The 103,179-nt window shown below is 69.2% G+C and carries 100 protein-coding genes, 2 tRNA genes and 1 pseudogene; 38 read left to right on the top strand and 65 right to left on the bottom strand.

Annotation, left to right across the window (positions count from 1 at the left end; all coding sequences use genetic code 11):
- Nucleotides 1-30: 30 nt before the first annotated feature.
- The 4 genes from LPC10_RS03820 to LPC10_RS03805 form a co-directional block, all read right to left on the bottom strand.
- A complete protein-coding gene (locus LPC10_RS03820; RefSeq protein ID WP_231345532.1) occupies nucleotides 31-2,175 on the bottom strand; it encodes a helicase-related protein in 2,145 nt (714 codons plus the stop codon).
- A 315-nt stretch (nucleotides 2,176-2,490) separates the two neighbouring features.
- Nucleotides 2,491-2,580 (bottom strand) — tRNA-Ser (locus LPC10_RS03815).
- Between the two features lie 158 nt (nucleotides 2,581-2,738).
- Nucleotides 2,739-4,265, bottom strand: coding sequence for a heme biosynthesis protein HemY (locus LPC10_RS03810; RefSeq protein ID WP_231345531.1), 1,527 nt, complete (start codon nucleotides 4,263-4,265; stop codon nucleotides 2,739-2,741).
- 117 nt (nucleotides 4,266-4,382) lie between these two features.
- A complete protein-coding gene (locus LPC10_RS03805; RefSeq protein WP_370644647.1) occupies nucleotides 4,383-5,969 on the bottom strand; it encodes a hypothetical protein in 1,587 nt (528 codons plus the stop codon).
- 157 nt (nucleotides 5,970-6,126) lie between these two features.
- Here LPC10_RS03805 and LPC10_RS03800 point away from each other — a divergent pair, with 157 nt between their 5' ends.
- Nucleotides 6,127-6,663, top strand: a complete 537-nt coding sequence (locus LPC10_RS03800) for a hypothetical protein (RefSeq protein ID WP_231347151.1) — start codon at nucleotides 6,127-6,129, stop codon at nucleotides 6,661-6,663.
- Nucleotides 6,664-6,867: 204 nt separating this feature from the next.
- On the opposite strand, the gene LPC10_RS03795 is transcribed toward LPC10_RS03800, so the two are convergent.
- The gene (locus tag LPC10_RS03795) at nucleotides 6,868-7,581 is read right to left on the bottom strand and encodes a uroporphyrinogen-III synthase (RefSeq protein WP_231345530.1); all 714 of its coding nucleotides are present in this window, start codon (nucleotides 7,579-7,581) and stop codon (nucleotides 6,868-6,870) included.
- Between the two features lie 205 nt (nucleotides 7,582-7,786).
- On the opposite strand from LPC10_RS03795, the gene tsaD reads away from it, so the two are divergent.
- Entirely contained in the window at nucleotides 7,787-8,830 is a 1,044-nt protein-coding gene (gene tsaD, locus LPC10_RS03790; RefSeq protein ID WP_231346954.1) for a tRNA (adenosine(37)-N6)-threonylcarbamoyltransferase complex transferase subunit TsaD, read from the top strand.
- A gap of 16 nt (nucleotides 8,831-8,846) precedes the next feature.
- Here the strand turns inward: tsaD and LPC10_RS03785 are convergent, their stop codons facing one another.
- The gene (locus LPC10_RS03785) at nucleotides 8,847-10,322 is read right to left on the bottom strand and encodes a PAS domain-containing methyl-accepting chemotaxis protein (protein ID WP_231345529.1); all 1,476 of its coding nucleotides are present in this window, start codon (nucleotides 10,320-10,322) and stop codon (nucleotides 8,847-8,849) included.
- 567 nt (nucleotides 10,323-10,889) lie between these two features.
- On the opposite strand from LPC10_RS03785, the gene LPC10_RS03780 reads away from it, so the two are divergent.
- Together LPC10_RS03780 and LPC10_RS03775 are read left to right on the top strand one after the other, a co-directional pair.
- Complete coding sequence (locus tag LPC10_RS03780; RefSeq protein ID WP_231345528.1) at nucleotides 10,890-11,903, top strand: NAD(P)H-dependent glycerol-3-phosphate dehydrogenase; 1,014 nt, start codon at nucleotides 10,890-10,892, stop codon at nucleotides 11,901-11,903.
- Between the two features lie 76 nt (nucleotides 11,904-11,979).
- Complete coding sequence (locus LPC10_RS03775; protein WP_231345527.1) at nucleotides 11,980-12,402, top strand: EVE domain-containing protein; 423 nt, start codon at nucleotides 11,980-11,982, stop codon at nucleotides 12,400-12,402.
- Nucleotides 12,403-12,436: 34 nt separating this feature from the next.
- On the opposite strand, the gene LPC10_RS03770 is transcribed toward LPC10_RS03775, so the two are convergent.
- Complete coding sequence (locus LPC10_RS03770) at nucleotides 12,437-13,627, bottom strand: acyltransferase (protein ID WP_231345526.1); 1,191 nt, start codon at nucleotides 13,625-13,627, stop codon at nucleotides 12,437-12,439.
- 302 nt (nucleotides 13,628-13,929) lie between these two features.
- On the opposite strand from LPC10_RS03770, the gene LPC10_RS03765 reads away from it, so the two are divergent.
- On the top strand, nucleotides 13,930-14,547 hold the full coding sequence (locus LPC10_RS03765; RefSeq protein ID WP_231345525.1) for a ParB-like protein: 618 nt from the start codon (nucleotides 13,930-13,932) through the stop codon (nucleotides 14,545-14,547).
- Here the strand turns inward: LPC10_RS03765 and LPC10_RS03760 are convergent.
- Together LPC10_RS03760 and LPC10_RS03755 are read right to left on the bottom strand one after the other, a co-directional pair.
- Nucleotides 14,511-15,026 carry a disulfide bond formation protein B gene (locus tag LPC10_RS03760; protein WP_231345524.1) on the bottom strand — a complete coding sequence of 172 codons (516 nt, stop codon included), beginning with the start codon at nucleotides 15,024-15,026 and terminating at the stop codon, nucleotides 14,511-14,513. The two genes, LPC10_RS03765 and LPC10_RS03760, sit on opposite strands and share 37 nt — an antisense overlap.
- On the bottom strand, nucleotides 15,023-15,604 hold the full coding sequence (locus LPC10_RS03755) for a YqaA family protein (protein ID WP_108938767.1): 582 nt from the start codon (nucleotides 15,602-15,604) through the stop codon (nucleotides 15,023-15,025). The genes LPC10_RS03760 and LPC10_RS03755 overlap by 4 nt, the downstream gene beginning before the upstream one ends.
- Before the next feature lie 130 nt (nucleotides 15,605-15,734).
- Here LPC10_RS03755 and LPC10_RS03750 point away from each other — a divergent pair.
- Nucleotides 15,735-15,819, top strand: a tRNA-Leu gene (locus LPC10_RS03750).
- A 20-nt stretch (nucleotides 15,820-15,839) separates the two neighbouring features.
- On the opposite strand, the gene LPC10_RS03745 is transcribed toward LPC10_RS03750, so the two are convergent.
- Nucleotides 15,840-16,745, bottom strand: coding sequence for an AraC family transcriptional regulator (locus tag LPC10_RS03745; protein ID WP_231345523.1), 906 nt, complete (start codon nucleotides 16,743-16,745; stop codon nucleotides 15,840-15,842).
- 146 nt (nucleotides 16,746-16,891) lie between these two features.
- Here LPC10_RS03745 and LPC10_RS03740 point away from each other — a divergent pair, with 146 nt between their 5' ends.
- The gene (locus LPC10_RS03740) at nucleotides 16,892-17,908 is read left to right on the top strand and encodes an aldo/keto reductase (protein WP_231345522.1); all 1,017 of its coding nucleotides are present in this window, start codon (nucleotides 16,892-16,894) and stop codon (nucleotides 17,906-17,908) included.
- A 1-nt stretch (nucleotide 17,909) separates the two neighbouring features.
- Here the strand turns inward: LPC10_RS03740 and LPC10_RS03735 are convergent, their stop codons facing one another.
- From LPC10_RS03735 to LPC10_RS03705, 7 genes are all read right to left on the bottom strand, one after another.
- A complete protein-coding gene (locus tag LPC10_RS03735) occupies nucleotides 17,910-18,602 on the bottom strand; it encodes a type 1 glutamine amidotransferase (protein WP_231345521.1) in 693 nt (230 codons plus the stop codon).
- A 44-nt stretch (nucleotides 18,603-18,646) separates the two neighbouring features.
- Nucleotides 18,647-19,105, bottom strand: a complete 459-nt coding sequence (locus LPC10_RS03730) for a hypothetical protein (RefSeq protein WP_231345520.1) — start codon at nucleotides 19,103-19,105, stop codon at nucleotides 18,647-18,649.
- Nucleotides 19,106-19,158: 53 nt separating this feature from the next.
- On the bottom strand, nucleotides 19,159-21,366 hold the full coding sequence (locus LPC10_RS03725) for a hypothetical protein (RefSeq protein ID WP_231345519.1): 2,208 nt from the start codon (nucleotides 21,364-21,366) through the stop codon (nucleotides 19,159-19,161).
- Nucleotides 21,367-21,557: 191 nt separating this feature from the next.
- A complete protein-coding gene (locus LPC10_RS03720; protein WP_231345518.1) occupies nucleotides 21,558-22,139 on the bottom strand; it encodes a hypothetical protein in 582 nt (193 codons plus the stop codon).
- An 18-nt stretch (nucleotides 22,140-22,157) separates the two neighbouring features.
- Nucleotides 22,158-22,643: a TolC family protein gene (locus tag LPC10_RS03715; protein ID WP_231345517.1), complete on the bottom strand. Its 486-nt coding sequence runs from the start codon at nucleotides 22,641-22,643 to the stop codon at nucleotides 22,158-22,160.
- Nucleotides 22,644-22,666: 23 nt separating this feature from the next.
- Nucleotides 22,667-24,112, bottom strand: coding sequence for a chromosome partitioning protein ParA (locus LPC10_RS03710; protein WP_231345516.1), 1,446 nt, complete (start codon nucleotides 24,110-24,112; stop codon nucleotides 22,667-22,669).
- Between the two features lie 571 nt (nucleotides 24,113-24,683).
- Nucleotides 24,684-25,844 (bottom strand): ceramide glucosyltransferase, encoded by a 1,161-nt coding sequence (locus LPC10_RS03705; RefSeq protein ID WP_231345515.1) that lies wholly within the window; start codon nucleotides 25,842-25,844, stop codon nucleotides 24,684-24,686.
- 115 nt (nucleotides 25,845-25,959) lie between these two features.
- On the opposite strand from LPC10_RS03705, the gene LPC10_RS03700 reads away from it, so the two are divergent.
- The 4 genes from LPC10_RS03700 (at nucleotide 25,960) to LPC10_RS03685 (ending at nucleotide 30,181) form a co-directional block, all read left to right on the top strand.
- Nucleotides 25,960-26,856, top strand: coding sequence for a histone deacetylase (locus LPC10_RS03700; protein WP_231345514.1), 897 nt, complete (start codon nucleotides 25,960-25,962; stop codon nucleotides 26,854-26,856).
- Between the two features lie 105 nt (nucleotides 26,857-26,961).
- Entirely contained in the window at nucleotides 26,962-27,390 is a 429-nt protein-coding gene (locus tag LPC10_RS03695) for a DUF1810 domain-containing protein (RefSeq protein ID WP_231345513.1), read from the top strand.
- 244 nt (nucleotides 27,391-27,634) lie between these two features.
- The gene (locus tag LPC10_RS03690) at nucleotides 27,635-28,705 is read left to right on the top strand and encodes an ATP-grasp domain-containing protein (protein ID WP_231345512.1); all 1,071 of its coding nucleotides are present in this window, start codon (nucleotides 27,635-27,637) and stop codon (nucleotides 28,703-28,705) included.
- A 147-nt stretch (nucleotides 28,706-28,852) separates the two neighbouring features.
- Nucleotides 28,853-30,181, top strand: a complete 1,329-nt coding sequence (locus LPC10_RS03685) for a GNAT family N-acetyltransferase (RefSeq protein WP_231345511.1) — start codon at nucleotides 28,853-28,855, stop codon at nucleotides 30,179-30,181.
- Nucleotides 30,182-30,184: 3 nt separating this feature from the next.
- Here LPC10_RS03685 and tsaA read toward each other — a convergent pair whose 3' ends face one another.
- Nucleotides 30,185-30,691: a tRNA (N6-threonylcarbamoyladenosine(37)-N6)-methyltransferase TrmO gene (gene tsaA, locus LPC10_RS03680; RefSeq protein WP_231345510.1), complete on the bottom strand. Its 507-nt coding sequence runs from the start codon at nucleotides 30,689-30,691 to the stop codon at nucleotides 30,185-30,187.
- Nucleotides 30,692-30,900: 209 nt separating this feature from the next.
- Between tsaA and LPC10_RS03675 the strand changes: the two genes are divergently transcribed.
- On the top strand, nucleotides 30,901-32,388 hold the full coding sequence (locus tag LPC10_RS03675) for an AMP nucleosidase (RefSeq protein WP_231345509.1): 1,488 nt from the start codon (nucleotides 30,901-30,903) through the stop codon (nucleotides 32,386-32,388).
- A 335-nt stretch (nucleotides 32,389-32,723) separates the two neighbouring features.
- On the opposite strand, the gene LPC10_RS03670 is transcribed toward LPC10_RS03675, so the two are convergent.
- Both LPC10_RS03670 and LPC10_RS03665 read right to left on the bottom strand, forming a co-directional pair.
- A complete protein-coding gene (locus LPC10_RS03670) occupies nucleotides 32,724-34,100 on the bottom strand; it encodes a TAXI family TRAP transporter solute-binding subunit (RefSeq protein WP_370644646.1) in 1,377 nt (458 codons plus the stop codon).
- Between the two features lie 292 nt (nucleotides 34,101-34,392).
- Nucleotides 34,393-34,884: a hypothetical protein gene (locus LPC10_RS03665; protein WP_231345508.1), complete on the bottom strand. Its 492-nt coding sequence runs from the start codon at nucleotides 34,882-34,884 to the stop codon at nucleotides 34,393-34,395.
- A 1-nt stretch (nucleotide 34,885) separates the two neighbouring features.
- Here LPC10_RS03665 and LPC10_RS03660 point away from each other — a divergent pair, with 1 nt between their 5' ends.
- Nucleotides 34,886-35,473, top strand: a complete 588-nt coding sequence (locus LPC10_RS03660; RefSeq protein WP_231345507.1) for a phospholipase A2 family protein — start codon at nucleotides 34,886-34,888, stop codon at nucleotides 35,471-35,473.
- Between the two features lie 86 nt (nucleotides 35,474-35,559).
- Here LPC10_RS03660 and LPC10_RS03655 read toward each other — a convergent pair whose 3' ends face one another.
- The gene (locus LPC10_RS03655; RefSeq protein WP_231345506.1) at nucleotides 35,560-38,034 is read right to left on the bottom strand and encodes a PBP1A family penicillin-binding protein; all 2,475 of its coding nucleotides are present in this window, start codon (nucleotides 38,032-38,034) and stop codon (nucleotides 35,560-35,562) included.
- A gap of 312 nt (nucleotides 38,035-38,346) precedes the next feature.
- On the opposite strand from LPC10_RS03655, the gene LPC10_RS03650 reads away from it, so the two are divergent.
- A complete protein-coding gene (locus LPC10_RS03650; RefSeq protein ID WP_231345505.1) occupies nucleotides 38,347-39,504 on the top strand; it encodes an MFS transporter in 1,158 nt (385 codons plus the stop codon).
- Nucleotides 39,501-39,626, top strand: a complete 126-nt coding sequence (locus LPC10_RS25525; protein WP_255700731.1) for a hypothetical protein — start codon at nucleotides 39,501-39,503, stop codon at nucleotides 39,624-39,626. Before LPC10_RS03650 ends, LPC10_RS25525 begins: the two co-directional genes overlap by 4 nt.
- Before the next feature lie 108 nt (nucleotides 39,627-39,734).
- Here the strand turns inward: LPC10_RS25525 and cydB are convergent, their stop codons facing one another.
- Nucleotides 39,735-40,778: a cytochrome d ubiquinol oxidase subunit II gene (gene cydB, locus LPC10_RS03645; RefSeq protein ID WP_231345504.1), complete on the bottom strand. Its 1,044-nt coding sequence runs from the start codon at nucleotides 40,776-40,778 to the stop codon at nucleotides 39,735-39,737.
- Nucleotides 40,779-40,847: 69 nt separating this feature from the next.
- Entirely contained in the window at nucleotides 40,848-41,207 is a 360-nt protein-coding gene (locus tag LPC10_RS03640; protein ID WP_231345503.1) for a hypothetical protein, read from the bottom strand.
- A gap of 391 nt (nucleotides 41,208-41,598) precedes the next feature.
- On the opposite strand from LPC10_RS03640, the gene LPC10_RS03635 reads away from it, so the two are divergent.
- The 3 genes from LPC10_RS03635 to LPC10_RS03625 all read left to right on the top strand — a co-directional run bounded on the left by LPC10_RS03635 (nucleotide 41,599) and on the right by LPC10_RS03625 (nucleotide 45,020).
- Nucleotides 41,599-43,572, top strand: a complete 1,974-nt coding sequence (locus LPC10_RS03635; protein ID WP_231346952.1) for an ATP-binding protein — start codon at nucleotides 41,599-41,601, stop codon at nucleotides 43,570-43,572.
- A 112-nt stretch (nucleotides 43,573-43,684) separates the two neighbouring features.
- Entirely contained in the window at nucleotides 43,685-44,431 is a 747-nt protein-coding gene (locus LPC10_RS03630; protein WP_231345502.1) for a peptidoglycan-binding protein, read from the top strand.
- A 247-nt stretch (nucleotides 44,432-44,678) separates the two neighbouring features.
- Entirely contained in the window at nucleotides 44,679-45,020 is a 342-nt protein-coding gene (locus LPC10_RS03625) for a DUF1491 family protein (RefSeq protein ID WP_231345501.1), read from the top strand.
- A 16-nt stretch (nucleotides 45,021-45,036) separates the two neighbouring features.
- Here LPC10_RS03625 and LPC10_RS03620 read toward each other — a convergent pair whose 3' ends face one another.
- The 7 genes from LPC10_RS03620 to flhA form a co-directional block, all read right to left on the bottom strand.
- Nucleotides 45,037-46,032, bottom strand: coding sequence for a DUF2336 domain-containing protein (locus LPC10_RS03620; protein WP_231345500.1), 996 nt, complete (start codon nucleotides 46,030-46,032; stop codon nucleotides 45,037-45,039).
- Between the two features lie 219 nt (nucleotides 46,033-46,251).
- Nucleotides 46,252-46,698 (bottom strand): hypothetical protein, encoded by a 447-nt coding sequence (locus LPC10_RS03615; protein WP_108938745.1) that lies wholly within the window; start codon nucleotides 46,696-46,698, stop codon nucleotides 46,252-46,254.
- A gap of 3 nt (nucleotides 46,699-46,701) precedes the next feature.
- Nucleotides 46,702-47,046 (bottom strand): flagellar protein FlgN, encoded by a 345-nt coding sequence (locus LPC10_RS03610; protein ID WP_231345499.1) that lies wholly within the window; start codon nucleotides 47,044-47,046, stop codon nucleotides 46,702-46,704.
- 6 nt (nucleotides 47,047-47,052) lie between these two features.
- On the bottom strand, nucleotides 47,053-47,526 hold the full coding sequence (locus LPC10_RS03605; RefSeq protein ID WP_231345498.1) for a rod-binding protein: 474 nt from the start codon (nucleotides 47,524-47,526) through the stop codon (nucleotides 47,053-47,055).
- Nucleotides 47,527-47,597: 71 nt separating this feature from the next.
- Entirely contained in the window at nucleotides 47,598-48,008 is a 411-nt protein-coding gene (locus LPC10_RS03600) for a hypothetical protein (protein ID WP_231345497.1), read from the bottom strand.
- 4 nt (nucleotides 48,009-48,012) lie between these two features.
- Nucleotides 48,013-48,783 (bottom strand): flagellar biosynthesis protein FliR, encoded by a 771-nt coding sequence (gene fliR / locus LPC10_RS03595; RefSeq protein WP_231345496.1) that lies wholly within the window; start codon nucleotides 48,781-48,783, stop codon nucleotides 48,013-48,015.
- Nucleotides 48,780-50,861: a flagellar biosynthesis protein FlhA gene (flhA, locus tag LPC10_RS03590; RefSeq protein ID WP_231345495.1), complete on the bottom strand. Its 2,082-nt coding sequence runs from the start codon at nucleotides 50,859-50,861 to the stop codon at nucleotides 48,780-48,782. Before flhA ends, fliR begins: the two co-directional genes overlap by 4 nt.
- A 279-nt stretch (nucleotides 50,862-51,140) precedes the next feature.
- Here flhA and LPC10_RS03585 point away from each other — a divergent pair, with 279 nt between their 5' ends.
- A complete protein-coding gene (locus tag LPC10_RS03585) occupies nucleotides 51,141-52,838 on the top strand; it encodes a methyl-accepting chemotaxis protein (protein ID WP_231345494.1) in 1,698 nt (565 codons plus the stop codon).
- Between the two features lie 381 nt (nucleotides 52,839-53,219).
- Here LPC10_RS03585 and LPC10_RS03580 read toward each other — a convergent pair whose 3' ends face one another.
- The 11 genes from LPC10_RS03580 to LPC10_RS03530 all read right to left on the bottom strand — a co-directional run bounded on the left by LPC10_RS03580 (nucleotide 53,220) and on the right by LPC10_RS03530 (nucleotide 62,774).
- On the bottom strand, nucleotides 53,220-53,486 hold the full coding sequence (locus LPC10_RS03580) for a flagellar biosynthetic protein FliQ (RefSeq protein WP_012452597.1): 267 nt from the start codon (nucleotides 53,484-53,486) through the stop codon (nucleotides 53,220-53,222).
- Nucleotides 53,487-53,497: 11 nt separating this feature from the next.
- A complete protein-coding gene (flgD, locus tag LPC10_RS03575) occupies nucleotides 53,498-53,905 on the bottom strand; it encodes a flagellar hook assembly protein FlgD (protein ID WP_231345493.1) in 408 nt (135 codons plus the stop codon).
- Nucleotides 53,906-53,908: 3 nt separating this feature from the next.
- Entirely contained in the window at nucleotides 53,909-54,436 is a 528-nt protein-coding gene (gene flbT, locus LPC10_RS03570) for a flagellar biosynthesis repressor FlbT (RefSeq protein ID WP_231345492.1), read from the bottom strand.
- A gap of 10 nt (nucleotides 54,437-54,446) precedes the next feature.
- Nucleotides 54,447-54,797 carry a flagellar biosynthesis regulator FlaF gene (gene flaF, locus LPC10_RS03565; protein WP_231345491.1) on the bottom strand — a complete coding sequence of 117 codons (351 nt, stop codon included), beginning with the start codon at nucleotides 54,795-54,797 and terminating at the stop codon, nucleotides 54,447-54,449.
- Nucleotides 54,798-54,840: 43 nt separating this feature from the next.
- On the bottom strand, nucleotides 54,841-55,893 hold the full coding sequence (locus tag LPC10_RS03560) for a flagellar hook-associated family protein (protein ID WP_231345490.1): 1,053 nt from the start codon (nucleotides 55,891-55,893) through the stop codon (nucleotides 54,841-54,843).
- A gap of 7 nt (nucleotides 55,894-55,900) precedes the next feature.
- A complete protein-coding gene (flgK, locus tag LPC10_RS03555) occupies nucleotides 55,901-57,370 on the bottom strand; it encodes a flagellar hook-associated protein FlgK (protein ID WP_231345489.1) in 1,470 nt (489 codons plus the stop codon).
- 78 nt (nucleotides 57,371-57,448) lie between these two features.
- Complete coding sequence (locus tag LPC10_RS03550; protein ID WP_231345488.1) at nucleotides 57,449-58,660, bottom strand: flagellar hook protein FlgE; 1,212 nt, start codon at nucleotides 58,658-58,660, stop codon at nucleotides 57,449-57,451.
- 82 nt (nucleotides 58,661-58,742) lie between these two features.
- Complete coding sequence (gene fliI / locus LPC10_RS03545) at nucleotides 58,743-60,071, bottom strand: flagellar protein export ATPase FliI (RefSeq protein WP_231345487.1); 1,329 nt, start codon at nucleotides 60,069-60,071, stop codon at nucleotides 58,743-58,745.
- A gap of 7 nt (nucleotides 60,072-60,078) precedes the next feature.
- Entirely contained in the window at nucleotides 60,079-60,807 is a 729-nt protein-coding gene (gene flgF, locus LPC10_RS03540; protein ID WP_231345486.1) for a flagellar basal-body rod protein FlgF, read from the bottom strand.
- Between the two features lie 4 nt (nucleotides 60,808-60,811).
- The gene (locus tag LPC10_RS03535; RefSeq protein ID WP_231345485.1) at nucleotides 60,812-62,068 is read right to left on the bottom strand and encodes a DUF1217 domain-containing protein; all 1,257 of its coding nucleotides are present in this window, start codon (nucleotides 62,066-62,068) and stop codon (nucleotides 60,812-60,814) included.
- A 145-nt stretch (nucleotides 62,069-62,213) separates the two neighbouring features.
- Complete coding sequence (locus LPC10_RS03530) at nucleotides 62,214-62,774, bottom strand: hypothetical protein (protein ID WP_231345484.1); 561 nt, start codon at nucleotides 62,772-62,774, stop codon at nucleotides 62,214-62,216.
- 218 nt (nucleotides 62,775-62,992) lie between these two features.
- On the opposite strand from LPC10_RS03530, the gene LPC10_RS03525 reads away from it, so the two are divergent.
- Both LPC10_RS03525 and LPC10_RS03520 read left to right on the top strand, forming a co-directional pair.
- Nucleotides 62,993-63,286: a PilZ domain-containing protein gene (locus LPC10_RS03525; protein ID WP_231345483.1), complete on the top strand. Its 294-nt coding sequence runs from the start codon at nucleotides 62,993-62,995 to the stop codon at nucleotides 63,284-63,286.
- A 365-nt stretch (nucleotides 63,287-63,651) separates the two neighbouring features.
- The gene (locus LPC10_RS03520; protein ID WP_231345482.1) at nucleotides 63,652-65,034 is read left to right on the top strand and encodes a flagellin; all 1,383 of its coding nucleotides are present in this window, start codon (nucleotides 63,652-63,654) and stop codon (nucleotides 65,032-65,034) included.
- Nucleotides 65,035-65,143: 109 nt separating this feature from the next.
- On the opposite strand, the pseudogene LPC10_RS03515 reads toward LPC10_RS03520, so the two are convergent.
- Nucleotides 65,144-65,823 (bottom strand): annotated as a pseudogene (locus LPC10_RS03515) (response regulator transcription factor).
- A 410-nt stretch (nucleotides 65,824-66,233) separates the two neighbouring features.
- On the opposite strand from LPC10_RS03515, the gene LPC10_RS03510 reads away from it, so the two are divergent.
- Nucleotides 66,234-67,511 (top strand): aminotransferase class I/II-fold pyridoxal phosphate-dependent enzyme, encoded by a 1,278-nt coding sequence (locus tag LPC10_RS03510; RefSeq protein WP_231345481.1) that lies wholly within the window; start codon nucleotides 66,234-66,236, stop codon nucleotides 67,509-67,511.
- Between the two features lie 115 nt (nucleotides 67,512-67,626).
- Here LPC10_RS03510 and LPC10_RS03505 read toward each other — a convergent pair whose 3' ends face one another.
- The 5 genes from LPC10_RS03505 to LPC10_RS03485 form a co-directional block, all read right to left on the bottom strand.
- Nucleotides 67,627-68,745 (bottom strand): ATP-dependent RecD-like DNA helicase, encoded by a 1,119-nt coding sequence (locus LPC10_RS03505; RefSeq protein ID WP_231345480.1) that lies wholly within the window; start codon nucleotides 68,743-68,745, stop codon nucleotides 67,627-67,629.
- Nucleotides 68,746-68,793: 48 nt separating this feature from the next.
- Nucleotides 68,794-69,729: an oxygen-dependent coproporphyrinogen oxidase gene (gene hemF / locus LPC10_RS03500; RefSeq protein WP_231345479.1), complete on the bottom strand. Its 936-nt coding sequence runs from the start codon at nucleotides 69,727-69,729 to the stop codon at nucleotides 68,794-68,796.
- A 128-nt stretch (nucleotides 69,730-69,857) separates the two neighbouring features.
- Nucleotides 69,858-71,561, bottom strand: a complete 1,704-nt coding sequence (locus LPC10_RS03495; protein ID WP_231345478.1) for a flotillin family protein — start codon at nucleotides 71,559-71,561, stop codon at nucleotides 69,858-69,860.
- Nucleotides 71,562-71,629: 68 nt separating this feature from the next.
- On the bottom strand, nucleotides 71,630-72,229 hold the full coding sequence (locus LPC10_RS03490; protein ID WP_231346951.1) for an OB-fold-containig protein: 600 nt from the start codon (nucleotides 72,227-72,229) through the stop codon (nucleotides 71,630-71,632).
- 50 nt (nucleotides 72,230-72,279) lie between these two features.
- Nucleotides 72,280-73,419 (bottom strand): PspA/IM30 family protein, encoded by a 1,140-nt coding sequence (locus LPC10_RS03485; RefSeq protein ID WP_231345477.1) that lies wholly within the window; start codon nucleotides 73,417-73,419, stop codon nucleotides 72,280-72,282.
- A 386-nt stretch (nucleotides 73,420-73,805) separates the two neighbouring features.
- On the opposite strand from LPC10_RS03485, the gene LPC10_RS03480 reads away from it, so the two are divergent.
- The gene (locus LPC10_RS03480; protein ID WP_231345476.1) at nucleotides 73,806-74,819 is read left to right on the top strand and encodes a helix-turn-helix transcriptional regulator; all 1,014 of its coding nucleotides are present in this window, start codon (nucleotides 73,806-73,808) and stop codon (nucleotides 74,817-74,819) included.
- Between the two features lie 205 nt (nucleotides 74,820-75,024).
- Nucleotides 75,025-75,342: a hypothetical protein gene (locus LPC10_RS03475; protein WP_231345475.1), complete on the top strand. Its 318-nt coding sequence runs from the start codon at nucleotides 75,025-75,027 to the stop codon at nucleotides 75,340-75,342.
- A 71-nt stretch (nucleotides 75,343-75,413) separates the two neighbouring features.
- Here LPC10_RS03475 and LPC10_RS03470 read toward each other — a convergent pair whose 3' ends face one another.
- Nucleotides 75,414-75,863: a tRNA (cytidine(34)-2'-O)-methyltransferase gene (locus LPC10_RS03470; RefSeq protein WP_231345474.1), complete on the bottom strand. Its 450-nt coding sequence runs from the start codon at nucleotides 75,861-75,863 to the stop codon at nucleotides 75,414-75,416.
- A gap of 128 nt (nucleotides 75,864-75,991) precedes the next feature.
- On the opposite strand from LPC10_RS03470, the gene LPC10_RS03465 reads away from it, so the two are divergent.
- The 3 genes from LPC10_RS03465 (at nucleotide 75,992) to LPC10_RS03455 (ending at nucleotide 79,700) form a co-directional block, all read left to right on the top strand.
- A complete protein-coding gene (locus LPC10_RS03465) occupies nucleotides 75,992-77,848 on the top strand; it encodes an ABC transporter ATP-binding protein (protein ID WP_231345473.1) in 1,857 nt (618 codons plus the stop codon).
- A 17-nt stretch (nucleotides 77,849-77,865) separates the two neighbouring features.
- Nucleotides 77,866-79,287, top strand: a complete 1,422-nt coding sequence (locus LPC10_RS03460) for an MATE family efflux transporter (protein WP_231345472.1) — start codon at nucleotides 77,866-77,868, stop codon at nucleotides 79,285-79,287.
- Between the two features lie 65 nt (nucleotides 79,288-79,352).
- Nucleotides 79,353-79,700: a DUF3140 domain-containing protein gene (locus LPC10_RS03455; protein ID WP_231345471.1), complete on the top strand. Its 348-nt coding sequence runs from the start codon at nucleotides 79,353-79,355 to the stop codon at nucleotides 79,698-79,700.
- A gap of 120 nt (nucleotides 79,701-79,820) precedes the next feature.
- Here the strand turns inward: LPC10_RS03455 and mtnA are convergent, their stop codons facing one another.
- From mtnA to LPC10_RS03415, 8 genes are all read right to left on the bottom strand, one after another.
- Nucleotides 79,821-80,918: an S-methyl-5-thioribose-1-phosphate isomerase gene (gene mtnA, locus LPC10_RS03450; protein WP_231345470.1), complete on the bottom strand. Its 1,098-nt coding sequence runs from the start codon at nucleotides 80,916-80,918 to the stop codon at nucleotides 79,821-79,823.
- Between the two features lie 66 nt (nucleotides 80,919-80,984).
- Nucleotides 80,985-81,179, bottom strand: a complete 195-nt coding sequence (locus LPC10_RS03445) for a type II toxin-antitoxin system HicA family toxin (RefSeq protein ID WP_231345469.1) — start codon at nucleotides 81,177-81,179, stop codon at nucleotides 80,985-80,987.
- 86 nt (nucleotides 81,180-81,265) lie between these two features.
- Complete coding sequence (locus LPC10_RS03440) at nucleotides 81,266-81,493, bottom strand: DUF1902 domain-containing protein (protein WP_231345468.1); 228 nt, start codon at nucleotides 81,491-81,493, stop codon at nucleotides 81,266-81,268.
- 79 nt (nucleotides 81,494-81,572) lie between these two features.
- Nucleotides 81,573-81,776, bottom strand: a complete 204-nt coding sequence (locus tag LPC10_RS03435) for a DUF1902 domain-containing protein (RefSeq protein ID WP_108938702.1) — start codon at nucleotides 81,774-81,776, stop codon at nucleotides 81,573-81,575.
- Nucleotides 81,777-81,879: 103 nt separating this feature from the next.
- On the bottom strand, nucleotides 81,880-83,475 hold the full coding sequence (gene serA, locus LPC10_RS03430; RefSeq protein ID WP_231346950.1) for a phosphoglycerate dehydrogenase: 1,596 nt from the start codon (nucleotides 83,473-83,475) through the stop codon (nucleotides 81,880-81,882).
- A 172-nt stretch (nucleotides 83,476-83,647) separates the two neighbouring features.
- The gene (locus LPC10_RS03425; RefSeq protein ID WP_231345467.1) at nucleotides 83,648-84,823 is read right to left on the bottom strand and encodes a phosphoserine transaminase; all 1,176 of its coding nucleotides are present in this window, start codon (nucleotides 84,821-84,823) and stop codon (nucleotides 83,648-83,650) included.
- A gap of 174 nt (nucleotides 84,824-84,997) precedes the next feature.
- Entirely contained in the window at nucleotides 84,998-85,720 is a 723-nt protein-coding gene (gene trmD / locus LPC10_RS03420) for a tRNA (guanosine(37)-N1)-methyltransferase TrmD (RefSeq protein WP_231345466.1), read from the bottom strand.
- A gap of 54 nt (nucleotides 85,721-85,774) precedes the next feature.
- Entirely contained in the window at nucleotides 85,775-86,059 is a 285-nt protein-coding gene (locus tag LPC10_RS03415; RefSeq protein WP_231345465.1) for a hypothetical protein, read from the bottom strand.
- A gap of 126 nt (nucleotides 86,060-86,185) precedes the next feature.
- Between LPC10_RS03415 and LPC10_RS03410 the strand changes: the two genes are divergently transcribed.
- Nucleotides 86,186-86,917 (top strand): class I SAM-dependent methyltransferase, encoded by a 732-nt coding sequence (locus LPC10_RS03410; protein WP_231345464.1) that lies wholly within the window; start codon nucleotides 86,186-86,188, stop codon nucleotides 86,915-86,917.
- 231 nt (nucleotides 86,918-87,148) lie between these two features.
- The gene (locus LPC10_RS03405) at nucleotides 87,149-87,943 is read left to right on the top strand and encodes a DUF4239 domain-containing protein (RefSeq protein WP_231345463.1); all 795 of its coding nucleotides are present in this window, start codon (nucleotides 87,149-87,151) and stop codon (nucleotides 87,941-87,943) included.
- A 54-nt stretch (nucleotides 87,944-87,997) separates the two neighbouring features.
- Here the strand turns inward: LPC10_RS03405 and rimM are convergent, their stop codons facing one another.
- From rimM to LPC10_RS03380, 5 genes are all read right to left on the bottom strand, one after another.
- Nucleotides 87,998-88,672 carry a ribosome maturation factor RimM gene (gene rimM / locus LPC10_RS03400; RefSeq protein ID WP_231345462.1) on the bottom strand — a complete coding sequence of 225 codons (675 nt, stop codon included), beginning with the start codon at nucleotides 88,670-88,672 and terminating at the stop codon, nucleotides 87,998-88,000.
- A 207-nt stretch (nucleotides 88,673-88,879) separates the two neighbouring features.
- The gene (gene rpsP, locus LPC10_RS03395; RefSeq protein ID WP_012452566.1) at nucleotides 88,880-89,242 is read right to left on the bottom strand and encodes a 30S ribosomal protein S16; all 363 of its coding nucleotides are present in this window, start codon (nucleotides 89,240-89,242) and stop codon (nucleotides 88,880-88,882) included.
- Entirely contained in the window at nucleotides 89,242-89,589 is a 348-nt protein-coding gene (locus LPC10_RS03390; protein ID WP_231345461.1) for a chorismate mutase, read from the bottom strand. Before LPC10_RS03390 ends, rpsP begins: the two co-directional genes overlap by 1 nt.
- Entirely contained in the window at nucleotides 89,586-91,148 is a 1,563-nt protein-coding gene (gene ffh, locus LPC10_RS03385; protein WP_231345460.1) for a signal recognition particle protein, read from the bottom strand. Before ffh ends, LPC10_RS03390 begins: the two co-directional genes overlap by 4 nt.
- 16 nt (nucleotides 91,149-91,164) lie before the next feature.
- Nucleotides 91,165-91,386 (bottom strand): glutathione S-transferase, encoded by a 222-nt coding sequence (locus LPC10_RS03380; protein WP_231345459.1) that lies wholly within the window; start codon nucleotides 91,384-91,386, stop codon nucleotides 91,165-91,167.
- Between the two features lie 342 nt (nucleotides 91,387-91,728).
- Here LPC10_RS03380 and LPC10_RS03375 point away from each other — a divergent pair, with 342 nt between their 5' ends.
- From LPC10_RS03375 to LPC10_RS03360, 4 genes are all read left to right on the top strand, one after another.
- A complete protein-coding gene (locus LPC10_RS03375) occupies nucleotides 91,729-92,193 on the top strand; it encodes a hypothetical protein (RefSeq protein WP_231345458.1) in 465 nt (154 codons plus the stop codon).
- 442 nt (nucleotides 92,194-92,635) lie between these two features.
- Entirely contained in the window at nucleotides 92,636-93,718 is a 1,083-nt protein-coding gene (locus tag LPC10_RS03370; protein ID WP_231345457.1) for an aromatic ring-hydroxylating dioxygenase subunit alpha, read from the top strand.
- An 83-nt stretch (nucleotides 93,719-93,801) separates the two neighbouring features.
- Entirely contained in the window at nucleotides 93,802-94,011 is a 210-nt protein-coding gene (locus LPC10_RS03365; protein ID WP_231345456.1) for a hypothetical protein, read from the top strand.
- A 49-nt stretch (nucleotides 94,012-94,060) separates the two neighbouring features.
- Nucleotides 94,061-95,122 (top strand): MBL fold metallo-hydrolase, encoded by a 1,062-nt coding sequence (locus tag LPC10_RS03360; protein WP_231345455.1) that lies wholly within the window; start codon nucleotides 94,061-94,063, stop codon nucleotides 95,120-95,122.
- 34 nt (nucleotides 95,123-95,156) lie between these two features.
- On the opposite strand, the gene LPC10_RS03355 is transcribed toward LPC10_RS03360, so the two are convergent.
- The 3 genes from LPC10_RS03355 to hslV form a co-directional block, all read right to left on the bottom strand.
- Entirely contained in the window at nucleotides 95,157-96,047 is an 891-nt protein-coding gene (locus LPC10_RS03355) for an EamA family transporter (protein WP_231345454.1), read from the bottom strand.
- A 744-nt stretch (nucleotides 96,048-96,791) separates the two neighbouring features.
- Nucleotides 96,792-98,105, bottom strand: coding sequence for an ATP-dependent protease ATPase subunit HslU (gene hslU, locus LPC10_RS03350; RefSeq protein WP_231345453.1), 1,314 nt, complete (start codon nucleotides 98,103-98,105; stop codon nucleotides 96,792-96,794).
- A 111-nt stretch (nucleotides 98,106-98,216) separates the two neighbouring features.
- Nucleotides 98,217-98,777, bottom strand: a complete 561-nt coding sequence (hslV, locus tag LPC10_RS03345; protein WP_197711601.1) for an ATP-dependent protease subunit HslV — start codon at nucleotides 98,775-98,777, stop codon at nucleotides 98,217-98,219.
- Nucleotides 98,778-99,076: 299 nt separating this feature from the next.
- Here hslV and motA point away from each other — a divergent pair, with 299 nt between their 5' ends.
- The 3 genes from motA to LPC10_RS03330 are packed head-to-tail and all read left to right on the top strand — an operon-like array spanning nucleotide 99,077 to nucleotide 101,237.
- Nucleotides 99,077-99,952, top strand: coding sequence for a flagellar motor stator protein MotA (gene motA, locus LPC10_RS03340; protein WP_108938689.1), 876 nt, complete (start codon nucleotides 99,077-99,079; stop codon nucleotides 99,950-99,952).
- Between the two features lie 12 nt (nucleotides 99,953-99,964).
- On the top strand, nucleotides 99,965-100,957 hold the full coding sequence (locus LPC10_RS03335; RefSeq protein ID WP_231345452.1) for a flagellar motor switch protein FliM: 993 nt from the start codon (nucleotides 99,965-99,967) through the stop codon (nucleotides 100,955-100,957).
- Complete coding sequence (locus tag LPC10_RS03330; protein WP_133090527.1) at nucleotides 100,941-101,237, top strand: hypothetical protein; 297 nt, start codon at nucleotides 100,941-100,943, stop codon at nucleotides 101,235-101,237. Before LPC10_RS03335 ends, LPC10_RS03330 begins: the two co-directional genes overlap by 17 nt.
- Nucleotides 101,238-101,250: 13 nt before the next feature.
- Here the strand turns inward: LPC10_RS03330 and LPC10_RS03325 are convergent, their stop codons facing one another.
- The gene (locus LPC10_RS03325) at nucleotides 101,251-101,523 is read right to left on the bottom strand and encodes a PepSY domain-containing protein (RefSeq protein WP_231345451.1); all 273 of its coding nucleotides are present in this window, start codon (nucleotides 101,521-101,523) and stop codon (nucleotides 101,251-101,253) included.
- 200 nt (nucleotides 101,524-101,723) lie between these two features.
- On the opposite strand from LPC10_RS03325, the gene fliN reads away from it, so the two are divergent.
- Complete coding sequence (gene fliN, locus LPC10_RS03320; protein WP_231345450.1) at nucleotides 101,724-102,050, top strand: flagellar motor switch protein FliN; 327 nt, start codon at nucleotides 101,724-101,726, stop codon at nucleotides 102,048-102,050.
- Nucleotides 102,051-102,087: 37 nt separating this feature from the next.
- Complete coding sequence (locus LPC10_RS03315; RefSeq protein WP_231345449.1) at nucleotides 102,088-103,167, top strand: flagellar motor switch protein FliG; 1,080 nt, start codon at nucleotides 102,088-102,090, stop codon at nucleotides 103,165-103,167.
- The last annotated feature ends 12 nt before the right edge of the window (nucleotides 103,168-103,179 follow it).

The following is a 103,179-nucleotide window of genomic DNA, read 5'->3' as shown; positions in this document are numbered from 1 at the left end:
AAGTGCGTCGGAGCGAACCGCGCCGATCCTTCACCGGCCGCCGACGGAACGCCGGGTTCGGCGCTCCGCCTTGCGGGTTGCCGTCTGCCGCAAGTGATCCTCGATCGCGTCGTTGGCGCGTCCGCGCATGTGCCGGATCGCCTCGACATCGTCGAAGGTCTCCGGAAAGCGCCGCGACAGCCACAGATAGGCGCTGGCAAGCTTCACGGTCCGCTCCTGATAATCGAGTTCGCCCGCGAGGCTCGCTCTCAGGGCGGGCACCGTCGCGCCCGCCGCCCGAACCTGACTCCACCGCTCCAGCATACCCATGGCGATCTCGTCGCGCCGGTTGATCGGGCAGACCGAGAAGACGAACTTCTCCTCGATCGGAAGACGCGCGCGGTCGATGATGCGCGCGATCTCCAGAACCTCCTCCAGGGCCGAGGGCTGGAACGGCGAGCCGGCATAGAAGGTGGCCCGCGCGAAATGCGTCATCACCTCGTAGAGGCTGGGCGTGCGCATCTCCTCCGCCACGGAGCGGATCGCCGTCAGGTCCGGGCGGACGTAGAAGCGCGTGTCGGCAGCCGGCGCCGTGGGCGCGCCGGCCAGGGCTGTCCGAACCGGCTCGATGGCCGTCGCCTCGGTTGCCGCGACGTAGCCGACCTCGTGATGGCCGTAGCGCCCGGCCCGGCCAGCGATCTGCCGGATCTCCGAATTGGTAAGCGCGCGATCCTCGACGCCGTCCCACTTGCGCACGGCTGAGAAGACGATCCGCCTCAGCGGACCCAGATTGAGGCCCATGCCGATGGCGTCCGTGGTCACGAGGACGTTGGCGTCGCCCGAGCGGAAGCGCGCCGCCTCGGCGCGGCGAACCTCCGGCGAGAGGGCGCCGTAGATCGTCGCGACCCGGTGCCCGCGGGCGACGAGGATCTCGCGATTTTCATGCACCGCGCGGCGGGAGAAGGCGACCACGGCATCGCCTGGCTCGACCTTCTCCAGCGGCACGGGCTCGTCCAGAAGCACGAGCGGCGACTTGCGCTCGAAGGCGATCACCTCGAGCGATTCATTCGCCGCTTCGGCGGCGCGGCGGACATAGGACAGGGCATCGTCCGATCCGCAAACGATGACGGTCTTGGCCGGAACACCGAACAGGGCGTTCGTCCAGGCCCAGCCCCGGTCCGGGTCCATGAGCATCTGAATCTCATCGATGACGGCGACGTCGATCGGGCGGGTGAGGTCGGCCGTCTCGATCGTGCGGGCCGTATGCGTCGCGCCGGCCTCTCCCAGCACCTCCTCTCCCGTGACCATGCCGGCGCGCAGGCCCCGCTCGCGCAGACCCTCATAGTTCTCCAGCGCCAGGAGCCGCAGTGGCGCGAGATAGGCGCCGGTGGGGGCGGCAGCCAGCACCTGCAGAGCTGCGTAGGTCTTGCCGGAATTGGTCGGCCCCATGTGGAAGACGATGCGGCGGTTCAGCCGGCGCGCCGCGGTGAATTTTTCGATGTAGGCGCCGAAGCCGACCTGATCGCGCAGGCGCCGCAGGCGTGAGCCTTCACGCGCCACGGCCTTGGCCCGCTGGCGAACCGGTGTCAGCGCATCCGTGAGGGCGCGGGCGAGCCTGGGATTGAGGTTGAAGGGGCGGGAGCGCAGTGAGCGGTCCATATGCTCGAGATAGGCAGCCGCGTCGGCGCCGACTTCGCGCAGATCGGAGAGGATCTGGCCTCTGAGCCGATCGATCGGCTTGCGCAGGTCGCGTGCCGTGCGTGCCGTCATCTCCGCCACGGCGGCACGCAGCTCCTCCAGCCGGCGCGCCGGATCGTTGCGGGCGGCCATGCCGTCGAGGATTTCGGCGATGAGCGGGTCCGGCGCAGCGTCGATGCGCAGATCCATCCGTCCGGCATCGAGCAGCGGGATGCCGATCCGGACACTCCAGCGGATGCTGTGGTCCTTGGACAGCGCGGCCCTCAGGGCAGGGAGCGCCCGCTTGAGGGCCGGCAACCCGGTCTCGGCAAAGGCGCGGGCTCTCTGCATCTCCCGCAACGCATGGGCCACGCGCTCGTCCTCGACCGCCGCTCCGAGTTCTGGAAGTTCGAGATGGGCACGCAGAGCCTCAAGATCGACGGTGTTCGGCGCAAGGCCGAGCCGGCCGACCGCCTCGATCAGGCTCTCAATGGTGGGACGGAGACGCTTGCGGGCCATCGACTCCCTTTCGACAGGGCGTCCGTCACAGGACCAGGCCTCGCGCGGGCCTGAACAGACGCGGCAACCGTGGCACGGTCTCTTGACGCAGACGAGGAGGGTGCCTCTTCGCCGAAGCAATCTCCACAGCGCGATGAAGGGTTCCGCCTCGAAATTTTACACGTTTTGAGGGATGAGTTCTTCGTCGCCAGCGCGAAAAGCGAGGTGGCTGCCAGTCAGGCTACAACCGCCGAAGCGAAATCACGAAAAGAGGATGAAGGGCAAGAAGGCTGCGATCCAAAATCGCGCGCGGAGACGATCGGTTGTGATGAATTCTGGCGGAGGGAGCGGGATTCGAACCCGCGATACGGTTTCCCGTATACACACTTTCCAGGCGTGCGCCTTCAACCACTCGGCCACCCCTCCGGAACCGGCCGGGGACCGACGCGCGCTCGGCGCGGGCGGTGGTCACTTGCGGCAGGTGGCGGGTCTGTAGCCGGGGCGCTGACATCTGGCAAGGCAGAGAATGCCACAGAATGCATGCCATGTGCGCCGCCCGGTGCTCGACCGGGCGGCGGGAGGCTTCACGCGATGCGGCGGGGGCGGTCCGCGGTCGTCTGCGGAGCCGGCGAGGGGCCGGCAGGGGCGTTGACCGGCGCGGGCGTCGACAGCGCAGACGGGGTGCCGGCACCGGTCTGGAGGAAGCCCGGTGTCGAGGGGGCCGGGCTGTCGCTCGTGACCGGGGCCGGAACGGGCGCCACCGGGATCTCGGCCGGAGCCGCCGGCTCAGTCGGGGCCGGCGCGTCATCCTCGTCGGGGCCGGCCAGGATCTCGGGCGGCGTCTTCCACACGAAGGCGTCGAGGCGGCCGGTGACCGGCGAGACCGGGGCCCAGCGCTCGGAGATGACGCCGTCGGCGATCCAGGCCGGGTCGCGCGGGGCGCGGGCGGCACGGGCGAGCCACTCGCGGGAGCGTCCGCTCTCGGCCCCGTGCTCGGCCGCCTCGATCCGCGCCATCATCCGGCAGACGCGCGCCGTCGGCCGGTCGTCGGTCAGCGGCGCCAGCGCCTCGCGGGCGCGGGCGAAATCCTTGGCCTCGGTCGCGGCCTGCGCGATCACGAGGCGCGATTCCGGATCCCAGGACGAGAGCTTGGCGAGGGTCTCGGCGCGGGCCAGACGGTCGCGGGCGGAATCACCGGTGCGCAGGTTGAGGTAGACCTTGGCGAGTTCCGGATGCGGCGTCGCCTTCCAGGCCGCCTCGACGATCTTGGCGGCCTTGCGCAGGTCGTTGCGCCGGGCGAGCAGACGGCCGGCGATGACGGCTGCGGGTACGAGGTCCGGGGCGAGCTTGACCGCTTTCAGCGCCTGCTCGATCGCGGTGTCGGGCTCGCCGGCCTCGTGGCGCTGGGCGGCCGCGGTGAGCAGGACCGCCCGCTGACGGCGTGCGGCGTGCTTGTCCATCAGGCCGAGCGAGGCACGGCGCTCCACGGTCTCCGTCGCGGCGGACCACTCGCCGTCGGCGCATTGCGCCTCCAGAACCGCCTCGTTCGCCCAGGTGACGCTCGGGGCGAGCCGGGCGGCCTCGGTGGCGTAGGCGCGGGCAGCGCCCTCGTCCTCGCGGCGGCGGGCTTCGACGAACAGGCCGCGCAGGCCGAGCACACGGGTCTCGGGATCGTCCGCCATGCGCTTGAACGCCTGCTCGGCCGCGTCCCGGTCGCCGGAGATCTGCGCCGCCTGGGCCTTGAGAAGGAGCGTCAGAGGCTGGCTGCCGAGCAGCCGCTCGGCATCGCCCGCGTGGCGGCGCGCGGCGAGCGGGTCACCGGAGCCGACGGCGATCATGCCCCGCGAGAGCGAGGCGAGGCCCTTGTTGCGGCGACGCTCGCGGGTCGAGCGGCTGATGCTGGCGGGCAGGCCGATCACGCCGGTCACGATCGCCCAGATCAGGCCGATGACGATGGCCGCCACCAGCACGCCGGTGAGCGCGATGGCGAGGCTCATACCGACCTCGTAGCCGTTCCAGACGACGGTCACGGTGCCTGGATGGTCGGCGATCCACACCGCGCCGTAGGCGGCGACGGCCAGGAGGGCCAGGAAGACGAGGGCGCGCCACATGGGTCAGGGCCTCCTTGGGAGCACGGGGAGCGGGCGCACGCGGCCCGGGCAGAGTGGAAGGGGGGAACGCCGCGCAGGGCGCGGCCGGTTCATGGTCATCGAGAGTGGCCTCGACCGTCAGCGCGCGGGAGGCAGGCCGGTGAAGGCGTCGGCCAGCAGCCCTTGCGCGGCGCGGCCTGCCTCGGCCCGCGCCGCGAGCCGGGCGCCGAAATCACCGCCCTGGGCCCGCGCTTCCTCGGGAAGCGCGGCATAGGCCTTGGCCGCTTCGGCGAGGTCCCCACGGTCGAGGGCCGCCTGAACCTGTCCGGTGGAGGTCTCGGTGCCCGCGCTCGACGACGCAGCGCCCGAGGCCGATCCCTCGACGCGCTTCACCTGCACGAGGGAGCTTGCCATGCTCATCAGCCGGTCACCGACATTGCCGGTCTCGGCCACGGCCTTCGCCTGGGCCGCGCGCTTGGCGTCGGCGATCTTCTCCGAAATTCGGCGGAACTCCGCCGCGAGGCTGGCCGCCGTCGGCGCACCCTTGTCGGCGAAGGGACCGAGCGCGTCGAGGCGCTTGGAATCCGCCGGTTCGAGGTTGCGCAGGCTGGCCAGCGCGTCCGGGTAGGGCTGGCCCGCCTCCAGCGCCGAGGCGATCCGGTCGGCCGCGACGATGCGCAGGGCCGACTGCACGGTGGTCTGCTTGGCGCTCTGATCAACCGCCTTGTCGAGGCCGGCGATCCGGTCCGACTGCTCCTGCAGCTTGTCCTGAAGCTTGCGCTCCAGGCCCTGCACGGCCTCCTCGGCACGGGTCCGGGCGGCGTCGGCGGCCTGCTTGCCCGCCTGGGTCGCCTCCTGGGCGGCTTGGCTCGCCGCAGCGAGGCGGCCCTCCAGCGCCTTCTGCACCTCGTCCACGCGCTTGCCGAGAGCGGCCTCGGCCGCCTCGTCGGCCTTGGCGCGGGAGGCGACCTCGCCCTGGAGCGCCGCGATCTTGTCCGCGAGGTCGGACGATGCGGCCTTTGAGTCGTTCGCTTCGAGCGCCTTGATCCGGTCGTCGAGGGCCGCGAGCGCCGTTGGATCCACGGTCGGCGCCGTCTTCACCTCCGCATTGCCGTCGCGGCCGGGCTCCTCCTGCAACGCCGAAACCCGCTGGTCGAGGGCATCGAGACGCGCTGTCAGATCCGCGGGGATCGCCGGGGCCGGAGCCGAGCCGTCGGCGGCGGGCGCGGCGCCCGCTCGCTGCAGCGCCTCGTTGGCGCGATCCGTCGCGGCCTTCGCCGCCGCCTCTGCTCGGGCAATCGCGTCGGGCAACGGCTTGAGGGCCTGTTCGTTGGCGGCCAGCCGCCTGTCGAGGCCGGCCACCGCATCCTTGGTGGCAAGACCCGCGATCGATTGGTCGAGATTGGCCAACCGCGGATCGGCTCCTTGCTGGTAGGTGGTGACGCCGTAAAGCAGGCCGGCGCCGATCAGGCCGCCGAGCAGCCCCGAGGCAGCGACCGAGCCGAAGCCGGGACCACTGCGGGCCGGCGCGGACGGCGCCGTTGCCTTGGACGCCTCTGTCTTGGGCGCTTCACCGGACGGCGACTTGGGCGAGGCGGAGGCACCCGGTCCCCCCTTAGCGGCGTCGGGCTTCGCGCCCGGCTTCGCCGAATCCGCCGGGTCTGAGAGACGCTTGGCCTTCAGGTCGAGAATCGGGCCTTCGGTCAGCGAGGCCGTTTCCGTCACACGGGTGGTACCCGGTGCCGTTCCGGGCTTCGCCTCCGGTCGGGCGTCAGGCTTGGCGTCCTGTGACTTCGGGTCTTGCAGCTTCGGGTCTTGCGGCTTGGCGCTCCCGGAAGGCGGGACTTCCGGCTTCACGGCACTGCTGCCAGTGGCGCCGGCTTTGGCGGGCGACTCGGGTTTCGCATCGGCGGGCTTGGTCCCGGTCGCGCTCGGCGGCACGGCGCTGCTTCCGGTCGGGCCCGGCTTCAACGGTGCGCTGCCCCCCGTCGGGCTCGCGCCCGTGGGGTTGGAGGCGGCCGGTGTTGCGGAGCCGGTGGACGGCTTTCCCGGCTCGGCGGATTTGCCCGAAGCGGTCGATCCTGCGGCACCGGCCGAACCGGCGGAAGGGATGGCGCTGCTGCCCGTCGGCCCCGACTTCAACGGCGCATCCGCCTTGGCATCCAGCGGACGGCCCGAGGCGCCCGTCGGCCCGCTGCCGGACAGCGCACTGCTCCCGGTCGGTCCGGGCTTGGCCGGTTCCGAGGCAGTCGGTCCCGTCTTGGTCGGGTCGGGCTTCGCGGAGGCGGCGGTCGCTGAAGGTTCGACCGGCTTGCCCATCACCTTGGGATCGGCGGGCCGTGACGAATCCCTCGTCGAATCCTTGGCCGACTCCTTGCCTTGCTCGGAAGCCTTGCCCTGCTCGAGAGACTTGCCTTGATCGAGAGACTTGGAACCGTCCCTGGGGCCGTCCTTGGGTGAAGTCACGGGCGTTCGCTCCATTCAGCCGCCGCACCGGCGCAGTTTGCTCCCATAGAAGAGCGAAACCGCGCCGTCATCCATTGGAGCCGCTTCCGGGCTCCTTCTCCGACGCTTCGTTAAGCTCTGCCGTCCGCATCGGTCCGCAGGCGGGCGACGAGAGCGGTCAGTCCGAAGCCGCGAGACCGGCGAGGAGAGCCTCCTCGCTCGGGCGCGCCGCCACAAAATGGGCCGCAATGCCGAGCTCGACCAGTCCCGCGGCCACGTCCGGGGACAGGCAGTAATGCGCCAGCGCCCGAAACGCTCCGCTCAGACCCGCCTCTCGGCAGAGCCGCTCGGCGATTTCCGCGCTCCTTCGTGAGAAATGCAGGGCCGCCGTGAGCGGCAGGGCGTCGTCCCGGCCCGCGAGCGCCTGCGCCGCCGATCCGGGGAGGGCCGCCTCGGCCAGGGCGGCGTAGGCGGTCCAGGTCGTGACGCGGTAGCCCTCGGCCGTCAGGCTCGCGGCGGGTTCCGGCTTGCGATCCTCGCCCGCGGCGTGGAGGAGGGCGCTGCCCGGCCTGATATGCGCCGCGACCAGCCGGGCGAGGTCGGCGGCGTCCCCGTCGGCACAGAGCACGGATTGCAGGCCCGCGCGCTCGGCCCGCTCGGCCGTGCGGCGGCCGACGGCGAAGACCGGTGCGGCGGGAAAGCCCGCCCCGGCGAGCGGCGCGGCGGCGTTGGCGCTCGTGAGGATCAGCCCATCGAACCGGCTGGCGGGCGGTGGTGCGCCGCCCGGCCCGATCCGAAGGACCGGCGCCACGAGCGCCGCGTGGCCGAGTTCGGCCAGCCGCCGCGCCGTGCGTCCCGCGCCCGGCTCGGGCCGCGACACCCAGATCCGCATGCGTTCGTCTCCCCTCGCGCCGTTCGCTCACGCCATCCACAGCGTCCGTCGGCGTTGCGCTTCACCTGTATCCGTCGGCGGTTTCGTCGTAGACGTGTCTTCGCAGATGCGTCTTCGCGGGCGGCCCGACCCGGCTCTCGCGGGACATGGAGTAGGCGGGCCGGCCCCCGGCGCGCAACGGTGCGTGGACGTCAGCGTGACCCTCATGAAGATCCTCGGCATCGAGACAACCTGCGACGAGACCGCCGCCGCCGTCGTGACGCTCGGTGAGGGCGAGCGCGGTCAGATCCTCGCCAACGAGGTGCTGAGCCAGATCGCCGAGCACGCGGCCTATGGCGGCGTCGTGCCCGAGATCGCCGCCCGCGCCCATGTCGAGGTGCTCGACCGCCTCATCGCTCGGGCGCTCCAGCGGGCGGGGACGACCCTGAAGGAGATCGACGGGATCGCGGTTGCGGCCGGGCCCGGCCTGATCGGTGGCGTGCTGATCGGCCTCGTCACGGCCAAGACCCTCTCCCTCGTCGCGCGCAAGCCGCTTCTGGCGGTCAACCACTTGGAAGCGCACGCGCTGACGCCGCGACTCACCGACGGGCTCGCCTTTCCCTATTTGCTGCTGCTGGCCTCCGGCGGGCACACGCAGCTCGTCGCGGTGAAGGGGGTGGGCGACTACGTCCGGCTCGGCACCACCATCGACGATGCCATCGGGGAGGCCTTCGACAAGGTCGCCAAGCTCTTGGGCCTCGGCTATCCCGGCGGTCCCGAGGTGGAGCGGCAGGCGCAGGGCGGCAACCCTGAGCGGTTCGCGCTGCCGCGGCCGATGCTGGGACGGCGACAGGCGGATTTCTCGCTCTCGGGCCTCAAGACTGCCCTGCGGATCGAGGCCGAGCGGCTCGAACCGCTCGCCTCGCAGGACGTGGCGGATCTCTGTGCGAGCTTCCAGGCGGCGGTAGTGGATGTGGTGGTGGACCGCGTGCGCGTGGCGCTACGCGCCTTCGCGGGCGTCGCCGGGCATCCGACGGCTCTGGTCGCTGCGGGCGGTGTAGCCGCTAACGGGGCGATCCGTCGAGCTCTCGCGGCGCAGGCGGGGGAGGTCGGGCTGAGCTTCGTCGCCCCACCGCTTCCGCTGTGCGGCGACAACGGGGCGATGATCGCCTGGGCCGGGCTCGAGCGTCTGCGCCTCGGCTTCGTCGACGACCTCACCGTGCCGGCCCGCGCCCGCTGGCCCTTCGCCGAGGCCGCGCCGGCCGCGTGAGAGCGTTCGCCGGAGATCAGGCGAGCGCGCGAGCGGAGGCGGTCACCTTCTGCACGGACAGATCGACCTCGCCCGCGGCATAGGCGATGCCGTCGGCGTTGCGGCGGACGGCGTCCACGCTGCGCGCGGCGGTCTGCATGTTGGTCGCGATCTCCTGCGTGACGGCGGCCTGCTCGGTGACGGCCGAAGACACGCTCATCGAGATCTCGCTGAGATCCGTGATGGTGGAGACGATGGCGCGGATCGCCTCGACGGCCCGGGCCGAGGAATCCTGCACGGCGGCGATCTGCTGGCCGATATCCTCCGTGGCACGCGAGGACTGGCTGGCCAGCGCCTTCACTTCGGTGGCGACCACGGCGAAGCCGCGCCCGGCCGCACCGGCGCGGGCCGCCTCGATGGTGGCGTTCAGCGCCAGCAGGTTCGTCTGGTCGGCGATCGAGCGGATTACGGAGACGACCTCTCCGATGCGCTCGGCCGTCGCGGTCAGGCCGCTGACGATGCCGCCTGCCTCCTCGGCGCGGGTCACGGCCGCATCGGCGGCCGTCTTCGCCTGCGAGGCGTGGCGGCTCAACTCCGAGATCGAGGCCGCGAATTCCTCGGCGCCCGCGGCGACGGACTGGACGTTGTCGGAGGTGACGGCGACGGCGGCCGCCGTCTCGCTGGCCTGGCGGCTGACATTCGACATCGCACCGGTGATGGTGCCGAGATCGGTCTCGATGGCGTGTTGTCCGTTGGCGCGCCGCAGGCGGTCTGCGACCGCCTGGGTCACGTCGCTGGCGAACTTCACCACCGCGCAGGGCCGCCCCTCTCGGTCGAGGACCGGATTGTAGCTGCCGTAGATCCAGACCGTCCGCCCGCCCTTGGCGAAGCGCTGAAACTCGCCGGACTGATAGGTGCCGTTCGCGAGCGACTTCCAGAAGCCGGCATAGGCGGCGCCCTTGGCCTCCTCGGGATCGACGAACAGGCTGTGATGGCGACCGCGGATCTCGTCGAGCCGATACCCCATCGCGTTGAGGAAGTTCTCGTTGGCATCCGTGATCGTGCCGTCGAGGCTGAAATGGATCACGGCCTGGGACCGGTTGATCGCGGCAATCTGCCCCTCGTAACCCGCGTTGCGCTCGGCCTGGGCGGTGATATCGGTGGCGAACTTCACCACTTTGTAGGGACGCCCGCGCCGGTCGAAGATCGGATTGTAGGAGGCTTGGATCCAGATCGATCGGCCGTCCTTGGCGATCCGGCGGAACTCGCGAGCCTGAAATTCGCCGCGGCGAAGCGCATTCCAGAAGTCCTTGTATTCTGGGCTTTCGCGCTGTTCCGGCGGCATGAACATCGCGTGCGGGCGACCGCGCACCTCATCGAGGGTGTAGCCAACGAGGCCGAGGAAGTTGGCGTTCGCGTGCGTGATGGTGCCGTCCATCGTGAATTCGATGCGACCTTGGGCGCGATCGACGGCGGCCAGAATGGAATCCTGCTCGGATTGGAAGATCGCCACGGCAGACAGTTCCAAGCATCACGTGTGTCGGAAACTTATTTTCTCGACATATTTCTAACCAAAAGTTAATTTTGCGAGCTTCGGGCAATATGCGCACCGCTGATTTCGCTTTCTCAGAGACAATCACGCGGATTTGAAAAGTCAAACTACCGTGAAAAATCTGCATAGATGAAAAGTGCGTATATCGAGATCGATCACCGGTGAAGGAGAGGCTCACCCTTGTAAGGGAAGGGACAGCCAAGACTGAATTCACACGATGGGAGGGGAAAAGCGCCGCCTTTGTCCGTGATTGACGGACAAAGATTTTCTCGCCTTGGACCCATTGAGAATCGCTCCGAGCCGTCGCTGCCGTAACCGCCTTGTCCCGAGGAACGTTGCCGTCGAAGCAGCGAGAGAGGGATTCGGCGCTATGGTGCCTCCGTCATTGAACGATCCCGGATCGACCCTCGCTCTTCCGCCGACAGGCCGTTATCGCGAAGCGGAAGAGGCGGGGCAGGTCCGCAGCTTGGCTGTAATGGGCATGGGCCGCACCAAGTTCCCGCAATCAGGTTCCCGGTGGAGGCAGACATGAAGTCAGGCACGCAGCGGCGGGACGAGAGCGTCGCGGTCGTCGGCGGCGGATCCTGGGGAACGGCCCTGGCGAACGCCGCGGCCGCAGCGGGGCGCGAGGTCACGCTCTGGATGCGTGATCCCGAGGCCGCCGCGCGGATGGAACGGGAACGCGCCAACGAGCGCTACCTGCCCGGTGTCGCCCTGCATCCCCGTGTGCGAGCCACCGCGGAGGCCGCCGCGCTCGGGCAGGCCGGCACAGTGCTGCTGGTCGTGCCGGCCCAGACCCTGCGCGGTGTGCTCGCGGCGCTCGCACCCTCGCTGGCGCCCGGCGCCGCCCTGGTGCTGTGCGCCAAGGGAATCGAGCGGGGCAGCGACGCTTTCATGAGCGCGGTGGCGGCGGAGGTTCTGCCGGAAGGTGCCCCGGTCGCGGTGCTGTCGGGGCCGAGCTTCGCCGCCGACGTGGCCCGCGGACTGCCCACGGCGGTGACGCTCGCCGCCGCGGACGGGGCGCTGGCGGCGCGGCTTGCCGGCCTGCTCTCGGGACCGGCCTTCCGACTCTATCACACCGACGACGTGCGCGGCGTCGAGGTCGGGGGGGCGGGCAAGAACGTGCTGGCGATCGCCGCCGGCATCGTCGCGGGCCGCGGCCTGGGCGAGAGTGCCCGCGCCGCGTTGATCGCCCGCGCCTTTGCCGAACTGATGCGCTTCGCCCGCGCGTATGGCGGCCGGGCGGAGACGCTGATGGGCTTGTCCGGCCTGGGCGACCTCGTGCTCACGGCCTCCTCGCCGCAATCGCGCAACTTCGCCTTCGGTGAGCGCCTCGGGCGCGGCGCCTCGCCTGAGGAGGCTTCGGGCGGCAAGCTCGCGGAGGGCGCCTTCACCGCGCAGGCGCTGGTCGATCTCGCCCGCACGCGCGAGGTCGAGATGCCGGTGGCCGAGGCGGTCGCGGCGGTGGTGGCCGGCGCCCTGACGGTCGATGCGGCGATGACCCGCCTGCTGTCGCGGCCGCTCAAGGCCGAGACGGCGTAAGCGGCGCCCCGCCCTTCAAGCGCGGCCGGATTTTCGATAATCGGGGGCGCCTTTCCCGACGGAGCCGCCCCGCACCATGGCCTACTGGCTGTTCAAGTCCGAACCCGCGACCTGGTCCTGGGACCAGCAGGTCGAGGTGGGGGAGGACGGCACCTTCTGGAACGGCGTGCGCAACCACCTCGCCAAGAAGCAGATGCAGGCGATGCAGGTCGGCGAGCGCGGCTTCTTCTACCATTCCAACGAGGGCAAGGCCGTCGTCGGCATCGTCGAGGTCATCAAGCCCTACTACCCCGACCATACCGACGAGAGCGGACGCTTCGGCATGGTCGATGTCCGGGCGGTGGCGCCGATGCCGCGCCCGGTCGGCCTCGACGCCATCAAGGCGGAGGCCGCGCTCAAGGACATGGCCCTCGTCACCAATTCGCGCCTCTCGGTCCAGCCGGTGACGGAGGCGGAATGGGCCAAGGTCTGCGCCATGGGCGGCTACGCCGAGCGCTGAGCGGCGGCGAGACGGCCCGCTCCGATGCGAAATCTCAGCGGGTGAGCGCGCCGGGCGTCAGGCCACGGCTGCGCAGCCGGATGCCCGCGGCTTGGAGTGCGCGCCCGAGTCCAGTGCGCAGGGGCGGCTCGACCCAGCGTGACACCAGCAGCGATGCGGCGACGGCCGTCAGGAAACCGCCCGCGAGGCAGGTCGCGGGCGGCAGACCGTAGGCGGACAGGAACCGCATCGTCAGGGCGCCGACGAAGGTGTGCAGCAGATAGAGCGGATACGTCGCGAGACCGAGATCGCGAAATCGCCGCCCGAGGCCGGGGAAGGCGTCGCTCAGCGCGGTGTTCACGCGGATCGACAGGCAGAACAGCAGCATGAACACGGCGTAGAGGAGCCACGCCATCGCGGGGCTGCGATCAAGGCCGAGCGAGGCGCCGACGAAGCCGGCATCGTAGCGGATCTGCAGAAGGGCCCCCGTCAGGCAGACGGCGAGACCGGCCAGGCGGGCTCCGCTCAGACCTCGCCGCACCGCGCTCCACAGCAGCACGCCGAGGGCGAAGTGGCAGCCATGGGTGAGAAGGATGAGTTTGGCGATCCGCGTGCTGATGATCCGGTCGAGATCCGGCCAGACAGCGGCCGCCGCCAGTAGCCACGCGAGCGTGCTGACGACGCCGACCGCCAGGATCACCGGCTCCAGCCGGTCGAACCGGTTCAGGCAAAGCAGCAGATAGACCAGACCGTAGAACACGATCTCGATCCCGAGCGTCCAGTAGACGCCGTCGATCCAGCGCGGAACCGGGAACAGGATGAGCGTGCGGATGTAGCGCTCGAACAGCACCCCCCCGGTTTCCGGGAAGAAGAGCAGCGCCAGCCCGAACGACACGGTGGCGCAGAACCAGATGCCCGGCACGAGGCGGAGGATGCGCCCGGTGAGAAAGCGCGACGGACTTGCCTGCGAGGCGGAGTAGGCGATGACATAGCCTGAGATTACGAAGAACATCGGCACGCCGACCCAGCCCTGCGCGCTGACGGGCAGCAGGGCCGGAAACGGGATCGGCGATCCGACGAGGGCGGCCGCCTCGCTCGAAGGCACCAGCCACGCGGTGCAGGCGAGATGGTACAGCATGACGAGGCAGGCCGCGCCGAAGCGGAGCAGGTCGAGGCCGATCAGGGGCCGCGGCGCGTGCGCGCGCGCGGTCGCCGACGGCTCACTTCCGGTCGAGACGGATCCCATGCCTGTCTTCCCATCGCAGAAGCGCGTCCGGGCCGTCACCCGGTCGTGCGACACGCGTCCGACTTGTCTTCCGGCAAGATCCCCTTCGGGACAACAGGATAAAAGTACCGATATCTCGCCTTTCTCTGTCCGTTCCCGAGCCTTGACATTGAAAATGCATTCCTAGCTTCCGCGCAACCGTGAGGCGTGGCCGCTCGTTCGAACCCGGACGGAGCCGCCCCCGCGGGGCTCGGATCGTCGGCGGGAGGGGCGTCGCGACGCGGCACTTCTCGGGCAAGGTTCGAACAGGATTGGAGACATCGATGGCGCCCCGTGAACCCCTGCTCATCTCCGTGCCGATCGCGGCGCTGCGCCCGACGCAGATCACGGTCGGCTTTCGCGAGGTGGAGGAGAAGCGCCGTCGCTGGCGGGCGCATGATGCGGAGAAGAAGGCCGCGTTCCTCGGCTCGCATATGATCCCGGTGCTGCTCGGGCCCAAGAAGAAGCACTACGTGCTCGACCATCACCACCTCGCCCGCGCCCTGCAGGAGGAGGGGGAGACGAATGTGCTGGTCACCATCGTCGCCGACCTGCACAAGCTCGACAAGGACGCCTTCTGGACGGTGGCCGACCACAAGTCCTGGGTCCATCCCTACGACGCCTCCGGTGCGCGGGTCGGCTTCGACGCCATCCCCAAGGCCATCGCGGATCTCGCCGACGACCCGTTTCGCAGCCTCGCGGGCGAGCTGCGCCGGGCCGGCGGGTTCGCCAAGGACACGACGCCGTTCAGCGAATTCCTGTGGGCCGACTACCTCCGCCGCAACCTGAAGCGGAAGGCGATCGAGCGCGACTTCACCGAAGCGATGGAGAGCGCGCTGCGCCTCGCGAAGGCGCCGGATGCCGGCTATCTGCCCGGCTGGTGCGGCCCTCTCGACGGCTGAGCGAAACAGGCGGCCGCCGCGGCGAAGAGGCCGAGGGCGGCCGCGATCAGGGCGTTCCAACCGGCGAGCGAGAGGCCGAGGAAGCGCCACGCGGCGGCCGTGCAATCGACCGGCCGCACGGTCTCCAGCTTCTTCAGGAAGTCGGCCACATCCGCCGGCCCAGCGCCGGAGCCGCCGCCGCAATCGCTGGGGCCGGGCCAGAACCCCCATTCCGCGCCCGCATGATACACGCCGAGACCGGCGCCGTAGATCAGGACCAGCGCCACGAGGCCGAGGAGGAAGCGGGCGGGCCGCGGCGGAAGCAGGGCGGCGATCAATGCCAGCGGTGCGGCGAGGTAGTAGGGCACCCGCTCCGTCAGGCAGAGCTTGCACGGCACGTAACCGAGGCCGTGCTCGAACAGGAGGGCACCGCCGACCGTCAGCGCGGCGCCGAGCGCCACGGCGAGCGCCGCGTTCCGCAGGGTGAGAAAGCGGGTCACAGCATCACCTTGAAGGCGACGAAGCCCAGGATCACCACGGCGGCGAACAGCCCCGCCACCACGTTGAGGTGCCGGTCGAGCACCGCGCGGATGCCGATGCCGTAGCGCCCGAGCAGCCACGCCAGCAGGAAGAAGCGCGCCCCGCGGGTGACGACCGAGAGCAGCGTGAACCAGAACAGCGAATAGTGGGCGAAGCCCGAGGTGATGGTGACGAGCTTGTAGGGGATCGGGGTGAGACCTTTGAGCAGGATCACCCAATGCCCGTAGGTGGCGTAGGAGGCCTGGAAGGTCTCGGCCTTGTCGGCCAGCCCGTAGAGGTTGAACAGCCACAGCCCGACCGAATCGAACAGCAGCGCGCCGATGGCGTAGCCGAGCAGCCCGCCGAGCACCGAGGCGACGGTGGCGATGGTGGCGTAGAGCCAGACCCGGTCCGGCCGGCTCACCGCCATCGGCACCATCATCGCGTCCGGCGGGACGGGAAAGAACGAACTCTCCGCGAAGGCCACCGCCCCGAGCGCCCAGGGCGCGGAAGGCTTGGCGGCGAGCGCGAGGATCCACTCGTAGAGCCGGCGGAGCATGGGGCCTCGTTGGGGTCGGGGAAGCGGTGCCCTTTCAGCACAGAAGCGGGCCGGAGGCGAGGGTTACCCCGATGCGGAAAAGATTCGCTCTGGTCCGTCGCCCCGGCTTGTGCCAAGAGGCGCGTGCGTCGCGGGTATGGCGGAATTGGTAGACGCGGGCGACTCAAAATCGCCAGCCGAAAGGCGTGGGGGTTCGATTCCCTCTACCCGCACCAGCACCCCTCATCGGAAGCAATTACGGCAGCGTCGGCTCGGCGGTGAGACGCGCGCGGATCGCGGCGCCGTCCCGGCCCGGCGGCGCTCCGAACAGGCGGCGATAGTCGCGGCTGAACTGCGACGGGCTCTCGTAGCCGATGGCGTAGCCCACGCCCGCCACGTCTCCGGCGGCGAGCAATTGGCGCCGCGCCTCGTGGAGCCGGACCTGCTTCTGGAACTGAACCGGCGTCATCGTCGTCACGGCCTTGAAGTGGCGATGGAAGCTCGCCGGGCTCATGCGCGCGAGCGCCGCCAGATCGGCCACGCGCACGGCGTCGGCATAGTGTTCGCGAATCCAGGCCGTCGCCCGGCCGATCCGCGCGGCGTGGCTCTCGGGCAGGCCGACCTGCCGCAAGGCCGGACCCAGCGGACCGCCGAGAAGACGCCAGACGATCTCCCGCCCGATCAGCGGTGCCAGCACCGGGAGGTCACGGGGGTGATCGAGCAGGGCGAGGAGGCGCGCGAGAGGATCGCACAGGTCGGGATCGAGTGCGACGGTGCGCAGCGGAGCGAAGGTCGGGGCGCCCACCTCCGCGAGGGTCGGCGCCTGGGTACTGAGCAGATCGGCCAGGGCGCCGAGATCGATCGCGAGGCTGAGGGCGAGGTAGGGCCGCGCCGGGCTCGCCTCGGTGATTCGGGCCGTCACGGCCAGATCGAGTGAGGCGAACAGCGCCTGTCCCGCGGCGTAGCGGAAGGCCGTGTCGCCGAGCAACGTCGCCTTGGCGCCCTGCGCCACGACGCAGAAGGAGGGGCGGTAGACGGCGCGGATCAGTCCGCTCGGCGCCTCGGCACGGTTGAGGAGCAGCCCGTCGGCCGGCGTCTCCCGGCCGAAGCGATGCCATTGCCGTTCGATCAGCGCCGCGAGGCCAGGGAGGTCGGTCGTCATGGGTCGATCCTAGCGCCTGCCCGTTCGCCGCGCATCACGGCAGGGTGGCCTTGAGAGGATCGGGCAAGGGCTTGAGAGGATCGGCCGTGCGCGGGATGCCGCGGACACCGTAACAGGGGGTGTTCCTTTCAGACGGAGATCTCTCCATGCGCCTACGCCCCCTCGGCCGGAGCGGCCTGTTCGTATCCGAACTCTGCCTCGGCACCATGACCTTCGGCGGCAGCGACGGCTTCTGGGGTCAGATCGGCCGGCTCGGCCAGGACGAGGCCGACGCTCTCGTCAAGACCGCGCTCGATGCCGGCATCAATTTCATCGACACCGCCAACGTCTACGCGGGCGGGATGAGCGAGCGCATCCTCGGCCAGTCGCTCAAGAATCTCGGCATTCCCCGCGACGACGTGGTGATCGCCACCAAGGTGCTGGGGCCGATGGGGGAGGGGCCGAACGCCCGCGGCGCCTCGCGCGGACACATCCTCAGCCAGTGCAAGGCGAGCCTCGTCCGGCTCGGCCTCGACCATATCGACCTCTACCAGATCTACGGCTTCGATCCGGCAACACCTGTCACCGAGACGCTGGAGGCGCTCGATACCCTCGTGCGCCACGGCCATGTCCGCTATCTCGGCCTGTCGAACTGGGCGGCGTGGCAGGTGATGAAGGCGGTCGGGCTCGCCGAGATGCGCCGGCTCAGCCCGATCGTCTCGCTTCAGGCCTACTACACCCTGGTCGGGCGCGATCTGGAGCGCGAGATCGCGCCGATGCTGACCGCAGAGGGGATCGGCTTGATGGTGTGGAGCCCGCTGGCCGGTGGATACCTCTCCGGCAAGTACGACGGCGAGGGCACGGAAGCGGACGGGCGGCGCACCACCTTCGATTTCCCGCCGGTCGATCGGATGCGCGGCGCCGGCACGCTGGCGGCGATGCGCGGGATTGCGGAGGCGAAGGGGTGCAGCGTGGCGCAGGTGGCGCTGGCCTGGCTGCTGCACCGGGAGGTGGTCACCAGCGTCATCGTCGGGGCCAAGCGCGTCGGGCAGCTTCAGGACAATATCGGCGCGACGCGGGTGCAGCTCGACGCCGACGATCTCGCGCGGCTCGACGCGGCCACCCGGCTGCCGCTGGAATATCCCGGCTGGATGTTGGAGCGGCAGGGCGCCTACCGCGGCTGATTCATTCGCGCAGGAAGCGCCGGATCCAACCGCCGACGCGGGCGCTGTCGTGCGGTGCTTCCAGCGAAGCCAGCGCCGCCGGCACCAGGGCCGGGTCGGTCGCGCCGGCCCGGTGGCCGTCGGTGAGCGCGCGGGCGTAGTCCGGCGCGAATTCCGGGTGGCACTGGAAGGAGAGGGCGGGGCGATCGCTCCAGGCCAGGACACCGTGGGGCGTGAAGGCGCTGCCGGCCAGCACCCGCGCGCCGGGCGGCAGGGCCACGACCTGATCCTGATGGCTCACCGGGATGGCGATGCTCTCCGCCTCGTCCATGAAGGGCGCGCGCTCGACCACCGCGTAGGCGTGCAACCCGAGGCCCCATCCCCGCTGCGACCGCTCCACCCTCCCGCCGAAGGCCTGCGCCAGGGCCTGATGCCCGAAGCAGAGGCCGACGAGCTTCTTCGAGCGGTCGAGGCCGCGTAGAAAGGCGAGCAGATCCTCGACCCAGGGGATCGGATCGTAGACCGAGGCGGGCGAACCGGTGATGACGAAGGCCTCGAACGCCTCCGGCGCCTCGGGCCAACGCCCCGCCGTCACGTCGAAGCATTCGAAGCGGTGGCCGTCGCCGATCAGCGCCGCCACCATGGCGCCGTAGGAGGGAAAGCGGCCGCCGAGCCGCTCGGGCGGATGGCCGGTCTCGAGAATGGCGATGTTCATGGGCTTCCCTAGCCCATCGACGGCGGCGCGCGGAAGAACGCCTGTCACTGCGCCCCGGCGAGGCAGGTCCGCTGCGCCTGAAGCGCTTCGGCGGCCCCCGACAGGTCGAACGGCGTCACTTGGCCTGAGATGTCCGCCCGGGCGCTGTCGGCCCGCGACAGGGTCTCCGCCGGATCACGTTGCTCCGGCTTGATCGGCAGCACCAGACTGTCCGGAACCGGCGCTGCGGCGCGGCCCGCCCACAGCGTTGCGCCGCCGACAGTGAGCCGGACCGTTTCAAACGATCCCGACGCCCGCTGCCAGGCGGAGGAGGAAAGACCGAGATAGCGTTCACCCGCCCGTGTGACTTGGTAGCCGAAGGTCTGCCCGCCCGCGCGCCGCTCGATGGTGCAATAGGCTCCGAGCGGCCCGCTCGACGACTTGAGCAGCCACGCACCGACCATCCGCTCGGTCACGGTGTAGCGACCGATCTGGCGCTGCGTCTGGGCGCGGACCTCCGGCACGGTAAGCCATCCGGCCAGAACGAGGGCAACCGCGACGGTCCAGCCCGCCGGCGTCACCGGCAGAGGCCCTGGCGCGCGAGGCAGGGCAGGAACAGCTCCTCCGGGACGGGCAGGTCGATGGTCTTGGCTTCGAGCTTCGTCATCGCCCACTCGGCCTTGCCGGAGACCGGTTCGATCAGCCAGCGGACGGTGCGCGGTTCATCGCGCTTCGGATCGTTCGGCAGGCGAACCTCCATGTACTGCTTGGACCACCACAGCATTCCCGAGGTCGGGAAGGTGACCGCGATCGTCTGCCGGGCGCCGCCGCACACGACCTGACGCACCGGAATTGCAGTATCCGAGCCGGGCTTCGGTCTGATCGTTGCCGCCAGCAACCCGTCGCCGGCCCCCGAGGCCTTCAGCGCCTCCTTGCAGCGTGCTTCCTCGCGGCGTGTCTCGAAGGCACGGCTGGCGTCGAGGCAGGCTTGGACCAGCGGCCTCAGCGTCTCGTCGGAAGGAGGCACCTCGCGTCCGCATCGCAGGATCGGCGCCTCGGGCGTCCGCGCCAAGGGGTCGGCCGCGGCGAACGCCTTCTCGACCTCATCTCTCGCCGCGCGGACGGCCTCCGCGCGGGCGCCGCCCACCTTCGCGTTAAATTCAGCCAGCAGTGCCGGCGGCGGATAGGCCCCTGCGAGATCGCTGGTGTCCATCAGGAACCAATGGTTCGTGCGCAGGCCCTCGAAGGTCTTCGGCGCGGTCTCGATCCGCTCGACCTGGGCCTGGAAGGAGCGCCGGATCGTCCGGTCGACATAGCTGTCGGCGGCCTCGGTGCAGACCTTGTAGAGCCGCGACAGCGCGTCGTTGCCCCAGGAACGGCCGCCGAGACTCTGGCAGCGTGAGCGCGCCTGGTCGAGGGGAAGGCTCGTCGGGGTCTCCTTGGCGAACGCATCCTCGATTTCTCGGACGGCGGCCCGCTCCACCTCCGCGCGACGCGGTTCGAGCGGCGCTCCGACGAAGCGCTCGTAGAGGGCCCGCGGGACGTCGTTCCGGCGCAGCTCCTCCTGGCTCAGATGCAGCCCGTTCGTATCGCGGAGCGTCGCCAGGGTCGGCGGAAGGGCGCGCAGGCGCTCCCACTGCTCGCGCAGCCACGCCGCATTGCGCCCGCGCCGCTCGATCTCCGGATAGGACTGGGTCAGGAGGCGGACGACCGTCTTGCCCTCCTTGCAGGATTGTACCTGCTGGATGAGGCTTTCGGTGAAGGCGCGGTTCCAAGACTCCACCGGCAGGCCGACGGCGAGTTCGAGCCGCTCGGTGTCGATATAGCCGAAGTCCGAGAGCCGCTCGCACAAACCGTCCATTGCAAGCGGCTTCAACGGGCTGTTTTGATCTGCGAGGCGGTCGGCCACGAGACGCAGGCGATCGAGCGCGGATTGCCGGGCGGCGGCGTCGCGTTCCAGCGAGCCCTGGGGCGTCGCCTCGGCGCTCGTTCCCGCGCGCAACGCTGCGACAAGCCGCTCGCGCTCCTCCGGCGTGGCGATGGGGGCGCCGGCGAGCCGTTTACGCTCCGCCTCGTAGAACCGCTTCCAGAAGGCCGGTGCGGCCTCGGCGTAGCGCTGGCGATAGGCCTGCTGGTCGAGTTCCGGCAGCAATTCGATCGGCGGCAGGCGCTGCTGTTCGGCCGCAGCGGCGCGGGCGGTCCGGACCGTCGGTTCGGCCTCGCCGAAAAGAGCGAACAGGCCGTCCATGCGCGCCTTCGCGCTCTCGGTGCGTTCCACCGTGAACGGTTCGCACTCGGTCTGCGGCCGCCCCTGGTAGGTGAGCCAGCGGCCGTGAAGCGTCTCGCCGTCCGGCTGCGTGCGCAGCGCGAGCCAGGGGCGGCCACGCCGGTCGGACAGGACGAGACCGTCAGCGGTCGATTGCGCCGTCAGTTCGAGCGCCTGGAAGGACTGCCCGTCCGCCCTCCGGAAGAAGACGTTGAACCGCGCGTCCGCCGGGGAAAATTCCCAATCGTCGAGCGTCAGGTTGCCGTTGCAGACATGCGTGCCGCGATAAAATTTCGCCTCGCCGGCTTCGGCTCCACCAATCAGACCTCCCGACACAACGAGGATAGCGAGCGCTCTTGCAAGACATTGCATCGGTGAACCGGGTCTCTCCGAGAGCGAGCCGCAGTTCTGATCCGCGGCGCTGCTGATCAAGCCCGGAGCTAAACTGGATTTGCGACGACAATGCAACCAACGCACGAAAGAGGGTCGGCATCGCATGAACAGCGATTGCCCTGTCATTCTGCGGGCCTCAGTCGCCGGTGTCCGCGTCCGCCGGTTCCCAACCCGGATCAAGGCCGCCAGGCGCGGCATCCCCGGCAGGGGGTGGGGCAGTGGGAGCGATGCAGAGCGAGAGCGTTACCGTTCCCGGGGCATGGGCCCGCTGCACCGGTCGACCGCGCTGCCAAGAGCCCGTTTCCGGCTCCGAAACGTCACAGGCCCAGGTCGATGCCGGGCTCTGGTGATGCGGTGCTCGACGAAGTGCCGTGAGGCGCCGCGGAGGCGGGCAGCGACTCGGGCGCGATCCGCTCACCGGCCGGACGAGACGGCAGGCGGATCCTATCGTTTCCGGCCGCGCCGCCCAGCTCGACTTGGAAAGTCTGATAGATGAAGGCGAGCAAGTCCTCTGCCGCGGCGGCGCGCTTTTCGGCGGACGCTGCGCACGCTTTCGCGTCGTGATAGCGCCGCTGCAGCCCCTCGTTCTCGGATAAAGCCGTTTGCAGGGCCATCTTCGTCGCGTCGATCGTCAGCCGGCATTCCCGGATTTCACCGGCCAGGGCCGTTCGCTCCCGCTGCCAGCGGACCCGCTCCTGCTGGACGCTCCGGATCAGACTCAGCGTCTGCGGTTCGATCGTATCCCGCCAGCGCTGCAGGTCATGAATCGTGTCCGCGGCTTGCTTCACCAGACCCAGCGCATCGGACAGCCCGAACTCGATGTCGAACAGGGTCCGTTCGGAGGCTGGAGCCGGTGGACGCGGCTCGCCGGTTGTCGAGCACGAAGTGTCGAGACTCATGACAGCGAGGGTTCGCCTTTAGGGCGTGTCCGGCCCGCTCTCGCCGGACTCGGCGGTCTCGGGCTTGGTCTTGGAGCCGAAGGCCGTGAACACGGCATCGTGGATCCGCACCAGCCAGGTTTCCGCTTCCTTGGCGCGCGTCTCTGCGCGGCGGGCGCGCTCTTCCGCCTGCGACAGCAGGAGCTGGTTCGACGCGATCGTCTTCTGAAGCTGGCGCACCTCGTCCTCGGCCTGGGCGATGACGTTCCTCAACTGGTTCTCGAGATCGACGGCACGCTCTTCGCTGATCCGGATCGCCTCGGCCGCCTCCTGCACGAGATCGATCGCCGAGACCCAGTCGCGCTGCGGCAGCGACGGCGCTGCCCCGTCAGAGGAGCCGCCCTCCGAACCGGCCGGGGAGAAATTGATCACCTTATCGCCCGGGCGCGTCACGTTGGCCTGCCAAGCCCTCATGAGAATCGAGTTGCCGGAGGAGGGGGCGTCCTTCACAGCTTGCTCTGACATTCAACGATCCTTCCAGCTCTTCTTCAACGGGCGGCGTCGGACGAGGCCGACTTGCCGGTGGAGGTGAACGGGCGGACGTTGCTCACCTCTTCGGCCGAGGCTTGCGCGCTCTCGTTGTCGGCCTCGTCGTGCATCTGCTCCCGCCAGGGGCGCCCCGAGCGTTTCAAGGCATCGTGCTGCTTCTGAAGCGTGGCCCGGCTCTCGCGGGCGATGTCGAGAGCCCCCTGCAGCAGGGCCCGCTCCGAACGCTCGTTCTGCAACTCCTCCGTCAATCTGCGATTGGAGGCTTCGAGATCGGCGCGGGCGGCTTCGTGCCGGTGGGTCAGGTGCTCGATGCGATCGTTGAGAACCGCGTTGCGGTTCATCGTCTGCTCGATCGCGGCATCCTTGGCGGCCAGCGCCTTGTTGAGCATGTCACAGCGGCTGTCGAGTTCGCCGCGGATCCGCTGGATCTCCTGGAACCGATCGGCTTGGCGGGCGAGATCGGCCTGCAGCGCTTCGAGGCGCCGTTCCAGCGTGCTGCGCGCGATCGTCGCCTCCTTGAAGTTGCGATCGACCGCGCGGAACTCCTCGTCCTTATCCCGCAACTGATTGCGCGCCTGCACCAGCAACTGCTCCGTCGAGGCCGCGCGGTTCGCGGCGGCTTCGAGTTTCATCGCGAGACTGGCGCGATCGTTCCGCAAGGCGGCCAATTCCGTTTCGTGCTGGACCTCGTTGCGCTCCCGCACCGAGATCTCCGTCGCGAGCTGCGTCTCGATGAGGCGCAGGCGCTGCCGGTCCGCCTCGGCGGTGGCCGTGAGGTCGCGATGGCGGGCATCGAGATCCGCGAGCTGCGTCGCCTGCTCCTCGCTGAGAAGCTGGAGCCTGCGCCCGTCGGTCTCCAGCAGGCTGTTCTTCTCGCGCAGATTGTTCAGCTCGTGCTCGGAGCGTGCCAACGCACTGTCGGCGGCCTGCGCCTCCTGCCGCAGCGCTCGGCTCTCGCTCACCAGGGCCTTGTTCTGCTCGACCTCGGAGAAGAGCTGGCGCTCCAGATTCTCGATGACCGACAGCTTGTCGCGCAGGTCGATCTGATACGCTTCGACCGCCGCATCGCGCTCGCGCAAGTTCTCCAGCGTCCGTTTCGCCTGTCCTTGCGAATCCACCAGTTCGTTGGTCAGGCGCGAGAGCTTCGCCGACAGGTCCACGACCTCGTCGCGCAAGCCGCCATTGGCGTTGACTTCCTGGGACAGCGTGCTCTCGAGCTCGGCGATCCGCACGCTGGCTTTCGAAAGCTCGCTGCTGATGCTCGCCAGCGGCTGCAGGATCAGCGTGAAATCATCCTGGAGGCTGCGGAGATCCTCCAGTCGGCCGACCATCGCGTCGATGCGCTGCCGGACGACCTCGTCGCGCTGACCGATGGCATCGAGCGTGGGCGCCGCCGGCTCCGGCGCGGGACGCGGGCGTCTGCCGCCCTCCATCAGGTCGGGCATGGCGGCCTTCGGCAACCGTGGCGAGGGGGATGGTTCCGGGGCCGCAGACCGTTGCTCCGCGTCCCTGTCTCGGTTGGCGGATGACGTCGGCAGCACGTTTCGGAACGGCATCCAAGCCATCGCTGTGTGATCCCCTGACGACACGGCGCGTTCGCGGTGCTTACTGCTTTTTAACAGATCTGTTGACTAAGGCGAGTCGGCGGCTTCGTTGGCAACAGGCTTCTTTCCGAAAATGAATGGGCCGTTGTTTCGATTATTTTCAGGTGTATTTTGCCGGCCTATAAGTATTGTTTTTGCTGTATTCGAGTTTTGGTTCCGCTGAGCGGGTGCCGATGATAACAGATTTGTGTTCCGGGTGGCGGCGCTGCCCGCGGATCTGCTCAATTGATCGGGCCAGTGTGCGAGTCCGACAATCGATCATGCGCCTGCGCGCGTGACCGCGATGCTGGCCAACAGGGGCGATGGACCAAAGCGCGTCGGAAGAGGACGTGCTCGCCGAAGGCGGTCCGTCGCAGGCATCGCGCCCTGGCGCGAGCAGCGCCTCGATCGGCAGGCCGGCTGTCGGACGCAGTCAGGCCGCGCTCGGTCCCGTCTCCAGCGGGGCTGCGTCGCGGGTGCGGATGTCCATGGTATTGCCGCGCCAGACGATGGCGGTGCGGGCCCAGGCGCTCGCCCAGATCGCCGGCAGCAACGCGTCGCGGACGAGGAAGGCAGCGAGCATCCGCGGCGAGCGGTGCCAGCCGGCGCGGGCGGCAAGCGCCATCTCCGCGCCGTACCACAGCGCACCCGCTCCACTGAGCCAGAGCACGGCCTCTCGCGTGCCCGCCACGAAGCCGGTCAGTACCAGCGGCAGCAGGGCGCCGATGCCGATCTCGGGGGCGAAGAACAGGGGGAAGGTCACCCGCCGCAGACGCGCCCAGCGCACCTGGCGCGACCACACTTCCGCCAGGTCGCGGTGCCCGAGGGGCTGGCGGAAGGGCGCGGCGACGAGATGGACCCGCTTGCCTGCGGCGCGCACGAGCTTGGTCGCGGCGGCGTCCTCGGCGATCTCGGCGTTCAGGGCGCGGATGCCGCCCCGCGCCTCGAGGAACGGCTTGTTCCAAAGCATGCTCTTGCCCTGGGCGAAGCCGAGGCCGAGCGCCTCGCCGGCATATTGCCAGCGGGCCTGCAGGGTGTTGAGGAACGCGCACTCCACCTCGGCAAAGAAGTTTGCCGGCCGCGATCCGATCGGCGTCGAGCAGACGAGGCCGGTATCGGCGCGCCACGCCGCCTGCATCTGCTGGACGTAGTCGGCCGGCATCAGGACGTTGGAATCGGCGAGGATCACCCATTCGTACCGGGCGGCATCCCAGCCGCGCACGCAGTTGTTGAGCTTCGGATTGCCGCCGAGGCGCTCGTCGCCGAGGATCAGGCGCGAGGGGATCTGCGGATGCGCCGCCCGCATCCGCTCCAGAAGCGGCAGGATCGGATCGCCCGCATCCGCCACGCAGAAGATCAGCTCGTAGGCCGGATAATCGAGCCGGAAGCTCGCCAGCAGGGTCTCTTCGCTGAACGCTTCCAGGCCGCGCAGCGGCCGCACCACCGAGACGGGTGCGCCGGCGGGGAAAGCCGAGGGTTTCCCCTTGCGCCCGATCCGCAGGGCCGCCACGGCGAGGCTGGCGAGGTTGACCGCAACGAGGGCCGCGCAGAGTGCGAGGGCGGCGGAGGCGCCGCTCTCCGGCAGGGCGATCATGCGCGGCGTCTCCCGTCGATCGTGATGTCCGGGCGCGACGGCGCGTCCCATCACGCCCCTAGCAGCGCCGTCTTATCAGGCGTGTGACACTCCCACGCTGATCCAGGCCGCCCCCTTGATCCCGATCGTGTTCCATCCGGCCTACGAGGCCGAGTTGCCGGCGGGCCACCGCTTTCCGATGCGCAAATACGGCCGGCTGGCCGAGATCCTGCGCGCCCGCGGCCTCGCGCCGGAGGGCTTCGTCACGCCCGAGCCCGCCGATGCGGCCCTTCTCTCGGGCGCGCATGATCCAGGCTACGTCGAGGCCGTGCTGACCCTCGACGTGCCGCATGCAATCGAGCGGGCGATCGGCTTACCCGTAACGGAGGAGGTCGCCGCCCGCGCCCGCGCCTCGGCCGGCGGGACGCTCCGCGCCGCGCGCCTCGCGCTCGCCCACGGACTCGCCGGGAGCACGGCCGGCGGCAGCCATCACGCCCGGCGGAGCGGCGGGGCGGGCTTCTGCGTGTTCAACGACGTGGCGGTGGTGGCCCTCGCCCTGCGGCGGGAGGGAGCGATCGCGCGGGCGCTCGTCATCGACCTCGACGTGCATCAGGGTGACGGCACCGCCGATTGCCTCGCCCGCGAGCCGGACCTGTTCACGCTCTCGATCCATTGCGAGCGCAACTACCCGCACGACAAGGTGCCGGGCGATCTCGATATCGGCCTGCCCGATGGGTTGGGGGATGCGCAGTATCTCGCGGTGCTGGAGGCGCGCCTGCCCAGCCTGATCCAGAACTTCGCGCCGGACCTGATCTTCTACAATGCCGGCGTCGATCCCCACCGCGACGACCGGCTCGGTCGCCTCTGCCTCACCGACGACGGCTTGCGCGCCCGCGACCGCACGGTCGTCGGCCTCGCGCGCTCACGCGGCATCCCGCTCTGCGCGGTGATCGGCGGCGGCTACGGCAGCGACGTCGACGCGCTTGCTGCGCGCCACGCTTTCGTCTTCGAGGCGATGGCGGCTCTGGCCTGAGGAACGCGCGCCCGTCCCGGCCGGTTGCCCTGCCTCGCGAGTCGGTTGCAGGACGGCCGGGGCTACGGCCGAGTCCGACCGCCCGCGCCGCTTGGGGTGCTGACGATGGACGACAGGTTCGACCTGAACCGTTTCGTGGAGGCACAAGCCGGCGTCTACGAGACGGCGCTCGCGGAGTTGCAGGGCGGGCGTAAGCGGAGCCACTGGATGTGGTTCGTCTTCCCTCAGATCGCGGGGCTCGGCTCCAGCGCCATGGCTCGACGCTACGCGATCGGATCGCTGGCCGAGGCGCGGGCCTATCTCGCCCATCCGCTGCTCGGCGAGAGGCTGCGGACCTGCACGCGGGCGGCGAATGCCTGGGAGGACCGCTCGGCGCACACGCTGTTCGGTGCGCCCGACGACGTGAAGTTCCGCTCCTCCATGACGCTGTTCGCGCAGGCCGACCCGGATGCGCCGGACTTCGCCCGCGCCCTCGCGACCTTCTTCGACGGCCGGCTCGACCCGCTGACCCTGGAGCGGCTGTCGCAGCGGTGACCGGCGATCGCCGCACGATCGGGCCTGGTCCTCGGCCGAGGCGGGAAGTGGCAATTGTGTTCTAGCTCCATATATCCCGTGCGCGCATCAGTATAGAACTGATATAAATTTCGGCCCCGCTATAGCAGAGTTGTTGACGATAAGTTTTTCCTGAACAAGTATGATTCGAGACAGACGATCATAAAGCACAATGATGAGTCCGTTCTCTGCCTGAGCAGAGATTGTTCGGGCATGAGGCTTTGCAATGAAGCGCGCGCTTGTCCTGGCCTGTGGCCCGCGCATCCAGTATCGAGTTTTGCGATGCGCGGGCGAATGTTTCAGTGAAGTCTATGTGCTCGGCGCGGGTGACGCCGATCTTCTGAAGCGATCTCGGTTCTGCGAACGGTTCATCGCGTTCACGGGCGATTTTGCCGACCCTCAGCCATCCGACCTTGCCGAGATTCGTCGGCTCTGTGCCGTTCACCACATCGAGATGGTTCTGCCGAGCTGCAGCCGGACGACGCGGCTCCTAGCCATCCACGGTGCGCAGATCGGAGCGCCATTCTATCCGGTGCCGGCCCCGGACACGTTCGACGCGCTCGATGACAAGTGGCGCTTCGCCGGTGTCTGCGCCGACCTCGATCTGCCCGTTCCGGTGACGCGCCACTACGCGACGATGGCGGATCTGCGCCACGACCCCGACTATGTCCGCTTCGGCTTCCCTCTGATTCTGAAGCCCGCCGCGATGTCGGGGGGCTACGGGGTGCGGCGGATCGATTCGGCCGATGCGCTTCCCGAACATCTCAACTACACGCCGATCATCTGCCAGGAATACATTCCGGGAGAGGAGCTCAGCAGCTTCTACCTGTGCGAAGCCGGGCGGATCGTAGCCTCGTTTTCCTATCGCCGGACCCTCACCAAGCTGGAGGAGATCCGGGTTCCGGTCATCGATGACCATGCCCGCCGATTGATCGAACACTTCCGCTACCGAGGGGTGGTCGGGTTCGATATCCGTCGCAGTCCGGACGGCCGGATCGCCTTCATCGAGTGCAACCCACGCTTCTGGTACCACATGGACGTGGCGATGCTGGCGGGCCTGAACTTCGTCACCCTCGGCTGCCGCCTGCGCGACGGAGAGGAAGGGGCCGCCGAACCCGAGACGCTCAAGATCCGCTCGCCGCGCCGCCTGTGCGGGAATTTGCTCACGCCCTGGCGCCTGAACCGGGCCGAGCGGGCCTATCTCCGCTACATCATCCGCGATCCGGCGATGTCCGGCTGGGCCGCGTTCCAGAGCGCCATCGGCCGCTACCGCCTCGCCGGCGGGCAACTCCTGTAAGCGCGTTCGCCCTCCGCCGCGCCGGCGGCCGCTTCGCTCATCCGGATGTACCCCTGAAGAACGCGTGCTTCGAGCGCGGCTTTGTCGTCGTCTCAAGCGGGGCAGAGAAGGCACCGTCGGGGCGGCGATGCCGAGGAGAGGCCGTCCATGGATTCGAGCGGCGACTTCAAGGGCCTGGGCACGGTCGAATCCGTCCCGGCCCCGGACGAGACGGCTCCGATCCGAGAGCCGAACCCTGCCGAGATCTCCGTCGAGTTCGCCGCCGCGCCGCGCTTCCGCGCGCTCGCCGCGGATTGGCGGCGCCTGGTTCAGCGCTGCGCCGAGCCGAACGTGTTCATGGAGCCCGCCATCGCCGGTGCGATCTACACGGTGACCGAGACGCCGCTGCACGTCCTCCTCGTCTGGACCCCACGCAAAGGGGGAGGGGCCGAACTGATCGGCGTGTGGCTCCTCGTGAGTGCGCGACCTTCCTCGCGCCTGCCCGTCCGGGCGCTGGAAGCCCCGTGCAATTCGCTGACCTTCCTCGGCTCGCCCGTTCTCGATCGCGATCATGCGGTCGCGGCCCTGGCGGCGATGCTGGCGGCTGTTGCCCGCAACCCCGCCCTGCCGAATCTGATCTGCGCCAACCAGATCGCGACGGACGGGCCGGTCTTCTCCGCGCTCATGGCTGCGGCCGAGCGGCACGGGGCCCGCGTCGCCACCATCGAGCAGCGGCAACGCGCCCAGTTCAGCGCGCCCGTTGCGGGGCAGCCTGCACCGGCCCACGCCGTCTCGTCGAAGCGGCGCGCCGACCTGCGGCGGCAACGCAAGCGGCTCGCGGAGCGCGGCGACCTGCGCCATGTCAGCTATCGCAAGCCGGAAGAGGTGAGCGCAGCGTTTCAGGAGTTCGTCGACCTGGAGGCCGCCGGCTGGAAGGGCCGGGCGAGCCGGCGTGGGCGGGCGATCCGCAACGCGCCGCCGCTGCGCGCCTTCGCCGAGACGATGATCGTCGGGCTGGCGCGGGACGGCTGCGCCGGCATCGAAGCCCTGCGGCTGGACGGCCGGGCGATCGCGATGAACATCTGGCTGCGATCCGGCCGCACGGCGTTCGGCTGGAAGATGGCCTACGACGAGGCTTATGCGAAATGGGGGCCCGGCTCGCTGCTGATGGAGGCGATGCCCGAGACGGTGTTCGCCCAAGGCGACATCGACACCCTCGATTCCTGCAACCGCGACACGTCCGCGGCATTGGCGCAGGTCTGGCCGGAGCGCCGCGCGATCGCCGATCTCCTGATCGACGTCTCCCCCGGCGGCTCCGTGAAGGGGCGGCTGACGGCGCTCGCCGAGAAGGGGTTCCGGCACGGGCGAAGCGTGGCCCGGCGGACCTACAAGACCCACGTCAAGCCGGTCTACCTGCGTCTTCTCTCCCGGTGGATGAGGACGGGATCCGGCGCGGCACGGCCGGGAGAGGCCGAGCCGCCAGCCCCTCGATCCTGACGGTCAGGACGCGGCCGGGGCTTCCGTTCCGGCGCGATCGACCCGCGCCTGCGGCCGGCTGTCGGTCGAGGCGAAATAGGGCTTGATGTCGAGGAGCGGCGTGCCGTCGAGGCAGTCGAGCCCGCGCACGCTGACCGTGCCGTCAACGATGGCGAGCCGCTCGACCACGGCCAGGGCGATCGGGTTCGGCCGCGCCGGCGAGCGCAGCGAGAAGGTGCCGCGGCTGGCGGGCGCGTGGCGCGGCTGCTGGCGCACAAGGTCCCGCGCCGCCCGATCCATCCAGTAAAGAACGATCAGGTGGGTGGCGCCTTCCAGGTTCTGCAGCGCCGGCTGGTAGCGCCCATCGACTTCGAGCGTGCAGACCGCATCCGTCTGGGTGTTGTTCTTCGGGCACTCGGCGCGGGTCGTCCAGGGCGTGCGCACCCGGCCGATGAAGTAGAGGCCGGCATCGTATTCGGCGGGCAGCGGGATCGCCTCCTCGCCGGGGCGCCGCTCGACATTCTCGTTCATCCGCCCTCGCGCTCTCGGTTCAGGTGATTGCATTGACTTTTGCATCGTCTTCTTCCGAAAGCCGGCGGCCACCTTTCGGGATGATGCTCTCACGATGCCTTGTCGCCTCGGTGCGGCGTGGCTGCAAGGCGGGCCGCATTCCTGCAGGCCGCTTGCTCGTCTCGCCGGCCGTGTCGATGTAGACACCGTGGGGCGAGCGGGGAGGATGCATGGCCATCGACGAGTTGCGGCCGATGGAGGCTGTCGCCGACGCGGAGACGGCCGTGGATCGGCTCGAAGCGTTGCATGCGGGCGCGACCCAGGCGCTGCAGGCGGCGCTGGCGCGCTACCTCGAGCACCGGATTCCGCCGGACGCGACCGAGCGGCTCCAGTTCCGTTACCCTGAGCTGCGCTTGACCTACCAACCCACGGGGCCGCTGCCGCGTCTCAACCGGGCCACCGCCAAGTTCCAGGCGCCGGGGCTCTACGCCACGACGGTGACGCAGCCGGGCTATTTCCGCGCCTACCTGCTGGAGCAGTTGCGGCCGCTGGTGCGCGATTACGGCGCCAGCATCGAGGTCGGCCTCTCGGGCCAGGAGATCCCCTATCCCTATATCGTCGAGCCCGGCACCGATCTCGGCGGCAGCGGCGTCAGCACCAGCGACCTCGCCACCCTGTTTCCGGTGCCGCTGCTCTCGGTCGTCGGCGACGAGGTGGCCGACGGGCTTTGGCTGGAAAGCCCTGGCGAACCGCGCCCGCTCGCCCTGTTCGACGGGGTGCGCACCGATTACTCCCTGCGCCGGCTCGTGCATTACACAGGCTCGGACTGGCGCGAGATCCAGCCCTGGATCCTGCTCACCAACTATCACCGCTACGTCGACGGCTTCGTCCGCCACGGGCTGGAGCGCTTGGCGGCGGGAGAGGGGGAGCGGCTGGTGCTGCCCGGCGGGATCGTGGTCGAGCGGGCCGATGCGGCCTCTGCCGACCCGGCGGCGCTGATCGCCGCCTCGCCCTGGCACAAGTACCAGATGCCGGCCTACCACCTCGTCGGCCGCGGGCCGGACGGGGCGCCCCAGGGCTCGACGCTCGTCAATATCGGCGTCGGCCCTTCCAACGCCAAGACCATCACCGACCACCTTGCGGTGCTGCGTCCGCATTGCTGGCTGATGGTCGGGCATTGCGGCGGATTGCGCCAATCGCAGACCATCGGTGACTACGTGCTCGCCCACGGATATCTGCGCCGTGACCGCATCCTCGACGACCTCGTGCCACCGGAGATTCCGGTGCCGGCGCTGGCCGAGGTGCAGATCGCCCTGCAAGCGGCGGCGGCCGCCGTCACCGGCGAGCGGGCGGATGCGCTCAAGCGCCGCCTGCGCACCGGCACCGTCGTGACCTACGACGACCGCAACTGGGAGCTCCGCTTCAGCCAGGAGCGGCGGCGGATCAACCTGTCGCGGGCGATCGCGGTGGACATGGAGAGCGGCACCATCGCCGCCCAAGGCTACCGCCTGCGGGTGCCCTACGGGACGCTGCTCTGCGTTTCCGACAAGCCGCTGCACGGCGAAATCAAGCTTCCGGGTGCGGCCAACGCCTTCTACGAGCGCGCGGTGGCCGAGCATCTCCAGATCGGGTTGGCGACCCTCGACGCGCTGCGCACCGACCGGGCCGGCCTGCATTCGAGGAAGCTCAGGAGCTTTGATGAGCCGCCGTTCCGGTAGCGTCGAACGCGATCGGAATGGTCTCATACGGTCTCCGCTGGATCGCTTCGGCGTCTCTTCGTCATTGCGAGGTAAGGCGCAAGCAATCCAGGGCTCCGCGCTTTCCGGAAATGTCGCACCCTGGATCGCCACGGCTTCGCCTCGCGATGACGACGTCGGGTAAAAACCGAAGCGATCAATCGGAAACGGTAGTAGGAGGCGTTGCCGAGGCGGCATGCGGTTCGGCATCGGGCCGCCGCACCTCCGCTCCGCATGGCCGACCGGCCCTCCGATCCTCGCGGGTCGAAGTCACCTCCCGCCGGTGAGGTGGACACCCGCGCCGGACGCCTGAAAGCCTAGATCACGTCCGGCGCGCCTTCCGGCACACCGTCCTGCCCCATACGGCGCCGGACCGTCGAACGGGCCGCCTCGATGGCGACATTGGCCGCACCCAGCATCCGCGGTTCCGTCGGGCGGTTCAAGGCATGGCGCGCGATGCTGGCGGCGAGATCGTCGATCTCGGCGGCCATGGTCTCCAGACGCCCTCGTTCCCTCTCGCGTCGGGCGTCGGAGCGCAATTCCAGCAGGCGCGTCGTGGCCACCGCGATCCGCTCCCGGCGGATGCGTCCGAGACGCTGCCGCAGCCATGCGAGCGTCGAGCCGAATCCGCCGGCCAGGATGGCGACCAGATAGATCCAGCTTTCGTAGCGCTCGATGAACGTCTCCTGCTCGCGTTCGTAGTAATCGAGCGCGCCGGGATGGATGGGGAGGCGGGCGCTGGTGGCGTCCGCGCTGTCCTCGTAGGCCGGGTGCGTGAGGCTCTCCGCGGCCGACACCTTGTCCGCCAAGGCTGCCCGCATCTCGAACAGGTGCTGCGTCACCTCGGCGGCGACGCTGCGTGACAGGCTGGCGCGCGCCATCAGGCGATAGGACGAGCCGACGGTCGTGACGTCCTCGGCGGGCAGGCGCGGATTTCCGCCGAATAGGGACGCCGGAATCGTGATCGATTGCAGACGCGGCCAACGCGCCAGGACCGCGCCGGTCTCGGCGGTTCCGACGAGCGTCGCGCCATCCTCCTCGCTCGCGGCGTGCACGAGGCCGACGACGCGCCGAGCGGCCGGCGAAGTCGGGGTGGAGACCAGAATCATCGCGTCGAGACGCCGGTCTCGGAGCGCCGCTTCGATCTCGGCCTCCTCGATCGGCACGATGGACATGGCATTGGCCGGCACGACGCCGCTTGCCGCGTCGGCCAGGATCTCCAGCCCGTAATGGTCGGCCAGGTGGCCGACGAGTGTCCGGTCGGCGGTTCGGCCGGCCAGCAGACCCAATCGCTTGCCCGCCAGATTCGGGAAACTGGTGATGCCGGTGGAGATCGGCGCCGCAACGAAGACGGCGAGTTCCCTCAGGACGACGAGGGTCAAGCCGTTGCCCGGCATCGCGACATCGGGCCTGACCACGGCGAGGTCGGCTTTTCCGGCCTTGAGCGCCTCCGCGCTCTCGCGCACGCCGTCGAATGGGATGACCTTCAGCCGGATGCCGACCCGTCTTCGGACGAGTTCGTCGGCATAGGCGCGCAGCAGGGCCGGTTCGGTCCCGCCACTCGGAGCGACGGCAATGGTCAGGGTCGTGGGCCGTGTGAGGTAATACGCTGCGGCGGCGCCGAGGATCAGGACAGGCGTCAGACTGAGAAGCAACAGCGCTTCGCGGCTCCTCGAAAAAGCTGACTTCCCCACCGACACACCCCCAGGACGCGGGACGGGCCTCATGCACGCCAAGCAATCCGATATGGCCTATGACGCTGATGATACGGGAATCGCAAGTGCCGTATCGAGTAACAAGATGTGGTCTGGACGAGAGTTGCCGATTCTGGATCTTATATCGGGGTGGAAATATCTATTGTCCAGAAATCTCAGGAAATAGAGATATATATATTCTTTAAATACTACGAGCTTGGCCGGCAGAAGTGAACCCCTGCCGTCCATCGTGGAGCGACTTGCGCTGCCAATCATCTCCGGCTGCGAAGCGTCAACCCTTCTTCTTGTACGCCTGAATCGCAGTCCGGCAGCCAGGGGAGAGCTGAGACATGTTCTTCTGGAAGCAGGCCTGGGTTTCGGGGCCGTCCTCGGGCGGCAAGCCGGCACAGAAAGTCGTGAAATCACCGGCACATTGCTGTTGAAGGACCGCCTTGTCTTCATCCGACATAGGCGCGGCCAACGCAGCGCTGCCGGCCACCATGGTCAAAACGACTCCCAGCCCAAAACGTCCCAGCATGATCTGCTCCCAAGGTGCCCAATCGATCTGGGCCGAAGGCGAGAACGCCGCAGGATCTTCAATCGTTGCACACTCGCATCGGCTCGGCGCTTCGTCGATGAATGCGTGTAATATAAACATTTCACACGCAAAACTTGTCTTCTCGGAGCAGTGTTCGCGGATATGCCTATTCGATCGATACGCGTCCGGCCCTGAGGAACGAAATCGGCAGCCTCCAAGTTGATCGGTTCGCAATTTGGGGGACACGATGAAATCTCGTCTTCTCATCGTGCTTGGGCTGATCTGTCTGATCCACCCGCATGATCTTTCAGCACAGGGCGCCGTGGAGAAAGTACCTGCCGCGACGACGGAGATCGAGGAGCCTCGTCCGGGACCTCCTCCGCCGCTGCCGGATCTCTCGGATCCGAACGCCCGCGCTGCGGAACCCCTGAACGAGCCCGGCGCAAGCTCCGGCATCCCGAAGACGCTGCGCGGATCGGGAGCCAGAGCGGGCGGCCCGGCCAACGATCTCAATCCGGGTGGGCAGGCCGAAACCCCGGCACCGCCGAAAGGCGATCTCGACAAGGTCGTGGCCGGCCAAGCACTGTTCCACGGCAATTACTGCGGCAAGGGTCAGCGTGGCGACGGGGCGCCCCCGATCGACGAGCTCGACGCGGCCTGCATGCGCCACGATACCTGCTACGACGCCAGCGGCCATCCGTCCTGCGCCTGCGACGCGGCGCTGAAGCGCGAGGCGTCGGCCGTCGCCGACAGCCCGCGTGTCTCCCACGAAGTTCGACGCCGGGCGCTCAGTGTGGTCGAGGCGACGGCGGCCATGGCGTGCCGCACGCCCTGATCATCGATGGCACCCGTCGCGCTGCAGGTGCCACGCGTCGCCCGTCCTCGGCCGCGAGGGATGCGGGCTGATCACCCGACCGCCTCTCACCGCTCCCGCTGCCACAAACCGGCCCGCTCGGCCCGGGCCTGATCCTCGGCCTCGATCAGGTCGCTCGGCGCGTCCTCGCTCGCCCGCGCCCCCCCGGCCGTCACGATCAGGGCGGCGAGGTCGTCGCCGTCGAGGCGGCAGCGGGCGGAGGTCGGATCGCCGGAGCAGATCACCTCGCGGCGGCGCAGGTAGCGCGCGAGCTGGCGCGCGAGCGCGCCGCTCTCGCCGACGACGCCGAGCAGATGCACCTTGCGACCGCGGATCGTCAGCGTGCCGGTATCGACCACCTCGGGCACGCCGCGCACCTCGCCTGTGGCCGGTGCCGCGGGCGCCACGGCCGTCGGAGCCGGCTCGGCCCGCGCGGTGGAGGGGGCAGGGCGCTTGCGGCCCTTCATCACCTTCTGCGCCCGCTCCACGAAATCGTGGAAGACGCGGGCCGGGATGTCGCCGCCGGTGACCTTGTTCATCGGCGCGTTGTCGTCGTTGCCGACCCAGACGCCGACGATCATGTCCGGGGTCAGGCCGACGAACCACGCGTCGCGGTAATCTTGGCTGGTGCCGGTCTTGCCGCCGACCGCGAGGCCGTTGACTCGTGCCGCCTTGCCGGTGCCGGATTCCACCACCGCCTGAAGCGAGTCGAGCATCATCGACTGGACCTGCGCGTCCATCGCCGCGCCGGGCTTCGGTGCCGGGCGCTGGAACAGCGGCTGCGGCGTGTTCCCGCGGACCGTTCGGACGAGGTAGGGCTCCACCGGCACGCCCGGCCCGAGCACGCCGGCATAGGCGCGGGTCATCTCGAAGAGCGATACGTCGGCCGTGCCGAGCGCGAGGCTCGGCACGGCCGGCAGCTCCGCCTGCACGCCGAGCCGGCGCGCCTCGGCGACGATCGCGGGGATCCCGACCTCCTCGCCGAGTTGCGCCGCGATGGTGTTGACGGAGAGCGCGAAGGCCTGGCGCAGCGGCAGCGCTCCGCGGAAGCGGTTGTTGGAGTTCTGCGGCTCCCACTCGCCGATCTGGGTCGGGCGGTCGACGAGCACGCTATCGGGGAAGTAGCCCCGCGCATAGGCCGCGAGGTAGACGAACAGCTTGAACAGCGAGCCGGCCTGCCGCTTGGCCTGGGTCGCCCGGTTGAACTGGCTGTCCTCGTAGTCGCGCCCGCCCACCATGGCGAGGATCGCGCCGTCGGGCGCCATCGCGATCAGCGCGCCCTGGCCGACCTTCTTCTTGCCTCCCTCCGCGTCGAGGCGGCGGGCGAGCACGCCCTCGGCGAGGCTCTGGAGATCGAGGTTGAGCGTCGAGCGGACGGTGACGTCGCCGGCCGCCTCGGTCAGCCGCTTCACCTCGCCCTGGACCGCGTCGAGGAAGTAGTTGGTGCCCGGCGGCGTCTCGGGCGGGGTGTGCAGGGTCAGCTTCTCGGCCCGCGCCTTGTCGGCCTCTGGCTGGCTGATCGCGCCGGTCTCGACCATGGCCTGAAGCACGAGGTCGGCCCGCTCCTTGGCGCCGCCGAAATTGCGGGTCGGGGCGAGCTGCGAGGGCGCGCGCACGAGGCCGGCCAGCATCGCCGCCTCCGGCAGGGTCAGCTTCTCGGCGCCATGCCCGAAATAGCGCCGCGACGCCGCGTCCGCCCCGTAGGCGCCGGCGCCGAAATAGGCGGTGTTGAGGTAGCCGACGAGGATCTCGGGCTTCGTCAGCGTGCTCTCCAGGCGCAGCGCCAGGAAGGCTTCCTGGATCTTGCGCCGGAGCGTCTTCTCCTGGCTGAGCGAGGTGAGGCGGGCATATTGCTGGGTGATGGTCGAGCCGCCCTCGCGCACGCCGCCGCCGGTGGCGTTGCGCCATATGGCGCGGGCCATGCCGCGCAGGTCGATGCCCCAGTGGCTGTAGAAGCGCCGGTCCTCGATCGCGACGATGGCCTGGGCGAGCCGGGGCGGCAGCGTCTTCTCGGTCAGCCGCTCGCCCTGGAACGCGCCGCGGGTGGCGAAGGAGCGCCCGTCCTCGGCCTCGACCACGAGGGCGCGCTGGGCCGCCTCCGGCGCCACGCCGCCGAGCGGCGGCAGGGTGGCGAAGGCGGCGAAGATGTAGCCGGCCAGGATCACCAGCGGCAGGCCGACGAGGATCGCCCCTCCGATGAGCCATGGCCGACGGCGGCGGGGAGAGCGGGCGGGGCGACTGTCGGAGGATGGGCGCCGCGTCTCCGGCCGCTCGACCGGCGCCGGATCCGCCACGGGTGCGGCGGGCGCCGCGCGCGGTCCGGTCGAGCGAAGGCGGTCTGCCGCCCGTGCGAAGACCGGCGCGATCCCCTTTACCGCTTCCTTGGCCGCCGCCGCGCCGCTGCGCCATGCGCCCCGCCCCGCGCTGCCGGCAAGGCGGCCGAGCTGGCGCGCGAGAAGGGCGGCCGCTCGCGCCGCTTCCCGCGCCGCAGCCCTCGTCTCGGCTGTCTCCTGATCCGGCCTGTCCGGTCCCTGCGCCGTCATTGCGAACCGTTCGCCGCTTGGCCGAAATCCCACATCATGGGACGGACCTTAGCGGAGCGGGGGCCGGCAAGGCTACGCGCGCGGAGGGGCGGCCGGCGAACGGCGCGGACGGGTGACACCGGCGCCACGCTCGTGTGCCGCTCCCGCCGCATGAGCGGTCATGCAGCATGAGCCGGTTCTGCCGAGGCCGGGATACGGACTATGATTCCGGCTGATTGTCCCGGATCCGCGACCTTGATCCCTTCCCCGCCTCTTCGCCGGCCCGCCCCTTGGATCGCTCTCGCCTGCGGCGCGGTGATCGTGACGATGGCCATGGGAATCCGCCAGGGCTTCGGCCTGTTCATGCGGCCGGTCGAGCTCGATCTCGGTGTCGGACGCGAGAGCTTCGGCCTCGCCATGGCCGTGCAGAACCTCATCTTCGGCCTCGCCCAGCCTTTCGTCGGGGCGCTGGCGGACCGGTACGGACCCGGCCGTGTCGCCGCCATCGGCGGGTTCCTCTACGCGGTCGGCCTCGCGCTCGCGGCGATCATCTCCTCGGCGCTCGGCCTCACCGTCACGCTCGGGTTTCTAGTCGGGCTCGCCATGACCGGCGTCACCTTCGTCGTCGTGCTGGGCGCCGTGGTGCCGCTGATGCCGCCCGGGCGACGGGGCGCGGCCGCCGGCATCGTCACCGCCGGCGGCTCGGTTGGGCAGTTTCTGCTGGTACCGGCCACGCAGATCGTCGTCGACGGCCTCGGCTGGCGCGGGGCGCTGCTCGCCGCAGCCGGCCTCGCCACGCTGATGCTGCCGCTGGCCCTCGGCATTGCGCGCAGGGGGGCTTCCGCGGTGCGGACGAGCGGGGCGACGGACGAGATCCCGCTGAAGGTCGCCCTGCGCCAAGCGGCCGGACATCGCGGCTACTGGCTGCTCAATGCCGGCTTCTTCGTCTGCGGCTTTCACATCGCCTTCGTCTCGACGCATCTTCCGGCCGTCCTGACCGATGCCGGCCTCGATGCAGGCGTCGGCGCCCGAGCGCTCGCCTTGATCGGCCTGTTCAACATCCTCGGCTCCTACGCCTTCGGCGTCGCCGCCGACCGGCTGCGCAAGAAGTACGTGCTGTCGTGGATCTACGTCGCCCGCGCCGCGGTGATGGCTTTGTTCCTCGTCTTTCCCCTCACGCCGCTCTCTGCGACTGTGTTCGCCTGCGCCATCGGCTTTCTCTGGCTCGGCACCGTGCCGCTGACGAGCGGCCTCGTCGGGCAGATCTTCGGCGTGCGCTATCTCTCGACCCTGTTCGGCATCGTCTTCATGAGCCATCAGGTCGGCGCCTTCTTCGGCGCGTGGGGCGCAGGCTTCATCTTCGCCCATACCGGCTCCTACGACGCGGCCTGGACCCTCTCGATCGGCATCGCGCTGCTGGCCGGCCTCCTCAACCTGCCGATCCGCGATGCTCCGCTGGCGCGGCGGGATCTGCGGGCGAGGCCGGGATGAGCGGGCGGGACGAACTCGTCGTCCTCGCCCTTCTCGGCGCGCTGACGCTGGCCGGCGCGCTGCTGTGGGCGCGGGAAGGCGTGACGCTCTGGCTTGCCGCCGCCTTTCCCCTCTGCCTCTGATCCGCTGCCCGCCTCACCGCGCGATGGCGCGGATGAAGTAGACGAGCGCCGTGAAGGCGAGGAGGCTCAGACCGTAGAGGGCGGCGAACCAGAGGATGCGCCGGACGCTCAATGGTAGCTCGCCGCGTTCGGGTTTTCCTCGATCTTGCCGCGGAAGACCCAGTAGGCATAGGCCGTGTAGGCGAGCGTCAGCGGCATCACCACCGCGTAGCCGACGAGGGCGAATTCCAGCGCCGAGGTCGCGTTGGCTGCCTGCCAGATCGTCAGCTTGGGCGGCACGATGTAGGGGAACAGGCTGATCGCGAGCCCGAGGAAGCCGAGCAGGAACAGGGCGATCGAGAGGAGGAACGGTGCCACCTCGCGCCCGTCCTCGATCGCCCGCCAGATTCGCCAGCAGACGAAGGCGGTCAGCAGCGGCACGGGCGCCACGAACAGCAGGTTCGGCCAGGAGAACCAGCGCCACTGGATGTGGAGCCCGAGGAACGGCACCCAGGCACTGACGATCGCCATCGAGACGACGGTGCCGATCAGGAATTGCTTGGCCTTGATCCGTGACCAGATCTCCAGTTCGCCCGAAGTCTTCATCACGCACCACGTCGCGCCGAGCAGACCGTAGCCGCAGACGAGGCCGATGCCGGTCATGACGCTGAAGGGGGTGAGCCAATCGAAGGTGCCGCCGGAGAATCCCCGGCCTTCGGTCTGGAAGCCCTGGACGAAGGCGCCGAGCACCATGCCCTGGGCGAAGGTGGCGACCAGCGAGCCGTAATGGAAGGCGTTGTCCCACACCACCTGCGAGCGCTCGGCCTTGAAGCGGAATTCGAAGGCGACGCCGCGAAAGATCAGCGCGATCAGCATCAGGATGATCGGCAGGTAGAGCGCCGGCAGCAGGATCGCGTAGGCGACCGAGAACACCGCGAACAGCCCGCCGCCGCCAAGCACGAGCCAGGTCTCGTTGCCGTCCCAGATCGGCGCCACCGAGAGCATCATCCGGTCGCGCCAGTTGCCGGGGCGCGCGGCGGTGAAGAGGATGCCGACCCCGAGGTCGAACCCGTCGATGACGACGTACATCGCCACCGCCAGAGCCAGCAGGCCGGCCCAGATCAGCGGCAGCCAGAAGGCCAAGCCTTCGTACTCGTTCCCGAAGCCGAACATCGTCGCTCCTACCCGGCCGGCGGCACACGCCCGTTATAGGAGCACCGCCTCATCAGGCCAGAACCGCGCTCAATGCGATGTGGGTCCCCGCCATGACGGCCGGCGGTCGCTGGCCGAGAGGGTGTCGGCGGAGGGACGCGGCGATGTGATGGGTTGTCCGGCGAATTGGTCCGTGACGTGGCGGGCGACGGCCTCCGCCCCGGCCCGCACCATCTCGTCGCGGGTCTCGGGCGGCAGCGCGTTCACGGCGTTCACTAGCGCGCCGATGCCGCCGGTGGTCAGGCGATCCATCGCCTCGCCCGTCGCGATCCCCGATGCGGTCTCTGCGGTGGCAGCGCGCGGCCGGGCCGGCGACGACCCCTCCTGGCGCTGAAGCGCAAGAAACGACAGGGCTCCGATCACGAGGGCGGCGCGCAGGAGAAACGACATCGATCCGGTTCCAGGGGGGCGCTGTTTGGCCGGCGCGGCCGGCGCGAATTCCTGATCCGATCCTGCCATCGTCGCGGGACGGCGGGATGAAGCGCGCGACCTGAAAACGCCGACGTGGTGAACGAAGCCTTTTTCCGCCCGGTGCCGCCCTCGCGCAGGCCTGTTTACCCTCTGCGGAGCACCGCCGGGCCCGGTTCCGGGCGCTGTGAAGAACGGGGATCGGCGCCTCGGCCGGGGTCCGCAGGGGGCCGGTCGCACCCGCGGTCGGCAGCAAGTGAGCGACCCTTTTCATCCTCGCTTAAACCGGCTCTGCGACGGTTTGCTCGAAGATCGTAACGAGTAGTCGAGGGGCGCGAGCCACCCGGTTTCGGGCTTGGATTTCGCGCTGTGCGTGGTGGTGTTGCGTAAGAACGGTGCCCTTGCCTCCCTCTTCGATGCCCGTCTCGCCGGGTTGGTCCACGCCTCCGCGATGGCCGAGCCCGGCGTGCGCTTCCGCCACGAGCGGTTCCTGATCTCGCGGCTCGCCACCGGCGCCGCGATGATGGCGGGCCTGCCGCCCTATCTGGTCTGGCGCGGCGTCCCGAGCGGGATCGAGGCGATTGCCATCGCGAGCCTGTTCCTGCCGCTTCTCGCGGCCGTCGTGCTGTCGCGCACCGGCTCGCTCTGGGTGGCGCATGCCCTGTCCTCGCTCGGCCTGACCGGCATCGTCGTCTGCCTCGCCGCGCTCACCGGCGGCGCGAGTTCGGCCGCGGCGATCTGGCTCGTGGCGGTGCCGCTGGAGGCGATGATCTCCGGCTCGCGCCGGGCGACGATCGCGGCCTCCGTCATCGCCGTCCTCGGCGCCTTCGCCGTCGCGCTGAGCGGTTACCTGCCGGTGGGAAGCCTCGCGCTGACGTGGCCGAACGCCGTCGTCATGCCGGTCTTCGCCGTCACCGCCATCGGTCACATCGCGGCGCAGGCGATGGAGCACATGCGCCGCGAGGGCGAGTGGCGCACCCGCATGCAGGACAACGAGGCCCGCGACCGCCTTCTGCTCTCGGCCATCGACGACCTCGTGACCTGGCACGATTCCAACGGCCGGGTGCTGGAGGCCAGCGGTTCGGCCGCCCGTTTCGTCGGCGCCGAGGCGAGCCGCCTGCGCGGCCACGGCCTGCTCGACCGGGTGCATATCGGCGACCGTCCGGCGCTGCTCCAGGCGATCAGCGACGTCGCCGCCCACGGCGTCCCGGCGACCGTGCCCTTCCGCCTGCATCTCGACGCACCGCGTAGCGACGGCAGCCGCACGATCTTCGCCGAGATGCGCGCGCATCGGATCGAGGCGGGGCTGGCCGGCGCCAACGGCTCGACCGTCGTCGCCGTGACCCGCGACGTGTCCGAGCACCGCCGCCACGCGCAGGAGCTCGACCGCGCCCGCGCCGAGGCCGAGCGCGCCGACGAGGTGAAGACCCACTTCCTGGCCACCGTGAGCCACGAGCTGCGCACGCCGCTCAACGCCATCATCGGCTTCTCGGACGTGCTGGGCGGGGAGGGCGCGGTGAGCCTCTCGCCGGAGCGCTCGCGCGAATATGCCGGCATCATCGCCCAGTCCGGGCGGCACCTGCTCGAGGTGGTGAACACGCTGCTCGACATCTCGCGCATCCGCGGCGGGCATTTCGACTTCCAGCCCGAGCCGGTCTATGTCGAGGCGCTGATTCGCAGCTGCTGCGACCTGATGCGGCTCAAGGCCGACGCCTCGGGCATCACCCTGGCGAGCGCGCCCGTGCCCGCCGGCTGCGCCCTCGTGGCGGATGCCCGCGCCTGCCGCCAGATGCTCATCAACCTGATCTCCAACGCCGTGAAGTTCACGCCCCGCGGCGGCCGGGTCGAGGTGATGGTGCGCCGGGGCGGGGCCTATCTCGACCTCGTGGTGAGCGACACCGGCATCGGCATCACCGAGGCCGACCTGCCGCGGCTCGGCGACCCCTTCTTCCAGGTCGGCGGCGGCTACGGCCGGACCCACGAGGGCACCGGGCTCGGCCTCTCGGTGGTGCGCGGCCTCGCCGGGCTGCACGGCGGTGCCGTCTCGGTCGAGAGCGCGCCGGGCAGGGGTACCGCGGTCACCGTGACGCTGCCACTCGATTGCAGCCGCGCCAAGGCCGCCGCGACCGCCGGCAAAGCGGGGCCGGACAGCACGAAGATCGTGCCGGCGCAGAACCAGCCGGCACCGTTCCGTACCTCCGTGCGGGGTGCGGTGGCACCGGAGCCGGCGCCCGAGCCGATCCGCCTGCCGGTCGGCCTGTTCGATCCTGCTCCTTTGCCCGCCTCATCGCCCGCCCCGTCGCCCACCCCCCTGCCTGCCAACGCCCCGATGCGCCGCGCCGGATGAGCCGGTCGAACGCAGCGTGGCAGACACCCGGAGCAGGGTCCCTGTTCTTGCATCGTCGTTTCCGGAAGGCTGGATTCCGCCTTTCGGGACGATGCGCTGAAGGAGCGAAATGATGCGCGAGCCGCCCGTCCGACGGGACCAGCGCGAGATCGTCGTCCCCGGTGACATGCGCGCCGGGCGAGGCCCGGCCAGATCGCCGCGCCGCAAGCCGGTGCCGCGCGGGCCGACCGCCGCCGGCTGGCAGGCCACCGCCCTGTCTGCGGCGAGCGGGGCCGGGCGGTTCTGCCTGCGCTATCCCGGCGGCGTGTTCGGAACGCTGCTCGGCGCCAGCGCGGCGATCTATGTCTGCGTCAACGCCATGGGCCTTCAGGACGGACCGCACCCGGCGCCGATCCTGCCGACCGTCGAGTCAAAGCCTGTGGCGGCAAAGCCCGCTCCGCCGCCGGTGCGGGAGGTCCGCACCGTGGAGGCGCCGAAGGCCGCCCCCGTGCGGGAGGCGTCGGCCCCGCCCCGCGACGCGATCGCCGACATGATCCGCTCCGGCGAGACGACCGCCTCGGTCACGCCCAAGGCGGAGCGCAAGCCCGAATCGAAGCCGGCCGCGAAGGAGAAGGCCGAGGTGAAGGCGGATGCGGGCAAGCCTGAGAGCCCGAAGCCCGACCCCACCGTCATCCGCGTCCAGCGCGCGCTGGCCAAGCTCGGCTACGGGCCGCTCAAGGACGACGGCTTGATGGGACCGGGCACGAAGGCGGCGATCGAGAAATTCGAGCGAGATCGCAAGCTGCCGGTGAAAGGCGAGGCCGCCGGGCCGACCCTGCGCGCCCTGACCCGCGAGATGACCGCCAAGGCGAGCGGATAAGACGAGCGGATAAGGCAGGATCGGTTCGATCGCTTCGGTTTCCCCTCCGTCATCGCGAGACGAAGCCGACGCGATCCTGGGCGCGTCCTTTCCGAAGATGTCGCGCGGCTGGATCACCTCGCGGCCGCTCGCGATGATGGAGTGAAGCGAAACTCGATGCGCTTCAGCGAAAAGCGGGTCGTCTCAGCGCCCGGAGCTGTGCCTTGCAGGCCTCGCCAGCGAGGCGGCGGGCGCCTATGAACCGGGCATGCCACGCCTTCGCTCGGATTTCTGGGTCTCCGCGCAGTTGCGCCGCCTCAACGGGGAAAACATCCCGGCGGTGCAGCGCCGCCGCGGCGCGGCGGAGGCGGGGGCGATCTTCGTCAAGATCGACCGGCTCGACGGCACCGCCGACCTTTACGGCCCGGCGCCCCAGGCGCTGATCGAGGCCGAGGATCCGGGCGAGCGCCTGTTCACGGCGATCCTCAGCGCCGCCCCGTCGCCGGATGTCGAGGAGCGGCTCGCCCGTGAGATCCGCTTCGATTCCGATCTCTGGATCGTCGAGATCGACGACCGCGAGGGCCGGCACGGCCTGCCGCTCGCGGAGTAGCGTTTTTCAGCCGGCGTCAGCTCGTGCGGCGCAGGCGCGTTGGGAGAATGGTACGGAAGCCGCCGCGCTCGGAGGCGGCCGGGGTCGGGCGCTTGGCCTCGGGGCCGTGCAGCGGTTGGTGCTCGCCGCCCGCGCGCTCCATCACCGGCACGCCGAGGATCGCGCAGAGCAGGTCGCGGGCCGTGGCCCGGCTCGTGTCACGAAACAGCGTGACGAGGGCGAACACCCGATCGACTGAGCGCGCCACGTTGTCGTTGAGCGTGAGGAAGACGAACACCGCCTCGCCCTCGCGCAGATCCGCGACCCGCAGGGCGAGCGTCAGCAGGTCGTAGCGCGCGGCGGGATCGACCGCTGCGCTGAGGTAGTTCGGCGGAAGGCCGAGCCCGTTTCCAAGCGCGGTGACGAAGGCCTGGACGTCGCGGGAATGGGAATGCTCGACCAGGCTCGTGGCCAGCGCGCGCGGTGCGGGCGGGCAGGGCCGCAAGGCCGCGGTGGCCTCGACGGCCTCAGTGATGGCGCGGCGCTGCTCAGATTCGGCGAAGAGCCAGAGTGGTGCGAGGTCGGCGGGCGGGATGTCGGGCCGGTCGAGCAGGGTGCGGGCGAGATCCGCGTCGGTGCGGGCGCGGGCGAGCAGGCGCTCCAGAACCCGGGTGCCGATCAGTGCGCCGGGATTTTCCGCGATCGCCCAGTCGGCTTCCGCCTCCGTCTCCGGCTCGCGGGGCAGCGCGAGGGGAAAGCCGCGGGTCGCGAGCGCGGCACGCACGCCCTCCGGCACGTCGGGGCAACCGTCGAGCTTTTCCGCGACGACGCGCAGCGTGTCCTCGTCCACGGTCGGGATCAGACCCGCCGCCAGGGACTCGAAGGCCTGAAGGATCGCCCGGTCGTGAACCGGCGCGGTCAGGAACAGGTCGGTCTGCACCCGCAGGATTGCGGGCTTCAGGTCCAGCGCGGGGTCGCGCGAGAGCTCGATGAGGCCGGACAGGTCCGGCGCGCCGGCGACCGATGAGGACATGGCACTCGATTACGCAGAACTTACTCTGAGGGTGAGTCAAACAGTTCTGCGTGAATCGACCTTTAAGACCGGCCGGGGGCGACTGTCCCGCTGCGGCTGGATCTAGCGAGGCGACGCCGTGGGATCGAGCGTTCCGGGATGCTTCGAGGCCAATCGGTGACTCGGCACCTTCAGCATGAGGGACGACGCGTTCGTCGGAGGATGTCGGTCGAGCAGGCCCTACGAGCGCACTTCCCGCTTGGCCACGAAGTTCAATTCATCCACCAGCACGTCCTTCACCACGTCGGAGCCGAGGCGCTCGTTCACCTTGGCGCGGATCTGGGCGAGGCGGCCGTTGATGTCGTAGCGGGCGAGCTTGCGGAAATCGATCGTGGTGTCGCCGTAGATCTGGCGGAAGGCCTCATCGACCACGAAGGCGTTGGGGGCGACGGGCAGCGTGTGCATCAGCTTGGCATCCGCCGTGAAGACCAGCACGGCGATGACGTAGCCCTGGACTTTGCCCTCGGCGACCATCGGAATGTTGATGGGCGCGAGCTTCTGATATTGCAGCCCTTCCAGGTAGGGCTCGGTCGATTTCGAGAAGAACCCGCCGCCATAGGTCACCGCCGCGTAACATGAGGCGATGGTGACGGCGCAGATCCACAAGCCGCTGAAGAGGACGCGCATCGCTCAGTCGCGTCCCGAATGTGCGGACAGGCGCGCGGAATAGGTGCCGTCGGACTCGGCCGCCTGGAGGCTCGCCTGGAGCGTCTCGCCGACCTCCTCCACCGCCCGCAGATGCAGGGCGACCGCCTCCTGGTTGCGGATCAGCTTGTCGCGCAGGCGGGCGAGCACGATGCCGGTCTCGGCATCCAGCGCCGCGACGTCGATGCCGCGGGCCAGCCGCGTGAGTTCGAGCAGGCTCCGGCTTTTCGCCCGGTTGACCGCGTCGAGATCGAGGGCGGCGTTGGCGGCGAGCGCCTCGGTCTCGGCCTCGACGGTGGCCTCCAGCCGCTTGAGGGATTCGAGCAGCATCGCCGGTCAGACCTTGCCGGCCACGCCGGTGGCCGTGGGAGCCGCTGTCGTGGTGCCGGTGGGATGCGCCGGGTTCAGCATGCGGGCGATGCCGATGCCGCCGGTCTTGGCGATCTGTTGGCCGATCTGCTCGGAGAGCATCGACTTCCAGATGCCGCCGGCATTGCCCTTGCCGAATACGGTCTCGGCCTTGGGCAGCATCGCCTCGACGAATTGCTGGATCACCTGCCCCTCGAACTTCCGGTAGGGGTCGGCGGCTCCGCTGCGGGCGGTGTCGTTCTTCATGCTCGTCAGCGTCCCATGGACGTCGAGCGGCATGTGCGTGGTGAGGCCGACCTCGCGGGCGGCCTCGTCGGCGGCGCTGGCGAAGGCTGCCGGGTCGCCGGGCTGCGACAGCTTGGACGCCGCCTCCTGGTAGCGGGCCGGATCGGCGGCGCGGGCCACGTCCATGACGATGTCGGAAGGGGGAGAGATGCTCATCGCGCCATCGATCCTGACGCGGCGCGAACCGGTGCGCCGCTGACAATCGGAGGAACCCTAGACCCGCTGGCTTACGGGAGGCTTGCGTCGCGGCGCTGAGCCAGCCCGTCGAGCCGCTCCATCGCCTCGACCCGTTCGCGCTCGCGGTCGAGCAGCGTCTCGATCCGCTCGGCATTGAGCTCCGCGCGCTTCAGCGCGAGACCCTGTTCGCGCAACTCGGCGGTTTGCGATGCCGCGATCCGTTCGAGTTCGGTCGCGCGGGCGGCGAGGCCGCGCAGGCGGCGGTTGGATGCCTCCAGAAACAGATGGCCGTGGGCGGAGGAGCCGACGGCGGCCAGCAGGGCGGCGCGGTCCGCCTCGACGGCGTCGGCGTCGCGCCGGGTCTGGGCGAGCTGCCACTCGGCGGCCCGGCGCATCTGCTCCTGCACGGCGGTGAGGCGTTCGGCCCGCTTCAGGCGCTTGGCGATGTCGGCGGCGGACATGCGCTCAGCCCTTGCGCAGCCAAGCGAGATAGCCGGAGAGGAACTGGGTCATGAACTCGGTCGACAGGGTGTAGAGCAGGATCAGGGCCCCGAACATCACGAAGGGCGTGGCAACGAAGTAGACGGGGATCGTCGGCGTCAGCTTGTTCACGAAGCCGGAGGCGAGGTTCACCGCCACAGCGTAGATGATGAAGGGCGCCGCGATCCGTAAGCTCAGCGTGAAGGCCTCGCCGATCTGGTCGGTGATGCGCACCAGCGCCGTCTGCGTGCCGAAGCCCTCGCCCGGCGGGATGCGGGTATAGGAATCGACGAGCCCGCGAAACAGCTCCCAGTGCAGGTCGGCGGCGAACATCAGCGCCACCGCGCTGAGGACGATGAGCGACTCGACCGCGGGGATCGCCTCGGTGCCCTCGACCGGCGTGCCCGGCATCGAGCCGAAGCCCACCATGGTCGAGGTCGCGTTCATCACCGTCTCCAGCACGAAGATGAAGATCCGCCCGAGCAGACCGATGAGCAGCCCCGTCACCGTCTCGCTGGCAATCCAGACGAGCGAGTCCGTCGGCGCCTGCCCCGGAAGCCGGCCCTGGAACAGCGGCAGGAGGAGCGGCGTGACCGCGAGCGAGACGCCGCCGGCGATGAGGAGTCGCACCTGCGCCGGCACCCGCGGGCTGGAGAAGCCGGGTACGATCAGAAGGCAGCCGCCGATACGGCAGAAGATCAGGAAGGTGGCGAGGAAGGCGTCGCCGCCGAGCAGGCTGCCAAAGCCCGGAATCACGAGATGGTGCCCAGCGACTTGATCTCGACGCCCCGCGCAATCTCCAAATGCGAGAGGACGGGGAGCGTCGGGAAGATCCGCTCGATGATCATCCGCACGTAGGGCCGCGCGTCGGGGGCGGTGACGAGGGCGAAGCCGTGGACCTGCCGCATCCGCTCGCGGATCGCCTCGCCGGCCTCCGCGCCGAACTGCTCGACGAGGCGCGGGTCGATGTCGAACTCGATGACCTCGCCCTTGGCGTCGCGCTTCAGGCTCTGGTGGAAGGTCAGGTCCCAGTTGGCGCCGAGCCTGAGCACGTGCAGCACCCCGTCCTCGGCGAGATCGCCGCAGATCTGCTGGGCGACGCGCATGCGCACGTGCTCGGCGATCTGCTCGGCCCGGCGGGCATGTGGGGTGATCTCGGCCACCGCCTCCAGGATCAGGTGGAGATTGCGGATCGAGACGCGCTCGGAGAGCAGCAGCTTCAGCACCGCCTGCAGGCCGGAATGCGAGATCTGCGAGGGACAGATCTCGTCGATCAGCCGCTTGTATTCGGGGTCGAGCCGGTCGAGCAGCGACCGCATGTCCTTGTAGGACAGGAACTGGGGCAGGTTGTTGCGGATCACCTCGGAGAGGTGGGTGAGCAGCACAGAGGCGCCGTCGATCGCCTCGAAGCCGGAGCGGCGGATCTCGCCGGCATAGGCATCGACCACCCAGAGCGCCTTCATGCCGAAGGCGGGCTCGCGCACTTCCTCCGAGGGAACGTCAGGGCGCGGGCCGTCGCCGACGACGACGAGCAATTCCCCCGGCCGCATCTCCTGGGTTGCGGCCACCGTGCCGTGGATGCGGATCTGGTAGGTCTTGGGCGGCAGGTTGAGGCTGTCGGTGAGCTTGATGTCGGGCACGACGAAGCCGTACTGGCGCGCGAACTTGCGGCGCATCTTGGCGACGCGATGGTGCAGCTCGGCATGACTGCCCTGGATCTGGGCGGCGACCTGCCGGCCGAGGCACAGCTCGATCTCCGGCGTGCGCAACTGCTCCTTGACCGAATCCTTGACCTCGGCCTGCTTGGTCTCCTCCTCGCGCTTGACCTTGGCTGCGGCCAGCGCAGCCTTCGCCGCGCGGCGCTTCGGGATGGTGATCGCCACGAAGCCCATCAGGCCCGCGAGCGCGACGAAGGGCAGGAACGGCAGGCCCGGCACGAGGGCGAACATCAGCATCAAGGCGGCGGCGACGATCAGCGCGCGGGGATAGGCGCTGAGCTGGCCGAGCACCGCCTCTTCCGCCGCGCCGCGGGTGCCGCCCTTCGAGACGAGGAGGCCGGCGGCGAGCGAGACGATCAGCGCCGGGATCTGCGAGACGAGGCCGTCGCCCACCGACAGCTTGACGAAAACGTCCGCGGCCTGACCCAGCGGCATGCCGTGGCGGGTGGTGCCGATAATGACGCCGCCGAAGACGTTGACGGCGATGACGATGAGCGAGGCCACCGCCTCGCCGCGCACGAATTTCGAGGCGCCGTCCATTGAGCCGAAGAAGGCTGACTCCTCCTCCAACTCGCGCCGGCGGCGCTGCGCCTCCTTGTCGTCGATCAGCCCGGCATTGAGGTCGGCGTCGATCGCCATCTGCTTGCCGGGGATGGCGTCGAGGGTGAAGCGGGCACCGACCTCGGCGATGCGGGTCGCGCCCTTAGTGATGACGAGGAAGTTGACCGTGATGAGGATCACGAAGACGACGATTCCGATGACGAAATCGCCGCTCATCACGAATTGCGAGAAGCCCTGGATGACGTGGCCGGCGGCGTCCACGCCCTTCTGTCCGTTGGCCAGGATCAGGCGTGTGGTGGCGATGCCGAGGGCGAGCCTGAGCAGCGTCGCGATCAACAGCACGGTGGGGAAGGCCGAGAATTCGAGCGGCTTCTGAATCCAGAGCGCCACCATCAGGATCAGCACCGAGAGTGCGATCGAGAAGGCGAGCCCGATATCGAGCAGCACCGCCGGCACCGGCAGGAACAGAACCGCCAGGATCGCGACGATGCCGGCCGCGAATCCGAAATCTCGCCGCGATCGCTTCTCCAGGACGAGCGCTTCGCTCACCGCCATGACGTGAACCGTTCCCCTCAGGTCACGCCGCTTGTGACCCGGCAAGCTTGCGCGGGGATGGAGGCGCTGAAGCAGAAACGAGCAACCACGAGCTCTGCCCAGGCCGACGGTGGGCACGGCGGATATGGCGCCGGTCGCTCAAAGCGGCGTTATAGATCCGGTCGATTATCGATCATATGTGAAGAAAATTATGAGAGTTTTATCATTTGATAATCAGCTCTCACTAGTGCTGCTTTGACGAAGGTCCATTCCTCGGTCCTCGGAGTGTCGGAGCGGCAAATGCGCCTACTCAACAGCTTGAATTTGATCATAAAGTCGTTCTTGCCGATTTTGATTATCGTGGCTCTATCGAGTGGATCGATTTTTTATGCCGGCACGATCATATTAGACAATACTGCTCAGATGAGGCAAATTGTTGATGTTCAGGCCAAGAGGCTTGAGAATGTTCTTTCGGTGAAAAATGATGTCGCTGAAGTTGCCATTCTGACCCGCAACACAATCATTGAAAATCGCCAGAAACAATTGGACGAATACAAGAATCGATACGACAATGCGGTCAATTCGACCTTCAAGAATATCGATCAGTTGGACGCTTTGGCCGACACCGCAGAGCGCCGCGCGGCCAACGACGAGATGCGGAAAACGGCTGCGGACCTGTTTTCCGTCAATGATCGCGTCCTTCAATTCGCACTCAGGAACGACAATGAAGCCGCCGGAAAGCTTCTGCTGACGGAAGCGGCCGTCTTCCGTGCCAAGCTGCGCGATGCCGTGCAGACGCGGGTCGATCGTTTGGGTGAGGAGCTTGCCGAGGCTCGGGACAGAGCGGATCAAGCCGCGAGCCGGTCGATCACCAACCTCGCCATCGCGTCCGTGCTGGGTATTCTCGCAGCGCTCGGGCTTGCCACGGCCATCACCGTGCTCGGCATCACCCGGCCGCTGGCGAGTCTCGTCGCTGTGCTCCGGCGCATGGCGGACGGGGATGTCGATGCGACGATCCGCGAGGCCGCGCGCGGCGACGAAATCGGTGCGGTCGGCCGCGCTGTCGATGGCATCAAGGCCATGGTTGCGCAGAAGGCGGCGGAGCAGGCCGAGATGCGGCGCATCGCCGACGAGGCTGCCGCCGCCGAGCGCCGCCGCACGATGATCCAACTCGCCGACGGCTTCGAGCGGGCGGTCGGCGGCATCGTCGGCCGGGTCTCCTCCTCGGCCACCGAGCTTCAGGCCACGGCCCAGCAGATGTCCATGACCGCCAATCAAACGGCGAACCAGTCGAGCACCGTCGCTGCGGCGGCGGAGGAGGCGGCGAGCAATGTCGGCACTGTGGCGGCCGCGGCGGAAGAACTCGGGGCATCCGTCCAGGAGATCGGACGGCAGGTTCAGGGATCCTCCGGGCTCGCGCAAAACGCCGTCGCGGAGGCGGATCAGACCGGTCAGCTCGTGCGCGAATTGAGCCGCACCTCGGCCCGTATCGGCGACATGGTGAGCATGATCTCCAACATCGCCTCGCAGACGAACCTGCTTGCCCTCAACGCCACGATCGAGGCCGCGCGCGCGGGCGAAGCCGGACGCGGTTTCGCGGTCGTCGCGACGGAGGTGAAGGAACTCGCCAGCCAGACCGCCCGCGCCACGGAGGAGATCGGCGGTCAGATCAGCGAGATCCAAAGCGTCACCGAGCGGGCGGTCTCGGCCATTGGTTCGATCACCGGACGAATCGGGGAGATCAACACCGTCGCCGCGACCATCGCGGCCGCGGTCGAGCAGCAGGGCGCGGCCACCCAGGAGATCGTGCGCAACGTCTCCCAGGCCTCGATCGGGACGACCGAGGTGACGCGCAACGTCACGGGACTGGCGCAGGCCTCGGACGAGGCTGGCGCAGCGGCGAGCGAAGTGCTGGCGGCGGCGACCGAGCTGTCGCGCGAATCGGAGCATCTCACCAGCGAGGTCGACCGCTTCCTGGCCACCATCCGCGCGGCCTGATCCCGGCCCCGCGAGGCGTGTCTGATGGACCGCGGGCGCGGAACGGCGATGCCGTCCCGCGCCCGAACAACCTGGCCGTCAGAATGCAATCGCTGACAGCCGCCTGTTCACTGTTAACCGATGCATGGCAGGCCACCGCATCGCCTGCTGCCAACAGGCAACGCCGATGCTAAGATCCGATCGCAACAGCTTTTGTCCTTCCCCAGGTCGAGGCTCTCGCGAGGGACCGGGCGGTCAAGTCTCGACAGCTCCATCCGCCCGGTCCCGCCCTTTTTCCCGATGACGGCCGTACAGCCTCTCGCCGTCGGTCCGCACGACCTTCACCGTTTCGCCGGCGCGATCGGCGTCTCCGGATGAGCGTCGGTTCCGATTCGATGGGGTTCAGAAGCCCGTCGCGATCCGCCCGTAGGTCATCTCGGCGAATGCGTAGATCTGCGAGCCGACGAAGGTCCCCGTGACGAGCATCACCAGCAGGATCGCGACGATCTTCGGCACGAAAGTGAGGGTGACCTCCTGAACCTGCGTCAGCGCTTGCAGCAGGGCGACCGCGATGCCGACCAGCATCGCCGCGCCGACGGAAGGGCCGGCGGCGACGAGCACCGTCCAGATCGCCGAGCGGACGAGTTCGAGGGCGTCGACCTCGTTCATGGAATGCGTGACTAGCTGATCGAGATACCGGAGGCGAGCAGCATCTCGCGCCCGTCGGTGAGCTTGGCCATCACGCCGTCGCCGGTGACCCGCACCGACTGAACCGTGCCGGTCGTCAGGCCGTCCGCCGAGGTGAGCGTGCGCCCGATGATCGCGTCGGCTTGGTTCAGGAAGCTCGAGGTGAGCAGCGAGTCGAGCTTCTGGTTGGTCTTGGTGGCCTGCTCGACCTGCGAGAACGAGGCGAGCTGACCGACATATTCGGTCGAGTCCATCGGCTTCGTCGGGTCCTGATTCTGAAGCTGCGCCATCAGCAGCGTCAGAAAGGTGTCGGCGTTCATCTTGGAGGCGACCGAGGTGGCTGCCTTCGCCGCGGCGGCCGTGGTGGTGCCGCTCGTCGTGCCGGTGTTGGTGACGTCCATGGTTCAGGCCTTGTCGGAGGAGGGCGCCGACCGGGCGCGCGTCGTGGGCCGGCGGCGGGAGCCGGACCGGTCGGGCGGAACGAGGGCGGCGGGCGGCACCTCGGGGAGGGGCCGGCCCGCGCCGAGCAGGTCGGCCTCCGCCGAGTAGAGGCCGCGGATGAGCTTCAGCGCCTCGAAGGCACGGCCGGCCTCGACGAGGGTGTGCGCCGCCGCCAGCCCGTCGCGGATCGCCGGCTCCGTCGTGGCAGCGAGGATGCCCTCCTCGATCCGGGCATAGAGCGCGCGGGCCGGGCCGGCCTGGGCCGGCGCGATCAGCACCGTCTGCGCCGCGAAGTAGAGCTGGCGCAGCGGCGTCGTCGCCTCCTCCGCCTGGAGAACGTGGCCCTCCAGCAGGAAGGTCGCGTCGTTCATCAGTTCGAGCGCGACCTTGCGGTCGACGCGCACCACCGCGCCGTTGATGTAGACGCGCTCGCCCGCTTTCAGGCTCAGGTGCATGGTGCGGGACGTGGCCCGGCCGGTCTCGCGCGTCATGGCCCGTCCCTCACTGCAGTCCGTCGCGGATCGAGGTGTTGACCTCGATCAGAGCGGCGAGGCTGCGCTCGGGCGTGCTCAGCACTTCCCCGGCCTCGCGCATGTTCCACAGGCCGATGGCGACGAGATCGGCGCGCAGGGCCTCGGGCAAGGCGTTCTCGGCGTCGAGCAGGTCGGCGATCAGCACATTCCAGAGATCCTGGATCGATCCGACCGCGGCCGTCCGCTCCGGACCGGCGGTGGCGCCGCGCGCCTCGGCCGAGCGCAGCAGGCCGAGTGCCCGGTCGAACGCCGCACGCTCGCGCTCGCGGCCGAGATCGGGCGCGTCTTCCATGATCTCGGCATAGGATAGACGGTACATCGGGGCCTACGCTCCGTACTCGATTCTTCAGAAAGGCGGTCGTTCAGGAGATGAAGTTGATCAGGCTGAGGCTGCGCAATTGCGCGGTCAGCCCGTAAGACATCTGCATCTGGGTCGTGATCGCATCGACCCGGGATTTGGCCTCCGCCGGATCGACGCTTTCCAGATCCCGGATCTGTCCGGTCAGCAGCGCGGTCTGCTTGACCATGCGCGCATTCGCTTCCCCGATCTGGCTCTGCGCGCGGCCGAGATCGGCCCGCATCGTCGTCAGGCTCCGGGTGGCTTGGCCCAGCAGGTCCATGACCTTGCTCGTCGCCGCCCGCTGCGTGTCCGCCGGAAGATCGGACAGGCCGAGCCCGGCGGCGATGACGTAGGCCATACCGAGCTGACGGAACGGCTCGGCATTCGCGCTCACCGAGGTGGTGACGGTCTCGGTGAGCGAAATCTTGCTGTCGATCGTCCGGTTCGAGGCTGCCGACCAGGTCCCGCTCCAGTTCGCCTCGCTGAACGTGTCGGCGAGCAGGCCGTCGATGAAGCCCTCGATCTGGGTCGGCGTGATGGCGGAGGCCGCCGGGCTACCCGGCGCGAAGGTGAAGAAGCGCGTGAAGGCCGCATCCACCGCCTGCTTCGCGGCCGAGGGCGGGCTGTCCTCGTAGGGGGTCAGCGGAGCGGTGCTGCTATTTGTGCCGCCGAACACGAATTGACCGCTCGCGCTGGTGTTGAGCGCGCCCGCCAGCGCGGCGAGGCGGCTGCGGGCGGATTCGCCAACCGTCTTCGCGCGCTGATCGGCGGGCAGCGCCAAGAGTTCGTTGAGCGTCGCCTCGGCCGCGGTTTGAATCTCCTTAAGTGCGCTCTGCGAGGCTTCGAGCCGGGACGAGGCCGCCGCGTTGCTCTGCGTCAGCGCCGCGAGCACCGCGCTCTGTCCGCGCAGGCCGAAGGCCCCGGCGACGCCGCCGCCCAGCGTCGCCCCGATATCGGCGAAGCGGCCGGTGGCGATCTCCTTGGTCGCGGTCGCGAGATCGGACTGGAGGCGCGACATGCCGGTGCGCGGCGCGTTCCAGAGGTTGAGGCTCGAGATGAAGCCGGTCGTCATCATCGCCGTATCACCGCACCGCGTCGAGGAGGGTCTTGAGGAGGTCGTTGACGACCGTGATGAGCTTGGCCGAGGCGCTGTAGGAGCGCTCGAGCTGCAGCGCGAGCGCGGTCTCGTCGTCGCCGTTCACGCCCACCGCGTTCGAGAGCGCCTCGTTGGCGCGCGCCAGCAGGGTCTTCTGGTAGGAGGCGGCGGTCGCGGCGTCCTTGCGCTGCGCCTCGAGCCACCCCGCGGAGGACGCGGCGAGATCGGGCAGGCTGGCTTCCGTGCCGAGACCGAGGGCCGCATCGACGGGCCGCGATGCGGAGAGCGCCTCGACGAGGCCGCGCAGGCGGCCGGCATAGGCCGCATCCCCGCCCGCTGCGGGGTCGGCATAGTCGCTGCCGTTCAGGCCGCCGCTGCGCAGCAGAGTCGGGTCGCCGTTCCGGGCGGGATCCACCGCCGCGTTGATCGCGATCGACGATGCGAGGCCGATGCGACCGGCGGCGGTGGACGCGGGCAGGGCGGCGCTGCCGCCCGCGGTGAACAGGCCGGCCCGCGGGCCGCCGTCCGGCGCCACGGAGTCGCTTTCGGCGAAGGCGCCGATCAGGGCGCCGGCCAGCGCGTCGAGCTGCGCTTCGTAGCCCAGCGCCGCCCCGTCGCGGAGGCTCGCGAGCCCGGCGATCCGCCCGGACATGAGCGGCATCGGAGAGGCGGCTCCGGTCACCGGCACGCCGTCGATGGTCACGGTGCCGCCGACGGTTCCGGCTGCGAAGGTGGAGGTGGGGGAGAATGTGACCGCGCGAGGGCCGCGCTCGAACAGGGTGACGCCGCCGTCGGTGTAGAGCGCCATGTCGCCGCCCTCGCGGTTCACGGCGGTGACGCCGATCTCCTGCGAGAGCGCGGTCAGGATGCGGTCGCGGTCGTCGAGTGCGTCGGTGGCGTCACCCCCCAGGGCGGTCAGCTTGACGACGGTGCGGTTCGCGGCGTCGAACCGCCCGAGGAGATCGTTGATGCGGGTCACCGAGTTGGCGATGCCGGCATCGGCCTCCGCCCGCACGGCGTGGACCGTGTCGGCCGCCGCGTTGAGGCTGCCGGCCAGCGCCTTGGCCGCCTCGACCGTGTCGCGGGCGAGCTGCGTGTTGTCGGGCTGGTTGGCGGCGGCCTGAAGGGCGGCCTGGAGGGCCGAGAGCCGCGCGGCCGGGGCGGTCGGATCGTCCGTGTCGCCGATGGTCTGGGCGAGCTTCGTCAGGCCGGTCAGCAGCGCGTCGCCGCGGGCGGCGTCGGAGGAGGCGGTGAGGGTGCGGGCATAGAGCGCCGGATCACCCGCGCGGGTAATCGTGACGGTGGCCCCGCCCGCGCTGCCGGCGACCAGCGTCGCGATCTTGCGCGAATAGCCGGGATCGTTCGCGCCCGCGACGTTGCGCGCGGACACCGCGATCTGGTTCGAATTCGCGAGCAGCGAGGCGCGCGCGGTGTTGAGCGCGAGGGTGAGACCCATCGGTCGGTTCCTGGGACGCGGTACGAGACGGGGGCGCCGGTGTCGGGCCGGCACCCCCGGAAGGCGGCGACGTTCCCGTCAGCGCTTCAGATTCATCAGGGTTTCGAGCAGCTCGTTGCCGGTCATGAACACCTTGGAGTTGGCGGTGTAGACCGTCTGCGACTCGATCATCGTGGTCAGCTCGGTGCTGACGTCGACGTTGGATTGTTCGAGCGCCCCGGCCTTCATGATGCCGCGCCCGCCCTGACCGGCGAAGCCGATCTGGATGTCGCCGGATTCGGCGCTCGTGGTGAAGACGTTGCCGGCCCGCGGCGTCAGGTTGTCGGGGCTCGCCACGTCCGCGAGCGGCACCTTGAAGGCGGCCTTGCGGGTGCCGTCGGAATAGACCGCGTAGACAGTGCCGTCCTCGCCGAAGGCCGTGCCGCTCACGGCGGTCGGCGAGGAGCCGTCGGCGGTGCCGGACAGGTTGTGATCGCCGGAGAGCTGGGTGAGGCCGCTCAGATTGACGGTGACGCTGCGCCCGTTCGGTACGGTCACGACGGTCGATCCGCCGCCGCTGACCTTGCCGTTGCCGTCGAAGGTCACCGTGGTGGACCCGATCGCGGGCGTGGGAGCCGCGGGGTTGATGAAGCTCACCGCCCAGGTGTTGGCGGCGGTCTTGGTCATCTGAACGTCGAGCGTCACCGGCTGGCCGACGTTGTCGTAGACCTTGAGCGAATTCTTCTTCGAGTAGCCGACGGCGCCCGTCGCCAACGGATCGTAGACGGGGGTCTCGAAGGAGAGGTTGCCGCTGATCGTGGCGCTGGTGGAGGGGCGCGCCTCCTGGCCCATCACGCTGACATTGACCGGCTTGAGGTCGGCGACGCCGTTGAGGACGGGGTTCGGCGTGCCGTTGGCGAGGCTGTAGCCCATTAGGGTGAAGCCGCCGGCATTGACGAGGTTGCCGGTCTTGCCATCGACCACGAAGTTGCCGGCCCGGGTCATGAAGGGCGCGCCGCCGGCATCGCTTACCACGAAGAAGCCGTTGCCCTGGATCGCCAGATCCTTGTCGGAATTGGTCGAGGCGATGGGCCCACCCTCGCTCACCGCGCGGCGCAACGTGGTCTCGACCGCACCCGAGTTGTAGTTGCCGACATCACCGGAATCGAGCAGCAGCGACGAGAATTCGGCCGAGGTGCGCTTGTAGCCGGTGGTGCTGGCGTTCTGGATGTTCTCGGCCACCGTCGAGATGCGGTTGGACTGAGCGTTCATCCCGGAGACGCCGGTGCGGAGCACGCCGATGAGACTCATGCGGACACCTCGTTGACTTTCGAATTCTGGCGCAATGGACACGGTGTCGCTTGCGCGGGGCTGAAGGTTCTGCGGGGCTTGCTCATCCCCGCAGGGATTGGGCGAGTTCGAGGAAGGCGTCGCGGCTGGGCGGCTGGCCCGGCTCCTGGCGCAAGGCCTCGTAGATCCGCGGCACGAGGCTCACGGCCTGGTCGAGATCGGGGTCGCTGCCGGCGCGGTAGCCGCCCATCAGGCGCAGGTCCCGCGTCTCCTCGAAGCGGGCCATCATGCTTTTCAGCTTGCGCACCAGTTCGCGCTGGTCCCCGGTCCAGACCTCGCCCGAGAGGCGCGAGATTGAGCCGAGCAGGTCGATCGCCGGATAGCGGCCCTGCTCGGCGATGGCGCGGTCGAGGACCACGTGGCCGTCGAGGGTGCCGCGGATCGAGTCGGCGACCGGATCGTTGTGGTCGTCGCCATCGACCAGCACCGAGAAGATGCCGGTGATGGTGCCGGTGCCCTCCGCGCCGGGGCCGGCGCGTTCGAGCAGGCGCGGCAGATCCGAGAACACGCTCGGCGGGTAGCCGCGGGCCACCGCCGGCTCGCCGGCGGCGAGCGCCACGTCGCGGGCGGCGTGGGCGTAGCGGGTCACGGAATCGACGATGAGCAGCACCGACTCGCCGCGATCGCGAAACGATTCGGCCACCGCCAGCGCCACTTTAGGGGCTTGCCGGCGCATCATCGGGCTCTCGTCGCCGGTCGAGACGACGATGACGGCGCGGTCTCGGGCGGCGGCGATCGGTCCTTCGAGGAACTCGCGCACCTCGCGTCCGCGCTCACCCACCAGCGCCACGACCACGCTGTCGAAGCCCTGCGCGCCCGCCAGCATCGCCAGCAGCGTCGACTTGCCGACGCCGGAGCCCGCGAAGATGCCGATGCGCTGCCCGGCGCAGAGCGGCGTGAACAGGTCGATCGCCCGCACGCCTGTCGGCAGCGGTGTCTTCACGCGCGCGCGGGTCATGGCGGCGGGCGGGTCGGCGTCGAGCGGAACGCTGTCCGGCCCTTCCGCCAGGGGGCCGAGGCCATCGACGGGGCGGCCGAGGGCGTCGATCACCCGGCCCTTCCAGCGTGGATCCGAGCGCAACTGCGCCGGTCCGATGCGGTGGGCGAGGCTGCCGATGCCGGCCTCGATCCGGCTCTCGAACGGCTTCACCGTCGCGCCGGCCGCATCGATGCGCACGACTTCGCCGATCTGCACCCGGCCGTCCGCCGAAAAGCCCATGCGGTCGCCGAGCCGCACGAAGGCGGACACGCCCGCGACCCGCGCGGCGCTGGCGGTCACCTCGCGCACGGGGCCGGCGACGCGCACCAGCGGCAGGTCGCGGCGCCCGGCCTCCATCGCCTGCTCCAGGCGCTCGATGGCGTTCAGGGTCATGGCCCGTCTAACCCTGCGGACCCAGCGTCTTGACGGCGCCGGTCAGCGTGTTGTCGGCCTCCGAGGTCATCGTCGCCGCGCTCTCGAAGGCGCGCTGGATCGCGATGAGCTTGGTCATCTCCAGGATCGGATTGACGTTGGCGCCTTCGACGTAACCCTGCACGAGACCGACGCGTGTGAAGTCTTGCACCGGCCGGCCGGGCAGGCTCGCGGCGACCGAATTCTGGCCCGAGCGCGTCAGCCCCGCCTTCGGGTCGAGGGTGAACAGGCCGAGGGCGCCGACCTGATTGACACCCTGATGGATGCTGCCGTCGCGGCCGATCTTCGGCGGACCGCCCTGCGGATCGAGCAGCAGCGGGCCGCCGCCCGGATCGACCACAGGCAGGCCGCTCACCGTGCGCAACTGCCCGTTGGCGTCCATCGTCAGGCGGCCGTCGCGGGTGTAGAGCGTCTCGCCCTTCGGCCCCTTGACCCCGAGCCAGGCATCGCCCTGGACGGCGACGTCGAGCGCGGAATCGGTCTTCGTCGTCTGGCCGGCGGCCCGCGAGATCGTGTTCTTGCCGGGGCCGACGAAGGCGACCTCGCCCCGGTTCGAGCGGGCGAGCAGTTCGGAGAAGGTCACTTCCTCGGCCCGGAAGCCGACGGTCGCCATGTTGGCGACGTTGTTGGCGGTGGTCGTCAGGCGCTTCTCGAGGGCGATCTGGCTCGAAAGGGCGACGTAGAGGCTGCTCTGCATGGCCTCAGCCTCCGATCCGCGCTGCTTGCCGATTCATCAGCATCTCGGCGTCGATGCCGCCCGAGCCGGTGAACAGGGCCAGCACGGGCGCGCTGGCGGTGTTGTTCTGCGCGTCCCAGATCGCCGCGAAGCGCCGCACGAAGGCGTCGAGCTTGGCCGGATCCTTCAGGCTCGCGACATCGATCTTCTTGGCGATCAGATCGGCGCGCCGGGCCAGCGCCTCGCTGGTCGCGGCCCCGCTCGTCGCCGGCAGGCCGATCACCGTGTTGGCCACCTGGCTCAGCGCGGCGTCGCCGAGGATGTCGTAGGCGCTGGTGAGCGTCGGCGCCTTGCGGGCGAAGTAGAGGGCGAGGCGCACGCCGGTGTCGGCGTCGCCCGCCTCGCTCTCCAGCGACTGGCGCAGATAGGCCTGCGTCACGGTCTGGGCCAGCGCGTCCGGTCCGAGATCCGTGCCGAAGCCGACATCCGCGGCAAGCTTGTCCGCGGCGGAGAGCGGCGCGTTGCGGATCGTCAGGCTGCGGTTCGTCCCGCCCGCGTTCACCAGCGTATCGGCGTCGAGGCCCGTGCCGCCGGCGCGCCCGTCGGCGCCGAGATCGGTCAGGGCGGTGGTCTGGAAGAACAGGCTGCCATCGGCGGCGAGCCCCGCCTGGACCTTGCCCTTGAGGGCAGACGCCTCGATCTGCGCCGCCACCGCGGCCGCGATCTCGGCGGGCGTCACCTTCGACAGGTCCGCCACCCGCCCGGCCAGTGTCTTCGCATTGAGCCGGACCGTGACCGATTGGGTCGTCGCGGCGTCGATCCGCGATTCGACGAGGAAGCTCGCCTCGGCCCGGCCGCTGAAGTCGTAGGCGTCGGCCAGGCGCTTCGGCGCGCTGAGCGAGGCGGCGACGGCCGGCAGGCCGAAGCTTGCGGGATCGGTGCCCTTGACTGTCACGCCCTGGCCGAAGCTGAACGCCTTGGCGAAGGCGGTGTAGCGGTCGTCCGCCAGGCGGTTGGCGAAGCTCGCCGAACTGGCCGCACCCTCCTCCAGAACCTTGCGCATGAACGCCTTGGCGTAGGTCATCTCCTCGAGGCCGTAGGCCTTCATGGCGTAGGCGTAGAGGCGCTGGTCGCCGAGGAGGTCGTCGACCGTCTTCACCCGACCGATATTGGCCTCGTAATAGGCGGTCTCCCGCGCCACGCTCGGCTCGGCCGCCTTCCGCTTGAGGGAGGCGGTGAGGTCCTTGGCGATCAGGCGGTAGCTGGTGAGGGTGTCGGTCACGGGCGGGCGCCTAGGCGGGAGCGCGGGAGGACCGCGGCCATCGGTTCGGCAGCGAGGGCAGGATCCGATGCCGCCTCTAGGCCGGTACGCTTGCTCCAGGCTTGCCCGCCGAGGCACGGCCGCCTGGCCGGGATACGAACCCGTGTCACGAGGCAGGCCCGATGATCGTCTCGGTCGTGATCACGACCCAGCCGGCACCGGTCTGGCGGATCGACAGGACGCGGCCCGCGCCTGGCAGGGTGCTGCCGAGCGAGACCGTGAGCCGTCCCTCGCGACTCTCCACGGTGGCGACGCCGTCAGCGACGCCGCGCAAGGTGTAGGTGCCTGCGGAAAGGGCGGGGGGCGGCGCCGGCGGCTCCGCCGGGACCTGCGGGCCGGGAGCCACCGGGCGGTCGGGCAGCGAGCCGGTAGTGACGGGATCGAAATCGGGGTCGGCGAGGCGGCCCTGCGCCACGGTCTTCTTCCAGGCGAACGGCGCCATGCCGGCCGGAAGCACGGCCTGCACGTCGTAGCCGTGAGTGCCGGTCGAGATGGCGTAGCCGGCAAATCCGCTTGCAGTCAGAGCGAGCAGGACGAGGCCGGCCAGCACGGTGCGCTCACCCGCCGCTTCCCGGGCACGGCGGGCGACCACGCTTCCCGCCAGCGGCCGAGACGGAAGGCGTGACGCGCTGCCGGATGAGGAGCGCCGGATGGGATCGGGCGTCATGCGGATCTCGGTGGACCGGTCCCGGAGCACCACGCACGAGAGGTATTCGTGTCGCGCTCACCGGGGCGAAAACGTTAAGGTTCACGATCCGTGTACTGTTATACTTGACGCCCGGTTAACGACGCCGCGCGAAGGGGGCGTAGCGTCTCACTCCGTCTGATCGACAGCGCTTCGAACCGTTGTTAAGCCGAAGCCCGAGTGAGCCGCCGGAGGCGAGCATGGCCGATGCGCGAGAAGCTGTTTTGCCGAAGCCGGTCACGCGGGCGGGCAGGCGGCACCGCGTCGTTCAGCAGGGGCGTATCGTCCTCGGGCCCGAGCGTCTGGTCGCCTGCACGGTGCGCGACCTCTCTCCGCGGGGTGCCAAGATCCGGATCGCGCCCGAACAGGCGCTGCCGGAGACCTTTCCCCTCGTGATCGCCGCCCACGACCTGCGCACGGTGACCGCCCGGCTGTGCTGGCGGCGCGGCGACTTCATCGGCGTCGCCTTCGAGAGCGAGCCGGTCCAGCCGTAGCCGGCCCGACGGCGGCCTCTTGTCCACAGGCCCGCCACCGCCCTGTGGAGGGCCTCGGGTGGGACGGAGCCGTCCCGGTCGGCTTAATTGGTTCGTAACAGGCACCCGCCATTCTCGCGACATCGACAGACGCCTCCCGTAACCATGCGGAGGCGGTCGAGAACAGGCCAGCGGGTGAACCCTCAGACGGGTTCATAGACATGATGTCGGTCCGCTGATCCGGTGCGAGTCCGGAGGTGTGATGCGCGGCGCCACGGGCCCTGACGGGCACGCCGCGGCCCCCTGGCGGGGCCGTGCGGCCGCACCGGTGCGAGCCCGGTCCTCAAGAACCGCCCCGTCCTTCATCATTCCCGGAAGACAGATCCGTGACCAGCCTGCTCACAAACATCTCCGCCATGACGGCGCTGACGACGCTCAAGGGCATCAACCAGCAGCTCGACGCCACCTCCAACCGCGTCTCCACCGGCCAGCGCGTCTCGGCTGCCTCCGACAACGCCGCCTACTGGTCGATCGCGACCACCGTGCGCACCGACAACGCCTCGCTGTCGGCCGTGAAGGACTCGTTGGGCCTCGGCTCCTCGGCGGTCGACACCGCCTATAACGGCCTGAACTCGATCCTGTCTGACATGCAGAACCTGCGCGCCAAGCTGCAGACGGCGCTGCAGCCCGGCGTCGACCGCGCCAAGGTTCAGACCGAGATCAAGGCGATCCAGGACAAGATGCAGGCTACGGCCGACTCCTCGACCTCATCGGGTCAGAACTGGCTGTCCGTCAATTCCGCGCCCTCCAACACCAGCTATCAGGCGACCCAGAACGTGGTGGCCGGCTTCTCCCGCGACACGTCGGGCACCGTCACCTTCTCGATGATCGGCGTCGATGTGAACGCGATCAAGCTCTATGACGACAACGCCGCCAGCATCACCACTCCGGCCACCTCGGCTCAAGTCTTCGGCAGCACCTCGCTGACCGGCACCACGGTGTTCTCCGGCGGCACCGCCAACTTCAGCGGCACCAACGAGGTCAGCTTCAACCTGCTGCTGGATGGCGGCTTCACCGCGGACATCCTGATCAACAAGACGACGATGGCCTCGGCCGCCGCCAACCTGACCAAGGTGACGACGCAGGAGTTCCTCGACGCGATCAACAACCAGATCGCCGCCGACACCGCCACCACGCCGCTCGCCGGCAAGGTGAGCGCCTCGCTCGACACCGCGGGCCGCCTGACCTTCAAGACCACCGCGGCCAACGCTACGGCTTCGGTCACGATCCAGAACAACACGGTCTCGACCGGCAACACCCTGGTCGATGTCGGCTTCGGCACCGGCACCGCGGGCACCGATGCACGGGTCGGCAAGGGCTCGGCGGCGGGCACCACGGCCGGAAAGGGCATTCTCGACACGGTCGAGGGCACCGGCTTCTCCATCGCCACGATCAACATCGCGAACCTTGTCGGCACCACCGGTGACTCGACGCTCAGCGCTGTCATCACCCAGGTCGAGAAGGCGATCGCCAAGGTGACGGATGCCGGCACCAAGCTCGGCGCCAACAAGACCCAGATCGACGGCCAGAAGGCCTTCGTCGACACGCTGATGAAGGCCAACGACCGTACCATCGGCATCCTGGTCGATGCCGACATCGAGGAGGAGTCGACCAAGCTGAAGGCGCTCCAGACCCAGCAGCAGCTCGCGGTCCAGGCGCTCTCGATCGCCAACTCCGGCAGCCAGACCGTCCTCTCGCTGTTCCGCTAAGCCGAAGGGCGGGCCCATCCCTCGCGGGCGGGCCCAACCGGACAAGCGAAAAGGCCGCGCTCACCCCGAGCGCGGCCTTTTCTTGATTCAGGAGTTTCGCGCGGGACCGTCAGCCGACGAAGGTGTAGCCGGCCATCCGCTTGGCCTCGATCGGGTCGTAGCCCAGCCGCATCCGCAGCTTCTTGCGCAGCTTGCTGATTGGCCCTCCACCACGCTCTCCTCGACGCTGGTGTCGAGGTCGCCGTAGACGGCCGTGAAGATCTGGCCCTTCGTCACCTGCCGGCCGCGGTTCTTTGAAAGATATTCGAGGATGTGCCGCTCGCGCCGGGGCAGGATCAGGCAGGCGCCGTCGATCTCCGGGTCGCGCCCGTCGGTGTAGACCTTGAGGCGCCCGGCCCGGTCGGGGGCGGGGGCCGGCTCGACGCCGCGGCCGGTCCGGCGCCGGATCGCGGTGGCGCGAGCGATGATCTCGCGGACATGGACGGGCTTGCGCACCACGTCGTCGATGCCGGCGGTGAACAGCGCCAGGGTCTGCTCCAGGGAGCGGGTCTCGTTGAGAGCGATGATCGGCGCCCGGCTGAGCGAGCGGATCGCGACGGTGCAGGAGGCGCGATCGGCGCAGTCTCCGATCAGGAAGCCGTCGATCGCCTCGACGTCGATCCGGGGAGCGGCGTCGAGCCAGCCCTTCATCGAACCGATGGCCAGACCCTGCGCCCGCACGCCCTCGGCGCCGAAGCCGGCAACGTAGTGGTCGGTGACGCTCTGCCGCTCGTCGACAACGATATTCATCGTCAGTGCTCGAAGATGTGCGAGGTCATTGCGTCCCGCGCGAAAACCCTTCGCGCGCCGCTATGGCCGTTCGAGTTGTGAATAGGGTTGCCGAATGCTGGCGGATGGCGGCCTGAAGAGTGGGTCGGCTGGTGCTCGACGCGTCTCGCTTGCCGTATCCTCCAACATTTGACGGTCTTAGCTTTTTGGTTGGAATGGTTAACGGCGCGTTAAGGCCAAGCTCGGGGCGGAGCAGGCGTTAGGAGTTTGGTCACCTCGCCTCCGCGCTCGTGACAGATGTGTCACAGTGTGACCCGCTGACGTCGGTGCGGCCCACGTCTTTCCGTCCGAGCGATCTTGACCCGAGCGGCGCCTCGGGCTCGAACCCTGGCTCGGCTCTGCCCCGAGGAATCCGAGCCAAGAGGAATCCGATGCCGTCGCTCTCCACCCTGTCATCCGAGGCTCTGACGGAGCTGCGCTCTCGCCTGCGCGGCGAGTACGAGGCGCTGAAAGCGCAGGGCCTCAAGCTCGACATGACCCGCGGCAAGCCCGCCTCGGATCAGCTCGATCTCGCCGCCGAGATGCTGGCGCTGCCCGGCAACCGCGACACCACCGCCGAGGACGGCACCGACGCGCGCAACTACGGCAACCTCCAGGGCTTGCCCGAGACCCGCGCCCTGTTCGCGCCCGTGCTCGGTGCCTCGCCCGAGCAGATCGTCATCGCCAACAATTCGAGCCTCGCGCTGATGCACGACGTGCTCGTCTACGCCCTGCTGAAGGGCGTGCCCGGCGGCGACGGGCCCTGGTCGAAGCAGGAGCCGATCACGATCCTCTGCCCCGTGCCGGGCTACGATCGCCATTTCACTCTATGCGAGGGCTTCGGCATCCGCATGATCCCGATCCCGATGTCGGGGGAGGGGCCGGACATGGACGCCGTCGAGCGCGAGGCCGCCGACCCGTCGGTGAAGGGCATCTGGTGCGTGCCGCAATATTCGAATCCGAGCGGCGAGACCTATTCCGACGAGACCGTGCGGCGGATGGCGTCGCTCAAGGCGGCGGCGCCCGATTTCCGCATCCTGTGGGACAACGCCTACGCGGTGCATCACCTCACCGAGGCTCGGCCCGCGCTCGTCAATATCCTGGAGGCCTGCGCCGAGGCGGGGCACCCGGACCGGCCGATCGTGTTCGCCTCGACCTCGAAGGTGACGCTGGCCGGCGCCGGCCTCGCCATGCTCGCCGCTTCGCCCGCGAACGTGAAGTGGTACCTCGCCCAGGCCGGGCGCCGCAGCATCGGACCGGACAAGCTCAACCAGCTCCGTCACGTCCGCTTCCTGCGCGACGCCGCCGGAATCGCGGCGCATATGGAGCGTCACCGTGCCCTGATCGCCCCGAAATTCGCGGCGGTCGAGGAGGCGTTTGCCGCCCGCCTCGACGACTGGGAGGTCGCCCGCTGGAGCCGGCCGCTCGGCGGCTACTTCATCACGCTCGACGTCGCCGACGGCACCGCCTCGCAGGTGGTCCGGCTCGCGGGCGAGGCGGGCATCGCGCTGACCCCGGCCGGCGCGACGCACCCCTACGGAAAGGATCCGCACGACCGCACGCTGCGGATCGCGCCGACCTTCCCGAAGCTCGATGCGGTGCGCAAGGCGGCAGAGGCGGTGGCGCTCTGCACGCTGCTGGCGGCGGTGGAGGCGCGAGCGGCGGGGTGAGGGCGAGCCATTCTCCGCAGGTCATGCGGAGAATGGCGGTCCCGATCTTCGCACGTCGCGCGTCGGATTTTTTTTGAAAGATCCGACGCGGCACCGAAGCGCTTCTTGGCGGGACTCACACCACCACGGTGATCGCCTGCGCCGCCCGCGTCAGGCCCGTGTACAGCCACCGGGCCCGGTGCTCGCGAAAGGCGTAGGATTCGTCGAACAGCACCACCTTGTCCCATTGCGACCCTTGCGCCTTGTGCACGGTGAGCGCGTAGCCGTAGGTGAACTCGTCGGTCTCGCGGCGCAGGAACAGCGGGATCTCTTCCTCCGATCCCTCGATCACCTGCCGCAGCACCTTGATGTCCACTGCGCGGCGGCGCACGGCCGGGTCGTCCTCGGGCACCACGTCGAGGCGGATCGTGTCGGGGCGGGGCGGGGCGCGGAGCGCCTGCACCGTCCAGGTCGAGCCGTTGAGCAGGCCCTTGGTGCGGTCGTTGCGCAGGCAGACCAGCTTCTCACCGACCGACGGCATCGGATCGGTGTGACCGGCCAATTCCCGTAGGCGATTGTTGTACAGCCGTCGCGTCCGGTTGAGGCCGACCAGGACCTGATCGCAGTCGAGCACCTGGGTCGGGTCGATGTCGCGGCGGCGGATCACCCGGCTCGCGCCGTATTCCCCGACCTCCAGCCGCCCGCCCTCGCGGATCGTCATTGCCATGCGCACGATCGGGTCGTCGGCGGCCTGACGGTGGACGTCGGTGAGCATCACATCGGGCTCGGCCTCGGTGAAGAAGCCGCCGCCGCGCACCGGCGGCAATTGCGCCGGATCGCCCAGCACCAGAACCGGCTTGTCGAAGGAGAGAAGGTCGTGGCCGAGGGCGGAATCGACCATCGAACACTCGTCGATGACGATGAGGTCGGCCTTGGCCGCTGGTCCCGAGCGGTTGAGCGTGAAGGTCGGGCCGCCCTCGTCGCCCTCCTTGGTGCGGTAGATCAGCGAGTGGATCGTCGCGGCGTCGTGGCAGCCCTTCTGGCGCATGACGGAGGCCGCCTTGCCGGTGAAGGCGCCGTAGACGACCGGACCCTCGATATCGTCGGCGATGCGGCGAGCCAGCGTGGTCTTGCCGGTGCCGGCATAGCCGAACAGGCGGAACACTTGGCTACCGCCTTCCTTGCGCCAGCGGGCAATGGCTTTGAGCGCCGCGTCCTGCTGCGGGGCGAACTGGGTGGGAACGGACTCGGCCATGGCGTCACGTCATAGACGAGTCGGTTGGGTTTGGGACCGGCCGCGACGTCAGGGCCAGCGCACCGTCGGCGGGAGGGAAGAGAGGATCGAGGCGACGTTGCCGCCGGTCTTCAGGCCGAAGATGGTGCCGCGGTCGTAGAGCAGGTTGAACTCGACGTAGCGCCCGCGCCGCACCTGCTGCTCCTCCCGATCGGCCTCGGTCCAGGCTTGCGCGAGGTTGCGCCGGACGATCTCCGGGTAGGCCTTGAGAAACGCCTGCCCGACATCGCGGGTATAGGCCAGGTCGGCCTGCGGATCGCCGGTCCAGTGATAGTCGTAAAAAATGCCGCCGATGCCGCGGGGCTCGTTGCGGTGCTTGAGGTGGAAGTACTCGTCGCACCACGCCTTGTACCGCTCGTAGTTGGCGGCCGGCGCGTGCCTCTCGCAGGTCTCGCGCAGGCAGGCATGGAAGAATTGCGTGTCGGGATCCTCTTGCGTCCGGCGCCGGTCGAGCACGGGGGTGAGGTCGGCGCCGCCGCCGAACCACGCCTTCGTCGTCACCACGAAGCGGGTGTTCATGTGCACCGTCGGAACGTTCGGGTTCCAGGGGTGCACGATCAGCGAGATGCCGGTGGCGAAGAAGCGCGGATCCTCGGCCGCGCCCGGCATCTGCGCCCGGAATTCCGGCGCGAACTCGCCGTGTACGGTGGAGATATGGACGCCCGCCTTCTCGAAGACGCGGCCCTTCAGCATCGCCATGACGCCGCCGCCGCCCGGCACGCCGCTATGGTCCGTGCGCTGCCAGGGCGTCTTTTCGAACCGGCCCGCCGCCGCTGGCGCGTCCGGGTGGAACGGGCCCGTCGCCTCGTCCTCCAGCGTCTCCAGCGCGGCGACGATGCGATCGCGCAGGGTGGCGAACCACGCGCCCGCCTCGCTCTTCAGCGCCGCGAGGTCGTCCGGGGAGGGCAAGGGGGCGGGGTTCGGGGAAGCCGTCGCGTCGCTCATGGCCTCAGGCTTTCCCACTCAGGCCCCGATCCGTCAATTCAGGCCCAGACAGCGGACGGCCGGAGCCGTCGATCCCCGACGAGCTGCGCGCTCTGCTCCGGACCCTCGACGTCGTTCGTCCGAACGCTTCAGGCCCCCCCGTTGACATGTCCGTCGGCGAGGGGCTTCGGAGCCTCTTCGCGCAATCCGCCGACCAGCGCGTCGAGGCTGCCCTTGCCCTCGGAAAACCCCGCCTCGTTCAAAATCGCGCCGAGGATCGGGCTGTTGTACTGGTAGCGCAGCAGGTGGCCCGACAGGCTGTCGCCGAGGCTCGCCGACAACCCGCCCGCGCCGTTGCCGGCGCCCATCATCCCGCCCGCGTCGAAGATGCGGATCGAGTCGATCTTCTCGACCGCCCGCATGCTCTCGCGCAGCGCCTCCGGGATGATACCGAGGCGCTTCAAGCCGGTCTCGTAGGCGCGCGCGTCCGCCGACAGCGCGTTGCGGGCCTCGTTCATGACGCGCTCGCGCTCGGCCTCGGCCTGACCGAGTTTGGCGATGGCCTCCGCCTTCGAGGCGGCCGCCGTCGCCTCGGCCTCGGCCAGCGTCGTGATGGCGTTGGCCCGGTCCTCGGCCGCGCGGCGCTCGGCCTCCGCCGTAACGGTGACGCCGGTCGCCTCCCGCTCCGCCTCGCGTTTGGCGGCGATGACCGCGATCTCGCGCTCGCGCTCGGCGATCTCCTTGGCTTTCGCTGTGGCGACGCGCTCCTCCGCGGCGACCGCCAGAGCCTCGGCGGCCTTGGCGGCGGCGCGCGCCTCGGATTCGCGCTGCGAGCGCTCGGCGATCTTGATGGCGTTGTCCTGAAGCACGAGCTGGCGCTCGCGCTCGGCCTCCGCGTTGCGCTGGGCGATGGCGAGATCCGCCTCGATCCGCGCGCCCTCCGAGTTCTTGCGCGCCTCGGCTTCGCGCAGGCGCACCGCCTGCTCGCGCTCGATCCGTGCGGTCTCCTCGCTCTGCTGGGCGCGCTGCTCGGCCTGGGCGGTTTCGGCGCGGGTCTCGGCGGTCTTGTTGGCGATGTCGCGCTCTTGGGCGAGTTCCGCCTCGCGAGTGGTGCGCTTGATCTCGAGCTGCTTCAGCGCGGTCTCGCGGTCCTTCTCGGCCACCGCCACCTCGGCATCGCGCTCGGTGGCGTTGCGCTCCTTGCGGCGCTGCTCGGTGATTTCCTTCAATCGAGCGAGGCCTTCCGCGTCGAACGAGTTGTCGGGGTTGAAGTGTTCGATCGAGGTCTGGTCGAGGCGGGTCAGCGAAGCGGATTCGAGTTCGAGGCCGTTGTGGCGCAGATCGCCCGAGACGGCCTCCTGCACGCCCTTGACGAAGGCGGCGCGCTTCTCCTGCAGGTCGGGCAGGGTCATGCCGGCGGCGACCGCCCGCAGGGCATCGACGAACTTGGCCTCGATCAGCTCGCGCAAGAGCATGGCGTCGTTGGTGCGGTCGCCGAGCGTCTGGGCGGCGAGCGCGATCGATTCTTCCTTGGGCTCGACCCGGACGTAGAACTCGACCGTGATGTCGGCCCGCAGCCGGTCCTTGGTGATGAGCGACTCGTTGCCGGAGCGCTTTACTTCGAGCCGCAGGGTGTTGAGGTTCACCATGGCGATGGAATGGAAGACGGGCAGCAGCACCGCGCCGCCATCGACCACGACCTTGCGCCCGCCCAGACCCGTGCGGACGAAGGCCGTGTCCCGCGTCGTGCGCCGGTAGAGCCGGCTGAAGACGAAGCCGATGCCGAGCAAAGCCACGACGATGATGCCGGCGATGACCAGCAGGTTGACGATACCGGAACTGACCATGTCCATCGAATGCGATCCTTTCGGCCAAGGGTTCAGTTTGGAGGTCGGCTGAGCGTTCGGCTGGGGAAGGGCGTTCAGAGATCCGGTGTGGCGGGCACCGCGACGAAGACCGCTTCGGCCCGGTCCACGAGGAGGACGCGGGCGCCGGTGGCCATGGCCGGCGCGCCGGGGGCGGCGCGGGCGCGCAGGAAGTGGGTGTTGCCGTGGCGGTCCACCGCGCGGACCTGGCCCGGCAGGCCCTCGTCGAGGGGGCCGAGAGTGACCTCGGCGGTCGCACCGACCAGATCGTCGGCGGTGACGACGTAGGTCTCGTCCCGCGGGATCAGCCGGGCGATGGCACGGGTCGAGATGCGCAGGGCCGGCAGCGTCGCCGCGCCGGCCACCGGAACCGCCAGGAGGGCGGGCAGGGGCGCAATGAGGGCGGCCGCGAGCCCCTGCACGAGAAAGCCCGCCAGAGCGAAGACGGCCAGCGCCAGGATCAGCAGGATCAGGAAGGGCACGCGGCCGAGATTGATCCACGATATCAGCGCGGCCGGCGAGAGCGCGCTGTCGGCATCTGCCGAGGTGGCGAGGTCTCCGCCGCCCGCCTCATGGCCGAGGGCGTTGTCCACCAGCCCGGAGAGGGAGTGTCCGACGAGGAGAGACAAGGCCTCCACCACGACGAGGCCGGTCATCACCGCTGCTGCCAGGGTAAAGGGGAACAGGGCGGGGCCAACGAGCGCGCTCAAGAAGGCCGGCCCTGCTTCAGCGCGGCGAGCCGCCGCTCGATGGCGTCGTCGCGGTGGAGCCGGTCGAGTTCCTCGACCGAGGGATCGGCCACCGCCGAGGCCGTGCCGGTCACCCGGTCGATCGCCCGCAGCGATTGTTCGAGCTGGCGGGTGCGCGTCGCCTCCTCGCGGCCGTAGCCGTCGAGCGGGTCGGCCGCCTTTGCCGGGGGCTGCCGCAGCAGCGCGATCCGGTGCTCGGCGTCGCGACGAGCGGCCTGGGCCGCCTGCATCGCCTTGGTGGCCGCCCCGTGCCGCTCAGCGACCTCGGCGAGGCTCGAATCGATCGCCTCGATCTGGCTCTCCAGATCGAGCTGACGGCTGATGCCGGCGCGTGCCAGATCCTCGCGTCCGTTCGACAGCGCGAGAGACAGCTTTTCGGGCAATGCCGAAAGCTCCCCGGCGAGTTGGCCGCGGCGGGCGGTGAGGCGGTGCTCCTCGGCCTTGATCTTACCGAGATCGAGCCGGGCCTCGTGGATCACCGCATCGATCTCGCGCAGGGCCTGCTCGGCGACCGCGAGGGGGTTGCGGTCCTCGACCGCGTCGATGGCGGCGTTCGACAGGCCGCCGATGATCCGTCCGACGCGGGTCAGGATGTTCTCGGGCATGCGGGTCTCCTCTTTCGGGACGGTGACGGAGACGCCCACCTGGATGGTGAGCGTGTCGCCCGCGACCGTGAGGCGGGCGCTGGAGAGGTCGCGCCAGGGGCCGTCATAGCCCTCGACGCGGTAGGGCATCGTGCGACGTCCGCAGAGCGTGGTGAGCGCGATCTCGGAAGCGCCCTTCACGCTGAACAGCTTGTCGTCGAGCGGCATCGACGTGACGCCCTCGGGGTCGAACCCGGCGGGGCGCTGGGCGAAATCGCGGATGCCGAGCGTCACGAGGCGGGCCGGCAGTCCGGTCTCGTCGCGCGCGCGCTGATAGCCGTGCTCGATCAGGGCGACGACGTTGGCCCGCAGGCCGTGCTCCCGGCGGATCTCCTCGAGGATGACGAGCATCCGCCGATAGGCCGCGAGCAGGGACCGGACCGCATCGAGTTCGGCCGGTTCGGGCAGGAGCCGGTACGTCAGACGAGAGGGAAGGATTCCTGAGCGCGTCACGGCTCGATGGTAAAACACCGAAATGGTGTTTTCAAGGAGAATGCACGCCTCGGATGTGGCAATCTTCTGCGTTCGCGCAGATGACGTGTGGAGCCGCACAAGCCTCTTGTCATCGGCTTGCGCCCGCCGCCCTGCAATTGAACCCTACGATTCGCGCGATCGTTGTATGATGGCCGCGCCGTTGTCGACATCACGTCAAGAATGGTTGATGAAGGGTCTCGACGAAGCCAGTGTTCCTCGGTCGAAATCTCTCACCGATGTCTTGGGCCGCAACCGCGAACTTGTTAGTCTCTCGACATATTCGTCTGGAGGTCTATCGGCGGCATCTCATCTTGAATGTCCATGGATGGCACTGAAGCCATCAACCGTATCCGCGATCTGTTTCGATGCCTGATAGCAAAAGCCGAGTGCCCGCGGCCCGAGACGTGCAATCGCCCTGGCGGCCACAGCGGTTCTTCGCGCATCAACTGCAATCCGTGCGCGAGTTCGATCACCTGAACGACGACGGCGGTCTCGCCGTGAACTTCTATCCCGTCTCCCGCGCAACCCCTCAGGTACGGGTGGAGGGCGGACAGAGCCCGACCATGAGCCTCTGGCTCACGCAGTCCGCCACGGGCTTCCTCACCGTACCGACGCTGGAAGCCGATCTGTTCACCATCCGCTTCGTCACAGGCGGCCAGATGGTCCGCCGCAACGCGCGCGCAGAGCAGATCGTCACCCAGGGCTACGCAACGTTCAGCGCACTGGAGGATATGCGAAGCGGCGAGTCTTCGCCGGGCTTTTCGGCCATCAGCAGCACCATCGCGCGCGCATCGCTTCTGGCGAGCTACCACGCTCTGGAGGGAAAAGTGGATCGCCCGCTTCCCGCGCTGGAGCCGCTCACCTCGATCGACGGTTTGGGGATGCGGGCGCTCTTGCTGTCGCTGGAACATATGCAGATCCGGCTCCGCGATGTGCGTACGGCCGACGATCTGTTCTTTCCGCTGCTGGAAGAGATCGTTTCCTACCAATTGCTGAGTGTGTGGCCGCGGGCGCCAGTTGCCGAGCTGCACTCGACCGGCAGTCTCTCGGCCTCTCACGTTCGCCGCGCGGTCGAATACATCGGAGCTCATCTGGCGACGCCGTTCCGATTGGCAGATGTCGCGGCCGAGGTGGGTGTTAGTGTCCGGATGTTGCAGATGTCGTTCAAGCGTGAGTTGGGCGTGACACCGGTCGAATTCATCATCGAGCGGCGTCTGCAGCAGGTTCACCGCGATCTCTGCAGCGAGGCGCAGCGGGATGTTTCCATCGCGGAACTGAGCCGCCGATGGGGCTTCGCGCACATGAGCGATTTTGCGCAACGCTATCGGCGCCGCTTCGGCTGCACGCCCAGGGAAACGCGGCGGGACATGCTACGCTGAGTGAAGTTCCGAAATGGCAGAAATGCGAAACAGTATTATTTTCGCGAATACAGAACTTTTACTAAGCCTCAATCGATTGACATGAAGCATGTCTATCGAATAGTTAATTCAACTGAAGCGGCATCCGAGTCCGTAGGTTCGGCGATCCGGCTGGCCGTCGACGTTCCGAGTCCACACTCGGGTGACGCTCTCTCAGGAGCCAGAGATGCCCAGGTTCTTCTTCAACACCAACGACGATCTGGAATTATGGGATGAAGAGGGAACGGACTTGCCGGATCTCGACGCAGCGCGTCGTGCCGCCATCCGCTATGCCGGAGAACTCTTGAAAGAGGCAGCCTCGTCCGTCGGCTTCGGTGATACGTGGCAGCTCACGGCGAGCGATACGACCGATGCCGTCCTGTTCACAATCGATGTCAAGGTCACCCTGAATCAAGCGGCGCTGTCCGTGCCGTCTTCCGACGTCGCGCATCGTCAGAAGCGGCCCCGGGCGCAGCAGCTCGAGCGGGTCGTGCATTCGAACTGAGCCGACGGCCGGTCACGGCATGAGGGCGCGCGAAGGCTGATCCGTCGAGCCTCGCACAGTGGCGATCGACCTTACCCCGCCTGCCGGATTGCCTCACCCAGGATCATCGCGGCGCAGACCGCGACGTTGAGCGAGCGCAGGCCCGGCCGAATCGGCACCACCACCCGGGCTTCGGCCGCCGCATGCACCGCCTCCGGCACGCCGGCCGATTCACGCCCCATCAGCACGCAGTCGCCGTCGCGGAAAGCGTGCTGCGTGTAGGACACCGAGCCGGCGGTGGTGGCAAGCACGAGGCGGCGGCCGGCCGCCTCGCGCCATGCCTCGAACGCCTCCCAGGAGCGATGGCGAGTGATCGCCACGTGGTCGAGATAGTCCATCCCCGCGCGGCGCAGGTTCCGGTTGGACACGTCGAAGCCGGCGGGCTCGATGATCTCGACGGCGACGCCGAGGCAGGCCGCCATGCGCAGCATGGTGCCGGTGTTCTGCGGGATGTCCGGCTGGTAGAGGGCGAGGTGAAGCATCGGCGAAAGCGGGGCGGCGGGGCAGGGTCCTGCCTGCGGCATCGGGGCAGGGTTGATGAGCGCGGGGTTGGCCCGGCGTCAAGGAGGCTTACCTGAGCCTCTCATTTCTCACTCGGTTCCTCCGCATCATGTTCCTCGATTGGCTCGAGCGCCGCATCGATCCGTTCGCGCCCTTCGACGACCGGCGCATGCCGCCGAAGACCGTGCTGGGCTTCGCCGGCTTCTACCTGCGACCGATCCGCTCCGCGCTCGTGGTGCTGTTCGTCATCGCGGTGGTGGCCGGCGGCATCGAGGCCTCGCTCTACCTCCTGCTGCGCTGGTTCATCGACCTGATGAACGCGGCCGACCGCACGACCGTGCTCTCGGACAACGCCGTGCCGCTGACGCTCGCCGCGTTGCTGCTGCTCGTGGTGCGCCCGCTGGCGGCCTTCCTGCATGAGCTGGCCTCGAACCAGCTCATCGTGCCGCAATCGACCAACCAGATCCGCTGGCGCACCCACCTCTACACGCTCGGCCACTCGCTCTCGTACTTTCAGGCGGATTTCGCCGGGCGGCTCGCCAACCGCACGGTGCAGGTCGGGCCGGCGGTGCGCGAACTCGCCGTCGTATTCATCGACACTCTGCTCTACGTGGCGATCTACGCGGTCACGGCCATCGGGCTGTTCTCCTCGATCTCGGTTTGGCTGGCGCTCCCCGTCGTGGCCTGGGTCGCGGCCTATGCCGCCCTGACGGCGTGGTTCGTACCGCGCGCCCGCAAGCGCTCGCACCTGACCGCCGAGACCCGCTCGACCCTGATCGGCCGGGTGGTCGACAGCTACACCAACATCATGACCGTGAAGCTGTTCGCCCGCGACCGCGAGGAGCGCGCCGCCGTGCGCGATGCGGTCGAGACCCATACGAAGGCATATCTGCACCAGTTCCGGCTCACCACGCTGACGACAAGCCTGCTCGCGGCTCTCAACAGCCTGCTCCTGTTCACCACCGCCGCCGTCTGCTTCGCCCTGTGGCAGCGCGGCGCCATGACGACCGGCGAGGCGTCCGCTGGCCTCGCGCTGATCCTGCGGCTGATGGCGATGTCGGGCTGGGTGATGCAGACCGTGCGCGGCGTGTTCGAGAATGTCGGCGTGATCCAAGAGAGCATGCAGACCATCGCCCGGCCGCACGGCCTGACCGACGCGGCGGGGGCCACGACGCTCCACGTCACCGGCGGCGACATCCGTTTCGAGAACGTGGATTTCCACTACGGGCGGGGCGACGCCAGCATCATTGAGGATCTATCCTTCCATATCCGCCCCGGCGAAAAGGTCGGCCTCGTCGGTGTCAGCGGTGCCGGCAAGAGCACCATCACCGCGCTGCTCCTGCGCCTGCACGACGTCGAGGGCGGGCGCATCCTCATCGACGGGCAGGACATCGCCGGGGTGACGCAGGATTCGCTGCGCGAGGCCATCGCCATGGTCAGCCAGGACACCTCGCTGCTGCACCGCTCGATCCGCGACAACATCGCCTACGGTCGGCCCGATGCCACCGACGCGGAGATCGAGCAGGCGGCGCGGCTGGCGCATGCCCACGACTTCATCCTCGACCTCGTCGATCACAAGGGTCGGCGCGCCTACGACGCCCATGTCGGCGAGCGCGGGGTGAAGCTCTCGGGCGGCCAGCGCCAGCGCATCGCCATCGCCCGCGTCATCCTCAAGGACGCGCCGATCCTGATCCTCGACGAGGCGACGAGTGCCCTCGACAGCCAGGTCGAGGCGGCGATCCAAGAGGCGCTCGATACGCTGATGGGCGACAAGACCGTGCTTGCCATCGCCCACCGGCTCTCGACCATCGCCGCCCTCGACCGTCTGATCGTGCTCGATCACGGCCGGATCGTGGAGGAGGGCACCCATGACGAGTTGATCCGCCGGGGCGGCCTCTACGCCGACCTATGGCGGCGCCAGTCCGGCGGCTTCCTGGGGGACCGGGCGCCGGCTCCGGCCTCCTGAGCAGCTGCGATGGTCCTGTGACGTCTGCACCGAGCCTCGCGGCGACCGGCCTCGATCGGCCGCCGACCTCGCCCTGGTGGGATGAGCTGCGCGCGACGCTGAAGCTGTCGGCGCCGCTCGTCCTCATCAACCTCGCCCAGCATGGGCTGGTGGCCTCGAACGCGGTGCTGCTCGGCCGGCTCGGCGCCGAGCCCATCGCCGCGGGCGCGCTCGCCACCAGCCTCTACCTCTTGCTGTTTATCGGCGGCATCGGCCTCACCTCGTCCGTGGCGCCGCTGGTCGCGGAAGCGGTCGGCCGAGATTCGGGTGCGGCGGCGTCCGGCGCGGTGCGGCGCACGGTTCGGGCGGGGCTGTGGGTCGGTTTCCTCGTCACGCTGGTGCTGATGCCGGTGCTCTGGTTCACGGAGGATCTTCTTCTGCTGCTGCGCCAGGAGCCCGCGGTCGCGCGCGATGCCGGCACCTACATGCGGGTGCTGCAATGGTGGATGTTCCCGGCACTCGCCTTCATGGTGCTGAAGGGGGCGCTCGCCGCGCTGCAGCGGCCGGGACCGCCGCTCGCGGTGAGCCTGATCGCCCTGCCGCTCAACCTCGCGCTCGGCGCCTTCCTCGTCTTCGGGCCGCCGGATCTCGGCATCGCCGGCGTGGCGCTCGGCACCGTGCTCACCGAGTTCCTGGCGCTCGCCGCCCTGGTGCTGGTGATCCGGCTCGACCGGATCCTCCACCGCCACCGGATGTTCGCCGATCTCTGGCGGCTCGATACCGAGCCCCTCGCCCGCGTGGTGCGGGTCGGACTGCCGATGGGCGTGGCGGGGATCGCCGAGGCCGGTCTGTTCGAGGCGGCCACGGTGGCGATGGGCACCTTCGGCACGGTGCCGCTCGCCGCCCACGCGATCACGCTCCAGATCGCCGCGACCTGCTTCATGGTGCCCAACGGCATCGGACAGGCGGCCACCGTGCGGGTCGGCCGTGCCTACGGCGCCGCCGACCGGGCAGCCCTGCGCCGGGCGGGCGCGGTCGCACTCTGGCTCGGCTTCGGCTTCATGGTGGCCTGTGCCCTGGTGCAGCTTCTCGCGCCCCGCACGCTCATCGGCCTGTTCCTCGATGCCGGTGCGCCGGGCGCGGCAGGCGTGTTTCCCGTGGCCGCCGGCTTCCTGATCTTCTCGGCCCTATTCGCGATCTCGGACGGTGTGCAGTCGGTGGCGCTCGGTGCCCTGCGCGGCCTGCAGGACACCAAGGTCCCGATGCTGATCGCTCTGTTCGGCTACTGGGGCATCGGCGTGCCGCTCGGTGCGGCACTCGCCTGGGGTGCCGGGATGGGCGGGTGCGGCATCTGGGCGGGCTTCTGCGCCGGCCTTCTCGTCGTCTCGGTCGCCCTGGTGATCCGCTGGCGGCGGCTGAGCGCGGGCCGGGCACGCGGCCCAACCGCGCAGGCGGGGTGAGAGCGGAACCGCGCCTGAAGAGCGCCTGTTGCCGCCCCGACGAGAGCGGAAGGACGACAGGCGCCATGGCCCAGACCGACGATCACGAGACGATCTGGAAGGACTTCAAGGACGCGGTGAACATGACCGCCTCGGCTCTGGAGAAATTCCTGGCATCCGAAGAGAGCCGGTCGGTCGGGCAGAAGAAGGACGGCGGCGAGGCCACCGGTCACAAAGAGGGCCGCCGCATCGTCGAGATCCTGCACAAGAAGAAGGCCGATCTCAGCGACGACGACTACGCCCACATGGAGAAGGTGGTCGGCTACGTCCACCGCCACCTCAAGCAGGGCGGGCCCGAGGACAAATCCAAGATGAAGGACTCGCCCTGGCGCCTTTCGCTGATGAACTGGGGCCACGATCCGCTGAAGGATTGAGGCCCCGTTCGCGTGTCATGCCAAATCCGGCTGATCCCCTCGGGATGGCGGATTTGGGCCTCGCTCAAGAGCCGCGCGGGCTTGCTGGTCCGATCCCCGCTTCGATCAAGCGGGGCCGGATCAGGCGGCCTTGCGCCGCTCGGGATAGAGCCCGGCCAGACCCTCTTCGGTCGCCTCACAGACACCGCGCTCGGTGATGATGCCGGTGACGAGGCGGGCGGGCGTCACGTCGAAGGCCGGGTTGGCCACCGGGCTGCCCGGCGAGACCACGGCGACCGTGGCGAAGGCGCCAGCATCGGTGCGGCCGGTGAGATGGGTGACCTCGCGGGCGTCGCGCTCCTCGATCGGGATATCGCGCACGCCGTCCTGGAGGGTCCAGTCGATCGTCGAGAAGGGCAGGGCCGCGTAGAACGGGATGCGGTTGTCGGAAGCTGCCAGCGCCTTCAGGTAGGTGCCGATCTTGTTGCAGACATCGCCCGAAGCCGTGGTCCGGTCCGAGCCGACGATGCAGACATCGACCTGTCCGTGCTGCATCAGGTGGCCGCCGGCATTGTCGGCGATCACGGTGTGCGGCACGCCGTGGGCGTTGAGTTCGAAGGCGGTCAACGCCGCGCCCTGGTTGCGCGGCCGAGTTTCGTCGACGAAGACGTGGATCGGCACACCGGCATCGTGCGCCACGTAGATCGGCGCCAGCGCCGTCCCCCAATCGACCGTGGCGAGCCAGCCGGCGTTGCAATGGGTCAGCACGTTGACCGGTCCGCTCTTCTTCGCGGCGATCTCGGACAGGATCGCGGCGCCGTGCTCGCCGATGGCGCGGCAACTCGCAACGTCCTCATCGGCGATTCTTGCCGCTTCCGCGAAGGCGAGCGCCTCGCGTTCGGCCTCCGGCGCCCGGCGCAGCAGGACGGCCATCCGGTCGAGCGCCCAGCGCAGGTTGATCGCGGTCGGCCGCGTGGCAACGAGCGTCGCGGAGGCCCGTTCGATCCCCGCCTCGCTCGCATCCTCCCGCATCGCCAGCGCCAGTCCGTAGGCGGCTGTGACACCGATCAGCGGCGCGCCGCGCACCACCATGGTGCGGATCGCCACAGCCGCGTCATCAAGGCTCGTCAGGCGCTTGAGTTCGAAGGCGAAGGGCAGCCGGGTCTGATCGATGACCGTGACGGCGCGACCGTCGGCCTCGGGGAAGATGGTGCGATAGGGCTGTCCGTCGATCTTCATGGGGTGCTCGCGCATCGGATTTCGCTGGACCGCTCCAAAAAAAGAGTTTGAAGGGCCGACGATGGATCAGAAGGATTTTGGCAGACCCGCTTGCTTCAGGATGCCGTTGGCGGTGTGGCGTGATTTGATCGCACCGTCCACAATGACTTTCCTGCCTGTAGCGTCATTTCGCCAGACCTCGTGATCGCCGCGGCCGCTTTGGAAAAATACATAGCCCTGCTGGCGCAGCAGTTTTTTCAAAGCCGGAGTGTAGTCGGTCACCTGTCGCTGTCCCTGCGAAGCACTCGGTGTCCGACATTGGCACAGGTTGGCGCGACGGTGCGTTAACGCTGCCGCAACCGGTCCTGTCAGGCGGCTTGCACCCTCACACGATCGTGGGCGTAGGCGATCAGATCGACCTCGATATCCATTGCGGTTTCGACCTCGAGAAGATCCTGGATCATTCCCGGCAACTTGCAGCGAAGGGCGTCCAAGGTGGTTGCCTCGGTCACGAGGCCCGGCACATCGGAGTCCTGCACGAACCACACGTCGGCCTCGTCGTCCCAGGCGCAGCGTACGACAACGTGCCGGTTCATCGGAGAATTCCTCATGGTCGGCCGGAGGATGACGGCGCAACGCGCAGCACGCAATCCCTCCGGCCAGTGATAAGTGCCTTCAGCGGGCCACTCGCTCGACGTAGATGTCGATATAGGCGCCGTCGTCGAGGCCGAGCAGGTCGCGGATCATGCCGGGCAGCTTGCACAGCAGGGCCGGCATGGTCGGCGCCTCGGTGGCGAGGCCCGGCACCGGCGAGTCGTGGACGAAGAAGACGCCGGCAGCCTCGTCCCAGGCGCAGCGGACGGTGACTTTGCAGCTCATCGTGCGATCCTCATTCTCAAGGGGGAGGGCGGACGGCGCCGTCGGCGCCGTGCCGTTCGGGGGTGAGGCGGCGGGGGCTGCCTCCGCCGGGGTCGGAGCGGCCTCAGAACCGGACGGGGCGAACACGCTTCACCTGCGGGATGGCCTCGATCGCTCTCAGCACCTCGGGGGACACCTCGGCATCCACCGAGACGAAAGCGACGGCAGCACCCCCCTTCGATTCGCGGCCCATCGCGAAGGTCCCGAGATTGACGCCGGCATCGCCGAGCACCGACCCGAACCGGCCGACGAAACCGGGCCTGTCGTGGTTGCGCACGTAGAGCATCAGTGGCGCGAAGGGCGCGTCGATGTTGATGCCCCGGATCTCGATGACCCGCGGTTTGCCGTCGTTGAAGACGGTGCCGGCGGCATCCCGCGTCATGTCCTCCGCCTCGACCGCGATGCGCACCACCGACTCGTAGTCGCTGGCTCCGCCCTCGCGCTTGATCTCGTCGACGACGATCCCGCGATCCCGCGCGATCACCGGGGCCGAGACCATGTTCACCTCCTGCAGGATCGGGCGCAGCACCCCGGTCACCGCCGCCGAGGTCAGCGCGCGGGTGTTCATGGCGGCCACCGCACCCTCGTAGGTGATGCGGATGCCCTTGATCGGCGCTTCCGTGAGCTGGCCCAGGAACGAGCCGAGTTTCTCGCACAGCGCAACGAACGGCTTGAGGCGGGGCGCCTCCTCGGCCGAAATCGAGGGAAAGTTGACGGCGTTGGTGATGGCGCCTGTCAGCAGGTAATCGGCCATCTGCTCGGCGACCTGCAGCGCCACGTTCTCCTGCGCCTCGGAGGTCGAGGCGCCGAGATGCGGCGTGCAGATCACGTTCGGGTGGCCGAAGAGCGGGTTCTCGATCGCCGGCTCTGTGACGAAGACGTCGAGGGCCGCGCCCGCCACATGGCCGGAATCGAGGGCGGCGCGCAAAGCCGCCTCGTCCACAAGGCCGCCGCGGGCGCAGTTGACGATGCGCACGCCCCGCTTGGTCCGGGCGAGGTTCTCCGCCGAGAGGATGTTGCGGGTCTTGTCGGTGAGCGGCACGTGGAGCGTGATGATGTCGGCGCGTGCCAGCAACTCGTCGAGTTCGACCTTGTCCACGCCGATCTCGACGGCGCGCTCTGGCGTCAGGAAGGGATCGTAGGCGACGACCTTCAGCTTGAGCCCGATCGCCCGGTCGGCGACCACGGCGCCGACATTGCCGCAGCCGACGACGCCGAGCGTCTTGCCGGTCAGCTCGACGCCCATGAACCGGTTCTTCTCCCACTTGCCGGCCTGCGTCGAAGCGTCGGCGGCGGGGATCTGGCGGGCGAGCGCGAACATCAGCGCGATGGCGTGCTCGGCGGTGGTGATCGAGTTGCCGAACGGCGTGTTCATCACGATCACGCCTTTGGCGGTCGCCGCCGGGACATCGACGTTGTCGACGCCGATGCCGGCGCGGCCGATCGCCTTCAGCCGCGTGGCCTGGCCAAGCAGCTTGCCCGTCACCTTGGTGGTGGAGCGGATGACGAGGCCGTCATACTGGCCGATGACGGCGGCCAGCGCGTCCTTGTCCTTGCCGAGGCCGGGCTGGAAATCGACCTCGATACCGCGATCACGGAAGATCTGGACGGCGGCCTCCGACAGGGCGTCGGAGACGAGGACCCTGGGTTTGGCGGTGATGGGTTGGGACACGGGAGCACCTCGCGTCGTGCGCGCGCGCAGGATCGCTTCCTCTCGGGAGAGGCATGGCCGGTCGTCGCGTCGCGCGGGAATCAAGACCGGGAGATCGCTGGAGCGCGTCGATAAGCAAATGGCCGGTCTCATGACCGGCCATCGTGACGTCTTCAGACCTTCAGGCTGCCGCGGCGGCGAGTGCCGCCTTCTCCTGGGCGAAGGCCCAGTCGAGCCAAGGCGTCAGCGCCTCGATGTCGGAAGTCTCGACGGTCGCCCCGCACCAGATCCGCAGCCCGGCCGGCGCATCGCGATAGGCGCCGAAGTCGAAGGCCACGCCCTCACGCTCGAGGCGGCTGACGATCCCCGCGGCGACGGTCTTGACCACGGCGTCGCCCTTGGCGAGCACGTCCGGGTCGGTGATCACGAGGCACACGCCCGTGTTCGAGTAGGTCGCCGGATCCACCGCGAGGTGGCCGATCCAGGGCGTGCGCGCCACCCACGCGTGGACCGCACGGGCATTGGCGTCGGCCCGCGCATGCAGCGCGTCGAGCCCGCCGATGCGCTCGGCCCATTTCAGGGTGTCGAGGTAGTCCTCGACCGCGAGCATCGAGGGCGTGTTGATGGTGTCGCCCTTGAAGATGCCCTCGATGAGCCGGCCGCCCTTGGTCAGGCGGAACACCTTCGGGATCGGCCAGGCCGGCGTGTGGCTCTCCAGGCGCGCCACCGCGCGCGGCGAGAGGATCAGCATGCCGTGCGCGGCCTCGCCGCCCATCACCTTCTGCCAGGAATAGGTGACGACATCGAGCTTGTCCCACGGCAGCGGCATCGCGAAGGCGGCCGAGGTCGCGTCGCAGATGGTGATGCCTTCGCGGTCGTCGGCGATCCAGTCGCTGTGCGGGACCTTCACGCCGGCGGTGGTGCCGTTCCAGGTGAAGACGAGGTCGTTCTTTTTCGTGTCGATGGCGTCGAGCTTGGGCAGGATGCCGTGCTCGCCGACATGGACGATCGGATCGATCTTGAGCTCTTTCAGGGCGTCGGTGACCCACTCGGCACCGAAGGAATCCCAGGCCATGACCTCGACGGTCTTCGGTCCGAGCATCGACCACATCGCCATCTCGACGGCGCCGGTGTCAGATCCGGGGACGATGCCGATGCGATAGTCGGCGGGCACGCGCAGAACCGTGCGGGTGAGCTCGATGGCCTCGGCGAGCTTGGCCTTGCCGGCGGCCGAGCGGTGTGAGCGGCCGAGCGCCGCGCCGGCGAGGGCATCGAGGCTCCAACCGGGACGCTTGGTCGTGGGGCCGGACGAAAAGTAAGGCACGCGCGGGCGCGCGGCGGGCATTTGAACCGTCATGTCATCCATCCTTCCAGATGGTTGCCTCCCGTTGGGGGGAGGTGTCCCGCTGCGGTAAATGACGGATCGCGCACCGCAAGGCAAGCAGCTTTTTCAAGGATTCGGGTACGCGTGTGCTGCAAGCAACGGACCGATCGTTCAGTTCTCGAAAGAATAGCGAGCAAAAAGATTCATCTAAGGTTCGTCCCTCTGCAGCAGGTCGGGCCGGCGCGCTTGCGTCAGCGCGCGGCTTCGCTCGGACCGCCAGCGGGCGATGGCCGCATGGTTGCCGCCCATCAGCACGTCGGGGATCGTCCGCCCCTCCCAGTCCCGCGGCCGGGTGTAGTGCGGGTATTCGAGCAACCCGCCCTCGAAACTCTCCTCGACGCCCGAGGCGTGCTTTCCCATCACGCCGGGCAGCAGGCGGACGCAGGAATCGATCAACACCAGCGCTGCGATCTCGCCGCCCGACAGAACGTAATCGCCGATCGACACCTCTTCGAGCTGGCGCGCCTCGATCACCCGCTCGTCCACGCCCTCGAACCGGCCGCAGACGAGGATCGCGCCCGGTCCCTCGGCCAGTGCCCGCACCCGCGCCTGCGTCAGCGGTTTTCCGCGCGGCGACATGAGGAGGCGTGGGCGGAGATCATCCGGGCCTGCCGCGGCGTCGATCGCCGCCCCGAGGACGTCGCAGCGCAAGACCATTCCGGCGCCGCCGCCGGCCGGCGTGTCGTCCACGCTGCGGTGGCGGCCGAGCCCGTGCTCGCGGATCTGGCGCGGCTCCAGGCTCCACGTGCCGCGCGTCAGCGCATCGCCCGACAGCGAATGGCCGAGGGGACCGGGGAACATCTCCGGGTAGAGGGTCAGGACCGTGGCCCGCCAGGGGGCCGACGTCCCGGGATCGACGGGCGCGCTCATGCCGCTTGATGGCGGTGCGCGCCGGGCTGGTCAATGACGGCGGCGCCCCGCCGGTCAGCGTCGGGTCAGAGGCGGACGCCGCTTCGGTTCGGCCTGACGATGGCCCTTGAGGGGGCGCCGGGCCTGGGAGTGCAGGCGGCGATCCGGCCGGGCCGCTTCACGGCCGGCCGCGGGATCGGCAGAAGGCTCGGCCATCGGCTCCGCCGGCGGGCGCGTCATGCGGCCGAATGGGTCGGGCTTTCCCAGCGGAATGCCGACCGTCGCGCCGGGGAAACCCTGCGCCAGCGCCGGGGGGACGGGAAGCGCGAGGAGAGTGAGGAGGAGGATCGGGCGGCGCATCGCGTCTCGCTTTCGGATGTCGGTTCGAGCCTGTCCCTTGCAAACGGGGGAGCCGACCGCGGGTTCGGTGCGCGGCCGAGGCGCGCGGGGTGGGCACGTTTGTCCGCGCCGGGACTTATCCGGGGCATGACCCGCTTCGCCGCCTTCCTCCTCCTGCTGACGCTGCCGGCTTCTGCCGCCGAACCGCTGGCCGCGGCCGGCGCGCCGGCCGAGCGCTTTCCGAAGCCCGACCGACCTGTTGCCGAGATCGTGGCGCCGCAATGGGCGCATGAGGGGCAGCGCGATCGGGCCGACGAGGTCGGGCAGGTCGCGCGCCTGATGCGGATCGCGCCCGGTGAGACGGTGGCCGATGTCGGCGCCGGAAACGGCTACTACGTGTTCCGCCTGAGCCCGCGGGTCGGGCCTCAGGGGCGCATCCTCGCGCAGGATATCACGCCGGATTACCTCGCCGATCTGGAGCGGAGAGTAGCCGAAGCGCGTCTGCCCAACGTCACCGTCGTGCGTGGCGAGGCGCACGACCCGCGCCTTCCGCCCGGCTCGGTCGATGCGGCGGTGCTGGTCCATATGTACCACGAGATCGCCCAACCCTTCGGCCTGCTGTGGAACCTTGCCGCCGCGATGAAGCCCGGCGGTCGGGTCGGGATCGTCGATGCCGATGCGATCCCCTCCCGCCACGGCACGCCGCCGAAGCTCCTGCGCTGCGAACTGGCGGCGGTCGGCTATCGCGAGGTCTCGATGACCCGGCTGAAGGGCGGGGTCGGCTATCTCGCGGTGTTCGAGGCGCCCGCACCCGACCGCCGCCCCGAGCCGGAGGTGATCCGGCCGTGCCGGGACGAGGCCACGCGCGCGCGGCGCTGACAGGCCCTTGGGGCTGATAGCGTCCGTGCCGACGTCCGTCATTGCGAGGCGAAGCCGTGGCAATCCAGGGCTCCGCAGGATCCGGAGCGCCCGCGCTCTGGATCGCTTCGGCGTCGCTTTGCGATGACGAGGTGCGACGAAGGGAACACCGATCGCCGCACGCCATGCCTTTACCGAATCGGAGGAATTGATCGGCCAGGCTGGCGACCCCGTCCTCGCGATCGATCCGGTATGATTCTCGGCCTCTGGCTCGACCAACCCGTCTGGCTAATGTTCACGCTCCTGGCGGGCGTCTTCCTCGCGATCTGCGCGGGGTTGAGTCTGCTCACCAACCTGCCCTGGACCAAGGGGGGTGTGCGCCGGCTCGCGACCGGCATCGTGCCGCCCTATATCGCCGTGGTCGCAGTGCTGCTCGCGCTGCTGACCGGCTTCGTCGCCAACGATGCCTGGGAGCGCCAGCGGCAGGCAAGCCGCGTGCTGCAGGCCGAACGCTCGCACGCGCTCGCGGTCTACGATCTCAGCATCGCCTCGGCGCCCGACATGAGCGGCCTGCGCACCGCGCTGTTCGCCTATCTCGAGGCGGTGGTGACGGAGGAATGGCCGTCCATGGCCGCGACCGGAGCCTCGGCGCCCAATGCAGGTCAGGCGCTCGGCCGCCTTCTCCAAGTGGCGGCCGACCCGCGCAATGCCAAGGAGGCGGGGGAGGCGACCCATGCGGCCCTTCTCGACGCGGTGATGCAGCTCCGCTCGGCTCGCAGCGAGCGCCTCGCCCTCAGTTCCGCTCGCAGCGATGAGAGCAAGTGGCTGACGCTCCTCGTGCTCGCCGTCCTGACGCTGACGGCGATCGCTCTCGTCCATTGCGAGCGCCCGTTGGCGCAAGGTGCGACGCTATTTCTATTCTCCGCCGCGATGGTGACGACGCTGGGCGTGGTCGCCCTGCACGAGCGCCCGTTCGACGGCCCCCTCGCACTATCGCCCGAGCCGATCCGCCTCGCCCGCGCCGCGATGGAGGCGGGCACGCGCTAAAGCACAATCCCGAAAGGTGGGCGCCGGCTTTCGGGATGATGCTGTAATCGCCGATCAGCCCGGATCGTCGGTGGGCTTCGGCCCCGGCGGGGCGAACAGGTCTTCAGGCGGATCGGCGACGACCTTTCCGCCCGCGAGATCGAGGCTCGGCACGAAGGCCTTGGTGAAGGGCAGGAGCGCGGTCGGGCCGCCGGCCGCCGGGCGGATTTCGAGCAGGTCGCCGCCGCCGTAATTCGGCACGGCCACGATGGTGCCGATCACGGACCCGGTGCCGTCCTCGACCGTGAGGCCGATCAGGTCGGTGAGGAAGAACTCGTCCTCGTCCTCGACGTCTCCTAGGCGCTCGCGAGCGATGGCGAGGGTGACGCGGTTAAGGGCTTCGGCGCCGCTGCGGTCGTTCACGCCTTTCACCCGCACGATCAGCAGATCGGAGGATCCGCCGGGGGCGGGACGGACGTCATCGAGTTCGAGGGTGCGGCCGTCGGAGGCGCGCAAGGGGCCGTAGCCCGCGATCGCCAAGGGCTCGCCGGTATAGGATTTCAGCCGCACCTCGCCATGCAGTCCGTGCGGCCGGCCGAACTCGCCGAGCAGGACGAGGCCCGGATCGAGCGAGGCGGGCGGGGCGGGCTTGGCGCCCTGCGGTTTGCGGGCCGAGGTGACGGCCTCCGGCGCGAGGCGGTCGGCGGGCCGCGCAGGTCCGCGCGATGACGATCCGGGGCGGCGGGCCATGCAGGGTGCCTCGATGACGGCGCGTGTGTCCCTTCCTCGGGGAGGAAAGGCGTGGAGGCGGGGCGGCGCTGGCAGAGGCGCAAGCGGTGCCTCTTGCGCGACCCCACCCCCTGGTCCCTCCCCACCCAGATTGGGCTTGCCCGCTCCGGGCAGATCAGATCGGATCTCGGGCAGGCCCGAGATCCGCGGGGAAGGCGAGCGATCGGCTTAGGCCGCGGCGTCTTCGGCCGGGGCGGCAGCCTTCTCGGCGCGCTTGGCGGCGCGCTCCTTGGACTTCTCGCCGGGCTCGGCCTTCTGCGGGTTGTTGCGGGCCGGGCGCTTGGCGAGGCCGGCAGCGTCGAGGAAGCGCAGGACGCGGTCGGTCGGCTGGGCGCCCTTGGCGAGCCAGGACTGGATCTTCTCGTTGTCGAGCACGATGCGGGCCGGATCGTCCTTGGCCTTCATCGGGTCGTAGGCGCCGACCTTGTCGATGAAGCGGCCGTCGCGCGGGGCGCGGGCATCGGCGACGACGATGCGGTAGTAGGGGCGCTTCTTGGCGCCGCCGCGGGTGAGACGGATCTTGAGGGACATCAGTCGTTCCTTTCGGTGTCGTGTGTCTGAGTGGTGTTGTGATCGACGCTTTCGGCGATCGTCCGGTGGTGCCGAATGACTTCCTTGACCACGAAGGCGAGGAACTTCTCGGCGAAATCGGGGTCGAGCTTGGCTTCGACCGCGAGATTTCTCAGGCGCTTGACCTGACGCGCCTCCCGATCCGGATCGGAGGGAGGCAGGCCCTTACGGGCCTTCAACTCGCCGACCCGCTGCGTGCAGCGGAAGCGCTCGGCGAGGAGATGGATGAGCGCGGCATCGAAGTTGTCGATGCTCTCGCGCAGTCTGGCCAGCTCGGGATCGACCCCTTGGGCGGACAGAAGCGTCATTTCTTCTTACCCGGCAGGAAGCCGCCCAGGCCCGGCAGCTTCGGGCCGCCGAGCCCTGGCAGGTTCGGCATCTTGCCGCCGCCGAGCCCCCCCGGCATCGGCGGCAGCTTGCCGCCGAACTGCCGCTCGATCTCGGCGATCTGCTCCGGCGTCGGCTCGGGCATCCCCGGAGGCATCTTCATGCCCCCCGGCAGCCCGCCCGGCATGCCGCCGCCGAGCCCGAACATGTTGCCCAACGCCTGGCCGATGCCGCCGCGCTTGCCCGATCCCATCGACTTCATCATGTCGGCCATGGTCCGGTGCATCTTGAGGAGCTTGTTGATCTCCTCGACCTTCACGCCGGCACCCGCCGCGATGCGCTTCTTGCGGCTGTTCTTGAGGATGTCGGGGTTCTTGCGTTCGCCCGGCGTCATCGATGAGATGATCGCGCGCTGGCGCTTGAACATCTTCTCGTCGAGGTTGGCACCCTCGACCTGCTTCTTGATCTGCCCCATGCCGGGCAGCATTCTCATCAGGCCGCCGATGCCGCCCATCTTCTCCATCTGGGCGAGCTGCATCGACAGGTCTTCGAGGTCGAACTTGCCCTTCCGCATCTTCTCGGCGGTGCGCAGGGCCTGCTCGTGGTCGATGGTCTCGGCCGCCTTCTCGACGAGCGAGACGATGTCGCCCATGCCGAGGATGCGGTTGGCCACCCGCTGCGGGTGGAATTCCTCCAGCGCATCGACCTTCTCGCCGACGCCGACGAGCTTGATCGGCTTACCCGTGACGGCGCGCATCGAGAGCGCCGCACCGCCGCGGGAATCGCCGTCCATGCGGGTCAGGACGATGCCGGTGACGCCGAGGCGCTGGTCGAAGGCGCGGGCGGTGTTGACCGCGTCCTGGCCGGTGAGCGCGTCGGCCACCAGCAGCACTTCGTGGGGGTTCGTCGCCGCCTTCACCTCGGCGGCCTCGTTCATCAGGCCTTCGTCGACCGTGGTGCGGCCGGCGGTGTCGAGCATCACCACGTCGAAGCCGCCGAGCCGGGCGGCCTCCATGGCGCGCCGCGCGATCTGCACCGCCGACTGACCGGCGACGATCGGCAGGCTCTCGACCTCGACTTGTTTTGCGAGAACCGCGAGCTGCTCCATCGCTGCCGGGCGGCGCGTGTCGAGGGAGGCGAGCAGGACGCGCCGCTTGTCGCGGCTCGACAACCGCCGGGCGATCTTGGCGGTGGTGGTCGTCTTGCCCGAGCCCTGAAGGCCGACCATCAGGATGGCGACGGGGGCCGGCGCGTTGAGATCGACAACGCTGGCATCGGTGCCGAGCATCGCGATGAGCTCGTCGTTGACGATCTTCACGACCATCTGGCCGGGCGTCACCGACTTCAACACGACGGCGCCCACCGCCTTCTCGCGCACCTTGTCGGTGAACGAGCGCACCACTTCCAGCGCCACGTCGGCTTCGAGGAGCGCGCGGCGCACCTCGCGCATGGCGGCGGTGACGTCGGCCTCGGTCAGCGCGCCGCGGCGCGTCAGACCGGAGAGGATGCCGGAAAGGCGGTCGGAAAGGCCTTCGAACATGCGGGTTCAGAGGTCCTTACTGGTGAAGGCCGGCATTGGCCACGCGGCGCGCGCGCAGCGCGTCCTCGAAAGCCGCCACCGCGCGAGCGAACTTGTCCCGGCATTCCGCGTCGCAGAAGCCGACGGTCGCGCCGTTATAGAGGGTCAGCGCCTCCGGCACGATCGGCTTGCCCGACCATGGGCAGAAGTCGTTGACCGCATCCTCGATGCGAAGGGGCGTGTCGTTCGCGGGCGCCATGGCAGGGCTCGTTTGACGCTTCGACGAAGTCACGGCAACGACAAGGGCGCCCGAGGGCGCGCACGCGCTGTCGGGCGTTGACCTCCGGCCTCTCGGGCCGGTCGGCGGCTCATCGTGACGTTCGAACGTCGAAATGGAGCCGGGCGGATAGGCCCTGGGCTGCCTCAAGTCAATCCCGCGACCGCTCCCGCCGGTCGATGCTGAAGCAGGGCCCGCCCGCGGATCGACGCACGATTGTGCCCGAAACGCACGTAAGCGGACGGTTAAGTTTTACCGTTCGTTAAGCATGTTGGGCTCTGATGCTCGGCAACGCACCGCTGGAGGTGCCCGAGGACTACCCCGATGTCGGAACCCGCGCGACAGGCCCCATCCCCCGAGACCGGACTCCGGTCCTCGGCCAGCACCGCGCCGCTGCGCGACTGGCTCGCCATCATGCGTGCGACGGTGTCGGAGACGAAGCCTGCCGAGACGCAGGAGGCCGAGCCCCTTCCAGTCGAGGCGGACATCGAATCGCGCAGCGCCGCCTGGTCGCCCCGCCTCGTTTCCGCCGCCGCGAAGTCGGCCGAGGCCGCCGACGAGGACGTGGCCGAGATCATGGCCGAGAACATGATGCTGAAGGCGCGGCTCCGGATCGAGGCCGAGCGCCGCGATGAGCTTCAGACCATCCTGGCCCAGGAAATCCGCGAGCTGCGCGCTCACATCGCCGAGGAAGTCGGCAAGATGGAGGATCTACGGAGCGAGCGCGACCTCTGGCGCGCCCGCTGCGAGGCACTGGCCGCGCCCCTGTTCCAGGTGCAGCCGCGCTGAGCCGCTTTCAGAGTACCACACAAAACTCCCGGTCACCCACCGTTCCCGGTCTGGCGAGGACAGTGCGGCGGGCGCTTTGTGAGAGACACTCAGACGCCGAACATGCGAAGGGCCGCCCCATGGGGCGGCCCTTCCATTGTCGAACCGGTCAGTCCGACGAAACCTGTCATGATCCTGCGAATGCGTTAGGCGCACACGCCGGAGGTAACGGTCCAGGCCTTGGTCGTCGGCGACGGCTGATGACAATGAGACACTGGATCACCTCCTTTCGTTCGTTGCGGGTGAGCCCAAGGTAGGGAGGAATTCCCCTGGGCGAAAGACCCTCGACGGCCGAACCGGTGCGTTGTCTCGCCGCGGTGCACAAAATGCATCGCCGCCGGCCGCTGGCAGACTGGCGGCGAGGCGCCTAAGAAGACGCCCGTCAGCATCGGGCCCTCAAACCATGTCCTCCGCCGCCCCGCGCGTTTCCGCCGACGACGCCCTCGATCCGCGCGCCATGCGCGAGCCGCTGCCGAACGCGTGGTATTGCGCCGGCCAAGCCTCGGCGATCACGGGGGGCAAGATGCGGGCGGTCGCGCTCAACGGCGAGCAGGTCGTGCTCGGCCGAGGAAAAGACGGGGCCCTGTTCGCGCTGCGCGACCGCTGCCCCCATCGCGGCATGGCGCTCTCCAAGGGCAGGTTCGACGGCGACACGCTGATGTGCCCGTTCCACGGCTGGCGCTTCGGCACCGACGGACGCTGCCGCGACGTGCCGACGCTCTCCGAGCACGACGCCTCCGATTTCTCGCGCATCGCCGTCCAGCGCTTCCCCATCGTCGAGAGCGCGGGCTTCCTCTGGGTCAACCCGCATCTCGGGACCGCCGACTTAGGTGCCGTGCCGGCCGTGCCCGCCCTCGATTTCGAGCCGGCCGGCTGCCTCGTGCTCGAACTCGAAGTCGAGGCCTCGTTCGATCTCACGACGCTCAGCCTCGTCGATCCCGGCCATGTCGCCTTCGTTCACGACACATGGTGGTTCCGACCCTCCAAGGAATTGCGGGAGAAGGTGAAGACCTTCCAGCCGGTGCCGCACGGCTTCGTCATGACGAGCCACGCGACGACCACGAGTTCCCCGATCTATCGCCTGCTCGGCGGTGCGCCGGAGGTCGAGATCGAGTTCCGCCTGCCCGGCGTGCGGCTGGAGCGGATCAAGGCGGGCACCAAGCGGGTGGCGAACTACACCTTCGCCACCCCGATGGGGGCCAACCGCACCATGCTGACCAACGCGCTCTACTGGAGCCTGCCGGCGCTGAACCTGCTGAAGCCGATCGCCCGGCCGCTGATGCGCCAGTTCCTGACCCAGGATCAGCAGGTGCTCCAGCACGCGCAGGCCGGCCTCGACCGGAAACCCACCATGGTGCTGCTGGGCCAGGGCGATCTGCCCTCGCAATGGTATTTCCGCCTCAAGCGCGAGGCCCTGGAGGCGGCGCGCGACGGCCGACCCTTCACGAATCCGCTTGCGCGCCAGGAATTGCGCTGGCGCTCGTGAGGTTGTGAAGCCGCAACCTGAAACTTTTACGCTCTCCGCATCGTCGAGATGCGTATCGCTTGAGTTGCGCGAGGGAGTATCGGGTGCCGAGGCCGCACTATGTCATTCGTCGGAGCCGATCCGGCCGGTTCAACTTCACCCTGTTATCCGAACATGGCCGCATCAACGGCACCGTGATCGTTGCCGGGCAGGACCTGCCCCGCGACGAGATCGAGCGGCAGGCTCGGGAGAAGATCCGCCACCTCGCCGACACCCTCGTCTCGGTCGTAGGGCCGGGCGCGAGCCCGTCCTGAGGCCCTGCGCCGCGCTTGAACCGCGGACCGGTCGGGCCATCTTGGCCGTATGAAGAAGCGTGGCCTGCTCACGGTCGCCAGCGCGGCCACGGTGATGACCCTCGGCGGCGTCGGCTACGCCGCCCATCGCCGGGGCAAGAACCCCTATTACCGCGGGCCCAAGAGCGACCATTTCGACGGCTTGCGCTTCCACACCGCGAACCAGCCGCCCGACAAGTCGCTCGCCGACCTCGCCCGCTGGCGCCGGACCGGCAAGCCCGAGGCGTGGCCGGCGAGCTTCCCGAGCCCGTTCCCGGCGGACAAGCCATCCGAACGGGCCGAGGGCTTTCGCGTCGTGCTGATCGGCCACGCGAGCTACCTGCTCCAGGTGGCCGGCCGCAACATCCTGATCGATCCGGTCTTCGCGCGGCGCGCGAGCCCGTTCCGCTTCGCCGGGCCGAAGCGGGTCAACCCGCCGGGCATCGCCTATGCCGACCTGCCGCCGATCGATGCGGTCCTGATCACCCACAACCACTACGACCATCTCGACGGCCCGACGCTCGCCCGGCTCTGGCAGGACCACCAGCCGCTGATCGTGGCGCCGCTGGGCAACGATGTGATCCTGCGCGGCTACGACGAGACCATGCATGTCGAGACCCGCGACTGGGGCGAGTCGGTCGATCTGGGGGCCGGCATCACCGCGCATCTCACGCCCGCCAACCACTGGTCGGCCCGCGGCCTCAACGACCGGCGCATGGCACTGTGGTGCGCCTATCTGCTGACCACGCCGCGCGGGGTTCACTACCATGTGGGCGACACGGGCCTCGGTGACGGCGCGATCTTCCGCGAGATCCGCGCCCGGTTCGGCCCACCGCGGCTCGCCACCCTGCCGATCGGCGCCTACGAGCCGCGCTGGTTCATGCAGCCGCAGCACATGAACCCGGCCGATGCGGTGGAGTCCCTGACCTTGCTCGGCGCCGATCAGGCGCTCGGCCACCATTGGGGCACGTTCAAGCTCACCGACGAGGGCATCGAGCGGCCCGTCGAGGCGCTGGCCGAGGCGCTGACGGCGGCCGCCTTGCCGCCGGAGCGGTTCCTGGCGCTGCGTCCGGGGCAGGTCTGGGAGGGGTAGGGGCGGCCGATCGTTCGACCGGGATCACGCCCGTTCACCCAACGTCGTTCGATTCCCGTCTGCGGCTGCCGGTCTTGCGCCCTGCCAGCGTGATCCCCGCCGAAGCCGCCACGATGCAGGCGATGGCCCCGCCCTGCACCGGACTCAGACGCTCCCCGAGCAGGGCGAGGGCGGCCACCGACGCGACGGCCGGCTCCAGGCTCATCAGCACGCCGAAGGCCGGGCGGGGCAGGCGCGTGAGGGCGAACATTTCGAGCGAGTAGGGCAGGGCGCTCGACAGGACGGCGATGACGAGCCCCGTTGTAAGCGTGGCCGGGGTGAATAGGTCGGAGCCGGCTTCCACGAGGCCCACCGGTGCGACGACGAGGGCAGCAACCAGCATGCCGAGCGACACCGCCCGCCCGCCGCCGGCCCGTCCGGCACGCTGGCCGAACACGATATAGGCTGCCCAGCACAGGCCCGCGCCGAGGGCCAGCGCCGCGCCGGTCGGATCGAGGGTGCTGGTCTCACCCAGCGGCAGCAGCAGGCCGAGCCCCAGCACCGCGAGGCCGATCCAGGCGAAGTCGCGCGCCCGGCGCGAGCCCGCCAAAGCAACGGCCAGCGGCCCGGTGAACTCGATGGCCACCGCAATGCCGAGGGGGATCGTGCGGAGCGAGAGGTAGAACAGCAGGTTCATGAGCCCGAGCGCCGCGCCGTAGAGCGCGATGGCGCCGATCTCGCCCCGCTCTACACTGCGCCGCCACGGCCGCCAGACCGCGAGCAGGATCAGCGCTGAGAAACCGACGCGGAGCGTCGTGACGCCCGCCGCGCCGACGACCGGAAACAGCCCTTTGGCCAGAGCCGCGCCGCTCTGGATCGAGACCATCCCCGCCAGCAGGGCGAGGATCGGCAGGGCGACGTCGGGCGCAGCGTTGCGACCCCTCATGAGCGGGGCGGCATCGAACCGCATCGATCGGTGGCCTCACCGCGCATCCGGGGCACTCGGACGGGACGCTGCATCGCTTGCCTCATCGGAACGCACGTAGGTAACGCCGAGTGAACCATTCGTCGTCTTGCGTGTCGGCAAGCAATTCAGTTCCGGCGCGGCCGTAATGATCCACGCCCGTAAGCGGTCCCGCGGAACCCATCCCGTTCGGCCGTCGGGCCGCAGCATCCGCGCATGTCCGTTCACCACCTGGACGGGGTCGGACACGATGACGGGATCCTGTGCCGGGCCGAGGCGTCGACTTCCCGCTCTCGGCTGCGATCGGATGGGCACGGGATTGTCGTCCCCGGCCAACGCCATGCAACGGTAGCCCGGCAATGCCGCCGCCACTCTGTCGTGACGTAGAACGCCGTGACCAACGGGCGCCAAGCGGGCGCAGCGTCGAATGGCAGGCACGACGTGAGCCTCGTCGCGCGCGGACGGGCTGCCCTCCGCCCGGGCCGCGACGGTCAGGAGAACGGAGCAAGCCGTCTCGAGCCAAGGCACCTCGTTCGGCTCGGCCGACACGATGAGTGGGCTCTGCTTCAGCAGCGTCGCCTCGCTCTCCGCATCGGTCGCGCCCGCTCGGGGCGCGCCGAGCAGCCCAGCAGTCAGGATGCCCAGGGCCAGACCGCCACGGGCCAGAAGGCGATGGCTTGCTCCGCCTCTTTTTCCCCTTCTGGCCCTTGGGCTGCTCATCCCGGATCAGAGGATGAAGCGGCTGAGATCCGTATTGGCGGCGAGATCCGCCACCCGCTCGCGGACGTAAGCCGCATCGATCGGCACGGTCTCGCCGGAGCGGTCGGTGGCGGTGAACGAGATCTCGTCGATCACCCGCTCCAGCACGGTTTGGAGGCGGCGTGCGCCGATATTCTCCACCGAGCCGTTCACCTCCACGGCGACGCGGGCGAGCGCGTCGATAGCGTCCTCGGTAAAGTCGAGGGTGACGCCCTCGGTCTCCATCAGCGCCACCGTCTGCTTGATCAGGCTCGCCTCGGTACTGGTCAGGATCTGCTTGAAATCGTCGACGGTCAGCGGCTGCAGCTCGACGCGGATCGGCAGGCGGCCCTGCAACTCGGGCAGCAGATCCGAGGGCTTCGAGACGTGGAAGGCGCCGGATGCGATGAACAGGATGTGGTCGGTCTTCACCGGCCCGTGCTTCGTCGCCACCGTGGTGCCCTCGATGAGCGGCAGCAGATCGCGCTGTACGCCCTCGCGGGAGACGTCGGCGCCGGAGCGGCCCTCGCGGGCGCAGATCTTGTCGATCTCGTCGAGGAAGACGATGCCGTTGTCCTCGACCTCGCGGATCGCATCGCGGGTGAGGGCGTCGTCGTCCACGAGCTTGTCGCTCTCCTCGGCGATCAGCGGCGCGTAGGCGTCGGCGACCGTCATGCGGCGCGGCTTGCCGCGCTGGCCGCCGAGCGCCTTGCCGAGCATGTCCGAGATGTTGATCGCGCCCATGGACGCGCCGGGCATGCCGGGGATCTCGAACATCGGCATGCCCTGCGAGCCGCTGGGTGCGAGTTCGATCTCCACTTCCTTGTCGTCGAGTTCGCTGTTGCGCAGCTTCTTGCGGAAGCTCTCGCGGGTCGTCTGGCTCGCGGTCGGGCCCACCAGCGCGTCGAGGATGCGGGACTCGGCCGCCGCCTCCGCCTTGGCCTTGACCGCCTTGCGCTTCTCCTCCCGGGTCAGGCCGATGCCGACCTCCACGAGATCGCGCACGATCTGCTCGACGTCCCGGCCGACATAGCCGACCTCGGTGAACTTGGTCGCCTCGATCTTGAGGAAGGGCGCGCCGGCCAGCCGCGCGAGGCGGCGGGCGATCTCCGTCTTGCCGCAGCCGGTCGGGCCGATCATCAGGATGTTCTTGGGCGCCACCTCGTCCCGCAGCGGACCCTTCAGCTGCTGGCGCCGCCAGCGGTTGCGCAGCGCGATGGCGACGGCGCGCTTGGCGTCCTTCTGGCCGACGATGAAGCGATCGAGCTCGGAGACGATCTCGCGGGGAGAGAAGGTGGTCATCGGGCTCCTGCGGCCAATTTCAGGGACGTGTGGGGCGGCGCGTCGGGCGCGGGGCCTTCCCCGAGGGACGATCTAAGCGGGCGAAGCCCGGCTTTCCAGGGAGCGCGGCCGTCAGCCCGCGTCGAGGGCTTCGATCACGAGATTGCCGTTGGTGTAGACGCAGATCTCGGCGGCGATCTTCATCGCCTTGCGCACGATCGCCTCGGCGTCGAGATCGCCGTCCTCCAGCGCTCGGGCGGCCGAGAGGGCGAAGTTGCCGCCCGACCCGATCGCCATGACGCCGGTCTCCGGCTCCAGCACGTCGCCGGAACCGGAGAGCAGCAGGCTCACATCACGATCGGCCACCAGCATCATCGCCTCCAGGCGGCGGAGGTAGCGGTCCGTGCGCCAGTCCTTGGTGAGTTCGACGCAGGCGCGGGTGAGCTGGCCGGGATACTGCTCCAGTTTGGCCTCCAGCCGCTCGAACAGGGTGAAGGCGTCGGCCGTCGCACCCGCGAAGCCGCCAATCACGCTGCCCTTGGCCAGCCGCCGGACCTTGCGGGCATTGCCCTTCACGATGGTCTGCCCGAGGCTGACCTGTCCGTCGCCGCCGATCACCACCCGGCCCCCTTTGCGGACCATCAGGATCGTCGTGGCGTGCATCTGCGGCAGGCGGTCGTCGGTCTGGGCCAAGGAGGCGCTCCGGTTCGTTCGAAACAGGTTGGATGCCAGCCGTCGATGAGAGGGCCTCATCGCCGGCTGTCCCCGCGAATGCGAGGCGGCGGGTGTCCGCCGGACGCGGTGCGCCCGCCCATCGGCCGGGCGCATCGCCATACGTCATGAGCGTCAGTTATGCGCTCGCGCGCCCGCCTCCAAGCCGGGCCGCCGCATCGTTCCAAAAAGCTCCGCGCAAGCCACCCCTCCTATTGGCTCGAACAAAGGGGTGCCGCGCGTCGGCGCCCGTCCCCGCAAAGGTGTCTCCGGAGCCTCCCATGGGAATCCTCGTCGGCCTCGTCATCGCGATCGGCTGCATGCTCGGCGGCTTCGTCGCCATGGGCGGGCATCTGATCGTGATCTGGCAGCCCTGGGAGTTCGTCATCATCTTCGGCATGGCAGCCGGCACCTTCGTCATCGCCAACCCGATGAAGACCGTGATGGATTCCGGCAAGGCGACGATGGAGGCCTTCACCAACAAGGGGCCGAAGCGCCAGGACTTCCTCTCGCTGCTGGGACTTCTGCACGCCCTGATGCGCGAGTTGAAGACCAAGCCGCGCAATGAGGTCGAGACGCATTTCGATGATCCGGCCAATTCCGAGATCTTCAAGAACTATCCCGAGGTGACCAAGGACCAGGATCTGGTCTTGTTCATCTGCGACTATTGCCGCCTGATCCTCATCGGCAACGCCCGCTCGCACGAGATCGAGGCGCTGATGGAGGAGGAGATCGGCACGCACAAGAAGTACAAGCTCAAGCCCTATGCCGCGATCAACACCGTGGCGGAGGCGCTGCCGGCGCTCGGCATCGTCGCGGCGGTGCTCGGCATCGTGAAGGCGATGGGCGCGCTGGACCAGTCGCCGCAGATCCTCGGCGGTCTGATCGGCGCCGCGCTGGTCGGCACCTTCATCGGCGTGTTCGCCTCCTACGGGATGCTCGCCCCGCTCGCCGTGAAGATCAAGGGCGTGCGCGAGAAGCAGTGCAGCGTCTACACCATCGTGAAGCAGAGCCTGATCGCCTACATGAACGGCGCGCTGCCCCAGGTCGCGATCGAGCACGGCCGCAAGGGCATCGCCGGCTCCGACCGCCCGACCATCGACGAGGTCGAGAGCGCCACCGTGCCGGGCGCCCGCGCCGAACCGGCCGCGGCGTAACGGTTTTTTGCGATGGACGAGACCCAGACCTTCGACACCGTGCCCGAGACCGAGTCTGCCCCGGTCCTCCCGCCCTTCGTCACGGCGACCAAGCCCGCGGCCGACATCCGCACCCGCATCCAGGAGGCCGGCGGCCTGTCGCTCGACCGGCTGCCGATGCTCAGCGTGGTGTTCGACCGCCTCGCCACCGCCTGCAGTGACGCGGCCAAGCATCTCGCTGCCTCCTCGACCTTCTACTCCCTGAGCGGGGTCGAGAGCGGGCGCTTCGGCGAGTTCCTTGATACCTACGATGCCAACGCGGTGGTCGGCATCTTCCACGCGCCGGGCTGGGACGGGCACGTTCTCGTCGGGCTCGACCGCGACTTCATCTACACCATGACCGAGGTGCTGTTCGGCTCCGACGGCTCCGAGCCGCCGGTGGAGGACGAGCGCACCTTCTCCGCGATCGAATTGCGCATCGCGCAGATGGTGTTCGAGCAGGTCGGCAAGGCGCTGGAATCCTCGTTCGGCCTCGTCTCTCAGACGAGCTTCCGCCTGGAGCGCACCGAGACCCGGATGGAGTTCGCGGTGATCGGCCGGCGCTCGAACAAGGCGGTGCAGGCCAAGTTCCTGCTCCAGGCGCTCAACCGCGGCGGCGAGATGTTCCTCATCATTCCGCAGACGGTGCTGAATCCGCTGCGCCCGGCGCTCGGCAAGGTGCTGACCGGCGAGTCCTCGGCCCGCGATCCGCGCTGGGCCGAGCAGATCGCGGCGGAGGTGCAGAAGACGGCCGTGCGCCTGCGCGCCGTTCTCGAGGAGCGTCACCTGACGCTCGGTGAGATCGCGGGGCTCAAGGTCGGGCAGGTGCTGACCCTGGATGCGACCCCCGCGACGCGGGTCAAGCTCGAAGGCAACGACCGGCCGCTGTTCTGGTGCCGGGCCGGGCAGTCGCAGGGTGCCTACGTCCTGCGGGTCGAGGACGCGATCAGTCCGGAGAAGGAGGGCGCCCATGGGCTCCTTGGTTGACGGTATTCTCCTCGTCGCGCTCGTGGCCACGAGCGCCTGCGTGGTGCCGATGTACCTCAAGCTGAAGCGCCTCGACCGGACCCAGGCCGAGTACGGCGCGGCGGTGGCCGCCTCCGGCGTGGCCCTGACCCAGGCCGGCGAGGCGGTGCGCGCCTTCAAGGAGGAAGGCCGGGAGGTGCTGGACGCCTTGAGCCTCAAGATCGACGAGGCGCGGGCGGCGCTCGCCGAACTGGAAGCGTCGCGCGCTGCGCTCGTCGCGGCGCGCTCCGAGAAGGCGTGAGGCGGCCTGCACCTCAATCGTCGCTCGCCTTGCCGGCTTTTTCGACGATGGCGCCGGTCTGCGGATCGAGCCGAACCTTGACGGCTCGGCCGTCGCGGCTGGCCTTCGCCTTCCACACGCCGTCATCGGCCTCGATGCTGCGCACCGAGCCGTAGCCGGCCTCGGTCAGCTTGGTCAGGACCTGATCGATCGGCATCCAGTCCTTTCCGGGCGTGTCGGCCAGGGCCGGTGCGGCGGCGAGGCCGGCGATCAGGGTGGCAGTGAGCGCGGTCTTGCGGGTGTTCACGGGGGTCTGCTCCGGTTTCGGTGTTGGGGTGACTCCTGATGCCACCGCGCGGCCCCGCGATCCTGACGGCCGCCGTCAGCGAAATGTCAGCCGGCGCCGCAGGACGGAAGGGATCGGCTCGCATCGCCGGCGACAGCCTCGCGTCAGCCAAGCCGGCTAGACCGTCCTCACGCACGAAGCGGACCCGACGAGCCCGAGCGATGAGCAGCACCCCCTTCCCCGACACCGATCTCGCCGGCACCGAGCCCCGCGTCGGCGACGGGCGCAACCTCGATTCGATCCTGCGCATCCCGGTGCTGATGCAGGTGGTGCTGGGCTCCGCGACGATGCCGGTGGCCGACCTGATGAAGCTCGGGCGCGGTGCCGTCGTCCCCCTCGATCACCGTGTCGGCGAGCCGGTGGACGTGATGGTCAACGGCCGCGTCATCGCCCGCGGCGAGATCGTGATCGTCGAGGAGGACAACTCCCGGTTCGGGGTGTCGCTGACCGAAGTGGTCGGCCCCTCCGCCGCCGACCCGAACGCCTGAGCCTCGGCGAGCGCCCGCCGTCATGTCCGCGAGCCCGTTGGCATCGAGTTCTTTGGCATCCAGCCCCGTCGCTTCGGACGTCGTCCCGGCGGGCGCCGCGACCGCCCGCGCGGTGACGGCCCGGCGGCTCGAACCCGTCGATCAGGTCGCGGCGCTGCTGCTCGCCATGGGCAAGCCCGCGGCCGGGCGGCTCATCAAGTATTTCGAGCCGGACGAGCTCAAACGCATCACCCGCTCGGCCTCGAACCTCGGCGCCGTCAGCCCCGAGCAACTCGACACGGTGGTCGAGCATTTCTCCGCCGAGTTCTCCGCCGGCAACAGCCTGATCGGCACCGCCAACGAGGTCGAGAAGCTGCTCAGCGGCCTGCTCCCGGCCGACCAGATCGCCGACATCCTCGCCGACGTGCGCGGCAACGCCACCCGCTCGGTCTGGGAGCGGCTCGGCACCGTGCAGGAGAGCGTGCTGGCGAGCTACCTCGTCAAGGAGCATCCCCAGACCGCGGCGCTGATCCTCTCCAAGGTGAAGCCCGCCACCGCCGCCAAGGTGATGGGCCATCTGCCCGCGCCGTTGCGCAACACGGTGATGCGGCGGATGCTGAGCTTCAAGCCGATCGTCGACGACGTGCTGCACGCGATCGAGAAGACGCTGCACGAAGACTTCATGATCAACGGCGCGCGCAACTCCGGCGCCGACACGCACGCCAAGATGGCCGACATCATCAACAAGATGGAGCGCCAGCAGATGGACGACGCGCTCACCAGCCTCGGCGAGTCGCGTCCGAAGTCGGTCGAGATCCTGAAGGGTCTGCTCTTCACCTTCGACGACATCGTCAAGCTGGCGCCGCGCGCCCGCACCACCCTGTTCGACGCCGTGCCCAACGACCGTCTGGTGTTGGCCCTGAAGGGGACCGACGCGGAGTTCCGCACCACGGTGCTCAGCGCTCTCTCGGCGCGCGTGCGCCGCATGGTCGAGCACGAGCTGAACGGCGGCGAGCCGGCGGCGCAGCGCGACGTCATGGAGGCGCGCCGCTCCATCACGGACATGGCCATGGACATGGCCGGGCGCGGGGAGATCGAGATCAATCCGGGAGGCGAGGATGACGCGCTCATCCGCTGACGCCCGTCGCAC

The organism is Methylorubrum sp. B1-46 (genome assembly GCF_021117295.1).
GTDB lineage: Bacteria > Pseudomonadota > Alphaproteobacteria > Rhizobiales > Beijerinckiaceae > Methylobacterium.
Note: the sequence above shows the minus strand (reverse complement) of the source record. Positions and strands in the feature narration are given on the sequence as shown.

Coding starts and splice junctions, on each gene's coding strand:
- LPC10_RS03490 (WP_231346951.1), bottom strand. CDS start 72,229: ATGACCGGCCTCGTCGTGGTGGAGGCCTTGTCTCTCCTCGTCGGACAC.
- LPC10_RS03600 (WP_231345497.1), bottom strand. CDS start 48,008: ATGTCCGCCGCCGACATCGCCAAGCGCCTGAAGCGGGCCGAACGCCTC.
- LPC10_RS03360 (WP_231345455.1), top strand. CDS start 94,061: ATGAAGAAGCGTGGCCTGCTCACGGTCGCCAGCGCGGCCACGGTGATG.
- LPC10_RS03425 (WP_231345467.1), bottom strand. CDS start 84,823: ATGACGGTTCAAATGCCCGCCGCGCGCCCGCGCGTGCCTTACTTTTCG.
- LPC10_RS25525 (WP_255700731.1), top strand. CDS start 39,501: ATGAGCGGGCGGGACGAACTCGTCGTCCTCGCCCTTCTCGGCGCGCTG.
- LPC10_RS03625 (WP_231345501.1), top strand. CDS start 44,679: ATGCCACGCCTTCGCTCGGATTTCTGGGTCTCCGCGCAGTTGCGCCGC.
- LPC10_RS03580 (WP_012452597.1), bottom strand. CDS start 53,486: ATGAACGAGGTCGACGCCCTCGAACTCGTCCGCTCGGCGATCTGGACG.
- fliN (WP_231345450.1), top strand. CDS start 101,724: ATGAGCAGCACCCCCTTCCCCGACACCGATCTCGCCGGCACCGAGCCC.
- LPC10_RS03710 (WP_231345516.1), bottom strand. CDS start 24,112: ATGCCCGACCTGATGGAGGGCGGCAGACGCCCGCGTCCCGCGCCGGAG.
- LPC10_RS03405 (WP_231345463.1), top strand. CDS start 87,149: ATGATTCTCGGCCTCTGGCTCGACCAACCCGTCTGGCTAATGTTCACG.
- LPC10_RS03675 (WP_231345509.1), top strand. CDS start 30,901: ATGGCCATCGACGAGTTGCGGCCGATGGAGGCTGTCGCCGACGCGGAG.
- LPC10_RS03650 (WP_231345505.1), top strand. CDS start 38,347: ATGGGAATCCGCCAGGGCTTCGGCCTGTTCATGCGGCCGGTCGAGCTC.
- LPC10_RS03820 (WP_231345532.1), bottom strand. CDS start 2,175: ATGGCCCGCAAGCGTCTCCGTCCCACCATTGAGAGCCTGATCGAGGCG.
- LPC10_RS03390 (WP_231345461.1), bottom strand. CDS start 89,589: ATGACGCTTCTGTCCGCCCAAGGGGTCGATCCCGAGCTGGCCAGACTG.
- LPC10_RS03440 (WP_231345468.1), bottom strand. CDS start 81,493: ATGAACCGGCACGTTGTCGTACGCTGCGCCTGGGACGACGAGGCCGAC.
- tsaD (WP_231346954.1), top strand. CDS start 7,787: ATGAAGATCCTCGGCATCGAGACAACCTGCGACGAGACCGCCGCCGCC.
- LPC10_RS03530 (WP_231345484.1), bottom strand. CDS start 62,774: ATGACGCCCGATCCCATCCGGCGCTCCTCATCCGGCAGCGCGTCACGC.
- tsaA (WP_231345510.1), bottom strand. CDS start 30,691: ATGAACGAGAATGTCGAGCGGCGCCCCGGCGAGGAGGCGATCCCGCTG.
- mtnA (WP_231345470.1), bottom strand. CDS start 80,918: ATGAAGATCGACGGACAGCCCTATCGCACCATCTTCCCCGAGGCCGAC.
- rpsP (WP_012452566.1), bottom strand. CDS start 89,242: ATGTCCCTCAAGATCCGTCTCACCCGCGGCGGCGCCAAGAAGCGCCCC.
- LPC10_RS03465 (WP_231345473.1), top strand. CDS start 75,992: ATGTTCCTCGATTGGCTCGAGCGCCGCATCGATCCGTTCGCGCCCTTC.
- LPC10_RS03415 (WP_231345465.1), bottom strand. CDS start 86,059: ATGCGCCGCCCGATCCTCCTCCTCACTCTCCTCGCGCTTCCCGTCCCC.
- LPC10_RS03770 (WP_231345526.1), bottom strand. CDS start 13,627: ATGGGATCCGTCTCGACCGGAAGTGAGCCGTCGGCGACCGCGCGCGCG.
- LPC10_RS03605 (WP_231345498.1), bottom strand. CDS start 47,526: ATGAGCATCTCTCCCCCTTCCGACATCGTCATGGACGTGGCCCGCGCC.
- LPC10_RS03720 (WP_231345518.1), bottom strand. CDS start 22,139: ATGAGTCTCGACACTTCGTGCTCGACAACCGGCGAGCCGCGTCCACCG.
- LPC10_RS03550 (WP_231345488.1), bottom strand. CDS start 58,660: ATGAGTCTCATCGGCGTGCTCCGCACCGGCGTCTCCGGGATGAACGCT.
- LPC10_RS03655 (WP_231345506.1), bottom strand. CDS start 38,034: ATGACGGCGCAGGGACCGGACAGGCCGGATCAGGAGACAGCCGAGACG.
- flaF (WP_231345491.1), bottom strand. CDS start 54,797: ATGTACCGTCTATCCTATGCCGAGATCATGGAAGACGCGCCCGATCTC.
- LPC10_RS03355 (WP_231345454.1), bottom strand. CDS start 96,047: ATGAGGGGTCGCAACGCTGCGCCCGACGTCGCCCTGCCGATCCTCGCC.
- rimM (WP_231345462.1), bottom strand. CDS start 88,672: ATGGCCCGCCGCCCCGGATCGTCATCGCGCGGACCTGCGCGGCCCGCC.
- flhA (WP_231345495.1), bottom strand. CDS start 50,861: ATGGCGGTGAGCGAAGCGCTCGTCCTGGAGAAGCGATCGCGGCGAGAT.
- LPC10_RS03740 (WP_231345522.1), top strand. CDS start 16,892: ATGCGCCTACGCCCCCTCGGCCGGAGCGGCCTGTTCGTATCCGAACTC.
- LPC10_RS03755 (WP_108938767.1), bottom strand. CDS start 15,604: ATGCTCCGCCGGCTCTACGAGTGGATCCTCGCGCTCGCCGCCAAGCCT.
- LPC10_RS03495 (WP_231345478.1), bottom strand. CDS start 71,561: ATGGACATGGTCAGTTCCGGTATCGTCAACCTGCTGGTCATCGCCGGC.
- LPC10_RS03335 (WP_231345452.1), top strand. CDS start 99,965: ATGGACGAGACCCAGACCTTCGACACCGTGCCCGAGACCGAGTCTGCC.
- LPC10_RS03470 (WP_231345474.1), bottom strand. CDS start 75,863: ATGCTTCACCTCGCCCTCTACCAGCCGGACATCCCGCAGAACACCGGC.
- LPC10_RS03795 (WP_231345530.1), bottom strand. CDS start 7,581: ATGCGGATCTGGGTGTCGCGGCCCGAGCCGGGCGCGGGACGCACGGCG.
- fliI (WP_231345487.1), bottom strand. CDS start 60,071: ATGACCCTGAACGCCATCGAGCGCCTGGAGCAGGCGATGGAGGCCGGG.
- LPC10_RS03765 (WP_231345525.1), top strand. CDS start 13,930: ATGGCGCCCCGTGAACCCCTGCTCATCTCCGTGCCGATCGCGGCGCTG.
- LPC10_RS03330 (WP_133090527.1), top strand. CDS start 100,941: ATGGGCTCCTTGGTTGACGGTATTCTCCTCGTCGCGCTCGTGGCCACG.
- LPC10_RS03455 (WP_231345471.1), top strand. CDS start 79,353: ATGGCCCAGACCGACGATCACGAGACGATCTGGAAGGACTTCAAGGAC.
- LPC10_RS03610 (WP_231345499.1), bottom strand. CDS start 47,046: ATGCTGCTCGAATCCCTCAAGCGGCTGGAGGCCACCGTCGAGGCCGAG.
- LPC10_RS03525 (WP_231345483.1), top strand. CDS start 62,993: ATGGCCGATGCGCGAGAAGCTGTTTTGCCGAAGCCGGTCACGCGGGCG.
- LPC10_RS03775 (WP_231345527.1), top strand. CDS start 11,980: ATGGCCTACTGGCTGTTCAAGTCCGAACCCGCGACCTGGTCCTGGGAC.
- LPC10_RS03745 (WP_231345523.1), bottom strand. CDS start 16,745: ATGACGACCGACCTCCCTGGCCTCGCGGCGCTGATCGAACGGCAATGG.
- flgD (WP_231345493.1), bottom strand. CDS start 53,905: ATGGACGTCACCAACACCGGCACGACGAGCGGCACCACCACGGCCGCC.
- LPC10_RS03690 (WP_231345512.1), top strand. CDS start 27,635: ATGAAGCGCGCGCTTGTCCTGGCCTGTGGCCCGCGCATCCAGTATCGA.
- LPC10_RS03435 (WP_108938702.1), bottom strand. CDS start 81,776: ATGAGCTGCAAAGTCACCGTCCGCTGCGCCTGGGACGAGGCTGCCGGC.
- flgF (WP_231345486.1), bottom strand. CDS start 60,807: ATGCAGAGCAGCCTCTACGTCGCCCTTTCGAGCCAGATCGCCCTCGAG.
- hemF (WP_231345479.1), bottom strand. CDS start 69,729: ATGAGCGACGCGACGGCTTCCCCGAACCCCGCCCCCTTGCCCTCCCCG.
- LPC10_RS03585 (WP_231345494.1), top strand. CDS start 51,141: ATGCGCCTACTCAACAGCTTGAATTTGATCATAAAGTCGTTCTTGCCG.
- LPC10_RS03560 (WP_231345490.1), bottom strand. CDS start 55,893: ATGATGACGACCGGCTTCATCTCGAGCCTCAACCTCTGGAACGCGCCG.
- LPC10_RS03505 (WP_231345480.1), bottom strand. CDS start 68,745: ATGGCCGAGTCCGTTCCCACCCAGTTCGCCCCGCAGCAGGACGCGGCG.
- LPC10_RS03810 (WP_231345531.1), bottom strand. CDS start 4,265: ATGTGGCGCGCCCTCGTCTTCCTGGCCCTCCTGGCCGTCGCCGCCTAC.
- LPC10_RS03695 (WP_231345513.1), top strand. CDS start 26,962: ATGGACGACAGGTTCGACCTGAACCGTTTCGTGGAGGCACAAGCCGGC.
- LPC10_RS03615 (WP_108938745.1), bottom strand. CDS start 46,698: ATGCGCGTCCTCTTCAGCGGCTTGTGGATCTGCGCCGTCACCATCGCC.
- LPC10_RS03620 (WP_231345500.1), bottom strand. CDS start 46,032: ATGTCCTCATCGGTCGCCGGCGCGCCGGACCTGTCCGGCCTCATCGAG.
- LPC10_RS03685 (WP_231345511.1), top strand. CDS start 28,853: ATGGATTCGAGCGGCGACTTCAAGGGCCTGGGCACGGTCGAATCCGTC.
- LPC10_RS03780 (WP_231345528.1), top strand. CDS start 10,890: ATGAAGTCAGGCACGCAGCGGCGGGACGAGAGCGTCGCGGTCGTCGGC.
- flbT (WP_231345492.1), bottom strand. CDS start 54,436: ATGACGCGCGAGACCGGCCGGGCCACGTCCCGCACCATGCACCTGAGC.
- LPC10_RS03735 (WP_231345521.1), bottom strand. CDS start 18,602: ATGAACATCGCCATTCTCGAGACCGGCCATCCGCCCGAGCGGCTCGGC.
- hslU (WP_231345453.1), bottom strand. CDS start 98,105: ATGACCACCTTCTCTCCCCGCGAGATCGTCTCCGAGCTCGATCGCTTC.
- cydB (WP_231345504.1), bottom strand. CDS start 40,778: ATGTTCGGCTTCGGGAACGAGTACGAAGGCTTGGCCTTCTGGCTGCCG.
- flgK (WP_231345489.1), bottom strand. CDS start 57,370: ATGGGTCTCACCCTCGCGCTCAACACCGCGCGCGCCTCGCTGCTCGCG.
- LPC10_RS03510 (WP_231345481.1), top strand. CDS start 66,234: ATGCCGTCGCTCTCCACCCTGTCATCCGAGGCTCTGACGGAGCTGCGC.
- LPC10_RS03480 (WP_231345476.1), top strand. CDS start 73,806: ATGCCTGATAGCAAAAGCCGAGTGCCCGCGGCCCGAGACGTGCAATCG.
- LPC10_RS03380 (WP_231345459.1), bottom strand. CDS start 91,386: ATGGCGCCCGCGAACGACACGCCCCTTCGCATCGAGGATGCGGTCAAC.
- motA (WP_108938689.1), top strand. CDS start 99,077: ATGGGAATCCTCGTCGGCCTCGTCATCGCGATCGGCTGCATGCTCGGC.
- LPC10_RS03630 (WP_231345502.1), top strand. CDS start 43,685: ATGCGCGAGCCGCCCGTCCGACGGGACCAGCGCGAGATCGTCGTCCCC.
- LPC10_RS03715 (WP_231345517.1), bottom strand. CDS start 22,643: ATGTCAGAGCAAGCTGTGAAGGACGCCCCCTCCTCCGGCAACTCGATT.
- ffh (WP_231345460.1), bottom strand. CDS start 91,148: ATGTTCGAAGGCCTTTCCGACCGCCTTTCCGGCATCCTCTCCGGTCTG.
- trmD (WP_231345466.1), bottom strand. CDS start 85,720: ATGAGCGCGCCCGTCGATCCCGGGACGTCGGCCCCCTGGCGGGCCACG.
- LPC10_RS03410 (WP_231345464.1), top strand. CDS start 86,186: ATGACCCGCTTCGCCGCCTTCCTCCTCCTGCTGACGCTGCCGGCTTCT.
- LPC10_RS03475 (WP_231345475.1), top strand. CDS start 75,025: ATGCCCAGGTTCTTCTTCAACACCAACGACGATCTGGAATTATGGGAT.
- LPC10_RS03375 (WP_231345458.1), top strand. CDS start 91,729: ATGTCGGAACCCGCGCGACAGGCCCCATCCCCCGAGACCGGACTCCGG.
- LPC10_RS03660 (WP_231345507.1), top strand. CDS start 34,886: ATGAAATCTCGTCTTCTCATCGTGCTTGGGCTGATCTGTCTGATCCAC.
- LPC10_RS03640 (WP_231345503.1), bottom strand. CDS start 41,207: ATGTCGTTTCTCCTGCGCGCCGCCCTCGTGATCGGAGCCCTGTCGTTT.
- LPC10_RS03370 (WP_231345457.1), top strand. CDS start 92,636: ATGTCCTCCGCCGCCCCGCGCGTTTCCGCCGACGACGCCCTCGATCCG.
- LPC10_RS03725 (WP_231345519.1), bottom strand. CDS start 21,366: ATGACAGGGCAATCGCTGTTCATGCGATGCCGACCCTCTTTCGTGCGT.
- LPC10_RS03705 (WP_231345515.1), bottom strand. CDS start 25,844: ATGATCGCCCTGCCGGAGAGCGGCGCCTCCGCCGCCCTCGCACTCTGC.